Origin of the sequence: Cohnella sp. WQ 127256, from assembly GCF_024519285.1 — a bacterium.
In the GTDB taxonomy this organism is placed as follows: Bacteria; Bacillota; Bacilli; order Paenibacillales; family Paenibacillaceae; genus Cohnella.
This window is the reverse complement of the sequence record NZ_JAMZCY010000007.1, coordinates 230,686-346,028: the sequence shown is the minus strand read 5'-3', so window position 1 is coordinate 346,028 and position 115,343 is coordinate 230,686. Positions and strand designations below refer to the sequence as shown.

105 protein-coding genes and 3 pseudogenes (2 of these 108 only partly in view) are annotated in these 115,343 nt (G+C 46.0%); 15 read left to right on the top strand and 93 right to left on the bottom strand.

Annotated features, from left to right (window positions below):
* From adhE to M1K58_RS21675, 3 genes are all read right to left on the bottom strand, one after another.
* Nucleotides 1-1,633 carry the 5' portion of a bifunctional acetaldehyde-CoA/alcohol dehydrogenase gene (gene adhE, locus M1K58_RS21685; RefSeq protein WP_256760968.1) on the bottom strand. 983 nt of this gene lie to the left of the window's left edge, so the window shows 1,633 of its 2,616 coding nt (coding positions 1-1,633); it begins with the start codon at nt 1,631-1,633; its stop codon lies off the left edge, out of view.
* A gap of 322 nt (nt 1,634-1,955) precedes the next feature.
* Entirely contained in the window at nt 1,956-3,245 is a 1,290-nt protein-coding gene (locus tag M1K58_RS21680; protein ID WP_256760967.1) for a class II aldolase/adducin family protein, read from the bottom strand.
* Nucleotides 3,246-3,330: 85 nt separating this feature from the next.
* Nucleotides 3,331-4,026 (bottom strand): Crp/Fnr family transcriptional regulator, encoded by a 696-nt coding sequence (locus M1K58_RS21675; protein ID WP_256760966.1) that lies wholly within the window; start codon nt 4,024-4,026, stop codon nt 3,331-3,333.
* 230 nt (nt 4,027-4,256) lie between these two features.
* On the opposite strand from M1K58_RS21675, the gene M1K58_RS21670 reads away from it, so the two are divergent.
* Complete coding sequence (locus M1K58_RS21670; protein WP_256760965.1) at nt 4,257-4,724, top strand: hypothetical protein; 468 nt, start codon at nt 4,257-4,259, stop codon at nt 4,722-4,724.
* Nucleotides 4,725-4,823: 99 nt separating this feature from the next.
* Here M1K58_RS21670 and M1K58_RS21665 read toward each other — a convergent pair whose 3' ends face one another.
* On the bottom strand, nt 4,824-6,935 hold the full coding sequence (locus M1K58_RS21665) for a glycoside hydrolase family 52 protein (RefSeq protein WP_256760964.1): 2,112 nt from the start codon (nt 6,933-6,935) through the stop codon (nt 4,824-4,826).
* A gap of 127 nt (nt 6,936-7,062) precedes the next feature.
* Here M1K58_RS21665 and M1K58_RS21660 point away from each other — a divergent pair, with 127 nt between their 5' ends.
* Nucleotides 7,063-8,007 (top strand): AraC family transcriptional regulator, encoded by a 945-nt coding sequence (locus M1K58_RS21660; protein WP_256760963.1) that lies wholly within the window; start codon nt 7,063-7,065, stop codon nt 8,005-8,007.
* Nucleotides 8,008-8,030: 23 nt separating this feature from the next.
* Here M1K58_RS21660 and M1K58_RS21655 read toward each other — a convergent pair whose 3' ends face one another.
* The gene (locus tag M1K58_RS21655; RefSeq protein WP_256760962.1) at nt 8,031-8,444 is read right to left on the bottom strand and encodes a tellurite resistance TerB family protein; all 414 of its coding nucleotides are present in this window, start codon (nt 8,442-8,444) and stop codon (nt 8,031-8,033) included.
* A 204-nt stretch (nt 8,445-8,648) separates the two neighbouring features.
* Between M1K58_RS21655 and yyaC the strand changes: the two genes are divergently transcribed.
* Nucleotides 8,649-9,233 (top strand): spore protease YyaC, encoded by a 585-nt coding sequence (gene yyaC, locus M1K58_RS21650; RefSeq protein ID WP_256760961.1) that lies wholly within the window; start codon nt 8,649-8,651, stop codon nt 9,231-9,233.
* 47 nt (nt 9,234-9,280) lie between these two features.
* On the opposite strand, the gene M1K58_RS21645 is transcribed toward yyaC, so the two are convergent.
* The 16 genes from M1K58_RS21645 to M1K58_RS21570 all read right to left on the bottom strand — a co-directional run bounded on the left by M1K58_RS21645 (nt 9,281) and on the right by M1K58_RS21570 (nt 27,913).
* Nucleotides 9,281-10,711 (bottom strand): NAD-dependent malic enzyme, encoded by a 1,431-nt coding sequence (locus M1K58_RS21645; protein ID WP_256760960.1) that lies wholly within the window; start codon nt 10,709-10,711, stop codon nt 9,281-9,283.
* 26 nt (nt 10,712-10,737) lie between these two features.
* Complete coding sequence (locus tag M1K58_RS21640) at nt 10,738-11,244, bottom strand: DUF2179 domain-containing protein (protein ID WP_256760959.1); 507 nt, start codon at nt 11,242-11,244, stop codon at nt 10,738-10,740.
* Nucleotides 11,245-11,309: 65 nt separating this feature from the next.
* Nucleotides 11,310-12,479, bottom strand: coding sequence for an iron-containing alcohol dehydrogenase (locus M1K58_RS21635; protein ID WP_256760958.1), 1,170 nt, complete (start codon nt 12,477-12,479; stop codon nt 11,310-11,312).
* Entirely contained in the window at nt 12,476-13,600 is a 1,125-nt protein-coding gene (locus M1K58_RS21630; RefSeq protein WP_256760957.1) for a Zn-dependent alcohol dehydrogenase, read from the bottom strand. Before M1K58_RS21630 ends, M1K58_RS21635 begins: the two co-directional genes overlap by 4 nt.
* An 18-nt stretch (nt 13,601-13,618) precedes the next feature.
* Nucleotides 13,619-15,106 carry an aldehyde dehydrogenase family protein gene (locus M1K58_RS21625; protein ID WP_256760956.1) on the bottom strand — a complete coding sequence of 496 codons (1,488 nt, stop codon included), beginning with the start codon at nt 15,104-15,106 and terminating at the stop codon, nt 13,619-13,621.
* On the bottom strand, nt 15,103-16,434 hold the full coding sequence (locus M1K58_RS21620) for a lyase family protein (RefSeq protein ID WP_256760955.1): 1,332 nt from the start codon (nt 16,432-16,434) through the stop codon (nt 15,103-15,105). Before M1K58_RS21620 ends, M1K58_RS21625 begins: the two co-directional genes overlap by 4 nt.
* A gap of 12 nt (nt 16,435-16,446) precedes the next feature.
* Nucleotides 16,447-17,397 carry an ABC transporter ATP-binding protein gene (locus tag M1K58_RS21615; RefSeq protein WP_372339192.1) on the bottom strand — a complete coding sequence of 317 codons (951 nt, stop codon included), beginning with the start codon at nt 17,395-17,397 and terminating at the stop codon, nt 16,447-16,449.
* Nucleotides 17,398-17,413: 16 nt separating this feature from the next.
* Nucleotides 17,414-18,856: an NAD-dependent succinate-semialdehyde dehydrogenase gene (locus M1K58_RS21610; protein ID WP_256760954.1), complete on the bottom strand. Its 1,443-nt coding sequence runs from the start codon at nt 18,854-18,856 to the stop codon at nt 17,414-17,416.
* A 12-nt stretch (nt 18,857-18,868) separates the two neighbouring features.
* The gene (locus tag M1K58_RS21605) at nt 18,869-19,789 is read right to left on the bottom strand and encodes an ABC transporter substrate-binding protein (RefSeq protein ID WP_256760953.1); all 921 of its coding nucleotides are present in this window, start codon (nt 19,787-19,789) and stop codon (nt 18,869-18,871) included.
* A 19-nt stretch (nt 19,790-19,808) separates the two neighbouring features.
* On the bottom strand, nt 19,809-20,447 hold the full coding sequence (locus tag M1K58_RS21600) for an ABC transporter permease (protein ID WP_256760952.1): 639 nt from the start codon (nt 20,445-20,447) through the stop codon (nt 19,809-19,811).
* Between the two features lie 14 nt (nt 20,448-20,461).
* Nucleotides 20,462-21,082, bottom strand: a complete 621-nt coding sequence (locus M1K58_RS21595) for an ABC transporter permease (RefSeq protein WP_256760951.1) — start codon at nt 21,080-21,082, stop codon at nt 20,462-20,464.
* Nucleotides 21,079-22,215, bottom strand: coding sequence for a mandelate racemase/muconate lactonizing enzyme family protein (locus M1K58_RS21590; protein ID WP_256760950.1), 1,137 nt, complete (start codon nt 22,213-22,215; stop codon nt 21,079-21,081). The genes M1K58_RS21595 and M1K58_RS21590 overlap by 4 nt, the downstream gene beginning before the upstream one ends.
* A gap of 241 nt (nt 22,216-22,456) precedes the next feature.
* Nucleotides 22,457-23,269 (bottom strand): S1C family serine protease, encoded by an 813-nt coding sequence (locus tag M1K58_RS21585; protein ID WP_256760949.1) that lies wholly within the window; start codon nt 23,267-23,269, stop codon nt 22,457-22,459.
* A gap of 401 nt (nt 23,270-23,670) precedes the next feature.
* Complete coding sequence (locus M1K58_RS21580; protein WP_256760948.1) at nt 23,671-24,594, bottom strand: ABC transporter substrate-binding protein; 924 nt, start codon at nt 24,592-24,594, stop codon at nt 23,671-23,673.
* A complete protein-coding gene (locus M1K58_RS21575) occupies nt 24,591-25,865 on the bottom strand; it encodes a sigma-54-dependent transcriptional regulator (protein WP_256760947.1) in 1,275 nt (424 codons plus the stop codon). The genes M1K58_RS21580 and M1K58_RS21575 overlap by 4 nt, the downstream gene beginning before the upstream one ends.
* A complete protein-coding gene (locus tag M1K58_RS21570) occupies nt 25,862-27,913 on the bottom strand; it encodes a PAS domain-containing sensor histidine kinase (protein ID WP_256760946.1) in 2,052 nt (683 codons plus the stop codon). Before M1K58_RS21570 ends, M1K58_RS21575 begins: the two co-directional genes overlap by 4 nt.
* Nucleotides 27,914-28,216: 303 nt before the next feature.
* On the opposite strand from M1K58_RS21570, the gene M1K58_RS21565 reads away from it, so the two are divergent.
* Entirely contained in the window at nt 28,217-29,896 is a 1,680-nt protein-coding gene (locus tag M1K58_RS21565) for a methyl-accepting chemotaxis protein (RefSeq protein WP_256760945.1), read from the top strand.
* A gap of 41 nt (nt 29,897-29,937) precedes the next feature.
* Here M1K58_RS21565 and M1K58_RS21560 read toward each other — a convergent pair whose 3' ends face one another.
* The gene (locus tag M1K58_RS21560) at nt 29,938-30,879 is read right to left on the bottom strand and encodes a DMT family transporter (protein WP_256760944.1); all 942 of its coding nucleotides are present in this window, start codon (nt 30,877-30,879) and stop codon (nt 29,938-29,940) included.
* Between the two features lie 127 nt (nt 30,880-31,006).
* Here M1K58_RS21560 and M1K58_RS21555 point away from each other — a divergent pair, with 127 nt between their 5' ends.
* A complete protein-coding gene (locus M1K58_RS21555; protein ID WP_256760943.1) occupies nt 31,007-31,231 on the top strand; it encodes a hypothetical protein in 225 nt (74 codons plus the stop codon).
* A gap of 58 nt (nt 31,232-31,289) precedes the next feature.
* On the opposite strand, the gene M1K58_RS21550 is transcribed toward M1K58_RS21555, so the two are convergent.
* The 31 genes from M1K58_RS21550 to M1K58_RS21400 form a co-directional block, all read right to left on the bottom strand.
* Nucleotides 31,290-32,855 carry an amino acid permease gene (locus M1K58_RS21550; RefSeq protein ID WP_256760942.1) on the bottom strand — a complete coding sequence of 522 codons (1,566 nt, stop codon included), beginning with the start codon at nt 32,853-32,855 and terminating at the stop codon, nt 31,290-31,292.
* A 61-nt stretch (nt 32,856-32,916) separates the two neighbouring features.
* A complete protein-coding gene (locus M1K58_RS21545) occupies nt 32,917-33,045 on the bottom strand; it encodes a hypothetical protein (RefSeq protein ID WP_256760941.1) in 129 nt (42 codons plus the stop codon).
* 32 nt (nt 33,046-33,077) lie between these two features.
* On the bottom strand, nt 33,078-33,947 hold the full coding sequence (gene eutC / locus M1K58_RS21540; RefSeq protein ID WP_256760940.1) for an ethanolamine ammonia-lyase subunit EutC: 870 nt from the start codon (nt 33,945-33,947) through the stop codon (nt 33,078-33,080).
* Between the two features lie 20 nt (nt 33,948-33,967).
* A complete protein-coding gene (locus tag M1K58_RS21535; RefSeq protein ID WP_256760939.1) occupies nt 33,968-35,329 on the bottom strand; it encodes an ethanolamine ammonia-lyase subunit EutB in 1,362 nt (453 codons plus the stop codon).
* On the bottom strand, nt 35,326-36,807 hold the full coding sequence (locus M1K58_RS21530) for an ethanolamine ammonia-lyase reactivating factor EutA (protein WP_256760938.1): 1,482 nt from the start codon (nt 36,805-36,807) through the stop codon (nt 35,326-35,328). The genes M1K58_RS21535 and M1K58_RS21530 overlap by 4 nt, the downstream gene beginning before the upstream one ends.
* Before the next feature lie 7 nt (nt 36,808-36,814).
* Entirely contained in the window at nt 36,815-37,414 is a 600-nt protein-coding gene (locus M1K58_RS21525) for an ANTAR domain-containing response regulator (protein ID WP_256760937.1), read from the bottom strand.
* A 6-nt stretch (nt 37,415-37,420) separates the two neighbouring features.
* Nucleotides 37,421-38,863 carry a sensor histidine kinase gene (locus M1K58_RS21520; protein WP_256760936.1) on the bottom strand — a complete coding sequence of 481 codons (1,443 nt, stop codon included), beginning with the start codon at nt 38,861-38,863 and terminating at the stop codon, nt 37,421-37,423.
* A gap of 93 nt (nt 38,864-38,956) precedes the next feature.
* Nucleotides 38,957-39,403 carry a EutP/PduV family microcompartment system protein gene (locus M1K58_RS21515; RefSeq protein WP_256760935.1) on the bottom strand — a complete coding sequence of 149 codons (447 nt, stop codon included), beginning with the start codon at nt 39,401-39,403 and terminating at the stop codon, nt 38,957-38,959.
* A gap of 3 nt (nt 39,404-39,406) precedes the next feature.
* Entirely contained in the window at nt 39,407-39,748 is a 342-nt protein-coding gene (locus M1K58_RS21510; RefSeq protein ID WP_256760934.1) for a BMC domain-containing protein, read from the bottom strand.
* Nucleotides 39,724-40,038, bottom strand: a complete 315-nt coding sequence (locus M1K58_RS21505) for a EutN/CcmL family microcompartment protein (RefSeq protein ID WP_256760933.1) — start codon at nt 40,036-40,038, stop codon at nt 39,724-39,726. The genes M1K58_RS21510 and M1K58_RS21505 overlap by 25 nt, the downstream gene beginning before the upstream one ends.
* A 7-nt stretch (nt 40,039-40,045) precedes the next feature.
* Entirely contained in the window at nt 40,046-40,897 is an 852-nt protein-coding gene (locus tag M1K58_RS21500; protein ID WP_256761002.1) for a hypothetical protein, read from the bottom strand.
* Nucleotides 40,898-40,899: 2 nt separating this feature from the next.
* Complete coding sequence (pduL, locus tag M1K58_RS21495; RefSeq protein ID WP_256760932.1) at nt 40,900-41,700, bottom strand: phosphate propanoyltransferase; 801 nt, start codon at nt 41,698-41,700, stop codon at nt 40,900-40,902.
* A gap of 8 nt (nt 41,701-41,708) precedes the next feature.
* The gene (gene eutM, locus M1K58_RS21490; protein WP_256760931.1) at nt 41,709-41,996 is read right to left on the bottom strand and encodes an ethanolamine utilization microcompartment protein EutM; all 288 of its coding nucleotides are present in this window, start codon (nt 41,994-41,996) and stop codon (nt 41,709-41,711) included.
* A 16-nt stretch (nt 41,997-42,012) separates the two neighbouring features.
* Entirely contained in the window at nt 42,013-43,515 is a 1,503-nt protein-coding gene (locus tag M1K58_RS21485; RefSeq protein WP_256760930.1) for an acetaldehyde dehydrogenase (acetylating), read from the bottom strand.
* Complete coding sequence (locus M1K58_RS21480) at nt 43,512-44,033, bottom strand: BMC domain-containing protein (RefSeq protein WP_256760929.1); 522 nt, start codon at nt 44,031-44,033, stop codon at nt 43,512-43,514. Before M1K58_RS21480 ends, M1K58_RS21485 begins: the two co-directional genes overlap by 4 nt.
* Before the next feature lie 16 nt (nt 44,034-44,049).
* Entirely contained in the window at nt 44,050-44,700 is a 651-nt protein-coding gene (gene eutL / locus M1K58_RS21475) for an ethanolamine utilization microcompartment protein EutL (RefSeq protein WP_256760928.1), read from the bottom strand.
* Between the two features lie 461 nt (nt 44,701-45,161).
* Entirely contained in the window at nt 45,162-46,490 is a 1,329-nt protein-coding gene (locus M1K58_RS21470) for an LLM class flavin-dependent oxidoreductase (RefSeq protein WP_256760927.1), read from the bottom strand.
* A gap of 14 nt (nt 46,491-46,504) precedes the next feature.
* Nucleotides 46,505-47,038 carry a GNAT family N-acetyltransferase gene (locus M1K58_RS21465; protein WP_256760926.1) on the bottom strand — a complete coding sequence of 178 codons (534 nt, stop codon included), beginning with the start codon at nt 47,036-47,038 and terminating at the stop codon, nt 46,505-46,507.
* A 39-nt stretch (nt 47,039-47,077) separates the two neighbouring features.
* Nucleotides 47,078-47,578, bottom strand: coding sequence for a DinB family protein (locus M1K58_RS21460; RefSeq protein ID WP_256760925.1), 501 nt, complete (start codon nt 47,576-47,578; stop codon nt 47,078-47,080).
* Nucleotides 47,579-47,605: 27 nt separating this feature from the next.
* Entirely contained in the window at nt 47,606-48,757 is a 1,152-nt protein-coding gene (solA, locus tag M1K58_RS21455) for an N-methyl-L-tryptophan oxidase (protein ID WP_256760924.1), read from the bottom strand.
* An 8-nt stretch (nt 48,758-48,765) separates the two neighbouring features.
* Nucleotides 48,766-49,929, bottom strand: a complete 1,164-nt coding sequence (locus M1K58_RS21450) for an amidohydrolase (protein WP_256760923.1) — start codon at nt 49,927-49,929, stop codon at nt 48,766-48,768.
* 32 nt (nt 49,930-49,961) lie between these two features.
* Nucleotides 49,962-50,972: an LLM class flavin-dependent oxidoreductase gene (locus tag M1K58_RS21445; protein WP_256760922.1), complete on the bottom strand. Its 1,011-nt coding sequence runs from the start codon at nt 50,970-50,972 to the stop codon at nt 49,962-49,964.
* Between the two features lie 21 nt (nt 50,973-50,993).
* Entirely contained in the window at nt 50,994-51,746 is a 753-nt protein-coding gene (locus M1K58_RS21440) for an amino acid ABC transporter ATP-binding protein (RefSeq protein WP_256760921.1), read from the bottom strand.
* Nucleotides 51,743-52,453, bottom strand: coding sequence for an amino acid ABC transporter permease (locus M1K58_RS21435; RefSeq protein ID WP_256760920.1), 711 nt, complete (start codon nt 52,451-52,453; stop codon nt 51,743-51,745). The genes M1K58_RS21440 and M1K58_RS21435 overlap by 4 nt, the downstream gene beginning before the upstream one ends.
* Nucleotides 52,450-53,232, bottom strand: coding sequence for an amino acid ABC transporter permease (locus tag M1K58_RS21430; protein ID WP_256760919.1), 783 nt, complete (start codon nt 53,230-53,232; stop codon nt 52,450-52,452). The genes M1K58_RS21435 and M1K58_RS21430 overlap by 4 nt, the downstream gene beginning before the upstream one ends.
* Nucleotides 53,233-53,266: 34 nt before the next feature.
* Nucleotides 53,267-54,151, bottom strand: coding sequence for a transporter substrate-binding domain-containing protein (locus M1K58_RS21425; protein ID WP_256760918.1), 885 nt, complete (start codon nt 54,149-54,151; stop codon nt 53,267-53,269).
* A 270-nt stretch (nt 54,152-54,421) separates the two neighbouring features.
* Nucleotides 54,422-54,988 carry an NADPH-dependent FMN reductase gene (gene ssuE, locus M1K58_RS21420; protein ID WP_256760917.1) on the bottom strand — a complete coding sequence of 189 codons (567 nt, stop codon included), beginning with the start codon at nt 54,986-54,988 and terminating at the stop codon, nt 54,422-54,424.
* A 15-nt stretch (nt 54,989-55,003) separates the two neighbouring features.
* Nucleotides 55,004-55,894, bottom strand: coding sequence for a LysR family transcriptional regulator (locus tag M1K58_RS21415; RefSeq protein WP_256760916.1), 891 nt, complete (start codon nt 55,892-55,894; stop codon nt 55,004-55,006).
* 128 nt (nt 55,895-56,022) lie between these two features.
* Complete coding sequence (locus tag M1K58_RS21410) at nt 56,023-56,877, bottom strand: lipase family protein (RefSeq protein ID WP_256760915.1); 855 nt, start codon at nt 56,875-56,877, stop codon at nt 56,023-56,025.
* A gap of 159 nt (nt 56,878-57,036) precedes the next feature.
* Nucleotides 57,037-58,458, bottom strand: a complete 1,422-nt coding sequence (locus tag M1K58_RS21405) for a SulP family inorganic anion transporter (protein WP_256760914.1) — start codon at nt 58,456-58,458, stop codon at nt 57,037-57,039.
* A gap of 59 nt (nt 58,459-58,517) precedes the next feature.
* On the bottom strand, nt 58,518-59,177 hold the full coding sequence (locus M1K58_RS21400) for a hypothetical protein (RefSeq protein WP_256760913.1): 660 nt from the start codon (nt 59,175-59,177) through the stop codon (nt 58,518-58,520).
* Between the two features lie 172 nt (nt 59,178-59,349).
* On the opposite strand from M1K58_RS21400, the gene uraA reads away from it, so the two are divergent.
* Nucleotides 59,350-60,657: a uracil permease gene (gene uraA / locus M1K58_RS21395; protein WP_256760912.1), complete on the top strand. Its 1,308-nt coding sequence runs from the start codon at nt 59,350-59,352 to the stop codon at nt 60,655-60,657.
* A gap of 119 nt (nt 60,658-60,776) precedes the next feature.
* Here the strand turns inward: uraA and M1K58_RS21390 are convergent, their stop codons facing one another.
* Complete coding sequence (locus M1K58_RS21390; RefSeq protein ID WP_256760911.1) at nt 60,777-65,237, bottom strand: choice-of-anchor I family protein; 4,461 nt, start codon at nt 65,235-65,237, stop codon at nt 60,777-60,779.
* Between the two features lie 110 nt (nt 65,238-65,347).
* On the opposite strand from M1K58_RS21390, the gene M1K58_RS21385 reads away from it, so the two are divergent.
* Nucleotides 65,348-65,956 carry a 3'-5' exonuclease gene (locus tag M1K58_RS21385; RefSeq protein ID WP_256760910.1) on the top strand — a complete coding sequence of 203 codons (609 nt, stop codon included), beginning with the start codon at nt 65,348-65,350 and terminating at the stop codon, nt 65,954-65,956.
* Between the two features lie 171 nt (nt 65,957-66,127).
* Here the strand turns inward: M1K58_RS21385 and recQ are convergent, their stop codons facing one another.
* The 4 genes from recQ to M1K58_RS21365 all read right to left on the bottom strand — a co-directional run bounded on the left by recQ (nt 66,128) and on the right by M1K58_RS21365 (nt 72,397).
* Nucleotides 66,128-67,948: a DNA helicase RecQ gene (gene recQ, locus M1K58_RS21380; protein ID WP_256760909.1), complete on the bottom strand. Its 1,821-nt coding sequence runs from the start codon at nt 67,946-67,948 to the stop codon at nt 66,128-66,130.
* Nucleotides 67,945-70,302: an RNA polymerase recycling motor HelD gene (helD, locus tag M1K58_RS21375; RefSeq protein WP_256760908.1), complete on the bottom strand. Its 2,358-nt coding sequence runs from the start codon at nt 70,300-70,302 to the stop codon at nt 67,945-67,947. The genes recQ and helD overlap by 4 nt, the downstream gene beginning before the upstream one ends.
* Before the next feature lie 172 nt (nt 70,303-70,474).
* Nucleotides 70,475-70,741 carry a metal-sensitive transcriptional regulator gene (locus tag M1K58_RS21370; protein ID WP_256760907.1) on the bottom strand — a complete coding sequence of 89 codons (267 nt, stop codon included), beginning with the start codon at nt 70,739-70,741 and terminating at the stop codon, nt 70,475-70,477.
* Nucleotides 70,742-70,921: 180 nt separating this feature from the next.
* Nucleotides 70,922-72,397, bottom strand: a complete 1,476-nt coding sequence (locus M1K58_RS21365; RefSeq protein ID WP_256760906.1) for a vWA domain-containing protein — start codon at nt 72,395-72,397, stop codon at nt 70,922-70,924.
* A 221-nt stretch (nt 72,398-72,618) separates the two neighbouring features.
* Here M1K58_RS21365 and M1K58_RS21360 point away from each other — a divergent pair.
* Nucleotides 72,619-73,458: pseudogene (locus M1K58_RS21360) on the top strand (SpoVR family protein); the annotation flags it as partial.
* Between the two features lie 79 nt (nt 73,459-73,537).
* Here M1K58_RS21360 and M1K58_RS21355 read toward each other — a convergent pair.
* Nucleotides 73,538-74,101, bottom strand: a complete 564-nt coding sequence (locus tag M1K58_RS21355) for a Uma2 family endonuclease (RefSeq protein ID WP_256760905.1) — start codon at nt 74,099-74,101, stop codon at nt 73,538-73,540.
* Nucleotides 74,102-74,195: 94 nt separating this feature from the next.
* Here M1K58_RS21355 and M1K58_RS29845 point away from each other — a divergent pair.
* Nucleotides 74,196-74,478, top strand: a pseudogene (locus M1K58_RS29845) (stage V sporulation protein R); the annotation flags it as partial.
* Between the two features lie 69 nt (nt 74,479-74,547).
* On the opposite strand, the gene M1K58_RS21345 reads toward M1K58_RS29845, so the two are convergent.
* The 3 genes from M1K58_RS21345 to hsdR are packed head-to-tail and all read right to left on the bottom strand — an operon-like array spanning nt 74,548 to nt 80,719.
* Complete coding sequence (locus M1K58_RS21345) at nt 74,548-75,990, bottom strand: restriction endonuclease subunit S (protein WP_256760904.1); 1,443 nt, start codon at nt 75,988-75,990, stop codon at nt 74,548-74,550.
* Nucleotides 75,983-77,470, bottom strand: coding sequence for a class I SAM-dependent DNA methyltransferase (locus tag M1K58_RS21340; RefSeq protein WP_256760903.1), 1,488 nt, complete (start codon nt 77,468-77,470; stop codon nt 75,983-75,985). Before M1K58_RS21340 ends, M1K58_RS21345 begins: the two co-directional genes overlap by 8 nt.
* Nucleotides 77,471-80,719 carry a type I restriction-modification system endonuclease gene (hsdR, locus tag M1K58_RS21335; protein WP_256760902.1) on the bottom strand — a complete coding sequence of 1,083 codons (3,249 nt, stop codon included), beginning with the start codon at nt 80,717-80,719 and terminating at the stop codon, nt 77,471-77,473.
* A 213-nt stretch (nt 80,720-80,932) separates the two neighbouring features.
* Between hsdR and M1K58_RS21330 the strand changes: the two genes are divergently transcribed.
* Nucleotides 80,933-81,832: a hypothetical protein gene (locus M1K58_RS21330; RefSeq protein ID WP_256760901.1), complete on the top strand. Its 900-nt coding sequence runs from the start codon at nt 80,933-80,935 to the stop codon at nt 81,830-81,832.
* Between the two features lie 42 nt (nt 81,833-81,874).
* On the opposite strand, the gene M1K58_RS21325 is transcribed toward M1K58_RS21330, so the two are convergent.
* Together M1K58_RS21325 and M1K58_RS21320 are read right to left on the bottom strand one after the other, a co-directional pair.
* On the bottom strand, nt 81,875-82,045 hold the full coding sequence (locus M1K58_RS21325; RefSeq protein ID WP_256760900.1) for a hypothetical protein: 171 nt from the start codon (nt 82,043-82,045) through the stop codon (nt 81,875-81,877).
* Nucleotides 82,046-82,090: 45 nt separating this feature from the next.
* Nucleotides 82,091-83,569, bottom strand: coding sequence for a recombinase family protein (locus M1K58_RS21320; protein WP_256760899.1), 1,479 nt, complete (start codon nt 83,567-83,569; stop codon nt 82,091-82,093).
* 107 nt (nt 83,570-83,676) lie between these two features.
* Between M1K58_RS21320 and M1K58_RS21315 the strand changes: the two genes are divergently transcribed.
* On the top strand, nt 83,677-83,937 hold the full coding sequence (locus tag M1K58_RS21315) for a hypothetical protein (RefSeq protein ID WP_256760898.1): 261 nt from the start codon (nt 83,677-83,679) through the stop codon (nt 83,935-83,937).
* A gap of 101 nt (nt 83,938-84,038) precedes the next feature.
* On the opposite strand, the gene M1K58_RS21310 is transcribed toward M1K58_RS21315, so the two are convergent.
* Nucleotides 84,039-84,386, bottom strand: coding sequence for a helix-turn-helix domain-containing protein (locus M1K58_RS21310; protein WP_256760897.1), 348 nt, complete (start codon nt 84,384-84,386; stop codon nt 84,039-84,041).
* A 197-nt stretch (nt 84,387-84,583) separates the two neighbouring features.
* On the opposite strand from M1K58_RS21310, the gene M1K58_RS21305 reads away from it, so the two are divergent.
* On the top strand, nt 84,584-86,035 hold the full coding sequence (locus tag M1K58_RS21305; protein ID WP_256760896.1) for a recombinase family protein: 1,452 nt from the start codon (nt 84,584-84,586) through the stop codon (nt 86,033-86,035).
* Nucleotides 86,019-87,596 (top strand): recombinase family protein, encoded by a 1,578-nt coding sequence (locus tag M1K58_RS21300; protein WP_306220611.1) that lies wholly within the window; start codon nt 86,019-86,021, stop codon nt 87,594-87,596. The genes M1K58_RS21305 and M1K58_RS21300 overlap by 17 nt, the downstream gene beginning before the upstream one ends.
* A gap of 437 nt (nt 87,597-88,033) precedes the next feature.
* Here M1K58_RS21300 and M1K58_RS21295 read toward each other — a convergent pair whose 3' ends face one another.
* The 6 genes from M1K58_RS21295 to M1K58_RS21270 form a co-directional block, all read right to left on the bottom strand.
* Nucleotides 88,034-89,191 (bottom strand): HNH endonuclease, encoded by a 1,158-nt coding sequence (locus M1K58_RS21295; RefSeq protein WP_256760895.1) that lies wholly within the window; start codon nt 89,189-89,191, stop codon nt 88,034-88,036.
* A gap of 3 nt (nt 89,192-89,194) precedes the next feature.
* Nucleotides 89,195-89,863: a hypothetical protein gene (locus tag M1K58_RS21290; protein WP_256760894.1), complete on the bottom strand. Its 669-nt coding sequence runs from the start codon at nt 89,861-89,863 to the stop codon at nt 89,195-89,197.
* Entirely contained in the window at nt 89,860-91,107 is a 1,248-nt protein-coding gene (locus tag M1K58_RS21285; RefSeq protein WP_256760893.1) for a nucleotidyltransferase domain-containing protein, read from the bottom strand. The genes M1K58_RS21290 and M1K58_RS21285 overlap by 4 nt, the downstream gene beginning before the upstream one ends.
* Before the next feature lie 129 nt (nt 91,108-91,236).
* Entirely contained in the window at nt 91,237-92,178 is a 942-nt protein-coding gene (locus M1K58_RS21280; RefSeq protein ID WP_256760892.1) for a CBASS cGAMP-activated phospholipase, read from the bottom strand.
* Nucleotides 92,156-92,629: a type II CBASS E2 protein gene (locus tag M1K58_RS21275; protein WP_256760891.1), complete on the bottom strand. Its 474-nt coding sequence runs from the start codon at nt 92,627-92,629 to the stop codon at nt 92,156-92,158. The genes M1K58_RS21280 and M1K58_RS21275 overlap by 23 nt, the downstream gene beginning before the upstream one ends.
* Complete coding sequence (locus tag M1K58_RS21270; protein ID WP_256760890.1) at nt 92,619-93,749, bottom strand: nucleotidyltransferase domain-containing protein; 1,131 nt, start codon at nt 93,747-93,749, stop codon at nt 92,619-92,621. The genes M1K58_RS21275 and M1K58_RS21270 overlap by 11 nt, the downstream gene beginning before the upstream one ends.
* A 309-nt stretch (nt 93,750-94,058) precedes the next feature.
* Between M1K58_RS21270 and M1K58_RS21265 the strand changes: the two are divergent.
* Nucleotides 94,059-94,649 (top strand): annotated as a pseudogene (locus M1K58_RS21265) (SpoVR family protein); the annotation flags it as partial.
* Nucleotides 94,650-94,703: 54 nt separating this feature from the next.
* On the opposite strand, the gene M1K58_RS21260 reads toward M1K58_RS21265, so the two are convergent.
* Nucleotides 94,704-96,812: a methyl-accepting chemotaxis protein gene (locus tag M1K58_RS21260; RefSeq protein WP_256760889.1), complete on the bottom strand. Its 2,109-nt coding sequence runs from the start codon at nt 96,810-96,812 to the stop codon at nt 94,704-94,706.
* Between the two features lie 154 nt (nt 96,813-96,966).
* On the opposite strand from M1K58_RS21260, the gene M1K58_RS21255 reads away from it, so the two are divergent.
* Nucleotides 96,967-97,842 (top strand): SDR family oxidoreductase, encoded by an 876-nt coding sequence (locus M1K58_RS21255; protein ID WP_256760888.1) that lies wholly within the window; start codon nt 96,967-96,969, stop codon nt 97,840-97,842.
* Between the two features lie 80 nt (nt 97,843-97,922).
* Here the strand turns inward: M1K58_RS21255 and M1K58_RS21250 are convergent, their stop codons facing one another.
* The 21 genes from M1K58_RS21250 to M1K58_RS21150 all read right to left on the bottom strand — a co-directional run.
* A complete protein-coding gene (locus M1K58_RS21250; RefSeq protein WP_256760887.1) occupies nt 97,923-99,269 on the bottom strand; it encodes an MATE family efflux transporter in 1,347 nt (448 codons plus the stop codon).
* 110 nt (nt 99,270-99,379) lie between these two features.
* Nucleotides 99,380-100,159 (bottom strand): class I SAM-dependent methyltransferase, encoded by a 780-nt coding sequence (locus tag M1K58_RS21245; protein WP_256760886.1) that lies wholly within the window; start codon nt 100,157-100,159, stop codon nt 99,380-99,382.
* A 167-nt stretch (nt 100,160-100,326) separates the two neighbouring features.
* Entirely contained in the window at nt 100,327-101,217 is an 891-nt protein-coding gene (eutC, locus tag M1K58_RS21240; protein ID WP_256760885.1) for an ethanolamine ammonia-lyase subunit EutC, read from the bottom strand.
* 31 nt (nt 101,218-101,248) lie between these two features.
* Nucleotides 101,249-102,610, bottom strand: coding sequence for an ethanolamine ammonia-lyase subunit EutB (locus tag M1K58_RS21235; protein WP_256760884.1), 1,362 nt, complete (start codon nt 102,608-102,610; stop codon nt 101,249-101,251).
* A 12-nt stretch (nt 102,611-102,622) separates the two neighbouring features.
* Complete coding sequence (locus M1K58_RS21230) at nt 102,623-104,038, bottom strand: ethanolamine ammonia-lyase reactivating factor EutA (protein WP_256760883.1); 1,416 nt, start codon at nt 104,036-104,038, stop codon at nt 102,623-102,625.
* 6 nt (nt 104,039-104,044) lie between these two features.
* Nucleotides 104,045-104,497 (bottom strand): EutP/PduV family microcompartment system protein, encoded by a 453-nt coding sequence (locus tag M1K58_RS21225; RefSeq protein WP_256760882.1) that lies wholly within the window; start codon nt 104,495-104,497, stop codon nt 104,045-104,047.
* Between the two features lies 1 nt (nt 104,498).
* Complete coding sequence (gene eutS, locus M1K58_RS21220) at nt 104,499-104,834, bottom strand: ethanolamine utilization microcompartment protein EutS (RefSeq protein ID WP_256760881.1); 336 nt, start codon at nt 104,832-104,834, stop codon at nt 104,499-104,501.
* Nucleotides 104,835-104,844: 10 nt separating this feature from the next.
* Nucleotides 104,845-105,132 (bottom strand): EutN/CcmL family microcompartment protein, encoded by a 288-nt coding sequence (locus M1K58_RS21215; protein ID WP_256761000.1) that lies wholly within the window; start codon nt 105,130-105,132, stop codon nt 104,845-104,847.
* A 5-nt stretch (nt 105,133-105,137) separates the two neighbouring features.
* Complete coding sequence (locus M1K58_RS21210) at nt 105,138-105,944, bottom strand: hypothetical protein (RefSeq protein WP_256760880.1); 807 nt, start codon at nt 105,942-105,944, stop codon at nt 105,138-105,140.
* Between the two features lie 24 nt (nt 105,945-105,968).
* Entirely contained in the window at nt 105,969-106,721 is a 753-nt protein-coding gene (gene pduL / locus M1K58_RS21205) for a phosphate propanoyltransferase (RefSeq protein ID WP_256760879.1), read from the bottom strand.
* Nucleotides 106,722-106,733: 12 nt separating this feature from the next.
* Nucleotides 106,734-107,015, bottom strand: a complete 282-nt coding sequence (locus M1K58_RS21200; RefSeq protein WP_256760878.1) for a BMC domain-containing protein — start codon at nt 107,013-107,015, stop codon at nt 106,734-106,736.
* A 36-nt stretch (nt 107,016-107,051) separates the two neighbouring features.
* Nucleotides 107,052-108,527, bottom strand: coding sequence for an acetaldehyde dehydrogenase (acetylating) (locus M1K58_RS21195; RefSeq protein ID WP_256760877.1), 1,476 nt, complete (start codon nt 108,525-108,527; stop codon nt 107,052-107,054).
* Nucleotides 108,528-108,532: 5 nt separating this feature from the next.
* Nucleotides 108,533-108,994, bottom strand: a complete 462-nt coding sequence (locus M1K58_RS21190) for a BMC domain-containing protein (protein ID WP_256760876.1) — start codon at nt 108,992-108,994, stop codon at nt 108,533-108,535.
* Nucleotides 108,995-109,009: 15 nt separating this feature from the next.
* On the bottom strand, nt 109,010-109,660 hold the full coding sequence (gene eutL / locus M1K58_RS21185) for an ethanolamine utilization microcompartment protein EutL (RefSeq protein ID WP_256760999.1): 651 nt from the start codon (nt 109,658-109,660) through the stop codon (nt 109,010-109,012).
* A 35-nt stretch (nt 109,661-109,695) separates the two neighbouring features.
* Nucleotides 109,696-110,460, bottom strand: coding sequence for an MgtC/SapB family protein (locus M1K58_RS21180; RefSeq protein WP_256760875.1), 765 nt, complete (start codon nt 110,458-110,460; stop codon nt 109,696-109,698).
* Between the two features lie 8 nt (nt 110,461-110,468).
* Nucleotides 110,469-111,467 carry a histidinol-phosphatase HisJ family protein gene (locus tag M1K58_RS21175; RefSeq protein WP_256760874.1) on the bottom strand — a complete coding sequence of 333 codons (999 nt, stop codon included), beginning with the start codon at nt 111,465-111,467 and terminating at the stop codon, nt 110,469-110,471.
* A gap of 11 nt (nt 111,468-111,478) precedes the next feature.
* Nucleotides 111,479-112,249, bottom strand: a complete 771-nt coding sequence (locus M1K58_RS21170) for a DeoR/GlpR family DNA-binding transcription regulator (RefSeq protein ID WP_256760873.1) — start codon at nt 112,247-112,249, stop codon at nt 111,479-111,481.
* A 10-nt stretch (nt 112,250-112,259) separates the two neighbouring features.
* A complete protein-coding gene (locus M1K58_RS21165) occupies nt 112,260-113,291 on the bottom strand; it encodes an ABC transporter ATP-binding protein (protein WP_256760872.1) in 1,032 nt (343 codons plus the stop codon).
* Nucleotides 113,288-114,136 carry an ABC transporter permease gene (locus M1K58_RS21160; protein WP_256760871.1) on the bottom strand — a complete coding sequence of 283 codons (849 nt, stop codon included), beginning with the start codon at nt 114,134-114,136 and terminating at the stop codon, nt 113,288-113,290. Before M1K58_RS21160 ends, M1K58_RS21165 begins: the two co-directional genes overlap by 4 nt.
* On the bottom strand, nt 114,136-114,987 hold the full coding sequence (locus M1K58_RS21155; RefSeq protein WP_256760870.1) for an ABC transporter permease: 852 nt from the start codon (nt 114,985-114,987) through the stop codon (nt 114,136-114,138). The genes M1K58_RS21160 and M1K58_RS21155 overlap by 1 nt, the downstream gene beginning before the upstream one ends.
* On the bottom strand, nt 114,954-115,343 hold the 3' portion of the coding sequence (locus tag M1K58_RS21150; RefSeq protein ID WP_256760869.1) for an ABC transporter substrate-binding protein. It continues 738 nt past the right edge of the window; only the last 390 of its 1,128 coding nucleotides appear in the window; the start codon falls outside the window, past its right edge; it ends in the stop codon at nt 114,954-114,956. Before M1K58_RS21150 ends, M1K58_RS21155 begins: the two co-directional genes overlap by 34 nt.

Genomic DNA, 115,343 nt, shown 5'->3' with positions numbered 1-115,343 from the left:
GCTGGAACCCTTCCATGATCCGAGTTCCACGCTCAACCGTATCCACAGATGGATCTGGTTCAACCTCCGAGAATACCTCGATGAAAACAGGCGTTTTCCGTTTGCGAAGGTAGTATTCTACCCGATCGACATACCCTAGCTTCACCATCATCGGGTCAGTTACGATCAGTATCCGATGAATGTCAGGCATCTTCTCCAAATATTGAGTGGAGCCTTTCTCGAAATAGATTTTCGGCGGTACCTTAAACCATTGCATATTCACTGTCCGGTAAGCGACTCGCTTAATATTTAGCAAGTTTACCGCTGTTACGTTAGAAGTCGTCGAGTTATGACCGTACGATCCGCAACCAAGTGTCAACGATGGTAAGTTCGTATTGTACAGATCGCCAATCGCTCCATGAGTAGAAGGTGAATTCACAATAACCCGACCGGTTTTTAGAGTGGCAGCAAATTCTGCAATTACCGCATCATCCTTGGAATGAATAACCGAAGAGTGACCCATACCACCGAAGGCTGTAACTTCTGCAGCTCTTTGTATGCCTTGTGTCGCATTTTTCACTTTGTAGCAGGCAAGAACCGGGCTAAGCTTCTCAGCGGATAGTGGAAATTCCCTACCTACCCCAGTCAGCTCTGCGACGAGAATTTTCGTTTGAGGAGGAACGGTTAGGTTTGCCATTTGAGCGATTTGAACCGCTGACTGACCTACGATTACAGCGTTAACTGCACATCTGTCCTCATTGATAACGAGCTTAGATACTGCTGCCGTTTCTTCTTTATTCAAGAAATAGCAGCCCATTTCACTCATCAACCGCTTCGTCTCAGCGTAGATTGGCTCTTCGATAATGACAGCTTGCTCAGATGCGCAAATCATCCCATTATCGAACGTCTTGGATAAGATCAAATCTGTGACAGCTTGCTGAAGATCCGCAGATTTCTCAATGAAGCACGGTACGTTACCGGGACCTACACCAAGCGCTGGCTTCCCTGTGCTATATGCTGCCTTCACCATTGCGGATCCGCCAGTAGCAAGAACAAGTGCAATATCTGGATGATTCATGAGTAAGCCTGTTGCTTCTAGGGACGGATTCTCGACCCATTGAATGCAACCTTCGGGTGCTCCCGCTTTAACTGCAGCTTCCATTACGGTACGAGCAGCTGCTTCACTACTCTTCTGTGCAGATGGATGAAAAGCGAAAATAATCGGATTACGAGTTTTCATAGCTATGATCGATTTGAACATTGTCGTTGAAGTTGGATTCGTTACAGGTGTTACACCAGCAATGATCCCCACTGGCTCCGCCACCTTGCGGAAGTTCTCATATGGATTTTCCTCGATGACGCCAACCGTTTTATCGCCTTTTACACTATGGTAAATATACTCTGTCGCAAAAATATTTTTGGTAATTTTATCTTCATATACACCTCTGCCGGTTTCTTCCACAGCTAATTTCGCTAACACCATGTGCTGATCCAGACCTGCAAGTGCCATTTGTTGAATGACGTGATCTACCTGTTCCTGGTCCAGCTGCATGAACTGTTCTCGAGCTTTCAACGCTTTGGAAACAAGTCGGTTTACCTCCACCTGTGCATTTGGCAATACTTTCTCTTCTCCTTGCTTCTCCTTGACCGCCATACGCTCCACCTCCAGATATAATTGCTCTCTATATTTTGTGAAACAATTGTGAATTAATTCACAAGTACTAAAAGCACTCAATCTCAAGATGTTTGTCCGCACCCCTATCGAATAACTATCCTTAGGATGTGTCCTTCTTGATTGATTTAAGTATAGCTCTTCAAGTTTCCTTTTAATGTGATTAATGTCACACATCAAACTTGGTTAGGAAAATTTTACCTCAAGGACGCAATCATTTCAACTTCTTTTTATTAAAAGTGCTCTCAGGCCAGAACCGGCACTTCCGGATGTTACACCGGAAGGCCGTTCGTCTATCCCTCGATTAAGCTAAACCAAATGCTTCCTCAATATCACGAATTTTCTGCTCATCGATCGGCACAATCTCGCCGATACAACGCGAGGAAATAATTGCCTTCGCGCTATATTCCGCAACCTCAAGTCGGTCGAAAGCATTCAACAGCCCTTGTCCCGTCACGATTGCACAATTATTTTCTACTAACGCAATCGGTGTATCCGGGGTGAAAATCGCAGCTGCGCCTTCTGGGTCGGTGTAGATGGATCCAAAAGACAGCTTAGGCGTACGACGGAGTAAAATATAGCTCTCTGGAATCGTTCTGGAATCAAACATATCCTCTGTTACTGCGAAAGCCATAATGTTCGGTGGATGAGCGATAATGACGGAATCCACATGCGGATGCTGCTTATAAATTTGCTCATGCAGCTTCACAGAGCGGCTTGGACGCTTTCCTTCCTCAACCTTGCCATTATCCACGCGAACAAGGTGCTCGATTCCCATGTATTTACGATCCAAACCATTAGGAGTAATGATGAAGCTACCATCCTCAAGCCGTTGAGAGAATGTTCCTTGAGTGCTCGTAAACAAACGTTGGTCATATGAACGTTGTATGAACTTAATCATTTCACGACGGAGCTCTCTCTCCTTCGCACTGTAGCTATTCGGACGGAACGTATCCAAGTGAGGATCCTCATTTGCTTTGACTGTATCAAAGTGTTCCTCCGACAACAATACAGGCTTGCCCAATCTGTTGGCTTTAATCTCTAATCTTGCACAGAAATCAAGCGTTTCGAAGATTTGGAAGGTGTCGAACAAATTGGGACCACCGATCACGATGCCATGGTTCTCTAGCATCACAGTATCGATTCCTTCCGCAAATACAGAGGCGATCTTCTGTCCTAGCTCTTCGCTTCCAGGAAGCGCATATTCTGCCATTCCAATTTTCCCGCAAATCTTTCGTTCATTCGGTAGCATGCGCGTATCTGGGATACGACGAACAATACTGAAAGAAACGAGTGCAGGAGGGTGAGCGTGAACAACCGCCTTCAAATCCGGTCTTGTTTGATAAATCAATCTATGAAAGGGCAATTCACTAGATGGTCTGTGAATCCCCACAACTTGCCCATCCGCTTTCACGCACACAATATCATTTCGGCTCAGGGAGCCTTTGTCTATGCCAGCTGGTGTAATCCATATATCACCATTGTCGTCCAATATGGATAGATTGCCTCCCGAGGTCGTCGTCATGCCGTACCCATAAATGCGTTCCATCATTAAAGTGATCTGGTCCGCTGGATGTAGAAGTTCAAAATTCATAATCCGTCACTTCCCTTTACTGTGGTGTAGTTTTGTTAATGTTAAGATTACGGAATAAGCACTGCAAACACTGTGATAAATATCACTACAATTGCTCGCTCCAGCTTCTCAAAGAATCTACATCATGAATAACGAATCCAGTACGATGCATATCCGCAATTCCTTCATCATGAAGCTGCCCTAGAAACAATGACAAATTTTCCTTTGTACTTCCAATGGTTTGCGCAAGCTGCTCCTGAGTCATCGGAATACCGATACGTAATTCACCCTTGACTGAGTTTCCATAATGCTCGACAAGCTTTAGTAAAAACATCTTCCCCCGATGTTGAGAGCCTTGCCCGCTAAGCTTCTTCTTGCCCCGAAGTTGATATTGGTTTTCTCTCATGCTCCTCTTAATCTTCTCTGAGATTACGGGTTGAGTAAGGAGAAAGTTGTCGAACTTCTTTTTCTGAAGAACAAGCACTACTGTCTGGACAATGCACTCAGCGGTTACAGAATGATGCAATTGTTTGGAGCTTCCCGTAGGGGGGAGCATTTCACCACTCTTATAATAAGAAGCAATCCGCTCAACACCATTGGCGTCCAACCGATACGTTTTTACTAATCCTGATTTTACCACAAACAGTGCATTCGTCTCGCTACCTTCCGTGAATATTATCGTTTTCTTACGATGATTTCGTTGTATGAATAAACAACTCACTTGATGAAGCTCGTCGGGGTTTAAATATCGAAATAGATTCACCTGTTGAACAATGTGCTCTGAGGATGCTTCAGTCACCATAAAAATTCCCCTTTCTTGAAAATATCATTGCTCTTGGTTTCCAGTATAAGACGTTAAGCTTTAGATTCATGTGATTTCTTTCACAATATTTGTTACAGATGTTTGACTTCTTAATCCGACAAAAACAGTTAAAATGATACTCCACGGTATAACAAACATTTCAGTTGAATATAGGTAAGATGGAAACCGTATTAAACTATTTGGAATAGAAGGAGTTTGTTGCTTACACAATGATAAAGCACGGTATATTAGCGCAAGCACAGTTGAACGTCACTTTCACGCTTCTAGTTAAAGCCAAGAGAAGAACTCATGCCTTGGGTATGGCTGATTTCCAACTGAATAATGAAAATATCATCTTAGATCGGATCCAGTTGGTGAACGAACAAGGCTTCATACAAACACCTAAAGTAGAACGAATTGATCCCATTCAATGGATTACCGTTCATTCAACGGACTACAGTAATCTATTTAAGGTTGTAGGACAAATTCGCTTAGTACTTAGCATGGATAGGAATGTTGAGCATCATGTGGATAGCCTATGGACGAGAGCTTACAAATTCCCACGGTCTATGATCCAAGATCGAACGAACTGGGTCATTCCAACAACACATGAACCGGCATTCACACAAGTGCTAAGTCAGACCTTGGAATTTAACAGTGGGGCTAGAGATTCAAAGCTTATCACTGAAGTGGGGTGAAATCACTCCGTAACATAGGCCAAAAGCGACAAGGTGGTCGTACGGGGTTTCCCCTTGTACGACCACCTTGTCTTCTTACTCTTCTCATCCTATTAAGCATTACTCACTCAACCACAATATACTCGTAACCCCTCTAGGGTAATACTTACTTCCGGCAATTTCACCTGAGATGATTTGATCGCTCCAGCTCCATATGGATAGCTCCGGATGGGTTAGCCACTTCACGTGAGCTGCATCCGCCGCCCGTCCTTGCTCATCCCACGGTACGCCAAGAATTCGACGCGCAATGAATTGACTTAAGTAAATTTTACTTAACCAGCTATTATTGCTAGTCGACGAAATTTTCCATCCTCCGTCCTCGAACAGACAAACGCCTTCACGAAGTACCTCATGGAGATGACTCTTTAATACTTGAATATACTCTCCGAACCTACCTTCAGAATCCAACGCTTCCGGATTCCCCGTAAAGAAAGGAAACACGAGACCTTCTATCGCCGGTATAATCTTAGAGTTATTACCTTCTCCAATTACAGCTGGGATCGTACCATCATCGCCAACATGACTAACAAGAGTAGCAGCGCATTTATCCGCTTGAACGCTAGCAATTGCGGCCAGCTCGGAGCGACCTTGGCTATGAAACAGTTTCTCCATAGCCACGTAAGCTGCCCAGCATTTGCTCGCTAAATAGATATTATTCCGCGATTGTCCAAGTGAAACATCAAGGCTATCGTAGGTCGTAATTTCCGCCCCACCCATCGTCCTCGAGCTGTCCAGCCCCATAACCCCGTTACGCTTCTCCGGATCTGGATGATCGCGGTTCAACATACTTTCTAGGCAGCTCTCCATCACCGATAGATTGTGATTCAGCCAAGCTTGATCCACTGTCTGTTCCACATATACCGCCGCGCATAATACCCAGTTCACAAGCTGCTCGTGAGTCATATGAGAGAAGCAACCATCGATACCATATAGCTCGTAAGAGGAATATTCGGGACGCGAGATCACATTCGCTACACCCATATCATGTGTAAAGCTAATGCCACCTGGATATTCCGTCGAATCATTCGGAAACCGAACGGTATCGTTGTAACTAAACCTCTTCACGAACATATCTAGCTCATTTTTGACCGTCCATGGATTGAATTTCATCTCATAGAATAATTGATCAACGGTGAGATCAAACGTATTCATCATCCGATACTCGCCCTCGTTCACGACCCAGAAGGGCTTGCCTTCATGCTCGAGCAATTGGGTTGAACCATAATAACTGCGAATGGAATGTGCCATCATGAACTTCTGGTCATCCGACAAGTTATCGCGATCAAGAATATCGTTAGCGAGTTCAGCTTCCTTACGCAGCACATCAAATCTGCCCAACGCGTATTGTGCCACGGATTCAATGTTCGGAAACAGTCGTGCATAGTAATAGGACGCATCCATCCCTGCTGTTACGTAACCAGCACGATGGAAACAAATCGCGAATCGGTATACTCCCCGCTGACCGGGCTCCGTATCCGCGATCAATGCTCCAAGCGTACCTAGTCCGAATGTCCAATTTTCCGTTAGTGAAGCTCCCAATATATCCTCCATGCTGAAATGGAGAGCAGAACGCACCGCCGGATCAGCCGATACGATCGCAGTGGATCGTCCTTGTCCAATACCCACTAGTCCTGGACAGGTATCGTCCATCCTGCGCATGGCACTGTACGGATCTGTTCCTTGGTAACCAAAGAAAGCCCTCCGCTTGCGTGTCGACCTCGTATTGTCAACGATTAGCTCAGCAAGAACAGCAGGTACTAACACGTCCTTCATTTCTTCATCCGATGCTGACTCAGGATCAGGTATAGTACGAACCTGTGAATAAATTCGGAACGATAAGTCTCCAGATGTCCAGGTGTCCGTAGTTAGGCGAAAATCCCGGACAATTTGGTCCTTCGAAAAAGGGTGCAATAGTCGAGGCTTATTGGGATTCGGATCTGGATTCTCAATATCATAACGCTTACTTTCATCCGCTTCCTCTGAAGCATGAAAGGGGAAAGTGTCATATCCGCTTCCATCTTCCTTTTCTAAGCCGATAAATACGTTTTGCTTCGGGGAACGTCCTAATTCCAGATCAAGACCTCCGCCTGCACCTAGGAATCCTAATGTAAAACTAGCAAAAGCACCTATCGGTGAATGGTGTGCATTAAAGAAGTCATTTCTAGCTACCATGATGTGAAGCTCCCTTCTTCAATTGGGTTTTCACTTATCATAGTGGAAATGAGTACTGCTTCCCATGTTCAAAACACGCTTCTATTTGGGCAAAAAAATCCTGAGAAAGGAGGACGTATGCTATAATTTGAGCATCATACGAATGTGGGGAATCCGATCGATGAAACGAATCATTCCAACCGGCATGGAGAATAGTCTGGAGTGGAAAGCCGCGCCTGATGTTCAAGCGGTCATCCATGTGTTTGCGGCGCATTGGCGCAAGGTTAATTCCGCTTGGACCTATCCCGAGCATACGCATCCCTTGTTCGAATTTAACGTCGCTTGGAAAGGCAAGCAGCGAATGAATGTGAATGGGCGCCCCCTTGTTCAAGAAGAAGGGGACATATTATTTATCCAACCGGAAGTCGTTCACCGCAGTGACGGATTCGTCGATGGCGGGGAAATGGCGTATTTCAGCCTGCATTTTGGAATTGATGACCCTTCCTTGCGTCGGAGCCTATTATCTATTAAAGAGAGCGTAATTCCTGCGAATTCAGCCATAGCCACCAATTTGTATGAGATATTCAGTCACTATATGAAACTCTCTGATCCACAAGTAAATAACGGTCAAGGAAGCATGGTCTTACAAGAAAGTCTTCTTTCCCTGCAAGCTTCATTCCGCTTATTCGCCACATTATGTGAGTGGGTGTTAAGTCAAGAACCCGCATTAAGGAATGACCACACCGAACCGACTATTTCGATTGCTCGAGCGATAGAACGGGCGCTTAATCATTCCCTTAACGAAAATCGCGGAGTCTCAGAGGAACGAACCAGCATTGAGCAAATTGCTGCCTCGCTCGGCTATTCCCCAGCTTACTGCAACAAAGTTTTCAAGCTCGTATACGGGATTTCCCCAAGACAATATTTATCTGACTTAACAATTCGCGAAGCCAAGCTACTGCTAATGGACCAAACGCTTACGATAGAAGATATTGCTTACCGCATTGGTTACCGAGAAGTTTCCTATTTCAGCAAACAATTTAAGCGTTGGACAGGCATCTCTCCATTAGGCTATAGAAGGCTATCTCATTAATCCAACAGCATCAACGGGATTGTTTACGCAGTTGGATTCAGGATGAGCTTGAGCCCCTCAACCTTAAGCTGTTCAACACGGATAACCCATTTTTTATACGAATCATACGTTTCATCAGAAATTCCGAATATTCGTTTCATCTCCAGCACGATCTGTTGTTCATCCTCGCTATAATCTCCATCTGAGAATACAAGGAGGAGAATCTCGACCATAAAGATGTTCTTCACCTGTTCATCCTTGATGCTCTCAATAATGTCCGAGAGATTCCTCTCCGATGCAGACTGCTTCATATCGACTTCCATATTCATTTCATTTCTAAAGGATTGTAAATATCGCTCTTCATTACCGCTTATATAGCCATCAGCTTTCGCAACAAGTTGTGCCAAATCCATGAACGCTTCTTTATGTTCTTTGGATTGTATAAAATGTAAAAACAATGCCGACAACTCCTCTGTGTGTGTGGATGAAAGTATACCCGTATAAGGCTTCGACGTATTAGGGTACTATTCCTTGTTCACACATTATGTCGAAAAAAAATTCTCTCAGAGGATTAGCATGTGCTAAATAACGACAGCCCTCTCAAGATACATAATGTATCATTAAGCAAATGACAACATTACGGTCTTGAAAGGTGAACCATTATGCCGACTATTCATAACCCTTCTTTTTATATCGCTCATACGGACTCCGCTGCTTCAATGCGATTAACCAATCAATTGAAACACTATTTCAATGCGCTACAGCCTAGCAGGCGGATCATTATTGTCTGTGTGGGAACTGATCGATGCACGGGAGATTCACTTGGTCCTCTATCTGGAACACTTCTCAGCAAGTACCGTTCCAACTCATTTGATCTATATGGCACGCTGGAAAATCCTATTCATGCGATGAATCTAGACGAGACGATTGAACGGATATACACAACAAATATCGATCCATTCGTCATCGCTATTGACGCCTGTCTTGGAAGAGCCGCTAGTATCGGAACGATCCATATTATCGATGGACCATTACGACCAGGTGCTGGAGTGAATAAGCAGTTAACACCTGTCGGGGATATCCATATTTCCGGTATCGTAAATGTAGGGGGTCTATTAGGCTATCAGGTCCTTCAAAACACTAGACTCCACCTTATCATGAGCATGGCCAACATGATCTCTCGAAGCTTGTTCGTTGCCATATCCATTTCTGGTAAAGAAGATCATGAACAGTTGGGGGCTAAATAATCTAGCCCCCCTCGCGATAGTCGGTATCGAGCTAACCGTTCAGACTCCTACCGATACTCCTTAGGAATTCTCCTTGCTACACCGCTATTAATCGCGGCGCGGATGACTTTGTCCCGTATTCGCTCAACGACCGACTGATCGAATACGCTAGGCACGATGTAATATTTGCTAAGCTTATCATCGGATATAACCGATGCGATTGCTGCTGATGCGGCTAGCTTCATCTCCTCGTTAATAGACGATGCCCTGCAATCTAGCGCTGCTCGGAATATCCCAGGGAAGCAGAGAACGTTATTGATCTGATTAGGATAATCCGATCGACCAGTGGCCGCAACTGCAACGATATCGTCGATATCTCCCGGAATAATTTCTGGATGTGGGTTGGCCATCGCAAACACGATCGGATTCGGAGCCATCTCCAAAACGTCCTCCCGCGTCAGCATCCCTCCTGCCGATACACCAATGAACACATCTGCTCCTCTAACAGCATCTCTGAGAGAACCCGTCTTGCGATGCGGATTCGTATACTCGGCATAGCTTGTCTTAATCGGATTCGAATAATCTCCTCCTTGCACGAGAATACCTTCCTTGTCGACCCCAATCAACTCCTTGACTCCAGCCGACAGCAATATCTTGCTGATCGCGACTCCCGCTGCACCAATTCCGCAGACGACCACCGTAGCCTCGGTGAGTGATTTGCCGGCAATCTTCAGCGCATTAATCAGACCCGCATAAGTGACCACAGCAGTCCCGTGTTGATCATCATGAAAGACTGGAATATCTAGCTCTTCGCGGAGCCGCTCCTCGATCTCGAAGCAACGCGGTGAGGCGATATCCTCCAGATTAATTCCGCCGAAAGCTGGAGAGATCGCTTTAATCGTGCGGATAATCTCCTCCGTATCGACCGTATCCAGACAAATCGGGAAGGCGTCTACACCAGCGAATTGCTTGAAAAGCATCGCCTTTCCTTCCATAACCGGCATCGCTGCCCTGGAGCCAATATTTCCGAGCCCGAGCACAGCAGTTCCGTCTGAAATAACTGCAACCGTATTTCGCTTAATCGTCAAAGAATAGGCCTTGTTCGGATCCTCATAAATAGCGGTGCAAACCCGGGCGACATCTGGCGTGTACACACGTGACAGATCATCGCGGTTTTGTATCGTTACCTTGGGTGTGACCTCGATTTTGCCTCCCAAATGGAGTAGGAAGGTGCGATCCGACGTATTCACAACACGAATGCCTGGAATCTTCTCGATGGCATTTGTAATTAGAGCTATTCCTGACGCGTCAGCGACGTTAACCGTCATATCCCTAATGCTGCTTTCGTGTCCGATGTGGATCGTATCGATCGCGATAATATCCCCGCCTAAGCTGGATACGATATTCGCGACAAGTCCGAAATTCATCCGTTCCCCATGGATCTCGAGACGGATTATGACACTATTGCCACCCATCTCCTTATGCTGTTTTTGCTCCATATGAATTCCCCCTCATCCTGTATTTGCTACATTCGTCTTGCCAGGAAGCCTCCATGAAATGCCTTGGGCTCGTAACTAACGATAAAGCAGTTCGGATCTTCCGCGAGCACATCACGGTACAACTGTTGCTGGAGTTTACGTGGAAGAACGATGTTAAGCACCCAGCGCTTGCCTTCTCTTCCGTCCCCAGCCCAACGAGTCACCCCGTAGCCTTTGCCTCTTAGCAATGCTGCGAGCTCTTCAAACTCAGTCTTCGTGATGATTTGTACCGTAATATACCCGATAGCTAAACGCTCCTCGATTTTGACGCCAAGAAGCACCCCTACCCCATAACTTAAACAATAGATAAGCAAATTCAGAGGATTATCCAGATTGTCCAACACAAGCTTGAACCCAACCACATATATACCGATTTCGATCGCACTCATGAGAGCCGCGATGTAACGAATTCCTTTAACCATAAGAATGAAGCGGATAGATAACATGCTTACATAAGTAATTTGCAACGCCATAATCGTGAATAAGACGCCCATTGTGCACCACCTGTCATGATGGCGAAAGGCGTTGATGAAAGTCATCAACGCCCCTTCGCATTCAATTACTGTAAGATAAGCTTCGCCAAACGATTCAAATCCTCATCCGCTGCGTAGCGACAGTTGTTATTACGCATTGGAGCATTTTCCGTAGATGCCGCAGTTTCCGCCAAACGATCCACATTGGACAAGGTTAATCCATCCGCTGCAAGGGAAAGTAGCATTCCCGAATCTTCCACAAGCTTGCGATAGAATTGTGCACCAGCATGTGCTTGATCTTCTACACTAGTAGATGTCGTATGCACAGCGCCCATTGCTCTAGCGATTTCCGCATGAATAGCTTCATTGCCTTCAATATTCCATTCATAAGCATGGTAGAGTGATATGGCTACCGCGCGACCATGATGGATACGAGCTAATGTGCCGAGCGCGTGACCCATGCAGTGTGCAATTCCGGTACCCCCTTGTTCGATTGCCATTCCACCGAACATCGAGCCAATACTCAATTGCCCTCTTGCCTCCAGGTTTTGTGGATTCTCGATCACCTGCATTAAGCTACCTGAAATCATCCGAATCGCCTGTAGCCCTACCGCTTGAATAATTGCATTTCCCCGTTTGCCCGCAACAGCTTCTAGTGCATGAATGAGTGCATCCAAACCCGTTGCAGCAGTGAGATGGGGAGGCAATGCGACTGTTAATGTCGGATCAAGCAAAGCAAGATCAGGAGCCAAATCGTAATCCCACCCCCATACTTTGCGCTTCTCCCGATTAGAGAAAACAACGGTGCTAGTTACTTCCGCACCTGTACCCGAGGTTGTAGGGATCATAATCGTCTTAATTTGCTTCGGCTCGAATGGGTTCGCCATTAGCGCGTAATGCTCAGTCGGATGATTCGCCCCAGCGACTAATGCCGCGAGTTTGGCAACATCCATCGCAGAACCTCCGCCCAGTCCGATCACACAACGGGTATTCGATTCGCGAATGACGCTCGCCGCTTCGTCGATCGAGACACTAGATGGATCGCTTTGCACATCGGAGAAAATCGTCACCTCGACGCCTTGGCCTCGCAGAGCAGAAGCAATTTCATCCGCTACCCCAACCTTGACGAGACCCGGATCGGTAACGAGCACCGCATGGGTTCCTCCGCTCAAAGCTTTAACATCTTCCCCAATCTGCTTCGATCGTCCAATCCCATATGCAACTCTTGTTTTCGTTTGAAAATCGAATTCGCTCAAAGGGGGTCACCTCCGAATTCAACAACCGTACGTCCAACATTTACGCAACAAGGGTCATGAAAAGCATCGATGGCTTGATTAATATTCGGTAGGGATATGCGATCAAGAATCAATTCATCCAATTGGAATTTCCCATCCAAATATAGCTGCGCGATAATCGGAAAATCACGGAATGGATGGACATCTCCATAGAAGCTCCCCTTGAGCACTTTACCCACTCGATGAAAGCCTCCGGCCGGAAGTGCAAGCTCCTTTTTCGGGTTAAAGGCACCGACGACAACTGTCGTGCCACCTTTGCGCGTCCCTTTCCATGCCGACTGAGCAGCCATCGTATTGCCTGAGCAATCGATCGCGTAGTGAACGCCAAAGCCGCCAGTCAGTTCCATAAGTGCTTCTGCAGCGTCTACTTCTCCGACATTCACCACGTCAGTAGCTCCGAATTTTTTAGCAATTTCGAGATTTTGCGCTTTCAAATCACAAGCGATAATACGGCTAGCGCCAGCAATTCGTGCACCCTGTATTGCATTTACGCCAACACCGCCGATGCCGAACACGGCGACCGTAGACCCTGGCTTCACTTGAGCTGCCCGAACAGCCGCGCCATATCCCGTCGCAACACCGCAGCCAATAAGAGATGCTTGTGCCATCGGCATATGATCCGGCATTTTGATACAGCTCATTTCTGGAACGACTGTGTATTCTGCGAAAGTGCTTAGCAAGGAGTTATGATATAACCGTTGACCACTCTGGCTCAGCCGAGAAGTTCCATCCAGTAGCGTACCTGCGAACATCGGTCCAAAGGCGGATTCGCACAGATTCACTTGACCTGTCTGACAGAACTCGCAAGTTCCACAGAACGGCACCCAACTGAGCGCAACGACATCTCCAACCTTTACAGTTCGAACATTAGCCCCGACCTCCATGACGATTCCAGCCCCTTCATGACCGAGAATCGTTGGCACCGGAGTCGTCTCATCCTCCATAGCGTTCAAGTCACTGTGGCATACGCCTGTCGCCATGATTTTAACAAGCACCTCTGTGGCTTTTGGTTCAGCAAGCTGAACCTTTTCTATCGAAAGCGGTTGCTGCGTTCCTTTCATGATCGCCGCTAACATATCCATCTGTCGTTTCCTCCTGCCTCAATGGGCAATCCAAATCGCTTTCATTTTCGTAAAAGAATCCAAGCTATGGATGGCATATTCTTTACCCCATCCGGATTGCTTGAACCCACCAAACGGACTGGCGAAATCATAACAGCCATAACGATTAACGAATACTTGCCCTGCCTCTAGCTGCTTTGCAACACGATGAGCTCGCGCCACATCGTTCGTCCACAAGCCTGCTGCCAAACCGTATATCGTATCGTTGGCACCGCGTACGGCTTCTTCTTCCGTATCGAAAGGAAGGATACAAAGCACGGGTCCGAATATCTCTTCCTGCGCAATCGTCATATCGTTCGTTACATCCGCGAAAATGGTAGGACGAACATAGAAGCCTTCCGCGTTTGCACCCTCAATGTCCCGATGACCACCAACGACTAGACGCGCTCCCTGCTCCTTACCGATCGCGATATAGCGGAGGATACTGTCCATATGTGCATGAGACACTTGGGGGCCTTGATCGCTCGACGGATCGAACGGATCTCCGCATTTGTAAGCTTCTGCGTACTTGGAGATGCCTGCGACGACTTGCTCATATACAGGCCGTTGCACGAAAAGACGAGTCGGAGCACTGCATTTCTCTGCCTTATGAGTGAATAGGGCATAGAAGGATCGTTCAATCGCGCCGTCTAAATTCGGAGCATCCGCAAAAATAATATTCGGAGATTTGCCCCCGAGCTCTAACGTTACCGGCTTTAGATTGGAATCCGCTGAATCATGAACGAGCTGCTTACCAACCTGCGTACTCCCTGTAAAGGAAACTTTATCAACATCCATATGTGTCGTGATATGAGAGCCAATGCGCCCTTCACCTAGAATCAGATTGATGACTCCTGGAGGCAGGATGCCAGCATCATGGATGATTTCAAATAGTCTGATTACGGATAATGACGTGACGCTAGATGGCTTGAGAACAACGGTATTACCCATTGCGAGAGCAGGAGCGAGCTTTAACACCGCCATCTGGATGGGGAAATTCCAGGGTACGATTTGACCACACACCCCAACAGGGTCACGTGTCGTCCAACTCGTGAAATTGCCCTCTACCGGATTCATTTCCCCATAATACTTGTCTGTCCAGCCTGCGTAATATTCGAAAAGATCAGCACATTCCTCAACGTCATCTTTGTAGGCTTCTTTGTAAAGCTTGCCGTTATCAAGGGATTCCAAAGTCGCTAACTGATCTTGATATTCGCGAATAATTGCAGAAATCTGGCGCAATCTTCTGCCACGTTCCTTGCGGGTCATGCCTTTCCATTCCCCTGATTCGAAGGCGGATCTGGCCGACTGTACTGCTAAATCAACATCCTCTTTGGATGCCCCGGTAAAGGTGCCAAGTACTTTGCCATTCGATGGATTAATCGTTTCCATGGCTTTTCCCGAACCTGGTAACCAGGCTCCGTTTATATATAGAGGCTTTTTTTCTTTAAGCCATTCTGCCGCCCATTGCAGTTGAGGTGCTTTCATTTCTCGTTAACCTCGCTTTCGTATCTCCTGCGTATTTCCTCTATGGATTCCTCTTTCAACCATTGACTCACTTGTAAGTAACCGTATCTTTCCTTCAAAGCAACAACGATAGGAATAAAGCTATTGGACATCGCCCTGCATTTGTCCCCATCGGCTTCGATCCCCACCACGCATTTATCCGTAAAGAGGGTGACTGCGCGGTGCAGCATGCTCATCGCATCCATAACGTTAAAGCCCGCTAGTCCTTCCCAAACATTCAAATTGAGTTCCCCGTGCTCAAGAGAAGCTTGAACGGAACGATCCAACCCGATTACCTGGAAGCAGCATTGTATTAGCGTCTCTGGGATAACGGGATTGATCTTGCCAGGGAAAAACGATGAACCTGCCTGAACAGCCGGGAGCCTTAGTTCTCCGAATCCAGCCTCTGGACCAGAGGATAATAGTCTGAAGTCCTTGGCGATCTTGATCAACATACTGCTCAGTAGTTGCAATTCTGATGAGACTGCAGCCAGATCATCCATGTTCTGAGCCGCATCGTACAAATCATCTCGGTGTCGGAGCGATAAACCTGTTACTTCGTTTAAGGCATCTAATACATGTACTCGATAGCCTTTGGAAGCCCCCACACCAGAGCCAATGACCGTACCTCCTAAGTTGATCGCACGGAGCGCCTTCACTGAAAGATCCAGTTGTCCTACTCTACGTCGCAGCCCCTGTGCGAACCCGGCGAACATCGTTCCTAGTGAATCCTGCATTCCGTCTTGCAAGCATGTTCGTGTAATTGTTCGAACCTCAAGAAGCTCGATCCCTTTGCGTTCAATTTCATCAATTAGTCGCCATAACACTTCACTCAACCGCGTCGCAATTCTAATCACTGCGATTCTAAGTGCGGTATGACAAGCGTCGGAAGTTGATTGCGATGCATTAACATGATCCGCCGGGTGCACTGGACGATAGCCACCCCATGCGCCGCCTAGTATTTCATTTGCTAGGTTCGCAACAACTTCATTCATGTTCATGTTGCTACCAATGCTCCCGCCTCCATGATAGGGATCAACAATAAATTGCTCATCATGGCAGCCCGTCTTTAATTCCTCGCAAGCCTCTTCAATCGCTTGGAAGAGCGAACGGGGTAGCGTTCCTGCCCGTTCATTAGCCCTTGCCGCAGCCTGCTTCACTTCAGAGAGCGCGATAATATAATCCGGATAATCTCTCAATGATCGGCCGGAGAAAGATAGGTTTTCCACGCTTCGATGCGTTTGGATCCCATACAAAGCATCCTCTGGCAGTTCAACTTTACCGAAGGCATCCTCTTCGAACCGTGTCACGCCAATCTCTCCCTAATCCCCTAATTTGGTCAGAATGCGATCCATTGTCACAGTACCTAGCTGACGATTATTCGCGTCTACGACTGGATATTCACGGACCTGAGCGTCCACCATCCGGTTGAATACCTGCTTCAGATCATCCTCTAATGAAACCCCTTCGACAGTTGCCGCTACCGCATACTCAGCAGAGACGTAAACATCCTCAACTCTCATAAAGCCCATTTTGCGAAAAACATCCTTCTCGCCAATCAACTGTCTAATAAAGTCGTTTGCTGGGTTCGTCACAATTTCATGAGGCGTGGCGAATTGCACGACTTTACCCGCTTGCATAATAATGATTCGATCCGCCAAACGAAGCGCCTCGTTGACATCGTGTGTGACGAACAAAATTGTTTTTTTCAAGAGGCGCTGTATCCGATGGAGCTCATCTTGCAGACTCGTTCGAGTAATCGCATCAATGGCACCAAATGGCTCATCCATAAGGAGAATTTTGGGTCCAGCCGCCATTGCTCGTGCGATACCGACGCGCTGTTGTTGACCACCGGATAGCTGGCTTGGACGGCGCTTACGATATACTTTCGGATCAAGATGCACCATCTCAAGCAGCTCATCAATCCGCTTATCAATCTTCTCTTCCTGCCATTTCAATAGTCGCGGAACGACAGCAATATTGGATTCGATCGTCATATGCGGGAACAAACCGTTTTGTTGGATGACGTAACCAATCCCTCGGCGGAGCTGCTCCGTCTGAACTTTATTAATATCGACGCCATCGATTTCAATCGTGCCGGACGTCGTGTCATAAAGTCGGTTTACCATCTTGAGCAACGTTGTCTTTCCACAGCCTGATGGACCGAGGAAGACAATGAATTCACCCTCTTGAATGTCCAAAGAGATGTTGTCCACCGCTGGGGAGGCGGTGTTCGGATACTGCTTCACCACATTTTTGAAAACAATGCCCACGCCCGATTCCCCCTTATCAGAAATTAATATTCAAATACTTATATTCAAGAAAATCATCTACACCATGTTGTCCGCCTTCACGGCCAGTTCCACTTTGCTTGACCCCACCAAATGGAGCCTGCACGTAACCAAGTGCGGATTCGTTAATCCCGATCATTCCGTACTCCAGCTTATCCGCTACCCTCATCGTAGTTGCTAAGTCACGGGTATAGAAATAAGAAGCAAGCCCGTAAGGCGTGTCGTTAGCCATTCGAATTACTTCCTCTTCATTACTAAATGTAATAAAAGGAGCAACAGGACCGAATGTTTCCTCTTGGAAAATATGCATATCTCGAGTTACGCCTGTCAGAACGGTTGGAGCATAGTAACAGCCTGTCGCATACTCACCTTCCGTCAACCTTACGCCACCAGAGATCAACTTCGCCCCTTTGTCTAGCGCATCCTGAACCTGATCCTCTACCTTTGCCAATGCACGTTCATGGATTAACGGGCCTACATTAACATCCCGCATACCGTTACCAATCGTGATATCTTTGAGCTTAGCTATGAACTTATCCATGAACTCAGCTTGAATGGATTCATGAACGAAAATCCGATTCGCACAAATGCATGTCTGTCCGTTATTTTGAAATTTGTTATAAATAAGCCCTTCAGCAGCCGCATCCAAGTCAGCATCTGCGAAGACGATGAATGGGGCGTGACCGCCAAGCTCTAGCGATACCTTCTTCACTTGCTTTGCCGATTGCTCCAGTAAGTATTTACCGACTGCCGTCGAGCCAGTAAAGCTAATTTTACGTACCTTTTCGTTGTCCAGAAATTCTTGTCCGATTTCTTGCGCGTTCCCAATGACTAGGTTAGCAACTCCCTGAGGCAAGCCCGCTTGTGCAAAGATATCGAACAAGGCAATCGCAGATAGCGGTGTTTCTGGCGCTGGCTTAACAACAACGGTGCAGCCTGCAGCAAGTGCAGGAGCCAGCTTACGAGTGATCATAGAAGACGGAAAGTTCCAAGGCGTAATTGCCGCAACAACACCAATCGGATAGCGTTGAACTAGAATCCGCTGGGTCGTACGGGAAGACGGAATAATCTCTCCGTTAATCCGCTTCGCTTCCTCCGAATACCAGAGGAAAAAGTCCGCGCCCCAGAGCACCTCACCTTTCGCTTCCTTCACCGGTTTTCCTTGCTCGAGTGTCATGATTTCCGCTAAGTGATCGGCATTGGCTACGATCAAGTCATAGATGCGGCGCAAATAAACGGAACGTTCCTCCGCCGCAGTTTGTGACCAGGCTGGGAAAGCGTCATATGCGGCTTCAATCGCCGATTGTGCATCCTCGCGCCCACCCATCGGAACCGTTGTAATCTGCTCACCGGTCGCTGGATTGAAAAGAGCAGACCGAAGGCTCGATTGAGCCTCGGTCCAAGTGCCGTTAATAAATAGTTGGTTTCTAATGTCTGTCATAGATGCCTCCGGTTACTTTGAAATGAGTTTATTGTCGATTAGGAATTGTTTAGCAACGTCTTCGATTTCCGCTTTATCTGGACCGTCGACCTTCCAGTTCATCGTTTGAACTGCTGCATCAGTCAGAAGAGGTGCAAGCGCATTTAACTTCTCTTTGATTTTAGGCTCTGCATCTAGCTTAGCTTTGCGAATCAACGGAGCTACGTTGTATACCGGGAAGAACCCGATATCGTCTTGCAGCAATTGAAGCCCCATACCGGCGATTTGACCGTCAGTTCCTACCGATACCGTAACATCGGACTCGTTGTTTTCTAGTGGCTTGTAACGAAGGCTATAATCGATTTGGAATTGTTTCTTGAATACGAACCCGCCTTGGTCAGCGTAAATTTTTTGCAAGCCCGGAATGCCATCTTCACGGACATCGAATTCCTGTGGATAGGATAGAACAAGTTCTTTACTGTGCTTCGCAAGATCCGTATACGTTTTGATGCCATATTTCTCTGCCGTTTCTTTCTTCATGGCAAACCCGTAAGTCGCGTTCTCAGATGCCGGATCCAGCCACTCCATATCCCATTTCTTAAAGCCTTCGCGAACTTTCTCTAAAGCCTTAGCCGAATCTTTCTCTGGCTCTTTCTGCTCCATCATGACACCAAGACCTGTACCCGTGTATTCTGGATAAATATCAAGATCGCCCTTCTTGAGTGCTTCGAACGTTGGAGCCGTGCCTCCAAGACTTAGCTGACGCTTCACCTTAATGCCCATATCTTCGAAAATTAGTGCGTACATTTCACCAATGAGATGATTTTCCGTATTATCCTTCGAGCCAACTGTTATAGATAAATCTGACTTTCCACCTTTATCGCTGCCGCAAGCTGTCAGTGTTACTGCAAGACCCATAGTGACAAGTAAGTTAATCCAAGAACGTTTTTTCATTGATGACCTCTCCCTTTTCCTAGTGCGAATAGTTGGTTTTGCGTTGTAAAAAGCTGAAAATAACTTCACTTAGGATCGCAAGCAATGCAACGGGTACAGCTCCAATTAATAAATAGCTTTTGGACATCATGCTAACTCCGTTGATGATGTAACTGCCTAGCCCCCCGCCACCAATAAGTACGGCTAAGGTAGCGCTTGCAATAATTTCAACTGAAGCCGTTCGGATGCCCGCCAGCATGACGGGAAGTGCCAAGGGCAGCTCAATTTTCCAGATCGTCTGCAATGGTGTCATACCCATGCCATAAGCGGCTTCCTTAACGGCGGGATTAATTTCCCGAAAGGCCACGTACGTGTTGATGAGAATAGGTGGACCTGCCAGAATCGTTAATGCTAACGCTGCGGGGGTGAACCCGACTCCTAGCAGAGGCATCGCTAACGCCATAATCGCCAAGCTGGGAATGACTCGGAAAATATTAATCGCATTGATAATGTAGTTCGCGACCTTGAGCTTTCTCGAAATCCATATCCCTAAAGGAATACAGATCAGCATTGCTGCAATCATGGAGAAGGAGCTTAGCCAAATGTGTGTCTTCATATTCGCGATGAAGACAGGCGTGTTCCCATCGAAATATTCACGGATTTGATCAATGACTTTCACAGTTCACACCTCCGTTAGTTCGTTCTCGGACTGAGGAATTTTTCAATCACACGGAATAACAAATCGGCCCCTATCGCTAAGATCGCTATGGTGACCGTTCCGGCAATGATTTTCCCGGTGTGATCATGATTCAAGCCTTGAAAAATCAATCGCCCTAGTCCACCGGCTCCAATCCAAGCCGCTACCGTTGCAATCGAGATGATGGATACCGTGGCAACCCGGATCCCGGCGATGATCACGGGTATGGCCAATGGAACCTCAATTTTGAAAATAATTTGCCATTTGCTCATCCCCATACCTTTAGCCGCTTCTATCATCATTGGATCAATCCCTTTGATAGAGGCAACCACGTTCCGCACCAGAATCATCTGGGCGTATGCTACGAGGCCTATCGTCGCCGTCGTTACACCTAGTCCTGTGTAGGGAATAAGAGCAGCGTACAATGCCATGCTCGGTATCGTGTAGATGATACCAAGCACGCTTGTCACCGGTGTTTGCAACTTCTTATACTTGGCGATTAGGAAGCCAAGTGGCAAAGCAATACAAAGTGCGATGAGCAAGGAAGTAAAGGTGAGGGACAGATGCTCCCAGAAGAACGGCATTACCCTATCTGGATTGTTGAATAGGTAACTCATGTGGACTCACCTACATAAAACTTGTTATAGGCGTATCGCTCGACAGCCTCCAAATCCAATTCCACTCCTAGCCCTGGTGTTTGAGGCAGATGGAGATAGCCCTCGGAATCGATGATTAACTTGTCTTGCTGGATGAAGTCACGACGTTCCGGAGTCCAAGAAGGCGGATCGTACGGGAGTTCGAGATACGGGCAATGGCTGATTGCCGCAGCCAGATGTAAGTTCGCCATAACGCCGATACCATTCGTCCACGTATGAGGACTGAACCAAGCACCGCTTGCCTGCACCATATCAGCGATTTTCCTTACTTGCGTAATTCCACCTGTGAGAGCGACATCGGGCTGGTAAACGTCGAGTGAGCCAAGAAAATTCATCTCCCGGAAATCGTGCATCCGACGATTCATCTCTCCTCCGGCTATTCGGATTCCCCCGACCATTTCCCTTAGCTTAGCTAGTCCGCGGAAATCGTGGCTTTGCAATGGTTCTTCTAGCCAGAATACTCCTAGCTGTTCCAGCTCCTTCGCGACTTGATACGCTTTTTTCAGATCCCAAGTTGGTTCTGTGTCCCAAGGCATCTTCCAGCCTTGATTAGCGTCGACCATAATTTCGAGCTGATTGCCAACTGCTTTGCGTACCGCCTCGACCACCTTAATGTCATCACGCACATCCTTGTGGTGAAAACGAATCTTCATGGCCTTGTATCCTTCGGCTAGCAACCGCTCTGCACGGTCCGCACGTACTTCCGGAGTGACCATCTCGCCAGTGGAAGCGTATGCAAGAATCTTATCGTTGCGTCCTCCAAGCAGCTTATACACCGGCTGCCCCGTTGCTTTCCCCATGAGATCCCACAAAGCCAAATCAAGCGGCCAACAACGTCCGTAATGAAAATCAATGTTGTCGATGATCTGTGAATGGCGTTCGATGGCAAATGGATCTTGACCAATAAACAAATGCTCGTGCCCTTCGAAGCCTGTCATAAGATCCCCAGAGCCAATACCCGTAATTCCTTCGTCGGTGTGAACGAGTACGACGGTGGAAGCAAACTTTTTTCGAGGATTGGGGTCCCATGCTGCTTTGAAGGGGGGGTCCAATGGTAGTAAATAATGCTTAATTTCGATTGCTGTGATTTTCATGTTTTCACCTCGCTGTGTGCTTTACGATTCTCATTATGGCTATTTTGTGACAGCCTGCACAGACGGTCAGCTGCGCAAAGATTAGGCAAAAAGGTGTAAAAAAAATGTGCAATTTCATTGGTTTACGTAAGCGCATACCTATGCTCTTAGACGCTAAAATCGAAGTAAGCTATCTCTAAGGTCGGATTAGACCTTAGAGATAGCTTACTTCGATTTTACAATTATTCTTTTGAGGCTAAGCTTACAGTGAATTTGTTGTCATCAGGTCATCCAGCACATTCATGATTGTCGTTGTCGGAATTGCGAAGCCGATGCCTTGTGCCTCGGAATTAACAGCTGTGTTAATCCCTATCACTTCTCCCTTCTCATTAAGAAGAGGGCCACCTGAGTTGCCAGGGTTAATCGATGCATCTGTTTGCAAGAGATGTTCAAAGTTATGCTCTCCCTCCTCATCTGTAATCGTTATAGGACGTTCCTTCGCGCTAAGTACACCCATCGTTAGCGTGTGATCGAGTCCATAGGGATTACCAATTGCTACAACCCAATCTCCGATACTCGTATCATCTGAATGGCCGAGTGTGAGTGCAGGGAAGTCACTCCCATCTGGACTTTCCACCTTCAGTACGGCTAAATCCTGCTCGGGGCTTGTGCCAACGACTTTCGCAATAAGAGGCTCATCATAGCCTTGCACGGTAACCTTAACCTGTTGGGCATCCGCAATGACATGTTCATTGGTCAGAATATATCCATCCTTCTTGAATAAAAAACCGGATCCCGTGCCTGCTAGCGCTAGCTCACTACTTTGCTGCTGTTGCTGACGCCCCATTTGACCAGCTCGCAAGCCATTTCGTGAACTTGTAGGTACTACCGACGTATAGTTTTCGATTTTTACAACAGCTGGACTAGCTGCCTCATACACGGTTGCCATACTTTCGTTAGTATTAAGTGCGGCCGTCGTCACTCCTGGATCCTGGAACGATGAACCACTAACGTTGCTAACTACACCGTTTGTTGCCATTTGGCTACCGCTAAACAAATTTTCTTTGTCCGCCATATAGGATAAGCCTCCAATTACGACAGCACCAGCTAAAAATGCCGCAAGCAGAGTTCTCGCTGATCTCCCATTTTTACGTCTCGGGTTTGCCACCGCTTATGAAATGTTGCGTCACATCCTTCTGCATGCTTAGCTCCTTTTCATATGACGACTGTAGATCCGATGTACTCCTCTGAGAAGAATCAATTATATAAGTGACCGGTGTGTGTGGCTCAACTATTTCGTGAGTGTGCTGTTCGTTCATATTTATTATTCCTCCTTAAGCTTTCTATGAATCTATCATGCAGGCTGTACCTTAAGCTAAACTTAATTAAATCTAAAAATGGCGTGAGTAAAAAAAATAGGCTAGAGCTCCTTCAGCGATGAACTGATGGATCTCCAGCCTTAATGTTGACGTTACCCTATGGTTCCAGCAGCTTGTGCTTAACAAGAAAATCGCGAGATGTTTTCGTAATATCCTTCTGCAAAATATCAACCTGATACATGAGATCAAGCATGTTCTCGTTTGTTATAAACATTGTAAGGCTTTCCATCGTTTCGCGGACATCCGGGTAGCGTTCTAGCGTTTTTTCCAGAATAACTGGCGCTGCGTCGTAAGGCGGAAATACTTTGCGGTCGTCCTCGAGGATGACCAGATCATTTTTCTTAATTCGCGGGTCCGATGCCATGCCAACCGCGACGTCTACCCGGCCATCCTTGACCGTCTGGGATAGCAGATCAGAATCGATCGCAACGACCTGATCGTCCGGCAACGAGAAATCATAGATTGTTTTTAGTCGCTCAAGCCCGTCTTCCCGCTGCAAATATTCGGCGTTCGTGGCGAACTTCATTTTCGTATTACGGGCACGAGTATACTCAGCAAGATCACTAATCCGAAAAATTTCGAGCTGCTCGGAAATGTCTTTGCGCATGAGAAGAGCCCAACTGCTGTTAAATGTACTCTTAGACAACCACACGATGCCCTTAGTTGCATCCGTCCTAGAAACCTCGCGATAAGCGTCATCGGGCTCGTACAGGGGCGTCTCTTTATGATAAAAGATTCTAGCGGTCGTTGTGTACTCCCAGTAGAGATCGGCTACGCCCGCTTCCATGGCGGATCGGATCGCGGGACTGTCCAAGAACACCATCTCGTTCACCTTATAGCCTTTGTCCTTGAGCAGGAGCGAACTCATTTTCATTAGCAAATACTGCTCAGTCAACGATTTCGAGCCTATCGTGATGTCTCCTTTCGGGGCAAACATGTCCGGTTGGAGTGTGTTTTCCTTCCCCCCTTGGCACGCTGTAAGAAGCACAAGCAGCGCAAGCGCCGAAATCAACCGCTTCATCGCTCAATCCTCTTCATTTTATAAATAAGTGCATTTCGAGAGATACCCAGCAGCTCTGCAGCTTTGCTCTGGTTGCCGCCTGTCTTATCCAGCGCATCTGTAATCATGCGTCCCTCAACTTCTTCCAGCACGTCATACAGCTTCCCTTGAAGCTGCAAATCCTCGATCGATTTCGAATATTGTCCGACCAGTGATGAAGGTAAATCCTCGACGACAAGTGCCCCATTCACCTTGAGAAGGTGCATCCGTTCGATCAAGTTCATCAGTTCACTGATGTTACCATGCCAAGGTAAATCGACCATCAATTCCATAAGCTCTTCGGAAACCGTAAGCGGCTTACCGTATTTAATATTCAAATGAGCTAACTTCTGGCCGACTAGTAACGGAATATCCTCTCTTCTTTCTCTTAGTGGAGGAAGCTCCATTTCCACCAAATTAAGCAGGTAATAGAGATCATCACGGAAACGGCCTTCCTTCACGAGCAGCTTCAACGGCTGTCCAGATGAGGTGACAAGCCTTACGTTCACCGTTTTTCGTTCTTGAGTATCCGGAGAGATAATGCTTTTCTCTTCAATTAGACGATAAAGATGGGCTTGGTTCAGTGGTGTCAGGCTTCCGATCTCGTCGAGAAACAAGGTTCCTCCATCCGCTGCGATTGCTTTGCCCGAAGCCCCGAACAATTCTCGTTCCAGCATCGCTTCCGGCATTGAGCTGCAATTGACGTAAAGAAACTGCTGATCCTTCCTTCGGCTATTGATGTGAATCCATTTGGCCAACGTCGTCTTACCTACACCGCTCTCGCCGAATAGAAGTACCGGAGCGTCCGTCATCGTGATCCGGTCCAGAATCCCCCTTACCGCCTGCATCTTAGGACTCTTGAATACAACTTCCCCTGAGAGCTCATCCAGCGACTCGTAGCAATCCCTCACGATCTCTGCTAGTTGCTTCAGGTCGAACGGCTTATTCAAATAATCACAAGCCCCCCATTTTATCGCCAATACGGCATTCTCTACATTACCGTATGCAGTTAGCATGAATACCCTCGTTTCGGGAGAAAGCTCCTTGATTTTCTTCAGTACTTCCAGCCCTGTCATATCCGTAAGCATAAAATCGAGGATCACGACACGAATCGGCTGCTGCTGAATTTTCCGAATTGCGGATTTACCGTCATAAGCTTCGTAAGTAACATAGCCTTCGCGTTTCAGCTTCAGGGCAATATTTCGGCACAACTTGATTTCATCGTCAACGATTAATACGCCGGGCTTCGTCATCTGATTACCTCCTTCATACCAAGGGGAAATCGGCATTTGACCGCCGTCCCTCTATTACTAACGCTATTCATTTCCAAGCTGCCGCCATGCTCCTTCATGATATCCTGGGCGATGGACAAGCCAAGTCCATTGCCTGTTTCTTTAGTCGAAAAGAATGGATTGAACAGCCATTGCAAATGCTCCTCCGAGATACCTTCGCCCTCGTCCGCGATCTCGACCCATACTTCAGAGGAAAGAACGCCTATTCGAATATCAATCGTTCCTCCGCGCGGCATTGCTTCCATGCTGTTAACCAGCAAATTCAGAAACACTTGAATGAGCTTGTTTGTCTTCCCGTTAATCGTCGGGACCGTCACGGCAAAATTCCGTTCCACCGTAATACCCAGTTCATTAAATTTAATCCTGAGCAAGTGGAGGACACGATTGAGCAATTGATCCAAATGAACGGGAACCGTTGCTTCCTTCTTCGTCTTTGCTAAGGTCAGAAACTCGTTGACGATCAAGGTCATTCGAGAAATTTCGCTATCGATGTCATGGACGAGCGTAGGCACCCACTCGGAATCTGGATTGAGTTCGATCTCTTCTCTCAATAGCTCGGACGAACTGGATAGAACAGCAAGTGGATTTTTGAGTTCATGAGCGATACCCGTTGTGATTTGTCCGATTAACGCGAGCTGCTCGCTTTGCTTGAAATGCGATTCCAGCATCCGAATTTGCGAAATATCTTGAACAACCGCAAGGACGCCGTCTGAGAAAGCTGCAGTGACGATTTTAAGAATACGTGTAACTCCTTCTCCGTCCGTCCATGCGACCTCTTTATCCCCAGAATTCGCATCCATCGTCAGGAATCCATACTCTGACAGCTCCTCCAACCTCTTCCCTTCCCACTTTTCCTCTGTTAATCCGAACAAATCGATCCATTTCCTATTCACTCGGGTAACTTCTCCAGCTTCGTTCAAAGTAATAAGCGAATAAGGAATGCCCTCGACGATATCGTGGAGAAATCGATGAGTTCGGGCAACGCGGTCATTCATGTCCTGAAGCGAGCGAATAAGCTCCCCGATCTCATCTTTACGCTTCATCATTGGCTCGGGAAGCGGAGATGGCGCTTTCTGACTTTGAATACGTTGCGCGAACTTGGTCAGCTTCAAGATTGGAACAAGGATTTGCCGGCCTCCAACAAGAATGAGACACATAATAAGAGTGAAGATCCCCAAAAAACTATAAGTAAGCGCCTTCGAAAGCGTTTTCACTGACGTGAATGCAAATTTCTCCGGAACCCCGAGCGCTAGCCCCCAATTTTCCCTCATGGTCTGGTAAGTCATAACACTTGGCGTGCCGCGATAGCCTTCCTGCACGGAGCCGGAGTCTCCTTTCATTAGCAGTCGGACGATCGGCTCTTCGGAGAAGTCCAAGTTCCAATCCTGATCGCGCGTGGAGGCGATGACTCTGCCTTCGCTATCGGTTATGAAGCTGAAACCTTCCCGTGTTTCACTCGTGCTTCTTAAGATATTGGATAAAAAGTTACGGCTTAATTCTGCAACCAGCACCCCAAGAAATTGACGATCGTCGTAGAACACCGGTATGGCGACCGTGGCCGTTTTCTCAGTTCGCACATTACTGACAAGACCTGATACGACATACGTATAGCTCCATTTGACATGATCGAACTTGGGATAATCGTAGGTTGTATTTTGTAATTGTGGGCGAAAAGGAGCTTCGAACTTCATATTACGTTTCGTATCCACGAAGTAAATGGATTGGATAATCGTGCTTTTGGAAATCGCTTGTTTGGCTCTCGCATACATAGCCGGGAGATTCAGCTCATGTTGATCCGATAATCCGGCGACTAGCTGCAGTTGGGAAACGACGTCATTCATCTCACTGTTCATTCGATTCACAATCAACTCAGCCATAATTTCGTTGTTCTCAATAATGTTTAGCTGCATAACCCGTTCAGAATAACGGACAATGGCTTGATGAATAGCAACGGTAGGCAGAATTAAGATTAACACGAATACTAATAGGAACTTGCGTGTCATTTTCATATGAGCATTGTACACCGCCCACGGGATAACCTACAATGGCAACTTTGATATTCCAATCTACTGTTTCACTCCTAAAACACGTTAAATCTTATTCATAAGTCACGACTTTCGAAGAATAGTCGACTTAGAGTCCATAAACTCGTTCACCACGATGATCGCCTCTCTAAACTGTACTATTTTCCAACACTTTTGTTGAATTATTGTACATAGGCATTACTATGCAAACGCTTTACTATTAAATAATATGGGGTGAGACCGCGACCAAAGAAATCTATCCTACGGTCGATAAGGAGGCCTCACTTGATGAAAAGCTTAAAGTACAAAATACTGCTGGGATTTACGACTATCCTCATTCTTCTTGTCATCGCGGGAGCCTCCGCTTCCATAAGCATGAGAGTAGGCCAACAGCAGGTTCATAAAATGGTCTCAAATGATATGGAATTGGTGACCGTCAGTGAACAATTATCTAAAAACGTTTCTCAAAGAATAGCGATCGTCCGTGGATATGTTCTGTTTGGCGATAACTCGTTCATGGCTGATTTCAGGAGATATACAGAAACAAGCAAAACGCTTCAAAAAAAGCTGATCGAGCTTAATCCCTCGGAAGAAAATAAGAAGCTAATTGAATTAAATGATAAATGGAGAACGATGGTCGAGGATGAAATATTCCCTTCCTATGCATCGGGAAATCTCGATAAAGCCTTAAATAGCATGACCACCTCTACGGAGCCCGTCGCACGCGACCTCATGGAAGGCTTCGAGCAGGTTGCAGCATCCTCACTAGCTCATATTAACACGGACAAAGAAGCGCTTATCCACACTCTCTCTCGTAATACGAATATCATTATCGTCTTGACGATAATTAGCATTATGCTAGGGATTAGTATTGCCTTCTATTTATCCAGTACGATTATTAAACCGCTTGTACAGATCATATTCAGAATTCAGACCATCGCCACAGGGGATTTGCGCGGAGGACAAATGGAATCCAAAACAAAGGATGAAATTGCCCAGCTTGCTAAAGCCATGAATCAGATGGTTGGGAATTTACGCTTAGTCGTTACTAAAGTACATGAGAATGCAGAACGAATTACATTATCCTCAGAACAGTTATCTGGTAGTGCCGAGCAAATGACGATGGCAACAAAGAAAATTACAAATGCTGTTCAGTCCGTGGCCACAGGATCCATGAGACAAACGGAAAGCATGAACGATAATTCCCTATCTATGTCTGAAATGAGCATCGTAATCCAGCGAATAGCCGAAGCGACTTACAATGCGACACAGGTTTCGCTTGAGGCAACCCAGGAAGCTACGCAAGGAAATGAAGCCATTCGCACCGCTGTTGGGCAAATGGGATCTATTCAGCTTACTATAGGTAAAGCATCCATAGCGATGAAACAATTAGGTGAACATATCGAGGAGATTCATTCTATTTTAGAGGTTATAGAGGATATATCCGGTCAAACGAATCTACTAGCTCTAAACGCCTCAATTGAAGCTGCAAGAGCAGGTGAATCCGGTCGTGGATTTGCAGTCGTTGCTAATGAAATTAAGAAATTGTCCGTTCAATCGGCAAGCTCCGCACATTCCATATCCGACTTAGTACACATCATTCAAGCTGAAACGCACAATGTCCTTAATGAAATACAAGACGGAGTCAAGGCGATCAAACTAGGCATGGAGCTGGTAGATGTTGCAGGTCAAACCTTTGAACGGATTGTCCAGTCCAATGTCAACGTCTCATCTGAGGTTCAGGAAATTGCCTCTTCAGCGGAGCAAATGTCTGCAAGCTCAGAGCAATTGGCCGCCTCTCTAACCGAGTTAGCTAGCATTGCCGAACAATCGCTTCATAAATCCCAGACTGTTGCTGCGACGACTGAAGATCAACTCGGATCGATGATTAATATTTCAGAATCCGCAGATTCATTGAACAGCATGTCCCATGAGTTAAAAGCCGCGTTGATCGCATTCAAGATTTGATAAACGCGGCTACATCTATTGAATCTTTGTTATTCAGTTTTCTACTTTGTACTCTCGGTCTGTGGCACCTTCGCCCGGTTCACGATCACAATGCCGCTAACGACTAACGCGAGCGCTGCCCACACGAATGCATGGAGCTCTTCGTTCAGCAGGATTGCCGATAGGAAAACACCGAACACTGGAATTAAGAAAAGATACATCGAGATGCTTCCAACCTTGTTATATTTCATGACTGTATTCCACAGTACGAATCCAAGAGCGGATAATATAGCAAGGTAGAGTAGCATCCATGACGCTTTCCACGTAAACTCGAACGGTAAAACCCCCGCTCCTACTGCTCCGATTAAGAAGAGCGCTAATCCTCCTAACAGCATTTGATAAGCGGTCATGTACAAAATTTCAAGACGTCCGGATTCTTTCTTCGATAGCACATTACCAAGGGCTCCGAAGAACATCGCTAACAGTAAGCATATTTCTGCCACACCGAATTGAATCGATAACGAACCCTTGGACATGCCCACGATCACAACCCCAGCGAATCCAACCATAAGTCCAACCAGCTTACGAAGCGTTATTTTATCACTCGCATACATATAATGGGCTAATAGAATTTGAAAAAATGACGTCGTCCCCGCGATTATCGAGCCTTGAACCCCCGTTGAGCTGCTTATTCCATAATAGAAGAAGACATATTGCAGTAGCGTCTGGAACATGCCGATTCGGCCTACCCCGAGCAAAGTTCCTCGTTGAAAGGCGATACTCTTACCTATTAACTTCATGAACAATAAAATCAAGATAGACGCTAACGTAAAGCGATATCCCGCAAATAGGATCTGTTCGTAAACATCATTTTTTCCAATGCCTAATTCGTCGTAGCTAAGCTTAATAACTGGAAAAGCACTCCCCCATAGGAAAGTCGCTCCTGATGCCGCCGCCATAATGCCTAGCGGGTGTGTAAATATTTTCTCCGACGTGGTTTGCATTTGTTAGTCTCCCTATGATGTCAAGCTCTTATGTTTATTCTTGGTTAATTTAACTTAAAAAGTTTATGGGAAAATCGGGAAATCCTCTATGATACTATGAGAATCGATTGATTATGGAGGTATCGTCGTGTCAGCTTATACTTCATTAAAGAAATTTACATCCCTGTTCATTACTCTCTTCTTATTATCCCAGTCTTTGCTCTTCGGTACAACGGCTGCTGAGGAACCAGCTTCTGCCACGACAAACTGGAATAAAGTCTGGGAGATAGATTTGGAGAAGGCGATAGGCTTGCAGAAATTTCCTGTGGATCTGAACAATTTCCAAATCGCCTTCTATACTCGCTCTCTATAAAGATATAATAACCCCCGCCGATCTCGCTCTCTCGGCGGGGGTTGCTTTAGCAATCTATTTAACCTTTATGCGAGATGCCGGAGCCCCCGCCTGACGAGTTACTCTCCAATTCTTTTTCCCGACGGAGAATCTCAGTCATGGAAGTATTCAGGGCCGCTTGCGGACCAGGGAAGTGCTTCCTGTAATAGGCAAAATCCATAATGATGAGCACAATAACCATACCACCAAGCGCATAGCCAGCCATCTCATTCGGCGGAATAACCATAATGACCGAAATGAAGACAATCCACAGTATCGCAAGAATACCAATAAAGTTACTATATTTCCCTAGATGCCATGGACCCAAATGCTTCGCTTGGAATTTTCCATTTGCCTTCGCCATCATTTTCAGCACAATCGGAATTCCATAAGCGACATATAAGCCGACAACGCTTACTGCAGTTAAGAAAGCAATTGTCGTATAGGCTGTATCCGGATTCGATTGCTTAATAATGTAGTCGATAAGGGCAAGCAAGAACGAAAGCACAACAGCAAGCCAGATTGCTTTCGCTGGTGTACGGAACTTCTTAGAAATTTGTGCCCAATGCCTACTACCCGGCATCCCCTTATCGCGGGAGAAGGCATACATCATCCTGGAGAAAGAGGTGATCGAGGACAGCCCGCAGAACCACATTGCGGCCACGACGAGCCATAGCACGACTTTACCGAAGGTTCCTCCGAGAGCTTGGCTGATGACATAAATAAAGGCATTGTCTGCGCCAGCTGCCGCGCCGGCATCTTTAATAGACAGCGTAACGAAAGCAAGCATGATGAACCCGAAGAAAAACGAGTAAGCCACTGACGTGAAAATTCCCCAAGGAGCGCGTACGCGAGGATTTACCGTTTCTTCTATCGTATGTGCAGAAGCGTCAAAGCCCGTAAACGTCCACTGTGCTTGCAGGAGACCAATGAGGAATGCAAACATATATGGCTTATCGGAGAATGTCTCTCCAACCTTGAACAAATAGTCGAAGCTGTTCAAGCTACCTTTGGAGAAAAAGGCGAGCGACACGACGAGTACGAGCACAACACCAATATGGTACCATGCAGAGAAATCATTCAATCTGGAAACACTACGAATCCCGATATGGTTAAGTACGCCGTGGCTTAGCAGGATTACTGCGAAGCAGATCAATATCGTCGTTAGAGTGGATTCGTAGCCGAACACATCAGATAGAAGTGGATCGGCAAACAAAGCGACGGAATAATCGATCCCAGCTACGATTCCGATCTGCCCGATGAGGTTAATCCAAGCTGTATACCAACCCCAACGTTTATTCTTAAGTATGGATGCCCAATGATACAATGCACCCGCCGTCGGAATCGCCGATGCTAGCTCGGCCATAGCCGCCGCAACAATCATAACGAATAACGCAACGAGAGGCCAACCGAAGCCCATCATGCCCGGACCACCGTAGCTTAGTCCATGACCATATAAGGAAACTGCACCGGTAAGGATAGAAATGATTGAGAATGAAATCGCAAAGTTAGAAAAACCGCCCATGCTGCGTAGTAGCTCCTGCGCGTAACCGAACTTATTCAAGTCCTGTTTGTCTTTTTCATGGTGATGGGTTTGAGTACTCATACTGTTACCCTCCTCGGCATTTTCTAAAGCTAATCCACACGTGTGGCAATCCCCATCGAGCTTATTTCCCGATAAAGCTTTCATGCTTGCTCTCGTCGAAATTGCGTACGTTTTTCCCCGCAAGACGAACGATCCATAGCGCAAACAAACACGTAACTGCAATCAGCGCGATTCCGATCCCCATTGCCATCCTCCCCACCTCCTCCACCTAAGTCCATGACTTTACAAATCAAGATGAATTCCGCTCGTTTTCTGTTCTAGCATTTTATGTACAAGAGTACCGATATAGGCGCCCGCTTCCACCGGAGGAGTTCCCCCTGGATGGATGTTGGAAATGACTGTGCGATCGCTTTCCACCGTTCCTTTGCGCGGCTGATAACATAGGTAGGCGCTCATCGATTTAGAGGAAACAAGGCCTGGGCGTTCACCGATCAACAGTACGAACACATCTGGCTGTAGCAGCTCCCCGATGTGATCCATCACCGCAACCCTTCCCCCTTTTACGAAAAAAGGTGTACCCACCTTGAGCCCATAAGCAGTGAGCGAATCGAGCAACGAAGGATAAACATCCGGCAAGTTCGCATCAATCGCGTTGGCACTTAGGCCATCCGAAACGACGATTTGAACCTGTGGCTTAGCCTTGCAGCTTTCGCGAATCAAATCCATTCCGCGTTCGGTAATGATCCGCCCCATGTCTGGACGTCTCAAGTAATTCTCTGTGTTCTCGTAGCACGTATCCACAGTAAACAACCCGAATTGTTCCAGCAGCTTCTCATTAACTTCCCCATAGATGGAGTCGATTGCAGCCGCGTGATCGCAACGAAATTTCAGCATCTCCTTCGTTAGCGGTCTCGTTCCTGTTCTCCATACTCCGATTCGCGCAGGAGTGCTCTCGATCAATTCCGCTAACCCTTCTTCCCATCGGGGCTGAGGAACTTTGATCGTCACGACACCAGAATCGGTTGCAGAATGAGTTACTGCATTGGAGTTTGCCGATTCCGTCGTTACCGAAACGTCTGGTGAGCCAAGCTTCTTCTCAAGCTCAGCCATCACCCGATCGACGAATTGATCTAATTCGATGGATGGAATCATGATGTTTCCTCCCTTCGCGTTCACATAAATACCGTCGGATCTCCTGCGAGTGGCGTTAATCGACCGTTCTCCATAATGCCCATCCGGTTCAGCCAGCCCTCGAACTCGGGCGCAGGTCTAAGTCGCATCGTCTCTCGGAGTGTCGCAATATCGTGATAGCTTGTGGACTGATAATTCAGCATACAATCATCTGCCATCGGGGCTCCTATAATATAGTTGACCCCGGCAGCTGCGAGCAGCACGGCTAGATTATCCATATCGTTCTGATCCGCCTTCATGTGGTTCGTATAGCAGACATCCACACCCATCGGAATTTGCTGGATTTTCCCCATAAAGTGATCCTCAAGACCTGCCCGAATGACCTGCTTGCTGTCATACAAATACTCTGGCCCAATGAAACCAACGACCGTATTGACGATAAAAGGCTTATACTTCCGAGCCAATCCATAGCAGCGCGCTTCAAGCGTCACTTGATCGATGCCATGATGTGCCTCTGCCGACAATTCTGAGCCCTGTCCGGTTTCGAAATACCACAAGTTAGGTCCGGTTCCTGTACCTTCCCGCCGAATTAATTCATCTGCCTCATCGAGGAGTGCCACATCAATTCCGAACGCTTTGTTGCCATCCTCCGTCCCAGCCAGGCTTTGAAACACCATATCCGCCGGAGCCCCTTGGCGAATCGCCTTCATCTGGGTTTTAATATGTGCCAGCACGCAGTTCTGCGTCGGAATGCTCCACTTCTCCATCACTTCCTTGGTCGCAAGCAGAATATTCTTGACGCTATCCGCTGAATCGATGACTGGGTTAATTCCGATAACCGCATCACCAATCCCGTAGCTTAAAGCCTCGAATAACGAAGCTTTCATCCCTTGGATATTATCCGTAGGATGATTGGGTTGGGCACGCCCGGAAAGTACCCCCCTCTGTCCGATCGTAATGTTGCAATGTGATTGGACCTCGATCTTCGCTGCCGCTTGCACCAGATCAAGATTGCTCATGAGCTTCGTAACCGCCGCTACCATCTCGCTCGTCAATCCTCTGGATATCCGGCGAATCTCATTGTTCCCCGTCTCCTGACGAAGCAAATATTCTCGCAGCTCCGCGACGGACCAGCCCCTGATTTCGTTATAGATCTTATCATTCACCGCATCCTCAATAACCCTGGAAACCTCATCTATGTCCGGAGGGAGTAGGGGATGGTTACGAATGTCGCCCAGGGTCAGATCGGACAAAATCAACTTAGCCGCCATTCTTTCCTTGGCATCCTCGGCCGTAATCCCTGCGAGTTGATCCCCAGACTTCTCCTCATTCGCTTTAGCAAGTACTTCCTTTAAGCTTTTCAACTGATAGGTTTTGCCGAGTACAGTCGTCGTCAAGTTCAACTGTCCATCCCCCCATCCCTTTGTGAGAAAGCGAGTGTCTTCACTACAACCGGAATCATCATCCCCGAGATGGGCTCTCCCAGATCAATGTAATCCCCATGTTCAACTCGAATCTGATCGATACATATCACTTGCAAACCTGATCCAGCGCGTCTTTGCAAAGCTTGCCCTAGCGCCTGTGCGATATCTCTTTCGCAGATGACGACCATAACCTCACTATTTGGAAAATAACGAATAAATCGTATATGTAATTGTTCGGCAAGCTGTTGAAGATTAACATAGTTCAGAGCAAATGTACCCGTAACCGAAAGTGCGAATGGAGGTGATGCTTCCGAATCAAACAAGGAAGTACTCCCGCGAAGCGTCTCTTCCACAGCATGCCCAAGCTCTATCGGAGGATGGAACATCGCTTCGTTAATATCCAGCTTTAATACAGGCAGGTTGCGTATGGGCAATAGCTTGGCATTTAAATGAACGGTTGCTCCGCTTATTTCCGTGCTCTGCATACCCGCTCCAATAACGGTTGCCCGGACCGTCTCCTCTGCTTCTATCCATCGTAAAGAATATTCATTCATGCATTCCTTCAACGTATGTGCGAGTAGTGGTCCAATGTCTTGAAAAATCGCTGTCTCAGCCAGCGTGACGGGTGCCTGATCTTGCATGAGCTTACCGATCCCACCCGATACCATCCACTCTTCCATATCTGGTAATGGGTTGAGCGGTTTGCCGAGCAGCAATGTGTGAGCTTCATAGGTCTGCTCAGACGAAGCATTGCCGGACAAATATCGAAGCAGACTTCGGCAAAGCTGCTGGCAGAGCTCCTTAAGATCAATAAAGGTGATGGAGCTGCCCCTCTCAAGCTTATACCCGCGATAGTTAAGCCATGGACGGATAGAAGGAGAAATGTAAAGTAGATTTCCCCTTTCACCCAGTTGGATCAGCCTACCCCCAATATGGAACGTCACCGTTCCTATCGCTTTACCACGCCGGAATATCGCCACATTCGCCGTACCGCCACCGACATCGATATTCGCAACTGCACCCCTGATTTGATTAGAGCGCCGATCGGCTCCGGCTCCTTTACCGGCTAAGTAGCCCTCCAAATCCGCACCCGCCGTGGCCACGACGAAATCTCCGGATCGCTCAGAAAGCAAGTGGACGATCGAACTTGCATTTGCTTTCGTTGCCGTTTCCCCTGTAATGATAACCGCGCCTGATTTAAGGTCCGCCTTAGTTATTCCAGCCTTAGCAAGTTCCCCCGATACAATTGACCACACACGGTCAGCATCAATTTCATCCCAGCTCTTAAGTGGGGTTTGATAAATCGGACTTGCATAGAGAAGCTGGCGTTCTGCGATCTCATAACGAGGTAGGCTCAGCGCGCTTGATGCTCGAACGAGCTTTAGTCGGCTAATAATGATTTTCGTCGTACTCGTGCCAATATCGATTCCCGCACTCGTGATCCACGAACCGTCCATTCACACATCACCCGTTCCCAGTCATTCCGGACAGTTGCTCTGTGCGACCTTCCAATATGTACTCTGCAAGCTTGTTCAGGGAAATACGGCTCTCCATACTAGCGCCCCGCATTTTCCGATAAGCGTCTTCCTCGTTTAAGGCATAAGCTTGCATGACGATGCCCTTCGCCTTCTCGACCGCTTTACGATCTTCAACCGATTGCTTCAACTGCATAAGTGTTTCTTTTAACGTATCCATTTGCTCCTTCTGACTAAGCGCAATCTCAACCGCTGGGATCAAATTCTCCTCCGATACTGGTTTAACCAAATAGGCGGTCACACCAGCCATGCGGGCATCTTGGACTGTTTCATGTTGGCTGTAGGCCGTCAGCATGAGCACCGCACAGTCCACAACCTTACGAATGATCCGCGTAGCTTTGATCCCATTCATGATTGGCATCTTCATATCCATGATGACCAAATCCGGCTTCCATCTGACCGCAAGTTCGATTGCTTCCTCGCCGTTCTTAGCCTCAGCGACGACTAAATAACCACGTTCCTCCAACATCTCACGGATATCCATTCGAATGATCGGATCGTCATCTACTAGCACAATGGAAGGCCTCAAGAACACTCATCCTCCTTCAGTCGGGATGTATGCAGCCGGGAATGCAATACGGACATTCGTTCCTCGCCCATCGGATATAACGCTAATATTTCCCCCTAAATTTTCCTCTACCAACGTCTCGACGATTTTCAGCCCGAGATGGGTTCTTTCCTCCCCGTTACCGTGAGCTATAATCCCCGATCCATTATCCATAACTTGTATTTCCATAATTAAATCACGGTTATTAAACATCAATTGGATATCACCGGTTGAACGTTCCCTAAACGCATGTAGTACGCAGTTCTGAATCAATTCATTGACGACAAGCGCCAACGTTGTCGCCATATCGGACGGCAGCATGAGCTCGTCACCCGCTAACTTAACGCGTATTGCCTGATCGGGCTTAACCGACGATGATAAAATATTTTTCGAAATGCGATCGACAACATCGTTGAAGTGAATCGTATCCATGCCCTCGTAGGCTAGCATTTCGTGAATAACGGCAATGCTGTTAATTCGGTTAATGCTATCGCGATATACCCGCTCGACTTCCTCATGCTTCGTTCTGCGCATCTGAAGACGGAGGAGGCTGGATACTGTTTGTAAATTATTTTTGACCCGATGATGGATTTCCTTAATAACCGCGGACTTAAGCATCAGCTGCTTATCCTTCTCCCTCAGGTCGGAAATATCGCGAATGAGCATCAGCCCCCCTACTGTCTGATTGCCACGATAGATCGATACCGCCTTAAGCTCAAATACTATTTTTCCAATTTGTAGCTCCTGACACATCATTCCTGTAGGCCCAAATACATTTCGCCATTGGATCCGATTAAAAAATAACTGCGTGATTTCATCACCTTCTGCAATAGCTACGTGACCGATTTCGCGTAATAAAGCTCTAGCCCGGGGATTCATATAGGTCATCCGTTCCTGTTCGTCGAACAAGATGATCCCCTCGTGCATAAGAGACTGCACTCTTCCTTCAGACATCGCTACCGTGAGCAATGTCTCACTTAGCTGTTCTGTTGTTTCTAGCAGTCGTTCCACATTACGTTCTTGCTCTACTTTCTCGGAAATATCCTGCTCCATGATCAACACACCGATGACATTGCCATTACGGCCAACGATGGGAGAAACATTCTGTTGCATAGCGATCTGTTCCTGAGAGATTCCTCGGGAGCCAATAACGGATTGTCCTGACAGTAAGCTAAACATGACCGCGGGTTCATTGTGTGCATATGCATACTGGCCGATAACTGATGTTCGATAAAGAGAAGATGCGGTAGTGGGTTGAGCTTGAGCGACTACAAGTGCCGATCCTTTGTCTAGCATAGGACAATCAATAAATACATCCGCTTGCGATACGTCCGCGATTAATTGCAAATGTATAGCCAAATCTTCTATCAATTCGGCATCTTGCGAGTTTAGTACGGTATGCTCCAGGCAGAGCTCCCTAATCGATATCATAGAAAATCCCTCTTAGTCTTGGATTTGCCCGATCGATTCTATTCTGACATAAGAAATGCTTGTTCGTTGTCGAAACAAACTGTCGTATTTTTACTACTTTTGTTTATCCATGAATTGTGCTAAATGTGCCTGTAGCTCTTTGATTCCACGATTGGAATGTGCTGAAGTTGGGAATATTGCACCTTCTGTTAAGGCTTGCCTAAGTAGGGTAATCGCTTGATCGGAATTCGCATCCAGGTGATCGATTTTCGTAATCGCACCAAACGTAGGAACAGGAAAGCCTCCAGCGAAGCCCGGTGGAAAAGCATTTCTATCCTTTGTCGCATCCTGCACGAGCAATACGGCCGCTGCCTGGTGGGAGGTTGCCATAAGGGAGCGATAGAAAAGTGGATTCTCGGTATATTCTCCAGGTGTATCAATTAAGTTGTCATGATAAACTAAGCTTTGCGTCTTAACAACTTGGTGCTCGTGCTCCAGCAACGCTCTAATTAATGATGACTTCCCTGAACCCACCGCCCCAATTAGCATGATCCTTCTCATGAGCTATGACCTCGTAATAGAAGCGATTGAGAATTGGAGCTTTTCTTGTAGGAACACGTTCACCGCACGCAATGCCATCTCCACTGCCGATACTTCTCCAGTAATCACAAGTGAACCCGTAAAGCGATCCAAGTAACCAATTCCCACACTTGCGGCTTTCGTTGCTACATCTGCCGCAATAATGGCCGTCTCTGTTGGTGTTAAAGTGAGAATTCCAATGGCAGTTCCGCCTTCAAGACCTAGCTTCGAATACAAGATTGGATCGGGATTTGCAATGACATGACACAATGTTAGTTGCTTACCGGGGACATATTCCTGGATTACCCGCTGTTTCGGTTGTTCCATGCCTCTTCCTCCCTCTCAATCCCGTCTGTCACCTCAAAGCTATCTACAATACCAACAATCATAGCGTCTATCGGCACCATCTTATGGTTGAAAAGCACTCTTGCTGGGCTTCCCCTCGACACGATGACTTTCTCGCCAATTCCAGCTCCGATTCGATCCGCGGCAATGATATGATGTCCGGCGTTGCAATGATGGAAATCAATGGGCTGTATGACCATCAGCTTCAGATTATCCATCCCTTCTTCCTTCTGCGTCGCCCACACGCTACCGATGACTCTTCCTAGAAACATCCGAATCTCACCCTTCGTCAGCGTACTGGACAGCAATACCGTTGGCCTTCAGCAGATCCTTCGCAAGCGCAGTGATAAGAGTCCGACGACGAATGATCAAGGTACGAAACCGATGATTCTTTAGCTCTGTAGCTACCCAGTCTGCACTTACTAGCTTGCCTTCGAAAGGGAGTTGATTCTTGTTGTTGTTGTCCTCGCCTCTGTCGATCATGACGGCCTCTGTTACTGCTGCTCCTGACTGTTCTACATGTTCTGCCTGCTCCAAGCGGAATTTGCGAACAACGAGCTCAGCCAATCGCTTTTGTTCGCCAAACTCCACACCATACATCCCAAGCTCCTGCTTATAATAGGAAAACAAGTTGATGAAAGGTTGCGGCAGCACGATTGTCTTCATCGTTCGTCGATCCGACCGCTTTAACCCTGAGCTATCCTCACCAACGAGTACAAATTTCCCTTGGACCAGTGCGGAAAAGGCAATTTCTGATTTTATCGTGCCTTTCATCCCTAGAGCGATTCGCGCCGCGTTGTCCAGATCAAGCTCGGGGATCACGATACCCTCATAATCTCGTGGAACTTCTAATGGTGCGGGAGCAAACTCATCCGCCATAAGGATCTGACCTACACCACCGCATTCAAGCTTATGCATGCCGAGCCAGGCTGAGGTTTCACCGTCCAGGAACAATATGTCGTAACACACACCGTTATTGCTCAAATAGATAAAATGATCCGTGTATGCCTCATGAGCTGTACTGTCGCAGAAGATGTAGAGCACCTTAGGCTTGGGGGGTTGAACGGCATCCCGTTGCCAAGTGTAGAACAGCTCGCGAACGATAGATTCAATCATTGGCTTCATTTCCATGCTCACGATAGCTCCCCCTCGACGGAATCCTTCATTTTACCGTTAATCCCTATCAGTCTTACTGTATGACCCGTATCCAAATGAGCGGCATTAGCCTCATCTGTATCGATATGAAATTCAAGTGAATAATGAGAGCTAATTCTAGCAATCACATCTGCGAAAATAAGCGGTCGTTCACTTTGCGTCTGCAATTTGAGCCGATCGCCTTGAGCAACATGGAGTAGCTTCGCATCTTCGGGAGAGAAATGAACATGATTACGCGCTACGATCAAGCCTTCCTTGATCTCGATTATGCTACCCGTATGGCTCACCAGAGTAATTCCGTGCGTACCTTGGATATCCCCGGACAGTCTGACCAATGGGTTCACCCCTATTCGATACCCATCCGTTCGCGAAATCTCCACCTGCGTCGTCCCACGAGAAGGACCGAGAATTCGCACGTCTGGGATCTTCCCCTTTGGTCCGACAATCGTAACGGTTTCCTGCGTAGCATATTGCCCTTTCTGGGATAGCTCGCGAAGCGGTCTTAGCTTGTGTCCAGCACCGAACAAAGCAGTAATATGCTCTGCTGACAGATGAACGTGTCGTCCAGATACACCTACAGGAATAAGTGGGTGGATGGTTAAGTCGCGGACTCGGTCTCGGTCATCTTGCCTTGGCCGCACTAAGCCAATATTTCGTTGCTTCAGAAAATCGGCAGCTGCAGGAGTAAGCTTGTCACCCACGCTTAGTGGAAAAGGATTGGGGAGCCCTTTGCCCCGCCCCAGCATGGCGCGCAAGCTCAATTCCGTAATGTGCGCCATCGCTCGGTTTAGCCTTCAAGCTTCGGAAGAATGAATTCGATGTCGGAATGCGGGCGAGGAATGACGTGCACCGATACAAGCTCCCCAATTTTCTCCGCTGCGGCAGCTCCTGCATCGGTTGCAGCCTTCACGGCACCCACGTCTCCACGCACCATAACTGTAACGAGCCCCCCACCAACATGGACCTTGCCAATCAGCTTCACATTAGCCGCTTTCACCATCGCATCTGCAGCCTCAATCGAGCTCACTAACCCTTTTGTTTCGATCATTCCTAATGCTGTCAATTCTCCTGCCATTTATAATTCCTCCTCTTTATTTTTGCATTTCTGCAAATACTCTCTGAACAATCCGCGTAACTTCTTCGCGGGTAATTCCCAGCTTATCGAAATTCCCACTTGAGCTAATCGTCTCGGCGACTCGTTGTTCGGCTTGCTGCTGAACTGGAAGGGGTATCGTGGATTGGGGCATCTCACGAATGCCAAAGGCAACGCGCTTCGTATTAAGCAAATGCTGCGGGCCGATATTGTCAGAGGTGATGTTCCCTCCGAATGATCCGCAGCCAAGTGTCATGGAAGGCATAATCGCTGTCGTTGCTCCAATCCCACCGAAAGTCGTACCGGTATTCACAACAATTCGAGAAGCTGGCTTCTCCAATCCGAACGCTTCGATAATAGGTAAATCCTCGCAATGTATACCCAGTGTATGACCTAGCCCGCCTTGCTCTAACAGCTCTATACATCGCTTACAGCCTTCCTGCCAATCCGTCACGGTGTAGAGTGCAAGCACGGGGCACAGCTTCTCAACGGAAAAGGGGTGCGCAAGACCAACTGATATTTCTTCGGCAATGATCACGCGTATATTCTCGGGGATGCTTATCCCTGCCAGCGCGGCAATAACCTGCGGGGATTTCCCTACAACCTTAGGATTCATCCCTTTACCTACCGTCAAGATTGAGGCTATCTTCTGCTTCTCCTGCTCGTTAAGGAAATAAGCACCTTGTCGCTTAAGCTCCTCAACGAGTTGAGACTTAATCGCGTCATCCACAACTAAAGCTTGCTCAGAGGCGCAAATCGTCCCATAATCAAACGTTTTACTCTGAATGATCCGGGAAACGGCTTGTCGGACGTTCGCACTTTGATGAATGTACACCGGAACGTTGCCGGGGCCGACACCGTATGCTGGTTTTCCCGAGCTGTACGCCGCCTTGACCATCGCTGTCCCACCTGTTGCGAGAATGATATCCGTCAGCTTGTGCTTCATGAGCTCGTTACTCGTTTCGATCGACGGATGAGTTAGACATTGAATTAAACCGGGAGGTGCTCCTGCCTTAACTGCTGCATCATGCATTAGGTTCGCCGATTCCACAGAACAGCGAAGGGCAGAAGGATGCGGACTTATCACAATGGCATTCCGCGCTTTCAATGCGATCATACATTTGAATAGCACCGTCGAAGTCGGATTCGTCGAGGGGATAATCGCTGCTACCACACCCATCGGTTGGGCGATTTCCCACACCTGCTTGTGCTCGTCCTTGTGGATGATGCCTACGGTTTTCATATCTTTGATCGCGTCGTAAACATCCTTTGCTACGAATAGGTTTTTAGCTTTTTTGTCCGCTGTTAATCCGAAGCCTGTCTCGTCCACCGCGAGAGCCGCTAGTCTCTCCGCTTCCGCTTCTGCAGATCGCGCCATTTGCGTCACAATCTCATCTACCTCAGATTGGGTCATCTGCTCCAGGAGCTTCTGCGCTTGTTTTGCCTCATGTAACATGTTCCTTACTTCCTGAATGCCTAGTAAATCACCATCTAGCTTCATGGCGATTCACCGCCATGTTCATCCCTGCTATCCCGTTCGCTCAGAAGCTTCGCCAGATAAGCTTTATTCGCTTTCTTGATTTCTTTCTCCGAGAGGGGAAAATCAGGTGCTGCAAAAGCCAGATTGCGGAGTTCCTTCACTTTCATTTTAATGTGATCAGAATCAATACTGTCCGTTGTGTCGCTCTCAATTGGAATGACTTCCTTCGTTACTTGTTGAATGCCACGTTGCGGCTGTTGCATCGCTTTAACCATCTCATATACCGATGCATCTGGGCGCGGAATGACATGTGTGCCAAGAAGCTTACCTATCCGCTTTGCTGCTTCGCCCCCCGCTTCAACAGCGGTCTTTACTGCTGCAACATCACCTAGCAAATAAATGGTCACGATGCCTGCATCCACTTTCTCGTAAGTCGTTACCTGTACATCGGCTGTTTTGGCCGCTGCGTCAGCTGCTGCAATGAGTGCTGGAACGCCCCAGGTTTCGATGATTCCAAGCGCTAACGTTCTCGTTATCAACCTTAATCACCCCACCTTATTTCCTCGGTTCACGTGCCACTTCATATACCGCATTCGCAAAAGCTTCAGCTGCAGCTGTGCAAGCCGATTGACTTCCGGTTAGCAGCCCTCCTGCAAAGTTCGTCTCTGTTGGCGGGCCATATAGCTGACAAAGCTTAACGTCCGCTGCCTTCAACGCAGCATCCAATCCAAACATCGCTTCCAGAGGAGGAGCAATCAAATATGCTAAAGGTTCTCCTTCGGGGATCCCCGCTACCTTGGATAAATACGAACCAGTCCGGGAGATGACATGAGCGTAATATGCATGCGTCCCTTCCTCATTCAAGGAATAGAAGCACGCTCCGCTTTCCATAAGCGTAAGTGCAGCATCTAATCCGCTTTGTACTTCAGAAGGATTCTCTCCACCGATTATCCCGATGAATTCCCCTGATAGAGGACCCGAAGCATTGCCTGAGCCCGCGTAAAAAGAGCGGGCATACACGACTTCAACAGCAGCTTTCTTAGTCGCTTCATCTAACGCGGTATATCCAACATCGTCAACAGTTGAAGTGAACATCCCAAGGCTGCGAATGCCCTCCCTTAGCTTCAATTGCTTCGCTAGGCTTGCATCTACATTTGGAATGACTCTTATTGCAAGCGGAACTCCTCGTATCGGCTGACGGTTCACTCCCTTCACCTCACCTCACGAATTTAAAAAAATAGTTGGTTTAGGACTGTGTAGCGGATTTGCGGGTGCTGGTTGGTGCTATTGGTGTGGTTACACGGAACTACAGCGCGGATTTGCACCAATTGGCGCTCTGCAGTTCGGTTTCATCGAACTACAGCGATGATATGCCCCAATTGGTGCGCTACAGTTCGGTTTCACCGAACTACTGCGACGATTCCCTCAAATTGGCGCGCTGCAATCTAAGCCACCCTGCAGTTGCAAGAATACTCGCGACAAACAAAAAGGTGCCCAGGGTCTAAGAACGAATATCGCTCTTAGACCCTAAGGCACCATTGCCTGAATCTATTTTTTTAGGCTATTGCTTCCTTTATTTTAAAGCAAGCTAGCCTCTTATTCAAGAAAATTCATTCCCCAGGAAATGATAATAACCGAGGATTTCTGCAGCTTCTCAAGCGCCTTCCTCAGTTACTTACATGAGCAACAGTGTGCCGATTAACCGGAATCTGCAACCCCAGATTACCGCGCAGGGTATCGGACTCATACTCTGTGCGATAGATGCCCCGTTCCTGCAAGATCGGAATGACCAATTCCACGAAATCACGTAGTCCACTTGGCAATGCAGAGTAAATGATAAAGCCATCCCCTGCTTCTTCCTCGTACCACTTCTGAATCAAGTCCGCTACATGCTCTGCTGTTCCAATGAATGGCCCGCGAGGAGTTGCTGATTGCAAAGCAACCTGTCGTAAGGTTAGCCCCTTCTCCTTCGCAGTCTTTTTGATTTTATCTGTACCACTTCGGAAGCTATTACTTCCTAAGTCCCCGATATCCGGAAACGGTTCGTCCAATGGATATTGGGAGAAGTCGTGATGCTCGAAGAAGCGACCTAAAAAGTCAAGCGCGTTCTGGATGCTAACCAAGCTTGCGATTTCCTCATATTTGCGCTCAGCTTCCTCTTGCGTTCTACCTATAATAGGCGCAATGCCTGGTAAAATAACAATGTCATCAACCGACCGACCATTAGCTACTGTGCGACTTTTGACATCCTTATAAAATGCCTTCGCCTCTTCCAGAGTTTCATGACCCGTGAAGACGGCATCCGCACCTTTACCTGCAAGATTCTTCCCACTTTCGGAAGAACCCGCTTGGAATACGACCGGCTGTCCCTGCTTCGATCTCGCGATATTAAGTGGACCTTGAACATTAAAATATTTACCCTTGTGACCGAGCTGGTGTAGCTTGGAGGGATCGAAGAATACTCCCGATTCCTTATTGCGAACGAAAGCGTCGTCCTCCCATGAATCCCACAAGCCGCGGGTTACCTCAAGGTGCTCCTCCGCGATTTTGTAACGTTCATCATGCGATGGATGCTCTGGCTTGCCAAAGTTTTTCGCGGACCCCTCAAGCGGAGAAGTGACCAGATTCCACCCCGCACGCCCACCACTTAAATGATCAAGAGAGCTGAACTGCCTAGCAACGGTGAAAGGATCGCTATAGGAGGTGGATAAGGTGCCGACAAGGCCAATCTTACTCGTCACCGAAGCTAAGGCGGACAGAAGCGTTAGAGGTTCAAAGCGGTTCAGGAAATGAGGAATGGATTTCTCGTTAATATACAGTCCATCCGCGATAAAAACGAGATCGATTTTACCGGATTCAGCGATTTGAACCTGCTCTTTATAGTAAGGGAAATTGACACTTGCGTCCGGTAATACTTCCGGATGCCTCCAGCCAGATATATTACCGCCTACTCCGTGAACAAGTGCACCGAATTTGATCTTTTTACGCTTTGTCATTGTTAAAGCCTCCCTTAAACGTGTAATAGCGTGGTTTTCTTTAGCTCCAAACGATAGCTCTTCACAAGCAAATCACCATTCCAGTACTCCTGATCAAAGGCCCTCTCGAAGCCTAGTCGCTCATAAAGTCTCACAGCCGAATCCATCATATCGGAGGTGTGCAGATGGAGAGTGTCGGCCCCCCATTCAAGCGATAGCTTCGCGCTTGACCGAATCAATTCCGTCGCTACCCCGAACCCGCGGGCTCTCTGAGATACGCCGAGCAAGCGAATGATAGGATTACGAATATCCAATTCCGATGATCCATACGCTGCCTCTGCAGAATCATAGATAAACACACTTCCAACCACTTCTGAGTCCACTTCTGCAACAAGCCTCGATTTCGTTGTAGACGAGTCAATCGTTAATAAAATGTTCTCCTTATACTGATTCCACCGTTCTTCCGATAGCTTCTTCTCATATTGCTGATAGGCGTCTACGAGAACTTTAATAACCGCCTCCCGATCGGAATCCCGTGCTTCACGGACGATGACTTTATGATCCAACATTTCCTCCACCTGCTCTCCATAAGAAAAGATTTTAAACCTCTATATCGTACAACTAGAATTTTGTGAGCTAACTTCTCCTTGCTTGATTCTATCGATTTGCTTGAGATGGACATGAACATGAGCGATGAAGGCTAGAACGATGGCAGATAGCGTCACCGTTTCTCCCTTAAAATTCACTCCAGTTTTACTCCATTCCTCAGCGGTCAATCGCTGAAATAACAAGCTATTATACTGCAATAGATTTCTGAAAATATCTAGTGCATCTGAAGCTTTGCCTTCATTAGCTTTTTGCCCTGCAACCCATGGATCTTGGTTAAATGCGGGCAAGCGTGCTTCTGATCCGGACAATATTTCACGAATGCGGAACGAGACGATGAGATTATGATCAGCCAGATGGGTCAACACCTCAGTAACACTCCAATGCTTGTCGCCAGCTTTCCATTTCAATTGATCATCGGTCAGGCCTTCTATGGCTTGCTGAAGCTGTTCATAAGTATGTGCGTAAGTATCGATATCTACGGGGATAAGCGGTTGACTCATAGATGATTCCTCCTATAATAACGTAATCTAGCTATTATGAATGTTTGACGAGAATCTGGATGCGGAGAACAATTGAACATCCTGCCCCCATCTCCCTAGTTCAATTTGATCCGCCAACATTTCTCCTACCACACTAGCAAACTTAAAACCATGTCCGGAGAATCCTCCAGCCAGTAAGATATTCGGATGCTCAGGATGTGTATCGATGATAAAATGCTCATCCGGTGTCATCTCGTATTTGCAAGCCGCACCTTGTAGAAGCTTCCCAGCAGCGCCAGGCAGGAACGATTCCAAGGTGCTTCGCAAATCATCCTCGTCCTCTGGGTATGCCCCGAATGGAGCAAGCACTTCGCCCTCCTGCCAATCGACTCCCGTATCATGGCGACCAATTTTCACACCTGCGCCCCCAATGCTCGGAAATCCATAATATCCACCGCTACTGTCCCCTACCGTAAATCCAGGGAAAACACCCGCATCAAAGGAGCTGTCGCTCGGTTCAAACCAGCCAACTACTTTGCGAACTGCCTTAATCGGCAAATCTATGAGGGACGCAAAGGAACGAAACCAAGCACCCGCGCTAACTATAACTTTATGCGCAATAAACTCATCCTCTTTCGTCGAGACAGAGACGAATGACTTCTCCGCTATTATCTTGGTCACGACTGTATGGGTGAGCAAGGTTACGCCCGATTGAAGAGCTAGCTTCTTGTAGGCAGCAATGCACCGTTCACTAAATAGGTAGCCTGCATTCGTCTCATACATCGCACGATAACTCTCCGGTACTTGAACGCCTGACCAGCGTTCGCGGATTTGAGACGCGTTTAACGATTCTGTAATGACTCCATGATCTATCGTATCTTGGATTCGATCATCGTAAGAGTATTGTGCTGGGTCATATAAATTCAGCACGCCCGAACGTTCAAGCAGCTTCTCACCAGTCAGCTTTTCCAGCTCCAACCAACGCTCATCTGCTCTAAGCGCCATTTTCACATAAGCTGGCCCCCCACTATAAGCATGCCTAATCAAGCGTGACTCGCCATGATGGCTGCCCATCTGATGAGGCGGATCGAATGCGTCAATCAGTAACGTCCTTAGTCCTCTTCGTGCTAACTCATAGCCTGCACTTATTCCCATCGAACCAGCGCCAACGACGATAACATCGTATATGTGTCGAGTCATGCTTCCTCCTACTTGAGAGAAGACCCTGTTAATTGAGCTAATGCATCAACCGCTAATGCAGCGAAGAAGGAGGCTCCAATCGGCAGTGCTCTCTCGTCGATATCGAATGCGGGATGATGCCATTCCTGCGGTCCAGATGTGCCTAAGAAGAAAAAGATACCTGGTGTCTCTTGCAGGTAAAAGGAGAAATCCTCTCCTGCCGGAGAAGGTATCGGTTCTACGACCGACAAGCCGAGAGATTCGGAAGTTCGAGCAGCTAATTGTGCCCACTTCGGATCATTCACAACAGCCGGTGGACCTTCGAGCCATTGGACCTTTGCACTTGCTCCGAATGCTGTGGCGACGCCAGTAACAACTTGCTCCATACGCTCTCGCACCGATACGCGCACACGCTCATCGAATGTCCGAAGAGTACCATCGAATATCGCTTTTTCCGCTATGACATTCCATGCCGTCCCACTATTTAACCGCGTAACACTTATAACGGCACTATCCAAGGCACTTACGTTACGACTGACGATCGATTGAAGTGCGGTAATGATATGAGCCGAAGTGACAATAGGGTCTATCCCCGCCTCCGGTACAGCTGCATGAGTGCCACGCCCTTCTACTTCAACGATAAAGCCATCCGCCGCCGCCATAATTGGGCCCGCTTTAATGCCAATTGTACCTACAGGAAGATTCGGCTTGTTATGCAAACCGAAGACTGCTGATACTCCTTTCAGTGCACCACTAGCAATGACTTGCGAAGCCCCTTTGGCCTTCTCCTCTGCCGGCTGGAATAACAACCTTACTGTCCCGACAAGCTCCTGCTCTCTCTTTTTGAGCTGCAGCGCAGCACCTAACAATACAGCTGTATGAAAGTCATGCCCGCAGGCATGCATCTTACCAGGAACGCGCGAAGCGAATGGCAAGCCTGTTTCCTCCTGAATCGGAAGAGCATCGATATCTGCACGGATAGCGATGGTTGGCCCTCCACGCAAGCCCCCAATTTCTGCGATAATGCCAGTCTTAAGTGAAAAATCCGCGATACGGATGCCTGCTTCTTGAAGCCATGTTCTAATCGCTGCTGTCGTCTCAAACTCTTCATGTGACAACTCAGGATTGGCATGGAGATGACGTCTATAAGCTACCAATTGCTCCACGAATGGATCCGTTTTTAATGTCCCCATTTTTACCACTCCTCTCTTACCCTATTGTCCCATTATACCGTTTGCTCCTCAAATGCTTCTTTAATTAATTGAAAGGATCGCACTCTTTTCTCAAAATCAGGGATGATCGTCGTAAACAGGAGCTCATCTACATCGTATAATTCGACTAGACTTAATAGTCGCTTTCGTACAACTTCTTTCGTCCCTCTCGTAATATCTGCATCGCGGACTTCGGTCGTGTAGGTCTCTCCCGCTTGCTTCGCGAATTCCTCCGCTTGTTCTAGTGACCCGACATTCACAGTCTTCCCGCTCGCAAGGGTTACTCGAACACTCTTGAAATGAGCGGCTAATTCATTAGCTTCCTCTTCCGTATCCGAAGTAATAACCGAAAGTGCCAATATCGCCTTAGGAACAGCTCCCTTCTCCCGATTAAACTCCTTCCTGTACGTATCGAAAGCCGTTTTAGCAACCTCTGGATCGTTATTGATGAACAGAGCGAACGCATAGGGATACCCTCTCTCTGCTGCAAGCCTAGCACTTGAAACACTTGTTCCTAGCATGTAAATGTCAGCGGGTTGAACCGGTAACGGATTCGCTTGCAACCCTGCAAGCGGCTGACCATCACCGAGCGGACCATGAAGGAACTGCTCAAGCTCAGCTAGCTTATTTTCCAAGGATTCAGGCTCAGATTGCCCTTTCTGCAAAGCCTTAGTCGAACGAGGCAACCCCCCCGGAGCCCGACCAATGCCAAGCTCTACTCGCCCTGGAGCCAAGGACGCAAGCACATTGAAATTCTCAGCAACTTTATATGGACTATAGTGCTGGAGCATGACACCACCTGAGCCGATGCGGATTGTCTCCGTCCGAGCTAGAAGGTGGGAGATGAGCACTTCCGGAGAGGCACCCGCCATCTGTGGAGAATCGTGATGCTCGGATACCCAAAACCGTTCGAAGCCTAGTCCTTCTGCTAGCTGAGCTAGCTTAATTGTGTTTCTGAGCGCTTCCGCAGGTGTTTGACCAGGGAATACAATGCTTTGATCCAAAATACCAAATTTAAGTGTCATCGGTAATCCACCTCCTATCCATCAAATGACATACGTACTTTCTGGAGTAATTCTCGCTAAGAATTGCCTTGTTCTCTCTTCCTTAGGCGATTGAAATATTTCTCTCGGATTGCCCTCTTCGACGATAACTCCCTCGTCCATGAACACGACATGGTTCGCCACATCCTGCGCAAAGCTCATTTCGTGGGTCACGATAATCATCGTGATCCCTTCTTTAGCAATTTTGCGAATAACTGCAAGAACTTCCCCTACCAGCTCAGGATCAAGTGCAGAGGTTGGCTCATCGAAGAGGATCACCTCGGGATTAAGCGCAAGTGCTCGAGCAATGCCAACACGCTGCTGCTGTCCACCTGATAGCTGGCTTGGATAGGAATCAAGCTTATTGCCTAAGCCTACCTTCTCCAATAGCTCAATACTTTTCTTCCGAGCTTCATCCTTCGGCAGTTTCTTCACGATTACAAGCCCCTCCATCACGTTCTCAAGAGCGGTCTTATGTCGGAATAGATTATATTGCTGAAATACCATCGCGGTTTTCTGTCTCAAAATGTGAATATCCTTCTTAACCGGCTTCCGGCAATGAACGGTAAAGTCGTCTATCGAAATTTCTCCGTCATTTGGCTTTTCCAAATAATTAATGCATCTCAGAAGCGTAGTTTTGCCCGAACCACTTGGTCCGAGGATTGCGACAACCTCGCCCTTCTCGACGGTAAGGTCGATCCCTTTTAGCACCTCGTTACGACCGAATGATTTGGAAATCTGCCTTAGCTTAATCATGCTACACCCCCACGATTGTAGAGGTTAACCCGCTTCTCTAATAGCGCTGTTAATCTCTCGATTAGTATCGTCAGTCCCCAGAACACGAGCGCAGCTGCAAGATACGCCTCAAAAAACTTCCAATTCGTCGAAGCTACGATCTGAGCTTGTGCGTTAATGTCGACAACAGATACCGTGAATGCGAGCGTTGAACCGTGTAGCATCCCAATGACGCTATTGGATAAGTTCGGAAGCGCAGCTGCGAAAGCTTGCGGAAACACGATTCGGCGCAAGGCTTGTGGAGTGGTCATCCCGATGGCATGAGCTGCCTCCAATTGCCCTTTATTTACAGCTTGCATACCCGAACGAATAACCTCGGAGAAATAAGCGCCTGCTGTAATGGAAAACGAAATATAGGCGAACCCAATCATCGGAATCGACACTGAGCGAAACGACCAGCCAAACTCTTTACCCAGCCCATCGATAAGAAGTGGCAATCCCACGTAAAGGATCATCAGATGGGTCAGCATCGGCGTCCCGCGAATGATCGTGACGTAAACCGTGGAAATTTGGTTAAGCACAGGAACTTTGTAGATGCGTGAGAGTGCGACGAACGTTCCGATAATGAATCCGCACAAGACGGACACAACCGTAATATTAATTGTCGTAGGCACTGCTGGCAGTAGCTTGATAAAGGCAGTCCATAGGAATGAAAAATCCAGCTTCATATCCCTGAGCCTCCTTTGTTCAATGCGATTTCTGCGGGTAACTCTCGGTTAAGCCATTTGCGAACGAGCGATATTCTTGATGCTTTCACTACTCCTGTCTCGTGCCTAAGAAGTCGAAGTTCAGCAAGATGGAATAGCTTCTCCAAGATGAAGCTGATCATAAAGTAGACCGCAGCGAGAGCGATATACGTCTCGATAAAATGTCTGGACATCGTAGGGAGAGTCTGCGACTTTCCCGTTAATTCCATTACTCCTAGCGTGAAAGCTAGAGAAGTATCCTTTAATGTGGCAATGACCAGATTTGCTAGAATAGGAATCGAAATCGCCAATGCCTGTGGGAATACGATTCTGGAAAAGGCCTGAAATCCAGTCATCCCAATGGCATACGCTGCCTCCACTTGCCCTCGATCAACGGCCGACACAGCCGCCCGAATTCCTTCGGATACATAAGCGCCACTGTGCAAGCCATAAGCGATGATCACGAATAGAAGCACCGGAAGCTTTGATATATCGATAGATACCAACTTTAAGATTTCGGGAAGCCCGTAGTACAGCAAGAAGAGCTGGATTAGAATCGGTGTTCCCCGGAAAAAGGAGGCGTAAATCTGTGACAGCTGCTTAAGCACCGGAATTTTGTATAAACGAGGAAGAGCAGCGAGAAATCCGAAGCCCAGCCCCAGCAAAATTGAACCTGCAACGATGAGAAGCGAGATCTTAATGAACGGCAGCAGCTTAATGAAATATTCGAATACATAGGTGATATCGAATTGTGCGCCCATGATGTGATCTCAACTCCTGCCATGAATTTGATTTCTATTCTTCAGCGGTAAAGTCTCCGCCAAGCCATTCTGAGCTAAGCTTCCCTAACGTTCCGTCTGCTTTAAGCTCTTTGATCGCACCGTCGATCGCATCTGATAGCTTCTGTCCTTCTGCATCATCCTTGCGGAACATGAATAGAATATCCGCTTCGGATAACGAATTACCCGTCGTCTTCAGCTTGCCATCGGGGTCAATGAGCGATAGAGCGAAGTCTGCCGCTAGTGTAGCATCTACCCTTCCGGATACGATCTGCTGAACCGTATCGTTAGTAGCTCCGCTTGAGTATACAATCTTGATCGCGTCGTTGTTTTCTTTGTTATAATTCAATAGGATTTGAGCTTGCGCACTCGTTGCGCCAACAAGTACCTTCTTCCCCTTCAGATCATCAAGAGATTGAACCGTGTTGTTATCCTTAGCGACTACGATTTTGTTTCTCCAGTGTGCATAGGGTTCATTGTTGAACAAGTATTTTTCCGTGCGCTCCGGATTTTTCTCCATCTCGTGGGCAACGAAGTCGATCTTCTTTGTTTCAAGGCTTAACAGTAAGCTTTGAAACTCTTGCGTTTGAATATCAAATTCGTATTGAGGAAGACGCTTATCGATTTCTCTAACGAGCTCAACGTCAAACCCGGTTAACTTGCCATTCTCATCGATGAAGCATACTTTCGGAAACTGTGTTCCTGTCCCTACGACGATTTTCGTAACCGTTACGGGCGCTTCCGTGCTTGCAGACGCTGACTCACTACCGGAAGCTGAACCAGAGCTTGCTTTAGGAGCTTCTGGTGAAGGTGAATTGCTTGCATTATTGTTCTTGTTTCCGCACGCGGCTAGGGTTAAGACTAAGATTAGGGCAACTGCCAATAAGGTCGTTTTTTTCATTTGATTCATCCCTCCACTTTTCTTTTTTATTAAACCGATAATTCCTAGTTGTTAACTAAGAATTAATGTTGTGACTAACAATAACACCGGCGATTCGGACCGTCAATGCATTTGGTAATAGATATGTTCTATAGGTCAATCAATAATAACTATAATAGACATAGGTTTACTGTGAAATCAGATTTTGCTGCGGAAAATAAAAAAAGATCGATCCAGTCTAAAGACTGTAGATCGACCTTTACTTCCTATTTTATAACCTGTAAACAGAATTTAAGAAACGACGATTTTCTCTTTCGCGCGAATGCCAATCCACGTAATTTCCTCATTCAGTTCTTCTGCGGCCCGATCCAGACGCTCCTGTAATTCCTCAGACAGCTCAAACACGCCATTATCCAGTCTCTGAACCCACTGATCGATTGCATATACCCCACCAAGAATGTTCCGGCTACCCAGAACGGAGAGGACTGGCTTCAAAGCATAATCTAAGCTTAATAAATGTGCGATCGTTCCTCCGATAAACAACGGAAGAGTGGCCTTACCTTTGAGTCCTGTTTGTGGAAGCAGATCGAGGAATGCTTTCAAAATGCCTGTAAAGGACGCTTTATAGACGGGGCTAGCAATAACGACACCGGTTGCGGATTCTACCAGTGCAAGTGCAGCTAGTATTTTCTCATCTTTGAAGTTTGCATGAAGCAACGCTTCAGCTGGCAGCTCTGCAACTCGAATATGACTGACTTTAACTCCATTCTCAATCCACTTACTTTCTACCCGATCAATAAGTCCATTCAACCGGGACCCTGGAGTTGGACTACCTGAAATAATAACAATATGACTCATCTGAAGTTCCTCCTGCTATTTGTAGTTTAATTGTTTACCGATTTCAATGATTTCCTTCAAGAATTGAAGATGCTCTCCATGATTCGATATGACATTCGTCTGCAAGGAAATACCAACCGTTTCGGGAACATAGAGAGGTACTAGCTTCCCATCTGCGATCTCTTGCTGCACACATAAGCCAGGAAGAAATGAAATGCCCGCTTGGCGTAGGACCAGCTTCTTGGCCATTTCCGAATTATCCGTTTGGATCTGAATGTTAGGCGGTTGAGCAAGATTCTCGAACACCCTGTGAATTCGTAGCCAATCCAATGCACCGCATTCGAAGAACACGAGTGGCTGCTCTGCTATCTCCTCAACCGTTAAGCTGTCCATTCCGACAAACGGATGATTCTCATAGGCATACAAGGAGATCGGATCCTCGTAAAATTTAATGGATTGAAGATGTGGATGATTCACATTACGCACGAAGCCGATATCAACTTCCTTATTTAACACCTTATTAACGATATCGTCGGTTGTGCCAGTCGATATCCGGTATTGGGTATTCGGGAACATATGCTTCAGACGAGGAAGCAATTCCGGAATAATGTAGTTGGACACAGAGACGGTACAACCAATCCTGAATTCTTCAGGCTGCGACCTCTTCTGGTTTACATACAGCTTTCCCTTCTGATACGTTAACAGAATTTGCTGTGCATAGGGCAAAAATCGTTTGCCCTCTTCAGTAATCTGGACTTGCTTGCCTTGTCGGTCAAACAGCTTGCAATCTAGCTCGCGTTCAAGAGATTGAATTCGAGCTGTAACCGATGGTTGTGATAAGTATAACGCTTCTGCGGCTTTATTAAAACTTCCACAATGGATCACATATACGAACGCTTCGATGTTTTCTATGTTAACAAGAAACACCTCCTCGTTCAAAACCAAATTAACATTATTTATCCAATAGGATAACTCGGAATAGTGAAGAAGTAAAGAGATTTATTTATGAAAACAGGGTCGACCCCTGTCAAATCGTACGAGGGGTCTGTCTCAGATTATCTGACTAGATTGGCTGAGACTGACCCCTCGTTAAACGATGTGGCACTTGAACTAACCGTAACTAATTCATGATGAGGGCAGAAACCTGGATTGTAAGCTTGAAGCAGCTCAGTAAATAGAGGATCTCTTTTGGCTAGTTCCGAGAAATAACCACTAATAATATGATTAGCTGACACAGAGCTGTTATGGAAGGGGAGAGGAATATTCTCACGGACATGCATATAGTAAAATGTTTTGTCTCTCTTCGGCAAAGTGAAGGTCTGTGGTGGTAAATGTGTCACAGCATCTAATGGATTCTGAACACGAAAGCTGCGACATACCTGGCTATCATAAGCTTTGGCGAATGTGGGATCACCCACTCGCGGCGAGCCGAAGGTATAAGCAATCGGGTAAGAGAAAGAAGAATTAACGGCTACATCTAGTCCGCACAAACTTGTCAAGGCACCGCCAAGACTATGCCCCGTAATATATAAGTCTTTGTTCGGATCTAGTCCATCTAGTGCCTCCAATATCGGCTCCCTCGCAGATTCGTAAATGTTCGAAAATCCACGATGAGTCATTCCAGCATTTCTCGCAAACTTAAATTTGATCTGGCTTGCCATTGCATCCGAAATCCAATCCGATGTCGTGCTAGTCCCTCGAAAGGCTATGATGATATGATCGTCCGATTGCAGAATAAAGCCGAACTTCTCTGATCTTCCGGTCAACGACCTTGCATGGAAATCCGTAACATATTCAAAAGGAATAGGGACAACGAATTGTCCATCAGGATCGTTGAAATGTGTATAGGCTTGACTGCATACGGACGCCAAGAAGATGGCTGTCCGGTTATTGAATTGGTGAAGTGGCATACGCTTAGCCTCCGTTTGTTTCTTACCCATACTTTATTAACAAATGGGCTAAGAGGTGCCTATACGGGATCAATGTGGTTATAACGTAAACAAAGGCAGCCTCCCCTATCATCCGGGAAGACTGCCTTTGTCGTTTAAAGCTTATTTTTTCAATAAGTCTTATGCCGTTTTTGATTGCGACTCTACAGCTTGCCGTAACACACGGACATTCTTTCCTTTGTTCTGAAGTCTGTCGACAATTTTGTCCAGTGTTTTCACAGCGGAATGATCCCACACGTGGGTCGCTGTTAGATCGAGACATATATTACTCGTGTCATCATTAAAGTCGATACGATCAAGCAAGGTATCACTGGAGACAAAGAACAATTGCCCGCGCACGCGATAGACTTTCTCGTCGCCGTTCTGCTCTTCCTGAATTTGAAGCTGGGTAGCCGATCGATAGGCATACACAAGTACGCTTAGAAGCACACCCACGATAACTCCTATAGCCAAATCATGCGTTACAATGACAATGGCTACCGTAGTCAACATAATCACGGTGTGAGCTAGCGGCTTTGTGCGAATGTTACGGAAATACTTCCAGTCGAACACCTCGATGCAAACCATCATCATAACCCCTACCAGCGCCGCGATTGGAATGCTGTTCAGCACATCATCAAGCACGAAAACGAGAATAAACAACGCTACTCCCGCGACAAGCGTAGAAAGCCTGCCCCGTCCGCCGACCTTAACATTAATTGCAGATTCCGCAATTAATGCACAGCCTGCCATCCCACCGAAGAAGCCCGTAACCGTGTTGGCGATTCCTTGGCCTTTCATTTCCTTGTCCTTGCTTGTTTTCTCCTCCGTCATCTCATCAATGATCGTCTGGGTCAGAAGCGTCTCCGAATAGCCAACCACCGCTAACGAGAAAGCTGTAGGTAATAATATCCAAAGAGTTTCAAAGGTAAATGGAATGCTTGGGATGTGTAGAAAGGGAATCATGGGCTCGATCGTCGCCAAATCGCCCACCGTATTCAGGTTCATATTTATAAACACGACGATAACCGTCATAAAACCAACTGCGACAAGTGGGGACGGCACCAACTTCGTAAATTTGGGCAAAATATAGATGATTGCCAGTGTAGCGATAACCATCGCATACATAAGCCACGACTGACCTTTGAAATATCGCAGCTGTGAAATAAACAGAAGAATGGCTAGGGAATTAATAAACCCGGTAATGACTGAATGCGGCACGAAGCTCATCCATCTTCCAAGCTTAAATAGTCCCATCGCCAGTTGGATAATTCCTGTAAGAATGGTCGCCGCGAATAAATACTCGACGCCATGCTGGGCCACGAGTGCGGTCATTAGGACAGCCATAGAACCGGCAGTGGATGATACCATTGCCGGTCTTCCGCCAAATATCGAAATTAATACTAGAATACATATCGTCGAGTAAATGCTAATCATCGGATTAACGCCCGCAATGAAAGCGAAGGCAAGCGAGTCTGGAATTAATGCTAGAACGGTCGTTATTCCAGCCAACACATCTGCACGTATGTTAGAAAACCATGTTATTTTTAATTGCTGCAGCATTTCCGTGCTCCTTATCTCGCTGCTCTAATGCACCTGGAAGGAGACCTTAGATCGTTTGCCTAGGATTTGGGTTCCGTGCTTTTCGAAGGTTTGGCTCTCCGCTTTAGATGGTTCTGGTGAGAGGCCTCAAGCAGACGGTTCATTCCCTCTGCGAATTGTTCGTCGGATTCAGACTTGTCTATTTTAGAATCGGGAAACCGGATATCCTTGATCTCCCAATTGTTCGTAACTAGATTATGCTTGAAGCCTGTGGACAATAAGAACTTCCTTCTGTTGTCCTTATATTCAGGAGCTTTCAGCTCCACTGGCTGAGACTGCACGGTTTCCAGATCTTCCTCTGGCTCAACAACTGGAGCAGGCTTAATCCCGCGAGCTTCGTCAGCTTTCATCTTCTCATGCTCAGCTAGTGATATCGGTTTTGCGGGTTTGTTCCCTTTAAGCCAATCAAGATCATGACGCATTCTCGTATTGATTACATAGTACGATTTGCCACGAATATTCTCTTTAGGAATTTCGTCATACAGCTCTTTACGTTTCTTGAAGCCATCGATAACACGCTTGATCTGTTCTTTCTCGATATCGATTGGAACAACCTCGTTCCCTGGCATATACACATCACACATCACTTGTTTAAACAAAAATTCCCCCAACTCGGAATCAAAATAGTTGGAGAAGGTTACAGCAATTTCTTTCTTATTAATCGTAATCGTTTGGTTCAAAGTAAATCCTCCTCGAGACTGAAACGCATTAAATCTTATTATATCCCAAAATGAACGAAAGAGCAGTAGCTAAGTCTATTAAAGATAACACTTGCCAAAAGAACGAGGGACTATGTAGAATCAACAAAGATAATGTCATCTGAAGACGAATATTAATATGGAGGAACTATTAATGAGAAGAGAAATTGGAGTACACGAAAGACCCCCGCTTGGTCAAAGCATTACCCTGAGTTTACAGCATCTCTTCGCCATGTTCGGATCAACAGTGCTCGTTCCGAATTTGCTTGGTGTAGACCCAGCTGTTTGCTTGCTAATGAACGGAATCGGGACATTACTGTATTTATGGATTTGTAAAGGAAAAATTCCAGCATATCTGGGCTCAAGCTTCGCCTTTATCGCACCTGTAGGCGCTATCATCGGTAGCCACACTGTACCGGGAGATGGTTATGCGGCTGCGCTTGGTGGTTTCATTGTCGCTGGTCTGGTTTTCACTCTCCTCGCACTAGTCATCCAATTGGCTGGAACAGGTTGGATTAACGCCGTATTCCCGCCCGCTGCAATGGGAGCTATCGTTGCTGTTATTGGATTAGAGCTTGTTCCTACCGCTGCATGGATGGCTGGTTGGATTGCACCTCCTGGTGCTGAAAACTGGACTCCAGATTCTGATGTGATTATTCTCTCGGTCGTTACACTGCTCGTAACAATCCTCGGATCCGTCTTATTCCGCGGCTTTATGCGGATCATTCCTATTTTGTTCGGAATTATTACGGGATATGTGGTCGCCTACGCGATGGGACTTGTTAAATTCGATTCTGTATCCGTATCCAAATGGATTGACGCTCCAACCTTCACAACGCCGGTTTTTGATTGGTCCGCTATTCTGATTATCCTTCCAGCATCGCTTGTCGTTATTGCTGAACATATTAGCCATCTTGTCGTCACCGGGAATATAGTTAACAAAGATTTGTCCAAAGATCCAGGACTTCACCGCTCAATGCTAGGAAACGGAATTTCAACGATGCTGTCTGGCTTCGTAGGCTCTACGCCTAATACGACATACGGTGAAAATATTGGTGTATTGGCGATTACTCGCGTCTATTCCACATTCGTCATCGGAGGCGCTGCGGTATTTGCTATCGCGTTATCGTTCCTTGGCAAATTCTCGGCACTGATTTCCAATATTCCGGTTCCGGTTATGGGCGGTGTATCCCTACTGTTGTTCGGAGTTATCGCTGCATCCGGCTTTAGAATGCTCGTAGAATCTAAAGTGGATTACAGTAAACCAACCAACCTATTCCTAACGACAATCGTCCTCGTAACAGGCCTCAGTGGTGCAAAGATTACATCCGGAGACTTCACTCTTTCGGGTATGGGCCTTGCCACAGTTGTTGCTATCGTCTTCAGTCTGCTGTTCAAGCTTTTCGAGATTACAAAGTTGGCTAACGATCACGATGAAGAGGCTTCTGAGCCTAAGAAATAATTAAGGTTATTCAACTTACTATACGTCCATCAACAATAAAACCCGTTCCTTCCCTGTTAGTTGTAATAGGGAGGAACGGGTTTTTGTTGATAGCTGTTCGTGTTATAAGAATAGGATATCTACTTCGTCATCATTTGCATTAAGATGGCTAGTATTTTCGCTGTTTCAGCGCGCGTTGCTGTATCCTTTGGTGCGAACAGAGTTTGTCCAGCAGATGTTTTACCACTTATCATTCCTGCTTGCTGCACTACCCTCAGCGCATTGGTCGCATAGGCTGGTACTTTTCCTTGATCCACGAAAGTTATAGCATCCACATTGCGAGGTAGCGTAAAGTTCATAAAGGCTACATAACGTGCTATTAAGGTTACAAGCTGCTCCCTTGTGACGAATGCTAGCGGATCGAACAAATCTTGACCAGTTCCACCGGCAATTCCATTATCGACTGCCCATTGGATTGATTTCGAATAATAACGATCAGAGTCTACATCTGTAAAACTAGAAGCTGAATTTATACTGAGATCTGCATTCGCCAATCTCGCCAGAATGACTATAAGATCCGCGCGCGTAATCTTGTTCGCAGGAGCAAACTTGTTATTTCCAATGCCTCCAATGACACCTCTAGCTGCTAGATAAGTAATATAATCTTCGGCAAAGCTAGAGGTAGTATCTGTGAACTGTTGCTTATTGTAGCCAATGACGTACTTGGATGAGCCGTTACCGCTAAAGCTCACTGTTCCCGTTGCTGGATCATAGTGACTATAAGGCAGTAAGACTAACTTACCCGTATCGGAGAGTGAATAGACTACAATGGCGTTACTATCCTCGTTCGCAGCAGGCTTATACGGTAAGCTCAATCCTACGGCTCCACCACCGTAACTCATAACCGTCTTGCTACCTGCTGATACGATGATCTCAAATACAGGTCTGCCGCTCACTATCGCATTAGAGCCCGTAGCTCCGGTAGTTTTCTTAATGGTTATAGACACTTCACCGCTAGGTGCACCAGCTAAGATTGCATTCAAAGCCTTTTTGTCAAAGGTAACGGCTCCAATACTTCCGTTAATCGTAATAGATGAGACGCTACTGCCTGCAATCAATGTCAACGAGTCTGCAGGAATATTGAGGATGGCTTCTCTTGCATCTCCTGTAACCACGGCTTTGAATTCCAATGCTGCCGCTACCCCGTTGACTGCTGCTTTGTTCGATGCTGCAAGAGCTTCGGCTACTTGAGTTGCCGTGAATGTCGCTTCAGCTGTTCCGGTATTATTAGTCGTAGCTTTAACCTCTGTAGTCACTTTCGAACCGTCATTAACCGGAGGTTTAGGTGTTTCAGGGCTTGTACTTCCCGTTCCCGTTCCTGTTCCTCCACCTGTGCCCGGATTGCTCGTTCCAGGATTCGTACTCTTCGCTGTTACGGTAAAGGTAACCTGCGCTTCACCATAACCGTCAGCGCTAAGTGCAGTAATCGTTGCGGTTCCCACGGAAACTGGAGTTACATTCCCTTGAGCGTCCACACTAGCCACCGCAGAATTTGAGGATGACCACGTTACCGTAGCCGCACTTCCCCCCATAGGTGTAACGGTTGGCGTAAGCTTGGTTGCCGTATCTCCCACCTTAGCAGAGATCGTCTTCTTATCGATCTCAACCTTAGTCACATTCAACTGTAGCACCGCTACCGTACCCCCGACTTCGTAAGCGACTAGTAAGAGTGGCAATCCTGTTGGGCTATCCGCAGCCGGGATAAATTCAATTCCTTCAGGTCCTGTGTCTGTACCTAGAACGTTAGTGCTATCGAACACACGCGTGTTAATATAATTCGCAAAAGTCGCGTTGGCGGGATCCGTGACATCGTAGGTCATAATCCCACCGATACGTTCCAAGCCAACGAAGGCGAATACTTTATTACCGACTTTGCCGGTTTTGATATCCTCTGGCTCCGGTCCTTTTTTCGCGCTGCGGCTATCGAGATCTAAATTATTGTGCCCTGCATTAAAATATTGGGCATGTCGGCTTGCCGTAATTCTCTCAAAATCGCTACCGCTATCATACACTTGGTTTAAGGAATCTGCTTCCCATATCGAGAACGACCGTCCGCCATACATATAGATGCTGTCCGTCCCCATATCGCTAAGCACTTCGACTTTATCGAACATCTTGCCTTTGTCCTTCAAGAATAGAGCTGCTTCCGAATTCGGATCTAGCTTACCCTTAAGCTTCTCAACCTTACTTGAGCTCACTCTTGTAAAGGGCTCTGTTACAGGCCACTCTGTTGCATCGCCCTCATTAGCCGTAAACAAGTAGGTTTTGCCGCCAATGCTGTGCGTTGCAATCCCATCTGGCATATATAAGCCTTTGAATGGAACGTTCTCTAGCTTGATTGCGCCATCCTTTACGAGATCAAGGACGTTCCTAGCATCGTTGAAGTCCTTAAAGCCTAGGGATTTGACGGAGATAACACTCTTGTTCGCAATATCTATCGTTGCAATCGCATTGTTCTCCTGCAAGGAGACATAGGCCTTCTTATAATCTGCGGATAACGCGATATATTCGGGTTCAAAATCTCGCACTGCATCCGCCTTTGTACCCTTTGTTGTGATTTGTCCATCGAGTCCAGCAGGTCCGCGCACATGTACATCATCAGCAATGACATCTGGCTGATCAAACTTCACATGGGTAATGGAACCTTCCGTCGTGTCCACAATCGTAATTGAGCCCTCTGGATCGACTAAGCCTGGACCTGAGCCCATCCGCGGCTCTCCCTCATCAGCGGTTAAAATATAACGGCCATCAGGAGTAGATTTGATCATATCTGGCTGCACGCCAGCGGGGTAGGTTTTGAGTAGATTCCCCTCGTAATCCAAGATGAGAATCTTGCCGGCCTTAGAGTAATCGGCTTCTTGCACCGACACGGCAATCTTCTTCGTCGTTGTATTAATATCAACACTAGTCAGGTCCCCATAAGCAAAGTCGCCGCCCCTCTCGGACAATTCCTTTACGTTTAGACTTGTATCCTTGGTCAACGTTGAGCTCTGAGTCAAGCTCACGATATCCAGTGTCGGCGGATTGGTAGAGCCGTTAACCAGATAGAACTTACCGTTGTCCTTGTTATATTTCACAATCTCCGCTACTCCGCCATCCGCATTCGTTGAACCTACCGAATAGGAGCCGATTTTGGTGACATTAAGAATATCCGTGTAATGAATATCCTCTGGCATTATCGTAAGCGGCAGCTTCACGTTCCTAACAAACGCGGAGCCATCTGTAACGATTACATTTACCTGAATTGTCGCTGCCCTGCCTGGGCTTGGAGTGCCCGATATTTCACCTGTCGACTCGTTCATTACTAGTCCGGAAGGCAATCCGGTTGCCGAATAAGTTAACGGTGCTGTTCCACCCGTAGTGAGGATGCTGGCGGAGTAAATTTGACCGATCGTCGCATTCGGTAAAGTCGTTGTCGTTATGGCTAGATTATCATTCGCTTGTCCTACATTTAAAGTGAAGAGCTGACTTGCAACCTTAGAAGAGCTGTCGGTTACCTGAACCCCAACTGTTGCTATACCCGCGCTACCTGCCGCGGGTGTACCTTCGATTTTTCCATCGTTATAATTCAACCCTACTGGTAAACCCGTCACGTTAATTGCATAAGGGGAATGTCCTCCGTATACAGCATCGGATATCGAGTGAGAGTAGGGAGTGCCAATTGTAGCTCCAGGCAACGTCGTATTCGCGATACCCAATGGGGCGTACCATGCTCCCTCTATTCCGCTGTGAGGTTTAATCTCAGCTAGTCCAGCCAATTTTGCCGCTATTACCTCGGGTGTATCCGTGATTTTAATGATCAGATTATCGTAATTGGTTTGCTTAAAATCAGCCTTATTGACATCCGAATCTTTGAAATTTACACGACGAAGCGCATTTTTCTTGGACGTCCCCCCCGTGTCGCCTGTAGGGTAATCTGTTTCAAACTCGTCGATCGTGCTGCCTGGATCATTACTGCCTGTTCCCAGCATATCTACAAAGCCATCGGGCTTCGTGAGGAATGGATTGTCTGCGATCGGTGTTGGAAGCAGGTTTTGATTGCTCATGAGGGCAACCTTCATTCCTTTATTGTTGATCCAACGATCCCAAGTCAAATCCGGTGATGTCATATTAAGAGCAGGACTATTTGCTTTCGTTTCCTTAGCCGTTATGAGAAAAGAGGAATGAGCACGTATGACGTACTGACTTCCGATAATATCAAGCTTCTCCCAAGCTTTCGTCGGACCAGTTATTGAATTATCGCCCCTATCGGCATATTGAATCGACCACCCGTCTAGGCTGACATCACTATCCGTTGGGTTATACAATTCTATGAATCCGTGGGAAACTCCGACAGCATTATCGGTTTTTAATCCCGCTCCGTACACCTGATTAATAACAACGTGAGGAACTGACTTATCATAAATCCCGTTAGAATCGTAAGGTGTACCCGGTTGTACTAACGATGGAGCCGCCAAGACTGAGCTACCATTGTACAAAGTACCCATTGCAATTGTGGCGGATAGTAGAATAGATAACCCTTTTCTGCTATAATTTTTCAAGCTTTACACTCCTCATTGTGATCGTTTTTAATCATTGTATAGGACCTGTGTTTTCACAATTAACAGCTTTATGTAATCGGAATGTAAAAATAATAGAGGGGGCCTAGTTAATGAAACTAGATAACATAACGGTACTAGACTTCGAGACTAGCGGCTTGGATCCAGCGCGTGATCGCGTCATTGAGATGGCGGCCATTCGTTGCTTCGGAGGCGAAATCGTCAGTCAATTCAATACCTTAATCCGTTTTGATGGAGTTCTCCCTCCTAAAATTACGGAAATCACCGGAATCACCTCTACGGACTTGGTAAATGGGATGGATGAAGAAACAGCTTTCCGCATCCTCAACCGACTGATTGGAGATAGCGTCATCGTCGCTCATAACGCCATGTTTGACTTGAGCTTCCTACATCATACTTTGCTGCGGTTGGCTAACCGTTCTTTTAATAATTCGTTCCTCGATACGTTAACGATTTCGCGTGCCCGTCATACATATCCGCATAACCTGAAAGAAATGTGCGACCGTTACGGCATCGTTCTGGACGGAGCGCATCGTGCACTGAACGATGTATATGGCTGCTGGAAGCTGCTTGAGAAGATGAACGAGGAACAAAGCATGGAACCTGACTTGAACGTGCTTGGTTACATGAAAAAATTCGGAATACCTAAGTGGTATCCTCAGCATGCGAGTATTGTACCTATTGAGATTAAATATGCTTAAGAGATAGATAGAGCACATTGAAGTGACCCATTTTGCAATGAGTGCGCCAGTCCAACCCCCAATCACAGTCGGTTTTTTCGGCTTAGAGTGGGGGCGGATTGGTCTGTGACAAAGTTAAAGGGGCTGCTCGGACGCCATAGCTATGGCATCGGAGCAGCCCCCAACCTCTTGTTATCTATATTGTTGGATAAGTTCCAAGAAAGCTTGTCCATACTTCTCGTATTTCGCGTCTCCGATCCCTTTGACCGAGCGCATCGCTCTCTCTGTCGTTGGCATCGCTTGGCACATTTCCCGAAGTGTCGAGTCGTGGAAAATTACAAAAGGCGGCAGGTTAGCAGCATCTGCAATCTGCTTACGTAACTGACGTAAAGCGTTGAACAGCTCAACATTAGTAATAGTACCTGTCGACGAAGAACCACCGGAACGCGAGGAGGATGATTTACTGCTTCGAGTTACTGGTGGAGCCTCTGGTTCTACCCTGCGGAAGACGCGTGATGCACCCTTCATCACATCGAGAACCTGCTCAGTCAGTTGGATGGTCGGATAAGCCGAATCTGACATTTGTAAATATCCGTCCGCAACGAGTGCATGAATCAGCTGTGTGAGCTGCTTCTCCGGCATTTGCTTCAACAGACCATAAGTTCTTAGTCGATCAAAGTTAAATTGCCGCACCTTCGCATCATTTGCACCTCTAAGCACCTTCGCTGTCATCGTTACGCCAAACCGTTGTCGCATCTCGGACACGCAGGCAAAGATCAACCTCGCTTCTTCGGTCACGTCCTGCTGCTCCCGAGAATCCGTACAGTTCGCACAAGTCCCGCAAGCTTTACTGTTCTCTTCTCCGAAATAACGAACGATGGTCTGCTGAAGACAATCTCCGGTATGCGAATACTGAACCATCTCATTAAGTAGTCGGTAATCGTTTTTCTTCCGCTCATCGCCAGCCTCACTTTGATCGATGAAAAACTTTTGCGTTACCACGTCCTGAGGTGAGAATAGTAGCACGCACTCTCCCGGATCACCATCCCGTCCAGCACGACCTGCTTCCTGATAATAAGCTTCCAAATTTTTAGGCATATTGTTGTGAATGACATAACGAACGTTGGATTTATCGATCCCCATGCCGAAAGCGTTCGTTGCCACAATAATTTGCACATCATCCTTCTGAAAAGCATCCTGAGTGTGCGCTCGCTCCTCTTCACTCAGACCCGCATGATACTTTCCAACTGGAATACCCATCCCATGTACGAATGAAAATACACTCTCCACCTCGCGACGGGTTGAAGCATAAATGATACCTGCCTGATCGCGATGCTCCTTAACGAATCTTGCGACATAATCACGTTTGTCCGCGTTACGAACGACTGTTAATGCAAGATTGTCGCGCGCATAGCCCGTTGTAACCCGTACAGGCTCCCGTAGCTTAAGCCGATCCACGATATCGTCCTTGACGACATCCGTAGCCGTTGCCGTGAATGCTGCCATCACCGGTCGAGTATCAATATCTCGAAGCAGCCGAGTAATGGTCATATAACTCGGACGGAAATCATGGCCCCATTGTGATACACAGTGAGCTTCATCTACCGCAATGAGCGGTACTTCAAGCTGACGTACGAGTTCACGGAAATACTCGGATTCTAGTCGCTCTGGCGCAATATATAATAGCTTGTAGTGTCCGGCCGCCACATCTCTCATGCGTTCATTCGTCTCTTTCACAGATAACGAGCTATTGATGAAAGTCGCCTCGATACCCGCAGCATTTAGCGAATCCACCTGATCCTTCATTAAGGAGATAAGCGGTGAAATAACCAAAGTAACCCCAGGGAGCAGGATCGCTGGGATTTGATAACAAATCGATTTCCCAGCCCCAGTCGGCATAATTCCTAACACATCTTTACCTGCGAGAATCGCTTCGATCAACTTACTTTGTCCCGAACGAAACTCATCATAACCATAATAGGTCTTTAAAGCCTCAATCGCCGCAGCATTCATGATTTCAACTCTCCTTGATCAGGAAGCCAAGGAGAAGCTTGACCTGTATGATAAATGTGTAAAATATGCAGCGCGCGCGTACAAACTGTATACAATAGCTTTCGATCCTTTTCCTTGCCATAACGCGCGCTAGAAGCGTCCCATACGAGAACAGCATCGAACTCGATCCCTTTGGCCAAGTAGGAAGGTAGCACCGAAACCCCTTTCGGTAGCTCTGCAGAGCCTCCCGTCACAAGCGTAACTGGCACTTCATCGGGTAGCTGTTCCTTGAGCAGTGCTGATGCATTCCCTGTCTCATGCGCTGTCTTCGTAATTACACCTATCGTACCGTAGCCCTGAGCTAGCAATGAATTAATATCTGCTGCAAGCAAGTCGCTTAGTTGTCCGCCATCCTTACAAGCGATGACCTTCGGCACCTCACCTTTACGCTGAAAAGGAATAATATCTACGGCATCTTCCGCTGCCAGTATGCCTTTCGTATATTCCACGATCTGCTCCGTCGAGCGATAACTTGTTGTCAGCCTTAGAACAGATGTTACCTCCGGTGCCATGAGCCGAGTCCAACCGCCGAAACCACCACTCTCCTGCGATTGCAGGTAGATCGCTTGGTTGAAATCTCCGAGAACGGTCATCCGTGCTCTTGGATAACGCCGACGCAAATAGGCCGCTTGGAACGGGGAATAATCCTGCGCTTCGTCCACGAACACATGAAGAATATCGCCTTCCACCCTGCGGAATCCTTCCAAAGCTTCCGAGAGATACATGAGTGGAGTCGCATCCTCATGATCGATTAATTTACGCCCAATCGTATCTTCTACGCGCTGAAGCATCCACTCGCAGCCTTGGGGTAGCTTGCTGTCTGGAGAACATAAGGTGAACAACGATCTACTTTCGAACAATTGACGGTAAGTCGCAACTTCATCCAGAAAGCGATAGCTCCGTATCGCCTTTACAAGGGGATCTATCGCAGCTTCTGCCACTCTACGTCGCAATCTCGCACTCATCTGATCTTCATCATCGAAAGCTTCATCATGGAAACCGCCGCGCCGCCTTACATCTACGTAAGCACGCTGGATTTCTTCGCTATCTACAAGCTCTGCCGCTTCTTCCAGCCAAGCTTCATCCATCTGAGAGTCTACCCACAATTTTACCCGTTCAAGTAACCAACGACGAACTCCTGCAGCCCGAATACCAAAGCCTTCCGACGCCCGGATGCCGTAAAATTGCTTCGACATTTCCTCCTCAGATACGATGGTCATATTGCGGAACCGCAATGGACGAAAGCGGATCCCCTCTTTCTCTAGCCGTTTCAAGTAGTTCTCTACTGTAATGAAGAAATGCTCCGAGCCTTTATACCGGATTGCTTGCTCTCTCGCTTCTCCTTCGGTCGATCCATCCTCAGCCGCTAATGCTTCTGTCTGCGAGAATAAATCCTCCACCTCGAATCTGCGACCCAATCGAGCCTCGATCAGTTCTCTGAACGTCATCTGCCGCATATTCGCCTCACCTAAGTCCGGCAAAACGCGCGAAATATATCCTTTAAACACTGGATTCGGAGAAAACAGAATAATCTGATCCGGACTAAGCGTCTCCCTAAATCGGTAGAGCAAATAAGCGATTCGCTGCAATGCAGCTGACGTTTTCCCGCTTCCCGCTGCACCCTGAACGACGAGCAGCTTATGCTTTTCATCCCGGATAATCCAGTTTTGTTCCTTCTGAATCGTCGCCACAATGCTCTTCATCGAAGTGTCTGAGCCTTCAGACAACACGGCTTGCAGAATCTCATCACCAACCGTCTCAGACGTATCGAACAAATGCTTCATTTGTCCTCCACGAATGACGAATTGGCGCTTGAGCATGAGTTCTCCTTCCATCTCCCCATCCGGGATACGATAGGATGCAGGACCTGGCTCATGATCATAGAACAGACTCGACACTGGTGCACGCCAATCGTATACGAAGAACGTGTCTCCATCTTCACCGACAAGTGAGGCACGGCCGATATAGATTACTTCTGTTTCGCAGCCTTTTTCCGCAAAATCAATCCTAGCAAAATAAGGCGAATCGAACTGTTTCGTAAGCCGCTCTACTGCTTCTGACGCAACCCTATGGCTACGTTCCCGCTCCGCGAGCAATTCAGCCTGCTGCACGATACTGCTCCATGTCTCACCGACCTCCGTCGAATCGGAGAAGTTCATCCTCACATCGTCCCAGAATTCCTGACGGATTCCGACGACGTCATCTCGGCGATCTCCGAGCAGCGACAGCTCCTTGCGCATCCGTCTGCTTACTTGCTCAAGCACGACGAGCAACCGCTTCTCTTCCTCATCGCGAGGTAAATTTGGTTCGTTCATCCTACTTCTCCACTCCCCATACAAATCCTTCGTATTCTATGTTGTATCATGCACATCCGACGAGTGCAACCTTTCACTTATAAATTATGGATATGAAGTGTGATGAAAGACCTCGCACATTGTCCAGTGTGCGAGGTCTTGATCTTTGCCTATTTGCTTTTATCCAATTTGTTTAGCGACTTTTCACCAACAGCTCCATCGCTTCCTTCACCAATCTCTTCGTATCTCCGCCAGCAGCCTGCTCTTCTAGAATGCACTGCTCTAAATTTTCGGCCACGATTGTAGCGATTGCCTTATCAGCCGCACTGCGTACAGCAGACAATTGAGTAATGACATCCTTACAATTTTTTCTTTCCTCCATTAATCGAAGAACACCACGTACTTGTCCCTCTAACCGTCTCAGTCTTTTCTTGACTTCATCGTTGTATTCGTATGCCATCTCAGCAACGCCTCCTCGATCAATTATTCATACCTATATGGGTATATTATAGATCAAAAAATAAAACCGATCCATTCTCTTATTCAATCAAGCGCCGAATCCGATCAAAAAACCCTCCAACAGCCGAACATTCGGATGCTGGAGAGTTCGAGACAAGATCAGGATTTCATCCTTATTGTCCTAGTTGCTCAGTTCGATCGCTCGTTCCACTAAATCTATGAACGCCTTCTGCTCCTTGGTCTGAGCGTTTTGTTTTGCCAATTGACGTACTTTCTTCAGATCGGCTACACTCACTCCTTCTTCGTCACGTAAAGCCTCAGCAAACTTAGCTACTGCAAAGAGAAACTTTGTATTCTTCGATAACTCATCCGTGAGGTGAATCTCTTGTGTTAATTCACGAATTTCCGCAGTGTCGTCATTCTTATAACGGATCGTGATTTCCCCGAAATCGCCCGCAGCTTTATTCGTCAATCGTACTTGGTAGAGCGCCGTGACAGAATGTCCGGCCCCGACTTCCCCTCCGTCAACCCGATTGTTACGGAAATCCTGATCAGAAATCGCACGATTTTCATAACCAATTAAACGATAACTATCAACTTTCTCGGGGTCAAATTCCACCTGGATTTTGGCATCTTTCGCAATGGTCAGCAATGTTCCTGTTAATTTTTCTTGAAATACCCTTTTAGCTTCTTTCCTATCCTCAATATAAGCGTATGCTCCATTCCCTTTGTCAGCCAATTGTTCCATGAGAACGTCATTATAATTGCCCATTCCATAACCGAATGTACTTAGATAAATATTCTGCTCGGAATATCGCTCAATTTGTGCCAAGATGCCTTCAACACCAGTTTCACCAACATTAGCAACACCATCTGAGCATAAAATGACCCGATTTATTTTGTTCTCTTCAAACGTTTCATTTGCCATTTGATAGCCTAGTAGCAAGCCTTCTTCTACATTCGTGGCATTCTCGATTTTGATTTCTTTGATCGCATCTAGAATAACTCCCCGTTTGTTGACCAATGTAGGATCCAAAACTTTATGTGCGGTGGAACCATATACCACGATGCCAATTTTATCATCCTCTTTTAACTGTTCGACGAGTAGCTCTAAGCTTTCCTTAACCAGATCAATTCGGTTATCCCGATCCATCGATCCGGATACATCGATAACAAACGTTAAATTTGCCGGTTTACGTTCCTCCGAGTCTATTTCTTTTCCTTTAATCCCAATTCGGACGAGTTGATGGTTGTCTTTAGCGAAAGGGGAAGGACCAGCGTCTACTTGAATGGAGAATGTATCATCCGTTGGCGGTTCATAATCAAGGTCGAAATAATTAATGAATTCCTCTGTGCGTACCGCTTCGTGAGGAGGAAGAGCTCCGTCTTCAATATAGGCTCTTGCAATCGTGTAAGCTCCTGTATCCACATCAACAGCAAAGGTTGATACTCGATCATCCTCGGTATTCACGAAGGAATTCTTTCCATAATCCTGGAAGAACATATCATCATCCATGGCTTTAATCGGAGCATCTTGCGCTTCACTCATCGCTGATAAAGGTGCAGAGTCATTGTTTCTATCATTGCTAGAAGAACTACACCCGGAAACAATCATTCCGCTTACGATGATCAATATCCAACTCAGCTTCCTTTTCATTTGAATTCCCCCTTTAGGCCCCTCTATCGGGCGCCTTTAACCCATCATAAGAGGAATATCCATTTTTAGGCAGTACCAAGTTTTAATGGTACCTTGAATCCAAGAGTCATAATCGAAGACTGGGCTTCACCAATTTAATCATTATTGTACACACATCCGGCAGTTCCCACATATACATAATGTGGTGAAATCTTTGTTTAAGTCAGGGGGCTAGGCTTAACATGAATGACGAGATGCAACAAGAGCTTGAAAACTCCATAGAGGAGATAACTGCGATTGCCGAAGGGTTCGAGCTGGACTTCTATCCTATGCGCTATGAGATCTGTCCAGCGGATATCATCTATACGTTCGGTGCTTATGGAATGCCTACCCGCTTCAGCCATTGGAGCTTCGGAAAAACCTTCAATAAAATGAAGATGCAATACGATCTAGGCCTGAGTAAAATTTACGAGCTCGTCATCAACTCTAACCCTTGCTATGCCTTCCTTCTCGATGGCAACTCCTTGGTTCAGAATAAGCTAATCGTCGCTCACGTTCTCGCCCACTGTGACTTCTTCAAGAACAACGCTCGCTTCTCCATCTCTAATCGCAATATGGTCGAAAGTATGTCTGCTGCTGCCGATCGGATAAGTCAATATGAGCTGGAGTATGGAACTGCACAAGTCGAACGTTTCCTTGATGCAGTCATGGCTATTCAGGAGCATATTGATCCCTCTCTGCACAAGCCATACGGTCTGGACAAAAAGCATTATATGGAGCTGCGGCAACGCAATGATAAATCCAAAGACCGCAACGCTAATCCCTATGCCTCCCCTTATGAAGATCTGTGGGGACTCGAAAGCTTTGAGAATGCAAGTGGCAGCACAAACAAACAAGACGAAGAATCCGTCGAAGCACCTAAATTTCCGATCAATCCAGAAAAGGACGTCGTCTGGTTTATCCAAGAGTTCTCCTCCTCATTAGAGGATTGGCAACGAGATATCATGAGCATTCTACGCGAGGAAATGCTCTACTTCTGGCCTCAGATTGAGACGAAGATCATGAACGAAGGCTGGGCTTCGGTCAGCTAAGGTGCTTAGATTTCTGGGGACAAAAAATAACCGGTCGAGAGTATATCTCGCCGGCGAATTGTATTTGTTATTATAGACTGAACAGTCTGTTCATAGGCACTTGTAAATCTTTAAAGACAATGGATCGGATTGTTTCCTGCTCCGTATATAAATGACGCACCTGGTAGCTTCCGTCCTGTATCGCATATACATGAACCGTTCGATTCCCAGGATCGACAATCCAATATTCTTGCACCCCATGCTTTTGATATAAGTTGAACTTTTCATTAAAGTCCTTCAATGCAGTGGAAGGTGACAGAACTTCAATGATTATAGTCGGCGCACCGTGACAACCGTTCTTGGATATTTGGTCCTTAGAGCAAACAACCGAAATATCCGGTTGCGTGACTTGATCAGGTGACTGATAATCTTCACTCTCGCTGAAGAACACATCAAATGGAGCAACGAACACATAGCAACTCCGATTCTGAAAGAATGTCCTTAGAGCGAAATGAAGCTCACCAACAATAAACTGATGCAATGAGGTTGGAGCCGGCGACATATTATAGGCTTTGCCGTTTATTAACTCCCACGTTCCGTCCCAGGTCAGCCAATCTTGATAGGTATGGATTTTCTTCTCATCTGGATTTGACACAATGTTCGACCTCCTTTCTGATCTTGCGTTTGAACTTTTACTAATTGTACCATGATCAAACGGATCGTTGCTAATTTTTACTCGTTCATTATCAACGGATAAATCATGGGAGAACATACGTGATCAGCTCGCTTATTCGCGAGTGAATGGCAGCGTCCCTTTTCTAATTGTAAAAGATGGGGATATGGGGATTAATTGCGCAATGGAGAGCTTTACTTGCTGCACCAGTTCGAATCCGCTGAACTTGATTTGAAGTATGTGAGCGTACGCTCCCTTATATTTATTAGTTGAGAGGGAAATCTGTTTATCTCGAGACAATTGTGGAGTGTAAAAGTTTGCTTATTGCGTATGATGGGAAGAAAGTGAGCCGTAAATAAATTTAAGATCGAAAAACCCTACGCTTCGCGCGGGCTTTTTCGATCTTAAATTTATACTCTATTGAGCACTTATTGTCTGACAATTTGTTCAAGCAAATCCATTGCATTTTCTTCTGTTAAATAGTTTGTATCTAGATCTCCTCTAAAAGCTTTTGTCATAATTGATTGCGGCAAAAATTCAATTATGTCATTAATTTTATCTCTATTTGCATCTACATAGTCAATCGTGGTAAAAAGAGAATTTATCTTATTAACTATTTCTTTTTGTTCAGCAAACGATGGTAAGGGAACCCATATCGAGCGAATATCTTCTAGTCCTAAACCAGCTTTAGTTGCTCCTCTTTGCCTCTTAAGAAATTGTTTATAGCCACCTTCTCTGGAAGCAAAGAAGCAAGCAACGTATTCAGGACAAATACCTTGCAATGGTCTTGCGAGAGCAACATGTTGATTAATATAAGCATCAGGAAACTCATCGGGGACCAATCCGATCATTCCCACATCTCCAGTAATAGATACTAAGATATCGTTCCGTTGAACTTTGGTTCTGGTTCCCTCCGCACCATCTGGAGGTGATACATGCTGTTCTGACGTTAAATCAATTTCAATGCTATTTCTATTTAGGTTTCCTATTCTGATAAATAAAGGTCCCGTTTCAGAATAATATTGAGCCCAGCCTCTTGAACCACTTGTAACAAATGAAAATAAATCTTTTGATAGAGCCCAGTTCCATTCATTTGGAATCGAATAGATAGGTATCGATTGACTAAGAGCTGTTTCAGTTCTATCTTTTGTCCAATTAGTTAATCTTGAAACGTTATTGTCTTTTCTCCACTGCCTAGTCAACTCTCCTTGAAAAGCTTTCTTCAATATTGCCTGGCGTATCTCCAACGTATTTGAAGGAATACTCTCAATTAATTGTTTGGCTTGATTGATTTTGTCCAGCAGTCTTTTGACTTTGTCGGCAATTCGTTTTTGTTCGTTTAAAGAAGGGAGTGGCACTGCAAGTCCACCTAATATTTGAGCGTTAGCACCTGGTTGAGCGCTACCTTTTTTTACTACTGTTATTTGATTCCAATACATTGGACTCTTCATGTAACTCCATAAAAATTCAGGAGTAATTACGGAGCTTGTTCTAAGCCTAATTAAGTATGAAGCAAACACAGAATGTGGTGGCTCCTTGATTAAATAACTCTTTCCTGTAGTTGCCCCAGTTCTGGCTACAACAATATCATTTGATGAAAGCAGATACTTCTCAGTATCTCTCTCTGAAATTTCACAAAAAGGAACACTACCCCAATTAACAGAGTTATCTTGAATATCTGTAATTCTTAGATAATGGGGACCTACTTGATCAGATGTTGATGATGCAGTATAACCATACTCCACTTTTTCTAAGCAAGAAGAAAGCTTAATCCAAACCCAATTCTCAGGCACTTTATAAGGCTGTTCCTCTTCCGGAACCAGAGCATCTTTCAGCAACTCTTCAACCGACTTCGCGCTTTTCTTACTCATTGTTGTATACCCCGGTTGTTTCCGCGACTTTTAACAATTCCTGTTTGCTTTCTTCGTAAGCATTCTGTTTTGTCTCAACAGCCCTCAATTCTGCTACGACTTCTCCGAGTAACGCTAACGCTTCTTCTAGCTTAGCCATCGCTTCTTCTGCCGAATCGATTGGGTCAGGGAGATTGTCATAAGCAGACAGCGATTCATCTGCAATCAAGCCAATATCCAGGCTGTCATCCTTCTTGCAGATCTCCGCACGTGTAAATACGTTAAACCGTTCATCCTCTACTTTCGTACGATTCTCAGCAGTATACGCCGTCACGAATGCGTCAAAGTGAGCCTTTGTCAGCGGTGTACGCTTGCCGAAGCTTGGCATATTCGTGCGCAGATCATAGACCCATACATCCTTCGTGCTATCCTTATCCGTCTTCTCACGCGTAAAGAATAATACGTTCGTTTTCACACCTTGCGCGTAGAAAATCCCTGTCGGTAAACGCAAAATCGTATGCAGGTTGCATTTGTCCATCAAGTCAGCACGAATCTTAGCACCCACTCCGCTTTCAAACAACACATTGTCCGGAAGGACAACCGCCGAGCGCGCTGTACCATTCGCTCGCAAGGCACGGTAAATATGCTGAAGGAAATTCAGCTGTTTGTTCGTTGTCGTGAATGTTAAGTCGTCACGAGTCGGACGTTCTCCGCCTTGCTTCGTACCGAACGGTGGATTCGTCATGATAACGTCGAAGTTTTTCAGGCTTTCTCCATCGTTAGAGAGTGTATCACCCAACATGATCTCACCATGAATATCGTGCAGCATCGCGTTCATCATCGCCAAACGGTGCGTATCCTTGACTAATTCGACTCCGGTGAACGCTTTATTTTTCTGGAACTCAGCATCCTTTTCACCAAGATCGAAATAATCATCTGTTTTGCTACGTACATGCCGATCCGCTGCGATCATGAAACCGAACGTCCCTGCGGCAGGGTCGTTACAACGCTCGCCTGGCTGCGGGTCTACCAGCTTTACAATGACATCAATCAACGGACGAGGCGTAAAATATTGCCCCGCTCCTGATTTCGTCTCACTAGCATTCTTCTCCAATAGTCCCTCGTACAGATCACCGAGTCCTTCTTCCTTCGCGCTGTACCAATCAAGCTGATCAATAGACGTAATGATTTTCTCTAAGTTTTTCGGTTCGTTAATGTTCGAAGATGCATTCAAGTAAATCTGCTTAATAATCTCGTTACCTTGTATGCCGAGATCAAGGAGCAACTTGCGGTAATGTTGCTGCAATACTGTTCCGTGCCGAGTGGTCAAGGAATCCCAACGATACTCCTCGGGCAGAATGGTTTCGTTGTCGGTTTCCTTCATCATTTTCAAAAATAGCAAGTACGTCAGTTCAGTCACATATTGATGATACGTGATGCCATCATCACGCAGTACGTTACACAAGTTCCAAAGCTTCTGTACAATATCCTGATTACCCATTTATGCAAGATCCCTCTTTCGTGGTGTGTATAGCGCTGTATTGATTGTCGTTACAATTGTCTCCATCTCGCCGTCGAAAATCTTATTCAGCTGCTTGTAGCCGCCCTTGCTCTTAAACGGCTCAACTTCGAATGCCTTCTCCGGGTTTGGGTCCAGCACCGATTCCTGTAGCAGTTGCTTCTCAATACGCTTCAACCAGTCCTTCTGGACCTTCGACCAGACTTTCATATCATATATCTTTTTCATCGCACCCTCAATGCGCTCTTCATGGCTAATTAATGGGTCGCCCAACGCTTGCTGACGGATAAAGCTGATAATGTCCGCCGCGATATCTTCATTCTTCGCGTCCCGCCATGCCGCCTGTAGCGTTTTCTCTGAGTAGCCTTGCTGATCTAGCGCTACACGAAGCTTCCGCAGCTCATCGCGTGTCAGATCATTCGGACGCGTACAAATAATCGTGAGGGCTGGAATAAGGTTTAAATTCTCTTTTATGAAGGAATGGAACCCTTCTAAATAATCCTCCGGTTTCTGGGCATTGCCATAACCTCGCGTGGTCGAGATCAGCTTATCCTCATGTTCAGAAATATAAATTCGATGGGACCTACCGCGATTCTCATCGATAAATCCGACGAGCGTTTTCTTTCCCTGTAAGTCAGCACCTGCCTGAAGTGGACTCATGTTCTTCAGATCAGCGATAAATTGTTCGATACTCATTCCGCCGGACAGCGCCTTAAAGTCCTCTTGATCCTTAGCCGTCCAGGTACGCTTCTTGCGTTGTATCTTGGCAATGATCTCGTCCTTGTGCTGCTTTCCCTGTTCTTCACTCTCGAGTTGAGCAAGCTCTTCTGCGAGTACATCCAGTGTTACAGTCGGTTTGGTCACGACTGGCTTCATATCCGTGTACGGCTTCAAGCTCTCGTAAATCCCAACAGCGTCATAGATCATAAAATGGTCTTTCTCAATCTCATCACAACGTCTAGTTGCTCTTCCAAGCATCTGCTCGTACAAAATCCTTGAACGAACACGGCGAAGAAACACAAGATTCGTAATGCTCGGAATATCAATACCTGTCGTCAACAGATCGACTGTAACAACAATACTAGGCATTCGCTCATTTTTAAACAACTTGATCGCATGAAGCGGATCTTTGATCGAACCCGTGATTTTCAGAACCGCATTGTCGTCTACCGCGCCGTAGACCTTCTCAAGCTCCTCTTTAAATATCCGAACAACCATATCCGCATGATCATCCGTTGCCGCGAAGATGAGTGTCTTCCCTTCCGATTCAGGATCGATATACTTTGTGAGTTCTTCCAGTATGACACGGTTAAAATTCTCCGTAATAACGGTTTTGTTGAATTGAGTGACTTCAAGGTTAATCTCGTCCTGTAGCATTTCCTTATCGATATTACCGGAAGAGATATCATACACCGCAACCTCTTCTCCTACCTGCCACTTAATCCCGTGTTTCTTCAGCTGAGTTTCGAATTGCATTGGCGGTTCATGATCAATCAAATAACCGTCGATGACAGCTTCTCGGTACGAGTAGTTGTATACCGGGCGCCCGAATATTTCAACCGTATGTAGAGCTGGCGTAGCCGTCAACCCAATTCGTACCGCGTCGAAATAGTCCAGTACCTTGCGATACTTGCTTACATAATCCTCATGGTCTCGAAACTCTAGTTCAAGCTCGGACATTTCTTTATCAAGCGTATAGCCACGATGGGCTTCATCAACGATTATGCAGTCATATTGATCAACCGAAGGGATATCCGTATCATCTGATTCACTGTAAAATAACCGTTTGACCATTCCCTGTACGGTAGCAATCTGGACTTTGGTCTCTTGATTGGGCTTCTTATCATCCAATGTGTGAAGCTCAAAAATCTCAGTAAATGAATGATAGCTCTCCAGCTTGGAATCCTTGAAAGCCGCCTCAGCTTGACGACCAAGCGCTGAACGATCGACGAGGAAGAGAATACGCTTGAAGCGATTATGTTTAATAAGACGGTATATAAGACCGATCGCCATTCTCGTTTTCCCTGTACCTGTCGCCATCGCGAGCAGCATATTACGTTCTCCTGTTTCAATCGCATGTTCAACGGACAAGATGGCATCCTCTTGATACGGACGCAGCTTGAGATAATCCAATGTCTCATCCTTCAGGGCTTTGCCTGCTTCCTCCATATTCTGCTGCAACAAACTCTTCAGCCCGTGCGGCGAATACCAAGCTTGCAATGGACGTGGATGATTCGTAGACTTACGTGCGTCAAGGAACCATATACCTGACATATGCTTGAGCTGTTCCAGGTACGGACGCCCATTCGTGGAAAACAAGAATGGAACCTGATAGTTTCCCCATGGTCCATGAATGATCTCGTCGCCGTGGCGAACTACCTGCATGGCATATTTTTTCGCTTGCGCGATATCTGCCTCTACGTTTCGACTGATCCGTTTGGCTTCAACAATTCCGACTAGCTCTAAGCCGCAAAATAGCGCATAGTCCGCAAATCCGGTCTTGAGCGCCCATTCTGCAATCGCGAGATTACGTCCCTTTTCCGGACGAACACCAAGACCAAAGCGAAGCTTCTGTGAATCGACTTCCCAACCAGCTTGACGTAGCTTCTCATCGACAATAAGCCTGGTCTCGGCTTCAGTTAACGTAAATGCGCTTCCTATCTGCTTGGATTTAGTGTGACGTTTCTTCTTATCCTCATTGGTGACGGTTGTCTGCTGCTGACGTAGAGTGTCCAACTCCTGTTGAATTTGCTCCATCTTGGATTCATAGGAATGAGCTAGCTGAATCAGTTGCTCTTGATTGCTTGAGTTATCCTCTTGAACAGGCTCTTCGTAGTCGATCGGTGTAAAATCCCAGTCACCGTATACTTGCATAAACCACACGCTAAGACGGAACCCAAGCTGAGTCAGCGCCTGAGCTTCACGGGTCGAGCCGTAGCCAGCTTCGTGTGCGGCTTTATTTCCTATTTTGCGTAGCGTATGGAGCATATCCACGACCTCATCGGTCAACAGATCGTCCCGCTGCAATTGGGACAATCGATCAACTTGTGTTAGCCCTCTAGTCTCGTCCATCTCTTCCAATGCGTATATGTATTTGGTTAACGTTTCACCGAACATACGGAGCTTAATTAATGATGTATTCGGATCAATAAAGAGATTCCGTTCTGCCATCTCTCCTAGGTCGGACAATATGTTCCAGCGACTCTCAAGAAATCCAAAGTTTCCGCCCATCTATTGCTGTACCTCCTGTAACGAACAGTTAGTTCAATAGTAATAGTTTAATAGGCTTAATTCGACACCTCGTCCTAAAAAACCTTCATAATTGGAAATTCCAAGCGTATACATAAAACGAGGACCTCATTCAAGTTAACTTCCACAACCGGTTAACCTCAAGCCAGTCAAGGGGTATTGCGTTAACCTTATCGAAGGAGAAGTGTGGAAGCTATGGTAGATGTAACATTCGGGGTAAAGGTCGCACCAGAAATTAAAGAAAAGATCAACCAGTTCTTCAAAGACTCGGACTTTGATACGCAGAAGGAATGGTTTGAGCATCTGCTCTCTATCTATGATTTACACCAGTTGAAGAATCAGGACGGTACGAAGCGATATGCCAGCGATTTGGAATATATCGAGCAGAACCTTACACGCATTCAAGAAACCATCGTGCAGATGATGAAGAAAACAGCCGATGAGGTGGCACATAAAGAAGCAGAGTGGATAACAGCATCGGACGAGCTACAGCAGCAACTACAGCAAAACGAGCAATTGCGTAAAAATTTAGAATCCCAATTAACTGAAACAGAAGGGCAGGCAAATCAGCACAAGAAAAATCTAACCGAGCTTCAGAAGCAAAGTAGCGTTCTCGATGAGCTCTGCACAACATTAAAAAAATCCTTGCTTGATAGAGAGGTAGAAATCGAAGCTATAAAACGCGAACGCATTCATTGGTTATCCTTGGACTATCCAGCTACAATAAATCACATAACGGAAGATAATCACTCCCTCAAACAACAATGCCAGATGCAACAGCATCAGATCGATCTTCTGCGTATGGAATATGAGAAGAAATTGGAAGTTGAACAATTAAGAACGGAGTTTGCCAGGAAGGAAGTCGAGTTGCTCCACCTGTCCCTGCGCAAATCGCTCAAAGAAGTTACGGATGCACCAGTTCGTAAAAGAGGACGTCCGAAAAAAGACGAGTCTATACTCTCTGACAGCGGGCAGCAACAACTACCTACTGATGGTGGTGATGAAGCAGACATAGATCAAGATCAGGAATACGATCTACCATATGATGCCGAGGATTTACAAGAAATGCTCGGCGATGAGCCTCCACAACCGTAAAAGGAATAAACGTAACCCCCGTCCGAATCCGGCGGGGGCATCTTAATGATATTCAATTAATTGTGGTAGATAAGGCGGCTCCTTCGATCGACAATTAATTAGCCCTACACCCACATTGGGATCACTAATGCTGAATATTGCATATTCAGAGTCAACCACATATTGCTCCGCTAGTTCTTCCACCTCATCCTCTGTTGAATAAACGATCAACATCTCTTCCAAATCACCACAAACGAGATACCAATGCTTGTCCATCGTCTATAATGGTTGCAAACGAATTTCAATATCTTCATCGCCATGGATAATTACATTTTGAATCAGTGTTTGAATTATTCCTTTTGCTTGTTCGACCGGCAACAAATCCATAGCGGTAATGATATTGTTTACTTTATTGTTTAATTCCTTTTGAACCTGTCCTATATCCACCGCTTCGACTTCTCCCTGAACCACTTTCTCCAACCCGGTTAAAATCTGGTCCAATCTTGCCTTCTCCTCATTCAAATCATCCAGCTCAATTAAGCCCGAGGTATAGGCTTCTATTTTCCTCTTATAGCGCACCTTCGCAGTGTTTGCCTTTTGCTCTAGCTGCTCCCACTCCGATTTAACGACCGCTTCCTTAGCCATGATTGTCAAGACGCCTGTAGTATCTTCAACGAGTTGAAGCAATCCTTCCTTAAACCATTCCTCGACCCTATCGGCACGGTACTGCTTACTTGTACAAGTCCCTTTATTCTTATTTGCCGAGCAGCGATAGACACGATATCGTTTGTTAAGCGATCCGGAAAAACCGATACTCATACCAGAACCGCAGTTTCCGCATTTCAGCATACCTCCCATTAGATGTGGGCTTGTCTGGGCTCTTGGTGCCAAGGAAGGCTGTTCCATACGCTTATTTACACGTTCCCATATTGGCTTCTTAATTATAACTGGAATACAGTCTTCCACATTCACCCACTCCGTTTCATCCTTGTCTTTGCGCTGTGCTTTGCTCGAATCTTTCCGATTCCAGACCAATGTACCTTTGTAAGCGGGGTTCGTTAACATCAGCTTAACCGCCCGAATGGACCACTCTTTCCGCTGCCTGGACGGAATGCCTTCCTCGTTTAATCTTCTGGCAATGGAATAAAAGCCGAGACCTTCATTCAAATACAAATCGTACACCCTCCTCACAATTTCCGATTCCTTGTCATTTATAACCAAGGACTTGTCCACCAGGTCATACCCATATGGACTTTGCGTTAACCATTTTCCGGTACTGGCGGCATGAAACATATTCTCAAATACACGCTCGCGAATACGCTCCCGCTCAAATTCTGCCACTGCCCCTAGAACCTGCAACGTCAATCTACCGGATGGTGTATTCGTGTCGAAGGACTCGCTTATCGATACAAATGAAACTTCATAATCCTGTAATAAATCAATCAGATTGAGCAAATCCAGCAATCTTCTGCTCATCCGATCTAGTTTGGTGACCATGATTCTAGAGACGCTACCGTTCTTAACTGCATGAAGCAGTCGCTTAAGTTCCGGACGTTCCATGTTCTTGGCTGAATATCCGTCTTCTACAAAGATCTGTACTTGATCCAACCAACCCATAGCTCGGCAATAGGCTTTCAGGCGTTCCTGCTGTTCATCGAGCGAGACGCCCTCTCTAGCTTGCTCATCGGTCGAAACTCGGCAGTACAAAGCCACGGAACGGAGGTTAAAGGATTGATCTTTATGCTGTTTTCCGCTCATGACTCCCCCTCCCCTTGTCCATACCTATGCCTGTCCTCTTGTAGTTATGTTAAATCAAAGGGGTTGTCCATTCGACCTTGCCGCATAGAATAGTTCGAGGTGATGTTATGGGACAACTCAAAGTCCGATTTACAATCGAACACCGTGACGAACAGAATAGTTTCTCATCATTGTCCGACCTGAAACAGCACTCATTCTCTGAGCTTGTATTGAGTCGCCTCAACGATTTTGAAATCCGTCTAAAAAGTGCAGCGGCAGATATTTGGTTGCAGCAGAAGCTCGGCAGAGATAACCATTCAGGTTTCCAAATAACGATGGCTCAAGATGATACCTTCTCAGAACTTACAGACTGCACGTCAAAAGCCTAACTCCTTGTACAGGTGTTAGGCTTTCCACATCGTCGTCTGCTTATTCAGGATAATAAACGGTCATTTATTAACATGAATACATTTCCACTATTTAGGAAACCTTAATGAATGTCTGATGATGCGACTGCGAATAGCTCTACACCTTGCTCTACCATCGTCATCAAGTAATCCGCCGCAGACGGATTACAACGGTGCAAGTCTAACAGCAATTCGCTTACTCGCTCTGTACGCCACACAACATGATCATTTTCAGGAACATTTTCGTCTATGTTCATATGTAATTGCTGCTGCAGCTTGCTCAATACTCCTAACTGAATAGTCTGTGTTTTCCCCGTTTCTAGATTGCTTAAGTACGCGGGTGACACTCCAAGCTCTTTAGCGAATTCATTCAGCCCAAACCTTTTTTGCTGTCGGATCTGCCGCAGCTGTTGACCGAAATTGCTCATCATCTTCATCACCACCTTAGGAGGAATAACACCATTAACCGTAAAAAGACACGTACCACCGAACTGCAAGTATCGTCCATTAGCCAAATACACGATCCACTTGCCGCACGCAAATGGATGGAGCTTTACGTCAAACTACTGAAGAAACAGCTTATTGCCGATCATGCAGACAATAGCCATAGAGAGGAGTGAGTAGCCCCATGAAGACTGTATTGTATGCTCGATCATCCATTAAGTCGCAAGAGCATTCTATTGATATGCAAAAGGCTCTTGCTCTGGAGAAAGTCAAAGCAAAAGGGATCTTATTCGACGACTTGTATATGGATGAAGCTGTATCAGCAAGAAAAACAGAAATTCACGAACGTCCGGGGCTAATTCGTCTTGTTCAAGACATCGAAAACGATCTAGTCTCAACGATATATGTGTATAAGCGAGATAGATTTGCCAGAAATGTTGTGCAATCTATGGAGATATTCGAGTTGCTTCGTTCCAAGAAAATCACGGTAGTATTCACCGCCGATAATGAAATCCCTATCCAATACTCGCCAGCCGGAGAATTCTTCGAGCTGATCATAGCAGGTTTCAATCAGCGTGAAGCCAACCAAATCGTCCAACGCATCAAAGAAACGAAATATACGATGACAAAACAAGGAAAGCATGCACAAGGTCGGGTTGCCTTTGGCTATGTAGTCAACAAGGACAAGAGATATCAGGTGGATCCTCCTCAGGCGGAGATCATCAGAAAGCTCTTTGATGCGATGATAGAGACCAAATGCGAAACATTCTCGATTTTTATTCGAGATATCCAACAGCATACTTGGTTTCCTGCCAAATGGGACTATAACCGAATCCAAAGCTTGATTGGAAACACCATCTATAAGGGAATTCGAAAAATTGAGGAGTTTGGTGAGTATGTAGAGATTGAAAATGAAAACCTTGTAATCATTGATGAGATTACCTGGAACAAGGCACAAGAACGTATGCACAGTCTTAAGCAATCCCGCTTACGAAACACCAATCGAGCACCTATGATGCTTGACGGTCTGATATTTTGCAAGAAATGCGGCAATGCCATGTTTGGCAAAGAAAAAACGGATTTATACACAAGGAGATACTACACCTGTAAAAAGCATAATTATATCTGCCTTGCTCCTGATCTGCTGGAAGAAATTATTTTGGAGGAGTGTGCACAATTTCTTACTGAGCAGTTTCAGACATACTTCCCTATTGTGTACCAGTTAACCCACGGAAACATGATTCAGTTCTACCAAAACTCCATTGCGGAGAGCCAAGAGGCAATTAAGTTATACAAACAGAAACTCTATGAAGATACCGCAATATGGCTGCAGTCCCCCTCATCAAATTTACAGGATGAGCTATTCTACTTGCTCAATTGCATTCATCGGGAAGAACTATTGCAGAAGCATTATCCGGTGGAGCTCGGAAAATTGCAGGAACAATTCCATCTAATGAAGCGGCTTCAACAATCGGTTGATCTGATAACCGAAGTTCTCTCTTACAATAACAGAGAGCGAGAACTGTTCATTCGAGACATCGTGCATCGTATCGAACTTGATACCCCCTCAATTTGTATTCAATTTCGGGATCCATTTAAAGGAAAGTCGGTGATCAGGCATGTTGCCGTTAGCTAATCTCATACGGTCTGGAATGAGAGGAGCTTTCTATGGGCGCCATTCTACGGATAAGCAAACAATGGATACACAGCGGTCTATGGCGTATGAATTTGCCAAGAAATATGAATGCACGATTACTTGTGAATACGTAGATGCTGGAGTATCCGCAAGAAAAAAGCATTTAGAAGACCGAAAAGGGATTTCGCTTCTTCTGAAGGATGCTATTGATGGCAAGTTTGATTTCGTATTGATTAATCACCATGACCGACTCGCTCGAAGTCCTGTGGAGCATCAGAAGATTAGAATGACCTTAACCGGATGCAACGTCCCCGTTGTGATCAGTAGCTCAGAGAGCTTATATGACTCTGGAGATTTTATTGTTGATCTAATTAAAGATGGAACCTCCAAATTTGAAGTCGATAACACCCGAACTCGTACCCGTGACACCGCCAGAAGTATTGCAAAACAAGGTAAATGGACAGGCGGAAAAGCTCCATTTGGTTATCGTTACGATAAAGAAACCAAGACCTTCTCTCAATGTGAAGAAGAATTATCGATTGTACAACGTGTGTACGAGTTGTATCGCAACCGAGAAGGCTTTCAATCCATTGCACATTTGATAAGCAATGAAACTGGCAAGCCAACGAATAAAACAGCTGTGCGGTGGATCATTACGAACCCATTTTACGCTGGCTACATTGCTCATCATCGCAAGCCCGCAGGCTCTAGAAACTCAATAACTCCAATCGATAACTGGATGATGGTAAAAAGTGATTTAATAGATCCCATCATGAGCTTAGATGAATGGAAAGAAACCTGGGTGATCTATGAGAAGAGAAAGACTGGCGAATTAAATCCAAAAATGTACAAAACAAGCTTCTTTCTAAGCAATCTACTTTTTTGCTCAGTTTGTAAAGGTATATTGATTTGTAAGGACCAAAGCACATTTGATAAGAAACGAAGCCGATTTTACGGGAAGAAATGGTACTGCTGCTCTGTTTGCAATTATAAAATCGAGTCAGATCGGGTGCATGTCATCATTGATGCCGTATTGAATGACTTAAAATCGCAAAACCTGGATACAGTTAGCTTGCTTGTTTATGAAGAGCTATTGAAAGAGCGTCAACTCGTTGCTGAACGGTTGAATAAGACCAAAGCCGAGTTAGATGGAGCAGAACATCAACTACAAGTAGCAGAAGAGCAATCCAAACGCCTCGCATCTTTAGTGAAAGATCTTGAAACCATCGACGATAACACCAAAATGGTTGAGATCCTTACGCTACAGAAGCAACACCTGTCCAGCCGGATCAAAAAATTCAAAACCGAACTTAATAGGTTAGACAAGAGCGCTCAGTATCTCGAACTGATTGAGGGAAATGAGACAGAAATCAATCGTAATATCAAATCTATGAGCATCATCAATAGTAACGACAATGACCACGACATTCGTAAGATGATCACTTATCTGGTTCAGCAAGCTGAAATCACTCCAACGACCATTGATAGTAAAAAAGTAGTGACTTCTGGAAATATCGCCATCAAAACCAGAAGCAGCTTAGTCAGAACGACTATCTGTTAACCGACCGTCCTAACTGAGACGGACGGTTTTTTAGTTATCTTGGTTTTATCGACTGAAATCGGACAAGATCTCGGTTATTGGGTTAGCTTTTCGTCCGCGGGTGCCAAAATCTCGGTAACGAGATAGGCACCCGATCGGCAGCCTACCCGGCTGCCGAGACAAAGCGCCCAGAAAGTGCTTGTCCACTGGGGTTTGTCCAGTTTCCATATTTACCAGTATGGACAGGATTTTAGGATGGTAAACGTTTCTCGGTTATTGGGGTGGTTTTAACAATTAACGAATTGAATCTCGGTATTTAGGAGTTAGACAAGGGTACTCTGAAGAAATAATGGGAACGAACAGGTTCCCACAGGGGATATTCGAAAAAACAATCAAGAACCGCCATAGGCGGTTCTCTGAGTCCTCATCCATTAGTTGCAAACATAAATCAATAATAGCTATAACGGAGACAAAGTCTGATTCATTCCATTATTAATCTCCAAAGCACGAATAAAACCACCAAGAGATCGGTTCTCATCATATATATACATTGGTAGATCAGCTTTTGGCATCCATACTCTACCTAGCTCAATTGCCGTCGATACAGGCATAGCAGGAAACACATGTATTGAAGTATCATCTCCATGTTGATGTTTTATTTTATTCAATAACTTACGCATAAACATCCTGAACATCATAAGCTGCTCTTTGCTTTTCATAAAGTCATTGTGCGGCTCAGGAATGGTTACGGTCCAAATTGATGTTTGGTCCCCTAAAACCCGTGTTATGCGATCTGGAGCAATGGTGGCGCTAAGTGAAAAATTAAGTGCAACAGTCTGGTGTTTCTCAATTGGTTCCATTACGATAAGCTCGAAATTATCCTGATATTGATCCCATTTCCAATCCTGAACCGGTTCTCGTTGAAGTTGAAAAACATCAGCTGGACACAGGTCCGTAAGCATCGTCCCTAAAGCAATCAGTAAAGGTTGAGGTGCAATAGCAAACACTGATAGATGACGAAGTTCTCCAGTCATGAAGAGGGGCTTAATTTTAATATCAATTTGCCGTCTTAAATTTGTTAACTCCATTCTCCAAAAAATCTCCTCATTATCGTAGAACGTGCTGTTCTTCCAACTTAGTTCAATGGCTGAATGAGTAACAGGATAACGGAATGGTAGAAGCGCTGGTACTGTTAGTTCCCAACGTACGGGATATTGTCGGTCACCAATATTCGAGCCGTAATGTAATACATGGCTATTCATGTTATCTATTATGCCCGTCACCATTTCGATTCGCTCTTCATGCTGACTCTTCATTTCCTGTAGTAGCTCAGCAGGATGTCCCTCGACATCAGCTCTATCGATTAACCGATGATGTGAGTCACATAAAAGCATGAGATTGCTAATATCAGTTCCGAGCAATGGAGAAAGCGTTTCATCCCCTCTTGGTCCATTGGGACGATCTGCAATAATATGGGCTATATAAGCTTGATTGAACTCGGCTTGTGTATGTACATCCAAAAAGAGTGGTCTGTTGCATCCTCTATACTGGCATCTACCTGCCGCTTTCCCCCATAACATGTATCTGATAGGCTGTGGAACATCAGATTCAGACATATTTCATCTCCCACCTTGTCGTGATTTTAGCACCTGAATACAACTCTCTAGCTCCGCTCTAAACTGGTTTACTGTCTGAACAGATTGTAATCGAATAAGTTGGTCTCCGTGACAATTGCGAGTTCGCTTTCCACTTCCACATGGACAAGTTACATGCCCACGGAAGCTACCTTTGGCTAATATAAGGAGAAACTTAAGAGTAGCCATATCCGATTCAACATGTAACAATTCCTTATAGTATGTTAAAAGCCCAGCGCCTCCGTGTTCTAGTTCCCCGAAAGGTAATGTTCCAAATTTCTCTTGGTAAGAGTATGAATATAAGAAAGGTATCACGAGATGATTTATATACCCTAGAAGTGTGGGATTTTCCAAGAAGGTCATTTTCATTGCCAAAGGAGCCGCTAAGCAAAGTGAACCATCAGAATTTGTATGAAATGAGTTCTGTATTCGCCCACCTACCTCCTTGGCTACTGGAAGAGAATTAGGGTAATCATTGAGGACAAATACTTCAATAAGAAACTTATCCGTTATTTGCTCATGACCTGAAGAGACTGCCTCAAAATGAAGACATCCTTTTATACAGATACCCTCATGCCCAGAATAAAGTTTTAATTCTTGGTGAACGCGGCTTAGTTCCTTATACTCATTTACAATTGCTTCATTTGTAATCATTCAAATCCCCACGGTTTATTAGGATTTGAAATTTCTATGCGTGGCGGCACTGATGCAACTACAGTTGATAAAGAAGCCGCTCTGAGTTGCAGAGATTTCAAAGCCTTATTTACCATTTGCTCCCCAAGTGAAGTTTTAAGGGACTTACTTAGTTCGTTAATGTCATTACTATTTAAGATCTGGATTAGATCTTCCTTGACCCATTTAACCCATTGAAAAAATGCTCTCGCCTTGCTACTTTTATTTTCATGCCAACGATCAGCGAAATTTTCATTCGGATTAACTGGGTTCGAGATTATCCAAGTACCGTCTGAATTTCGCTTAATAAGTTCTAAATCTTGAAGGCTTTTGGACAACACGAATTCTGGATTAAGAAGTAAAGCAAGGTTATCAAGCTGATCAACGATATTGTTCAAAGCGACAAAAACATCCGCTTCATTCTGATAAAGTCGCGCTGCCAACGTTGTGATTATCATCGAGATGGGCTTATCGTCTTCAAATTCTTGATTCATAAAGCGAAGATCACGGTGGCGCTTTAGAATTTGAATTACTTTTTGAAGAGGTGTTTTAATTAACACTTCTGGAACATCGTCAATCCGAGCGAATAAACCTTTGTTGTTTTCAAAAATACGCTTTTGATGAAGTGCTTTAATAAGATCCAATGTTGGCTTATTTATGGCTTCAAACCAATCCGCATAACCGCTCGGATTACTTTGAGACCATTCATAACTTTCATCTTTATTCTTATGAGTAATTTTAATTGCTTTTTGGGTAAACCCCACTTCTACACTAACGTAATCAGGGTCCCCAGGAATTGCAGGAAGAATATCTAAGTGAAAGCCAATTCCGTCTTGCTCTGAGTACAAAAGTGTCCAACAGCGTCTACCTTCTTCATCGAGCATTTCTTGATACTCTTTATTTTCAGCGAGTCTGTTGCCAATTAAAATTTTAAGTGCTTCGGGTGTGATCCCATCCTCTATTATGGGAAATTCACACACAAGATCTATGTCATATCCGGATTCTTCGCCCCCACGAATTGGACGAACAACGGTTCCGAGACGAAAAGAACCTTGTGCATAGCAATGAATCTCACCTCCTAAGCCTTCATATTCTCCTGCTGATATCCACATGCTTACTTTTTTATAACGATCAACAGCTTGTTTGTATTTGCTAGGTGATATATCTAATCCGGATGCCACCTCTTCTAGAAGTGAATTATACTTAAATTGAAGTTCTTGAGTCATTGACATATTCCTCTCTTTTACGAATGTATGATCCCACTCGATAATTGGTTAAAACATTGAATTTTCGTATAACAGTAGATGAAATAATAGAGAGGGGCTCCAAGATCACCCCTCCTCAGATGTCTTTGTCTAATATAGTTTATAAAATGGTTCAAAGGGTGCAGCTATACTTTTAAAGAAAATTGATTCGATAACAGGTAACGCCTTCCTAGCCTCCGATATCCCAAGTCCTCTTAATGATTGAATTTCATTTATCCCATCTAAACTAAATCTCTTCGCTTCTACAGAAGGATCAAATCTATAGATGTGTGAATGCCCCGCAAGAAGTTTAGCTGTTCCTAAAGATTGCGAGGATTGAGCTTTCATAAAAGCTTCAACTGATTTTTTAGCCCAATAACCCATGCCTAATGGGAATTTACGCCCCCACTTGATCGACATTGGCTCGGCTGTACAACCAATACTCAAAACATCAAACTCACCTGGATTCCAATTAAGAATACCAAGTGCTTCAACAACTGCTGTTCCAACTGGGTTATTAGCCCAAAGACCTCCGTCAACTAAAGGAGTGCCTACTGAAGAGCGTTGTGTTGGGAAGAATGTTGGAGCAGCTGAAGTGGATAGTGCAACATCCACAACTTTTTCTTTATAATCCCTTTTAAACCTCTCGTGATGCGCCGTCTTGAACACATGTACTTCTCCAGTCTCCAGATTTAGCGAAGGAACAACAACACGAGTTTGGCAATCTCCTAACTGCTTGTCTTTAAAGTACAAACAAAGAGCTTCCCGAAGAGGTTTCTGACTGTACTTGGAAAAACCAATTTGTCTCAGTACACGAAAAAAACGATTTCCTTTAAAAATCTTTGGACCTGATTGCTCGTAGAAACTAAGGATCTCCTTAGAGGACATACCCAACCCAAGTGCTAATGCAATAATTCCACCAGTAGATGTCCCCACTATCAAATCAAAGTAATTACTTACCTTGTCTCCTATATCTTCTTCAATCGAAGCTAAAAAAGCAGCGGGGAAAACTCCCTTTATTCCTCCACCATCAATAGCTAATATCTTGTACACCCACTCTGCCCCCTTTATTATTCTTGCCTGGGTGTTCGCCTCCGCCCCGCCATTCACCAGTCGCGAGCCAGTATTCATAATGGAGTAGCCAAAGTGATATCCAAGGAACAATAGTCACGGCAATGAACATGTATTTCGTCCATTCTCTTTTGCGTGGGCGGAACAGGCATAGCCTGTCCCTTGCATAGGTATGAGGAATACTTTCAGCACCATTTCTTTTGACAAGCTTTGGTGAATCAACCCATACTTCTGGTTGCCGGATCATCAAAGAATATCGAATATTTACGACGTAACTATCTGATAGCTCACTAGGTTGCAGAACACCTGTCCAAACCACTACTCCTTTACTCCACTGCACATCAAAAAGCGGGAAATGTCGTTTCATAGTTTGGATTTGCTGTGAAATCGGTATTGGTTTTCTTTTCGCCCAAATACCTCTGTTAGTCCCCATAAAAGGTGTTTTCCCTTAGTGGGATTGATTTCGAAGTAGCCGCAACCGTCAATAGCCCTGTACTTCCTACCACTGATAAACGCTTTTGGTTTCGAAGTTGCTCATAAAAATCGGTTTGCTCCTTGAGCGATTCTGTAATGATGTTCTCGCCAAACATCTTTTTAAGTTCCTCTGATATCTTATGGATTCCATGAAGGTTCAAGAGATGAGACCAATGTGCATTAAAATCTTTAATAAATGTAACAAATGATTGGTATAGCTTTTTATTCTCGATCCAACGCTCACTTAGATCTTCATGGAGATTAGATGGGTTTAAAACAACAAGTCGACTCCCATCTTGTGGTATTAGTTCGATAATATCTTGAAGTATAGATGATAATGCTTCAGCTACAGAAGCCTGTCCTCTGTAGCACTGTCCTGCCAATGTTGTAAGCACAATACTAATTGGTGCTTCCTCAGAATTCTGCTCAAAATAAACGTCTCGAAAGCGTTTCATAAGCTGTACTGCCCTCTTCAATGGGGGCTTTCGTTCGATTGACTCATCTTCAGGTAAAGGATCAATGTTTGCACTCTTTTCGAGAAGGGTATAATACTGATGCGAACGTGCATCAAACCAATTGGCATACCCCTTTGGATTACTGTCCTTCCAATCCTCCACTTTACGATCAGGCACCTTAATACAAGTGCTGTTGCTAGAATCAGTAGGATGTGCGGGAAGAATATCCATATGAAATTCATTTGCGTAATTCAAACGGATGCAACGGTTTTTCCGTTCAACCATCGACTTGTAGACATCGTTATCACGCAATCTATCTTCAATGGAATCAAGTAAATCTAATGGATTTTTCTCATGCCACCGATCATTAATTTCAAAAACAATATCTAGATCGTACTCTTGTTGTTTTAGCGGTTTTACAGTTGTACCAATTCGTAATGATCCTTGCGAGTAAACGTCTATGTCATTCTCTTGGAACAATGCATCATCTTTCGTCAACCATTTTGCAACAGCGTTATATCGTCCCTCAGCAAGCTCTCTCTGGGTTTTGCTGATTTGCAATTTATAGCCTATTCGTTGCAATAAATCGTCTAACTGTGAATTATTCTTTTCTATTAGCAGCATGGTACCCCCTCTTGTGAACCTCTGTTCACAAATCGTTCAAAAATTTTTTTGAATGGCTTGCAGGAATATCATACTAATGACCGAATATGTATAAGTGTCAAAGTCATACAAAAGCAATTCAGTATTAGTAACGCAGTTAATTTTCCTGTTTAAGAGGATTCTCCTTTCTACTGCATATCAAGACACAGTTCTATCCTTCTTCAGAAGGAAAGGTCTGGGTCTATTTCCTCATTTATCATTCTACTATCTCGCAAATGGCAAAGTCAATGATTTCCACCTTAACCATTCACAAAATAAAAAGCACCTTAGCTCAACGAAGGCTGGGCTTCGTATTGGCATCAGAGGATCATGCGCGAGTTGCCGCTTACGAGTGAAGAAACAATCGAATATGCGAAGCTCAATTCCTCTGTCGTTCAGCCCTCACGTCATTCCCTCAATCCTTACTATCTTGGACTCAAGATTTTCGAGGACATTGAGAAGAGATTCGGGAGAGAGAAGATTTTTGAGGTACGGGAGCTCGAATCTGATCCTTCATTTCTACGTAATTACTTAACTAAAGAGCTAACGGATGAGCTGGATCTTTATATTTTTGAGAAGAAGGGTCAGGAGTGGAAAATAACCGATAAAGGTTGGGAGCACATCCGGGATCAGCTTGTGTATTCTCGAGTCAACGGTGGATTCCCTTATTTAGAAGTAACGGACGGAGACTATCAACGTAACGGAGAGCTGTATATTACGCATCAGTACGAGGGAACTGAGCTTGATACGAAGTATGTCGAGCGCACGCTCCCTTACTTGGTTCAATTGTGGGGAAAACAGGTACATCTCGAGACCTTCTCCGATGACAAAAAGATACTGTTCACCTGCGATGGTAAAAAAACGACTCGCAAAAACGTGTGAGGATGTAGACAAAAAAGAAGGCAGCCCGAAATGTTCGCGGGCTGCCCTTTCCAATTAGATTTTGAAGCGAGATAGCTTCTCCAACAGCTCTTGCACCATGTTACTAAGCGCAATGGAGGATGACGCCACTTCCTCCATTGAGGCTAGCTGTTCTTGGGATGCTGATGCAACGTTTTGCGAACTGTCTGAAGCTTCTCCAGCAAGGCGGGATAGTTCCACTACCGAAGCATTCACTTGCTCTGAGCTGGCGTTCATTTGCTCCGAAGTCGCAGACACCTCTTGAATCTGATCGCTAACTCGTAGCATTTCATTCGCCACAGCTTGGAACAAAGTCGAGCATTCGATAACGTGCTGCTCACCCTCTCTTACCTCTAATGTTCCTAACTTCATCATTTTTGTAGCGTTAGCCGTTTCATCCTGAACCGTCTGGATTAATCCACTGATCTGTTCCGTAGCCTTAAAGGTCTGATCCGCGAGCTTACGTACTTCGGCCGCGACAATGACGAAGCCACGACCGTGCTCCCCTGCCCTTGCAGCCTCAATCGCTGCGTTCAAAGCCAACAGGTTGGTTTGGTAGCTAATTTGAGAAATCAAACTTACAATGCCACCGATTTCTTTAGAGCGCTCGCCTAATCGCTCCATGACCTGTTCAGCTTCAGTGACCGTATTCCTGACCCGTGCCATTTGCTCCCCTGCCTCGCGTAACCGCGAATTACCAAGCTCAGTTTGCGATTGTACCTCCTGCGTGGATGCGGATACCGCAGAAGACGAATCCGCAATTCTCTGTATACCAGCGGACATTTCAGTCATTGCTGTCGCTGTTTCTCTCGCATAACGGTTTTGTGTTTCTGAGCCTGCTGCCACCTGCTCAATTGAACGAGCAATCGTCTCGGATGCTAGGCTGGTTTGTTCGGCGCTAGCCGTCAGTTGCTCTGAGGTCGCCCCTACCGACATGGAGAGATCTTGAACGAGATGGAACATGCCCCGCAGTTCACCCGTCATATGATTAAAATCTCCCGCAAGCTGCCCGAATTCATCCCTACTACGGATCTCAACTTTTTGAGTCAAATCTCCTTCTGCCATGACTTTTACTGTTCTAACGAACGTGTGTAAATGTCGAATGATTAATCGCCGTATCGATATCGCAAGCACTAGACTGAGCACGATCAACGAAATAATACTAATCAGTTGAGTTGTTGTTCTATTCTTATAATAAGATTCTAGAATTTTATTCTCAGAAATAACTGTTTCAGCATAGATGACGTCGTCACTGCCATCCAGATGAATAGGTAAGAACATACTCAGCGCAGTTTCTCCCGATAGATCTTTCGTATAGCCTTGTGTCGTTTCTCCAGCAACCACTTTCGTGAATAGTTCCTTTTTATCCTCTTGGTCTCCATATGGCTTTGAGATTAGGTTTGGATGAACAGGATTCGCTACATAATTGCCTTGACCCGAAATGATAGTGACATACCCACCAAGCGGCTTATACTCCTTCGCTGATTCCTGCAAGGAGTCCAACGTAAAGTCTACCCCCACCATACCAAGAAAACGATCCTCCTTATCAAGAATAGGGACAATTAGAGAAGTCATTTGAACGGATTTCCCATCGATATCATAGGAATAAGGCTCCATTAACGTAACTTTCTTATTTTTCTTAGGTAGTAGGTAAAAGTCTCCGTCCCCCGGGGTTTCATAGTTCTTGATCGACTCCACAACAATTTGATCTCCATTTCGAACCACATAAGGAATTAACCGACCCGTTTCATCATTGTAAGGCGTTTTGTTTACATAATCCGCATCTTTACCATCGAATGCATTCGGCTCCCATATCGTATATGTTCCCAGCAATTCTGGATGAACCTCCAACATTTTTTTCAGCAGAAGAACAACCTCCTCTCGAGATGAAGAAGATGTCTCTCGGGTATTATTCATGACAAGGGAAAGCATTTGGAGCTCATGTTGAAGTCCGACCAGAGTTTTTCTGAATGACAAGCCATATTCTTGCCCAGCGTTCTTTGCCTCAAATTCCCCTTTACTAACACTAACCTTTTTGAGGTTATTGAGATTCAATTGCACCATTATCGCGAATACAACGATAAGAAATACAACAACCATTGTTATAAATTTGATTGAAAGAGACCATTTCATTCTTTTTCTCACCCAAGCCACTCTCCACATTTATATTTATGACATATATCGTCAAGAACCGAGTTTTTATGAATAATGCTTTTATTAAGTTATGGGCAAAAAATAGGATCACGTATCAACATCACTTCCATGCGTAAAGCAAGGGAGTTTGGTTAAACCTACAAGCATGACAAATTCACAAACACCACAAAGGCCTACTTCCTTTCCGCCGCAGCACCAGAATCAGCAGCCGGGCATTGAGCAGAACATGAATCCCCTCCCGGAGTCCGAATCTCCCTTATATCGTCCAGCCGGGAAGTTAATGGGCAAGGTCGCTATCGTAAGCGGAGGCGATAGTGGTATCGGACGATCGGTATCGATCATCTATGCCAAGGAAGGCGCAGACGTTGCTGTCATTTACTTGAACGAGGATGTCGATGCGGAAGAAACGAAAAAGCAAATTGAAGCAGAAGGTCGTCGTTGCTTATTAATTAGAGGTGATATCGGTAATCACGCATTCTGTATGCAAGCCGTCAATCAAACGATTAGCGATTTAGGAAGACTCGATATTGTTGTCAATAACGCCGCTGAACAGCACCCTCAGGATAAGTTGGAACAAATTACACCTGAACAGCTAGAAAGAACATTCCGTACGAATGTATTTGGTATGTTCTATCTCACCCAGGCTGCCATGCCTCAACTAAAACCCGGTGCAACCATTATTAATACCGCATCCATTACCGCTTACCGTGGAAGCCCAACCTTACTTGATTACTCTTCTACCAAAGGAGCAATCGTATCGTTCACCCGCTCTTTGGCGATGAATGTCATCGGTCAAGGCATTCGCGTAAATGCCGTGGCTCCCGGTCCAATCTGGACCCCCCTAATCCCGTCAACCTTCGACGCACAGCAGGTCGCCAAATTCGGGGCAGATACTCCTATGAAACGAGCAGGTCAACCCGATGAGCTCGCTCCTGCATATGTGTACTTAGCTAGCGAGGACTCCTCCTATATGGCCGGACAAGTTCTACATGTGAATGGTGGAGAAATCGTAAACGGATAACTATTGATTGGTACGACAGCTATTAAATAAAGGTCGTTCTCCACGTGGAGAACGACCTTTATTATTACTCGTGAAACACCTTAACCATGAGCTACCTTCAACCGGACAGAATTGAAGTCTGTTCGATAATAACGAATCATGACGGCCAAGCCAAGGGCAACAAGGAACGAATATAACGCAAGCCACGCACCCATGCTACCCCATTCAAACACCATGACGAATAGGTAAGTGAGCGGAACAAACATGAAGAGACTAAGCACAAACGAGGCTCGCATTAGGAATGTCGTATCCCCAATTCCTCTTAAACCACCCGCATAGAAATTATAGAACCCATCAAAAATTTGTAAATAGGCCGACACGGTAATCAAATGAGCTGCTAGCTCATAGACCCCTGGATCATCACTATACAATCGAGCGATGGGCACTGCCCAGATCAATTCAGCAGTTCCAAGAAGGAGCAAGAATATTGTTCCCAGTATAGCTGTGTTCGTCCCTGCTGATTTGGCCAGCTTCGGTCGTCCCTGACCAATTTCCTGACCTACTAAGATCGTAGCCGTCGAGCCGAATGCAAATGCAGGCATAAATCCGAACGACATAACGCTTAGTGCCACTTCATTAGCGGCTGCAGCCATATCTCCTAGCTTCAAGACGAATATCGTAAAGATGTACATCGAAATGCTCATCGAAAATTCCTGCATTCCGAGTTTTCCGCTCTCTTGAGAGATAAGCTTAAGCTCGCTCCATTCTGGCTTTGGTATGCTTCTCGTCTGGTAGCGCTTATGCATCGGACCCCAGAATACGAATAGACAGAGTAACAGTTGTATCGCTTCTCCAATTAATATGGCGTATCCAGCGCCGACAAGCCCCATATCCGGCAAGCCCCAATGACCATAGGTCATTCCATAGGTCAGTCCGACGATAAGAACATTCCCTATTATTGACACGACCATCGACGTTCGAGTATCCCCCACACCACGGAAGAAACCATGAAATACAAAGCTGATAATCCCGAAGGACATGGCATAGAACCGCAGCTCCAAGTACTCTCCGCCGGTCGTAACGAGTTCAGTTGAACCGCCCGTCAGCTTCAATACAGCTCCACTTGCTAGCCATCCAGCCAAAGCGATTATGAGAGCGACTCCTAAACTTACGATAAGCGCCAGATAAGTTCTCTGCATCCCTTTGCGCATTTCTTTGGCGCCGAAATTTTGTGCGACAAGGTAATTGACCGTATGGCCTATCCCTGAAAAGATAGCAAATACGTTGTACATAATAATGTTGGAAACTCCAACAACAGCAATAACTAAAAATCCAAGATCCCCTACTAGAATTAAGTTAATCGTACCGGTAAGAGTTTGTGTTGCAAATGCAAATAAGGATGGGAGTGCTAGGAATAGGATCCCATACCAGCTTTTAAGAAGTTTCATGATGTAATATACCGTCCCCACTAACCAAGATTCCCCTATTTTGCCTGAGATCTATCATTTAGTCAATGAACGAAACGGTGTTATTTTTATCGGATTGTGCTATTTTTCTATCAGCGCTTAACTGCAAGCACCCTTAACCGTCGATAATCTGCCGTCCAGACTCCTTGATCATACAGTTTGTCTTTCAATCTACGAGTCGACTCTTCTATCCATAGCCCCATCTCGTATTGTTCGGTCTTTGGGAACATTGCCGTACCAAACATCTCTAGCCAATCCTTCATCCCATTTTCACCATTGTTCAGAACGGTCGGTCGATCAAAGAGCTGCGCAAACCGCACCTCCATTCCATATTTCTCTAGCAATGACGCATACTCTCCTACCTGCGGAAAATACCACGGCATAACGAATGCATCCTCACGACCGTTCGCTTGTAATGTCTCCCTCACTGCTTCAATAATGGTCGCCACATTGCCATACCCACCGAACTCCACGACCAATCTCCCACCGTTTCGGAGCCCCGCTGTCATGCTATCAACCGCAGCATCCGCATCCTTCATCCAATGAAGCGCGGCATTACTAAATACTGCATCATAGGCACGATCAGCCTTCCAGCCCATTCCGTCTGCACGATGAAAAGTCAGATGAGGGTATTTAAGACGTGCTCTTTCGACCATTTCCGGGGAAATATCCACCCCAATTACCTCTGACCCCTGAGATGAAATAGCGGAGGCTAGGTCTCCTGTCCCACAACCAAAATCAACAATAATTTCCCCTGCCTGTGGATTTAGCCAAGACAAAACATCCTCTCCAAAGCTTGAAACAAAACTCATTGACTCATCGTAGGTGTTGGCCGCCCAATGAACCTTCTGATCCTGCTTCGCATCGTTCATTATCGATCATCTCCTCTATATCGTTTTCGATACATAAGTTATATCATCCCGTTTACTTATAAGTAAAATACATAAATACTATTTATATGATAGTTTTTAACTATAACAAAAGACCCACCCCAAAGCGCCATAAAGGCATCTTCAGAATGGGTTTCGTTTTATTCCTATTAAATGACCAGCTTAACTCCGCTTGTTTTTTGCTCTAGCATCTTTTGGACAATTGTGCCGATATGCGCACCTGCTTCAACAGGTGGGGTCCCGCCATGATGAATGTTTGAGAGTACCGTTCGATTCGACTCCAGCATCCCTTTCCTCGGTCGATAACACATATATGCACTCATAGAGGAGGAGGAGACGAGTCCAGGACGCTCTCCGATCAGCATGACTAATACATCCGGCTGTAGAACTTCTCCAATATGATCCATTGAAGCTACACGTCCGCCTTTAACAAATATGGGTGTCCCCGCTTTCAGCCCAAGCGCCTGCAAAGAATCCAGCAATGCCGGATAGACATCCGCCAAATTATGTTCCACTGCATTAGCGCTTAGCCCATCCGAGACAACAATCTGCACCTGTGCACCTTTCTTGCAATGCTTAAGTATGCGTTTCGCACTTTCATCGGTTAGGAGCCTACCCATATCCGGTCGCTTTAAGTAGTTTTCCGTATTCTCATATTGCGTTTCGATCTGGAACAATTCATATTTCTCTAGCAATTCGCTCCGAACCTCTCCATATACGGTATCCACCGCGCTGGCATGGTCGCAGCGGAATCGGAGCATCTCTTTCGTGAGTGGCCTTGTCCCAGTTCTCCATACTCCGATTCGTGCAGGAGTCGCATCCCGGAGCTCTTGTAGCATTTCCGTAGAACGTGGAGTAGGAACATTTAGCTCACTCCGTTCCGACAAGGAAGACACCAACCGATTCGTTGGATTGAAGGCTTCGTCGGATATGCGAGCTTCATCAATTGTAGGCTTGGCCTTCTCAGGTATTCCTTTCAATCGCAGCTCCAATTGTTTTATGATCATATCGGTCATTTCCTGTATATCATAAGACTTCATGATATCCGCTCCCTTCGAGGACTCTGTCACGCTACTGAAACAAGGTCGGGTCTCCAGCATCCCCAGTCAGCTTTCCATTCGCCATGATCCCCATTTTTTCCAACCAACCTTCAAATGCCGGTGCGGGCCTACGTCCAAGCGTTTCTCTCAAAGTGGCGATATCGTGGAAGCTGGTCGATTGATAATTCAACATGCAATCATCCGCCATTGGAACCCCTATAATGAAGTTCACACCCGCTGATGTAAGTAATACCGACAGGTTGTCCATATCATTCTGGTCGACCTTCATATGATTCGTATAGCATACATCCACGCCCATCGGGAGCTGGTGAAGCTTCCCCATAAAGTGATCTTCCAAGCCAGCGCGAGTAACCTGTCTGCTATCGTACAAATACTCCGGGCCGATAAAGCCCACAACCGTATTGACGATAAAAGGACGAAACCTTCTCGCTAGACCGTAGCAGCGTGCTTCTAGTGTCACTTGATCAATATCATAATGGGCTCCGCCTGACAATTCCGAGCCTTGACCGGTTTCGAAGTACCAGAGGTTCGGACCTGCGGACATCCCTTCGCTACGGATTAACGCATCCGCTTCGTTTAATAAAGCAAGATCGATGCCGAAGGAATGATTACCCGCTTGTGTTCCCGCAAGGCTCTGGAATACCATATCCGCTTGTCCACCTTGCCTGATCGCACGCATCTGGGTCGAGATATGCGCCAAGACACAATTTTGCGTTGGAATGCTCCACTTGTTCATGACTTCCTTGGTCATATTCATGATCGCTTTAACACTGTCCGTCGTATCAATAACCGGGTTAATGCCAATAACTGCATCACCTATGCCATAACTGAGCGCTTCATACAAGGAGGCTTGAATGCCGGTTACGTCATCCGCCGGATGATTAGGCTGGGCTCTTCCCGCCAGTACGCCTCTTTGTCCAATGGAAATATTGCAGTGTGTAATGACTTCTATTTTCGATGCGGCTTGAATGAGATCAAGATTGCTCATCACCTTGGAGACAGCCGCGATCATTTCACTAGTTAAACCCCTTGAGAGCCATTTTATCTGGTCAGCCCCAGTCGTAGAAGTTAGGAGATATTCCCGCAGCTCTGCAATTGACCAGTTTCGGATTTGCGTATATATTTTTTCATTTATATCTTCTTCAATAACCCGGGATACTTCATCCATCTCGGGTGGGAGAAGGGGATTTTCGCGAATATCGGATAGCTTAGTTTCAGCCAACACCCACTTAGCTGCCATACGTTCTTTGGCATTTTCAGCGGCTATACCTGCCAGTTGATCTCCTGATTTCTCTTCATTGGCTTTAGCCAATACTTCCTTCAAGCTACGAAATTGATAGGTTTTTCCTAATACGGTCGTCGTAAGATTCACACTTCACCTCTCCTAACCGCTTTGAAAAGCTAGCGTCTTAACTACAACCGGAATCATTGTATCCCGGATCGGCTCACCTAAATCCAAATAATCGCCGAAATCCACTTTAAGCTGATCAATACACAATATCGTCATCTCACCAGATGATCGAAGCTGCAACGCCTGTCCAAGCGCTTTGCCCATGTCGTTCTCACACACTACGACTAAAGTGCGACATTGCGGAACAAGCTGACGATAATTCGTCATGATAGACTCTGAGAGTCGACGTATGTTCTCGTAGGTAACGACTTTCATCAAAGGAATAAATAACGCAAAAGGTGGACAAGCATCTAGATCATATACTTGCAGGCCAAACTCTATCGTTTTCTTGATGTCATCGTCTTCTAACCTAATGACAGGTATATTTTTCATCGGAAGTACTCCCGAAGCCAGGTGGATTGTTGCTCCACTAATTTCCGTACTTTGCATCCCCGCTCCGATAACGGTTGCCCTGGCGGTGTGTTCCGGTCTTACAAGACGAAAGGTAAATGGGTGGGCTTCCTCCCGCAAGGTACCAGCGAGAATAGGGCCGATATCGTCATATACGACCATTTCCGCTAAGCTTTTAGGCTGAACGACATCGATCATGCTTCCAACTCCACCAGAAATCATCATCTCATCGATGTGCGGCATTTCGGGAAGAGCCTCATTCACGATTAATAGTCGGCCACTTGATTGTTGATCTCCACTGAGCACCTCTAACATGCTCCGATTTAATTGCTTGGCAATTTCTCGAGTATATTCAAAGGAAAGCATTTGACCGATCTCCAACAGATAACCGTTAGCTAGAAGCCAAGGTCGGATGGCAGCGGAAATGTAAACCACTTCCCCACTAGGTCGCAGCCGAATGAGCTTACCTCCAACGTGAAAGGTTACCGTCGCAATCATGCGGCCCCGTTGAAAGAAGGAGGCATTAGCGGTTCCTCCACCGATATCCACATTGCAGACGACGCCACGACTTTGCAAGGATCGCTGTGACGCACCTGAGCCTTTCCCTGACAGCAGCGACTCTAAATCTGCACCCGCGGTAGCGACGACAAAATCTCCTGCCTTATCGGCTAGCGAGTGTAACACTTGTCTCGCATTTTGCTTCGTTGCCGTTTCACCCGTAATGATGACCGCACCGCTCTTAATATCGGATAGAGTAACCTCTGCCTTCCGATACTCCTCTTGCAGCCAACGGGAGACGTGAACGACATCGATTTCTTGCTCGCTAAGCAAGGGTGTGGAGCATACTTCGCTTACGTAATGGAGCAGGCGTTCGACGATTTCATATCTTGGCAAGCCTAATGAGCTAGATTTGCGGGCAAGCCGAAGGCGACTGACGATCAATTTCATCGTGCTCGTCCCTAAGTCTATGCCAACGCTCGTAATCCATTGTTCATCCATCGGTAATCACCTATTTGTTTTTGGCTGAAGCAAGCCTCCGATTAGCTCCCGAAGCTCGTCTATTCCTGACATCGTCATTGATGACACTTCATAACAATCGCCCTTCGGCATCGCTTGTCGTAAAAATCGCCGTGCCTTGTCCATATCTGCGTCGGGATGGTCGATCTTCGTGATGATTCCCAACGAGGGGACAGGAAACCCTCCAGAGAATCCAGGTGGGAAATAATTACGTTTCCGGGTCGCATCCTGCACGAGCAGCAGCAGCTTCGTGTCGAATGAAGTTGCGATCAAAAACCGGTATTGCAGAGGATTCTCACAATATTCACCCGGCGTATCGATTAGCCAATTCCGAAATACGAGACTTTGAGTTTTGACAGCAGGCTTGTCTTCTTGAAGCAGCGCTTGAATCAAAGAGGATTTACCCGCTCCAACCGGACCGATGACCATTGCGCGTTTCATGTTAGGACCTCGTAATGGACGAAGGGGTGAAGTCCAATTTTTCACTTAGAAAAGTATTCACAGCTCTAACAGCCATCTCAACGGCTGAAACTTCACCGCTAATGACAAGAGAGCCGGTAAAGCGATCCAAATATCCGATCCCTACAACAGCTGCTTTCGTTGCGATATCTGCTGCAATAATCGCCGTTTCCGTAGGTGTAAGCGTCATAATGCCAATGGCCCCAACTTCCTCGATGCCAAGCTTCTCATACAGAATGGGATCTGGATTGGCAATAACGTGAGACAAGGTGACTTGTTTACCTGGTACGTATTCCTGTATTACCCTTTGCTTCTCCATATTTGCCCCCTTAATGCTCTCCAACTTCTAACGAGCTGGCTTCTAGCGAATCGACAATTCCGACGATAATCGCATCGATCGGCACAACCTTTTGTGGGAATAGCATGCGAGCAGGATTACCTCTAGACACGATTACCTTTTCCCCCACTCCAGCTCCGATTCGGTCGACGGCAACAACAGGTATTCCTACCCCATTGTCATCGCAGTCGATGGGCTGAACGATCATCAGCTTCAAATTTTCCATCCCGACTTCCTTCTGTGTCGCCCAAACACTGCCGATCACTTTACCCAGAAGCATATCCATCACCCTTTATCCGAGTATTGAAGGACAATTCCTCTGTCCCGTAATAAGTCCTTGGCCAAAGGGGAAATGATTGTGTTGCGGCCGACTTCAAGAGAGCCGCCAAGCTTAGCTTCGTGAGCAGACACCCAGTCCGCCGTAATTAAAGCCACATCGGGTTTAGGTAACTGTTGCGACTCAACATCCTGGTTAGGCTGGAACGATGCTGCTGTACTCTTCTGCTGGAAATAATGAATAGGCTCTTGTGTTAACTCAAGATCAGATACCAAAGTGATTCCTAGCTCCTGTAGTTCAGCCATGTATTTAAGGAACAGCTTCGTGTACCCTTTCGTTAAATTCAGTACTTTAAGCGTTTGACGATCCGCTCGCTTAACTCCCGGACTAGCTTGGCCAATCCACACCGGCTTGTTCAGCAATAAAGCCGCGAACACGATCTCCGATTTAACCGTCCCTTTCAAACCGGAAGCAATTCTGGAGGCATTGTCCAGATCAATTTCCGGAATGACCACGCCATCATAATCCTTGGGAAGCTCAAGTGGTGCAGGTGCGTACTCATCGACTGCGATCGTCTTTCCAGCACCCGAAGCGGTAGATTCCAATTTATGCATCCCTATCCAAGCCGACGTTATTCCATCCAGGAAGACAAGATCATAATCAATCCCATGATTATCTAACCTAATGAAATGGTCGGAGTACGCCTCATGCGCACGGCTATCACAGAAGATGAACAATAGCTTTGGCGGTTTGGGCTTTGCGGACAAGCTCAGCATTTCCCTGGCAATATCTTGGACAAGCTGTCGAACATCCACGTTATCCCCTCTTTTCCAATTCCTTTATGAAGATTTTCCTACGATAACCGCTTTGTCACCTTGACGAATGAAACCGGCGTTGGCTTCATCCGTGTCAATATGAAAATCAAGCGAATATTGGGGATGAACTCGAATGATGACATCTTTAAAAAGAAGGGGGCGTTGCCCCATCGATTGGACAAGCACCCGATCGCCGTTCGCTACTCGAAAGGCAACAGCATCCTCCTGCGACATATGAATATGAGCCTTAGCCACAATGACTCCTTGCTCGATAACTACGATGCCGTTTGGTCCATACAAAGCAATCCCAGGTGTGTCCGCAATATCACCTGACAGCCGCAATGGAGGATGGATTCCAATTTGAAATCCATCCGTACGGCTGATTTCCACTTGCGTTGCCCCTCTTGCAGGACCGAGTATTCTAACATCCTTGAGCATCCCTTTAGGGCCAACCAGTGATACCGTTTCCTTCGCGGCGAATTGACCCTTCTGCGATAGTTCCTTTAAGGGATTTAACTCGTATCCTGAGCCAAATAACAATTCCACATGCTCAGCGGACAAATGAATGTGACGATTCGACACACCCACAGGAATATCCGCGCTGCTGGAGGATTCAGATGCAATGGCTGACGTTTTCGGGTTCTCGATTCTAATTCCCCGGCTGTGCAGAAAATCCCTAGCCGCTGGCGTTAGCTTATGACTGTTTGTTAGCGGATAGGGATTCGGTATTCCTTTATGAAGTGAAGCTCGCAATTGCGCTTCCGTAATGAAGGCCATCCCAGATTACCCCTAAACTTGCGGCAAAATGCCTTCAATATCAGAATGCGGTCTTGGAATGACGTGAACGGATAACAGCTCGCCCACTTTCTCTGCCGCTGCTGCTCCTGCATCCGTAGCTGCTTTAACAGCGCCAACATCTCCGCGTACCATTACCGTGACGATACCTCCACCTACATGCTCCTTACCAATCAGCTTAACATTTGCTGCTTTAACCATTGCGTCTGCCGCCTCAATTGCTCCTACTAAACCTTTTGTTTCGATCATGCCCAATGCTGTGTGTTCTCCTGCCATTTGAAATTCCTCCTATGGATTAAGTTATGAATTGCTCTACGAAACTTGCATTTCTTCTATGATTTTGCGAACAATCTGCATAACCTCATCACGGCTAATGTCTGAATGGATTTTACTCTCCACCTGCCGGGCGACTTCCTGCTCCTTATCCTCCAATACCATCTCACGGAGACCGAAGGCAACTCTCTTAATATTAATCAGATTCATAGGACCAACATTATCTGAAGTAATGTTATGGCCATACGATCCGCAGCCTAGAGTTAGCGAAGGAAAAATCCCCGACACAGCCCCGATTGCCCCAAAGGTCGTACCTGCATTCACGATAATTCTTGAGGCGGGTTTCTCCAAGCCGAACGCTTCGATCACCTCTAGCTCTTCGCTGTGAATCCCAATGGAATGGCCTAAGCCTCCATTCTCCAACAGCTTCGTGCATATTTGGCAGCCTTCTCGCCAATTGTCGCAAGTGTACAAGGCAAGAATAGGGCAAAGCTTCTCGACAGAAAAAGGAGCCGTCTTCCCAATCTCCGTTTCTTCGGCGATCAATACTTGAGTATCAGAAGGAACGGTGATGCCTGCCATCTCTGAGATAATTTTTGCAGACCTGCCTACGATGTTCGGATTTAATCTTCCGTTCACCATAATGACAGCAGCCACCTTGGCTTTTTCCTCCGGGTTAAGAAAATATCCGCCATTGACGCGAATCTGCTCCATAACCTGAGGCTTGATAGACAAGTCCGTTACTATAGCTTGCTCCGATGCGCAAATGGTACCGTTATCGAATGTCTTGCTTTGAATAATACGACGGACAGCCGCTTTAACATCAGCGCTTTTGTGGATGTACACAGGAACATTTCCAGGTCCAACACCATAGGCGGGCTTGCCAGAGCTATAGGCTGATCTAACCATCGGGGTACCCCCGGTTGCTAGAATCAAATCCGAGAGCTTCGATTTCATCAGCTCTTGGGTCGCTTCCATCGTCGGCTCCGTCATGCAAGCAACGGCATCCTTTGGTCCGCCTGCCCTTTCGATCGCATCCCGCATAATTCGCGCAGTCTCCAGTGTGCAGCCTAACGCGGAAGGATGTGGACTGAATACGATCGCATTCCTTGTCTTCATAGAGATCAGAGATTTGTAAAGTGTCGTTGACGTAGGATTCGTTGAAGGAATGATTCCACAAATGACTCCGAATGGTTGAGCAATTTCCCAAACCTTGTTTACCTCATCTTTGCGAATAATCCCAACGGTCTTCATGTCCTTGATCGCTGTATAGATTTGACGTGCCGCAAATAAATTTTTCGTTTTTTTGTCTTCCGGCTTCCCGAAGCCAGTTTCCTCAACCGCCATGCGGCCAAGTCGTTCTGCTTCACGTTCACCAGCTTCTGCCATCGCTTTGACGATTTCATCAATGCGACTTTGCGATAACGTTTCGAGTACTTTTTGCGCCGCCTTTGCCTTCCGAAGCCATTCTCTAGCTTCTTGAATAGATCTCAGATCCTTATCCTCGATAGACAACCTCTTCACTCCTCCTGTATCGAAGTTCCGATAAGCCAAGCCACTAGCGTACCTTTATCGGCTTTGCTAATTTTGGTGCTCGAGTAACGTGGATTCTGCAGGCTTCGAACTCGCTTCCGCAATTCCGTTACACTAAGCTGGAGTAGGCTAATCTCGTCCCTATCTTCCTCTTTGCTTACGGGTAACCCCTTCTTCCGTCGAATCCATTGTGAGAAATCGAAGCCAGGACTAGGAATAACACTGTAATGTAGCAGCTTGCCCATCGATTTTGCGGTTTCCTTGCCGACACGAACAGCTTCTTGCACGGAGGAAATATCACCGTAAATATACACGGTCATAATTCCTGCATCAGCTTTTTCATAGGAATAGATCCGCACATCTGCTGTCTTAGCTGCCGCATCTGCAGCAGCGATCAATGCCGTGAGGCCTAACGTTTCGATCATTCCAAGTGCTTGACCATTCACCATGTATGTATCCTCCCGTTAGAAATCAACCGGTTTAAGCGCCACACTTTTCACGCCCTGTGCGAACGCCTCTGCTGCAGCTGTGCAATCCGATTGGCTACCTGTCAATAGTGCACCTGCGAAGTTTGTCTCAGATGGAGGCCCAAAAAAACGACAAAGGGTTACATTGGCCGCCTTCAGTGCCTGATCTAAACCAACAATGGCCTCTGCTGGTGGTGCGATTAAATAAGCCAAGGGCTCTCCCGCGGGAATACCCGCTAATTCCGACAGATAAGTTCCGGTTCTCGATATCACATGAGCGTAATAGACGTGGCTGTTGTCAGCATTTAAGGAATAAAAGCAAGCTGAATGCTTCATGACATCTACTGCCGCATCCAGCCCGCTCTTGACCTCCTCCGGATTCTGTCCGCCTAAGATTCCGATAAACTCTCCTGAAAGCGGTCCGGAAGCATGCGCTGAGCCTGCATAAAATGACTTAGCGTAGACAACCTCCACATCCGCCCTCTTCGTTGCCTCGTCCAGAGCGGTATACCCAACATCATCGATCGTGGAGGTTAGAATGCCTAAGCTACGAATATGCGGCTTAACCTGCAATTGGGCTGCCATTAGAGCATCAACATTAGGAATAATGCGAACAGCGAGCGGGGTAGCCCGTACTTCCCGATCCATCATGACATCCACCTGACCCTATATATCTTCGCATCTTACTGAGCGTTTGCTTCCGAAGTGTTCTCTTTATCTTTTCTTTGAGCTTTACCGTCCGAAATCTGATAGATAACTTGGGATACCCCAACGATGACTCTAAGATCATCCAGTAAGTGAGGGATTTTTTTGAATTTTTCAACTTTTATTTTCAATTTGAGATGGAGCAAGGATTCCTCCTCGTCCTTCTGATTGGAATCTGCCGTAATATTAAGGATTGAAGCACCATAATGCTCGATTTTCCCCATAACCGTCTGTAATTGACCTGATGCTTCCTTCATCGTAAGACTGATTTCTATAAGCTTACGCTTACGCGTAAATCGCTTCTCTAGCTTATTCAGTAGAAACAAACTAATAAGAACAAGAAAGGCTGTCAGTAAAGCCCCATAGTAGAATCCAGCACCTATCGCTAATCCAAGTGCGGCAACTACCCATAATGAAGCCGCGGTCGTCAATCCTGAGATTGACATTCCTGTACGAAGAATCGTCCCTGCGCCTAGAAAACCGATACCGCTTATGACTTGTGCAGCTAGCCTTGCTGGATCCATACGTACATTAGCTTCATAAGCAAATTCGCTAAATCCGTAGATGGATAGCAGCATAATTAGAGCAGAACCGAGACAGACGAGAATGTGGGTACGGAATCCCGCCGCATGATCTCCCCACTCTCTCTCAAGACCAATCAAGCCACCAACGATAAGCGCAAAAACAATGCGAAGGGATAATTCTAAATGGCTAATCTCCCATATGCCAGGGGTTATCGTCATAATCCGCCTCAGTCTTCCAATGGAATGCTTATTCGTTTCCCTTTTTCAAAATAAACAATTTCCTTGTAGCCTGTTTGTTTCGCTAGCTCCATTGCCTCATCTAGCAAAGTACCTATATCATCCGGAAAATGAGAATCTGAGCTAAGCGTAATTGGAACACCATGCTCGTAAAGCTTGCTTAGGAAGGTTGGACTTGGACACATTTCCTTGACCGGATAGCGATAAGCGAGACCCGTGTTAATTTCGGAAGCCACATTTGCTTTTTTGAGAGTTGCAGCTACATCGTCATACATCTCGATCAAATCTTGCTCGTCAGGTCGATAGTTGAACACCTTTAAGTTGTCGAGATGAGCAATCATATCGAATAACCCAGAGTTAGCCGCATCTTTCACATGCTCGAAATGGTATTTATACAGATTGACAAGATCCTTACTTTCGTAAATGTCTTTCACTTCCGGATTGTCGAAGCCCCAGCCGTCTAAGAAATGAACACTTCCGATGACGTAATCTAGCTCATATTTGTCCAACAAGGACTTCAGTTCAGCTTCCCCGCCTGGGAAATAATCGGCTTCAACGCCAACAGAAAGGGGAAACCCTTTAGCTTGCATATTACGGGCGGCTTTCAGGAAATCATCAATGGAGCCAATGCGAACTCGATCATACCAGTATCTTTGAAGCTTACCGAGCTTGCTATCATCCATTAATATATACTTCTCATAATAATCACGGAATTCATCAAATCGGTATAAATGATCTACCATACCGAACCGTTTAATGCCTTTTTTCTGTCCCTCTATGAAGTAAGCTTCAAGCCATCTCTCAGAAGAATAGCCTTCTTCCATTCTTACTTTTAATCGATCCAACGTATGTTCCATCCATTGCAGGGTATTCCGTTCACCGCTTGGTTTGGGTTCGCCAGGTACGACTTCTAATGCTCGCGCCGTTCTCTGCAACCAATTGAAGGAGTAAGGCCCTTCCTCCAAGTGAAAATGAAAATCGACTTTCACAACTAATCCTCCTATTCTGCGATGAGTATTGAGATATCGTGATCCTTCATATATTGTTTCCACTCATCGGTACATTGACGATCCGTAATAATCGTGTAAACGTCATCCAACGAGCAAATATTTGCGAATGTAGCTTTGCCGAATTTCGATGAATCGGCTAAGAAAATCGTTTCATCCGCGCGATCCATCATTTTTCGTGAGATCGTCGCTTCAGAAAGCTCGTAATCCGTAATTCCATCCATGAGAGAGACTCCGCCAGCCGATATAAATGCTTTATTTACACGCAGCTGATTGAGCATCAATTCAGATAGTGGACCGGATGTCGTTTGTTGATGCTTATTCACTTCTCCACCAAGGAATATAATTCTTCCGGGAAAAACATCCATAGCCAGAAGCATCGCTGGAGCAGAGTGTGTAACAATTGTGACGTCAGCGTGGTTCGTTAAGTTTCTGATAATAGCCATCGTTGTCGTTCCGTTGCCAAGCATGACAGTATCCCCATTATTGATGAGGGAAGCCGCATATTTACCGATATCCGCTTTCTCAGCCGCATAGAGCAGCGTTTTCTGCTCGAATGGAAGTTCAAGGGAATCGGCTCTAACCTTGACCGCTCCCCCATAAACCTTCTTCAGCTTTCCTTCGCTGTCTAGACGTTCAAGATCGCGGCGAATCGTCTCAGTCGATACATTAAACTCATCAGCAAGGATTAGAACCTCAACCTTGCCCTCTTTGCTCAAGTATTCCAAAATCTTTTTCTTTCTCTTCTCAAACGATAACGACATAGTTTTCACCCTAATCGGATTTTTGAATGTTCTTCCATTCAATTGAAGGAATCACTAATTTAACGCGAGAGCCCGTATTTAAGCGACCGATTCCATGCTCATTCAGCATGTCGACCCTAATATTCAAACCGGCGACATCCACATCAAAGCGCATTACATTTCCTAAGATCGTTGCCATTGTTATCGTTCCATCTGCGGTATATTCACCAATATGTCCTGCTTGCTCAGTAGATACTAACTGAATCGCTTCCGGACGAACGGCAAACATCTCACCTTGACTCGGTACCCCGTTCATCGGGATTCCTTTGAGCTGATCGCGGCTCCATACATTGTAATTACCAATAAACTTAGCCACATACTCCGTTTTAGGCGAAGTATAGATTTCAAGAGGCGTACCTACTTGTTCCACAGTTCCATGGTTCATGACGAATATCCGATCGGATATCGTCAATGCTTCTTCTTGATCATGGGTCACGAAAATCGTCGTCATATTCAGCCTTTTTTGAATGAGCCTAATCTGTGTTCTGAGCGAGCGGCGGATTTTCGCATCTAAGGCACTAAGGGGCTCATCAAGAAGAAGTACTGTAGGCTTCTTGACCAACGCTCTTGCTAGAGCAACCCTTTGCTGCTGTCCTCCAGAAAGTTGGCTCGGATAGCGATTCTCTTTGCCCTTCAAGTCTATGATGTCCAGCATTTCATTGACCATCGGCTCAATCTCTTTCTTACTTAAACCATCCATCTTCAAGCCGAATGCAATGTTATCGAACGCCGTCATATTAGGGAATAGCGCATAAGATTGAAAGACCATCCCTACATTTCTTTTCTTCGGTGGCAAGTTCGTAATATCTTTGCCCCCAACCGTAATGGAGCCTTCCGTAATATCATTGAGTCCAGAAATGGCTCTAAGCAATGTGCTTTTCCCACATCCACTGGGTCCTAACAAGGTAATAAATTCCCCTTCTGATATGGACAGAGACACCTGATCCAGTACTTTGTTTTTATTGTACACTTTCGTAACGTTCTGAATATGGACGAAGCTCATGCCGTTTCCTCCTCCTCGGCGTCAGGCAGCGGTTTAACCTTCGGCTTCCAATTGCCGATTTTTAGCACCAAGGCATATAGTATGAAAATAATGATGAAAAACGTGATAATTGTTCCACTTGCTGCACGACCATCTTGAGCGAGGATACGGAATAGGTAGACTTGAACGACTTCGTAGCTACCGCCAACGAGCATATTCGCAAGTACAAATTCACCAAAAATGATAGAAAAGGACAACAGGCTAGCGACGATTAAACCTGGCATAATGTTTGGTAATATCACCCGAACGAAAGCCTTGAGTTTAGCCGCGCCCAACACCTCAGCCGCCTCCATCAATTCCACTGCATTTATCGCCCGCAATGAATTTCGTGTGCTCTGATAAACAAACGGCATTAAGACGATAAAGTAAACACCCAGCAAAATCCAAATTGTACCCGATATAGCTACAGGTGGAGCGGAATAGAGCTTAATCAGACCAACTGCCGCTACGACACCAGGCAATGCGAAGGGTAATAGAACGATTGTCTGTAACCACTTTTCCAGCTTCGGAAAGTATAATGAAATAATAAATATAGTAGGTACCATAATGACCAAAGAAACAATTACCGTTAAAATCGCGATTAAGAAGGATCTACCAATCGCATACAAGAATCTCGTATCTGAGAACAGAGCCTCATACCATTTGAACGTTAACCCTTGAGGAAGAATCGTATTCTCCCAATTCGTACTCACCGAGAATAGTGCCGTTACTAGCAAAGGAATGAGTAGAAAGGCAAACAGTAGGATAACCACGATATTGTGCCACAATCGACCGCCTGAAATTCTGTTACGCTCTTGTGTTTGCATTAGTACCCCTTCCTTGCTAGCTTCAGCATTTTCTCATTGATTAACATTGCAATCATTAAGATAACGAAGAGAATGATTGCCATCGCACTACCTAGCTCTATTCTAGGGAATACATCACCACTGACTAGACCACCAATCTGGATCGGAAGCAAATTGAAATTCCGGAGCACAAGGGCATAAGCGGTCGCGTATGCGCCCATCGCATTCGCGAATAGTACGCTGAACGTTCCGACAATACCCGGAAGGATGACGGGAACCCCTATGCGAAACCAGAACTGAAAGCTGTTCGCTCCCAGAAGGGAAGAAGCTTCCTTCCATTCCGTCTTGATTGCATACATAGCTGGATAGATAAGCAGAATGGCAAGTGGAATTTGAAAGTAAATGTAAACCATGCCTAATCCCGTCCAAGAATACAAGTCAAAGGTCAGGAATGATAAACCGAGCTTCTTAAAGAGAAGTGTAAACATACCATTTGTCCCATAGAGCACCATAAAAGCAAAAGCCAATGGAATACCTGCAAAATTGGTCATTACATTCGAGATATTCAGCATGCGATCGCGCACCTTGGATGAGAACGTGGTGAAGGAGTATGCTCCAATCACCGCTATCACTATCGCGATAACACTGGATACTAACGATAGCATTACGCTGTTGAGAATAGCTGTCTTGTACAACGGATGCGTTAATGCTTTAGAATACTGGCCAAGGGTAAACCCTTGGCCTCCTTCGTTTTGAAAACTCGATATAAGCATGCCTACAGCGGGTAAGATGAGGAATGCAATAACCCAAACACAGAACGGGACAAGCAGCAGCAGCATTATTTTATGTGAACTTGAACCTCTTCCTGCCATAATGCGCTAATCCCCTTTACTGTATTCTCCCAAACGCTGTAATCGTTAACTGGTTTTACATTCTTGTATTGATCAAGCGGAACGAGCTTCGCTTCAACTTCAGCAGGTAATACTACGCTTGAACGGATAGGACGAGCAAAACCTTTAGCCAGATTGATCTGACCTTCATCGCTAAGAATATAAGTTCTGGCAAGCTTCGCAGCATTCGGATGCGGTGCGTATTTGTTAATAATTGTAGCGTATCCACTAATTACGCTTCCTTCTGCAGGGATGGCTACTTCATACTTGTCAACACCGAGCTCTTGACGGTATCCAAGAGAGTTAAAGTCCCACAATACGGCTACAGCAACTTCACC

Excerpts from the sequence above, each read along its gene's own strand:
- M1K58_RS21680 (WP_256760967.1), bottom strand. The coding sequence starts at position 3,245 with ATGAATTTTGAACTTCTACATCCAGCGGACCAGATCACTTTAATGATG.
- M1K58_RS21675 (WP_256760966.1), bottom strand. The coding sequence starts at position 4,026 with ATGGTGACTGAAGCATCCTCAGAGCACATTGTTCAACAGGTGAATCTA.
- M1K58_RS21670 (WP_256760965.1), top strand. The coding sequence starts at position 4,257 with ATGATAAAGCACGGTATATTAGCGCAAGCACAGTTGAACGTCACTTTC.
- M1K58_RS21665 (WP_256760964.1), bottom strand. The coding sequence starts at position 6,935 with ATGGTAGCTAGAAATGACTTCTTTAATGCACACCATTCACCGATAGGT.
- yyaC (WP_256760961.1), top strand. The coding sequence starts at position 8,649 with ATGCCGACTATTCATAACCCTTCTTTTTATATCGCTCATACGGACTCC.
- M1K58_RS21645 (WP_256760960.1), bottom strand. The coding sequence starts at position 10,711 with ATGGAGCAAAAACAGCATAAGGAGATGGGTGGCAATAGTGTCATAATC.
- M1K58_RS21640 (WP_256760959.1), bottom strand. The coding sequence starts at position 11,244 with ATGGGCGTCTTATTCACGATTATGGCGTTGCAAATTACTTATGTAAGC.
- M1K58_RS21630 (WP_256760957.1), bottom strand. The coding sequence starts at position 13,600 with ATGGATATGTTAGCGGCGATCATGAAAGGAACGCAGCAACCGCTTTCG.
- M1K58_RS21625 (WP_256760956.1), bottom strand. The coding sequence starts at position 15,106 with ATGAAAGCACCTCAACTGCAATGGGCGGCAGAATGGCTTAAAGAAAAA.
- M1K58_RS21610 (WP_256760954.1), bottom strand. The coding sequence starts at position 18,856 with ATGACAGACATTAGAAACCAACTATTTATTAACGGCACTTGGACCGAG.
- M1K58_RS21605 (WP_256760953.1), bottom strand. The coding sequence starts at position 19,789 with ATGAAAAAACGTTCTTGGATTAACTTACTTGTCACTATGGGTCTTGCA.
- M1K58_RS21595 (WP_256760951.1), bottom strand. The coding sequence starts at position 21,082 with ATGAGTTACCTATTCAACAATCCAGATAGGGTAATGCCGTTCTTCTGG.
- M1K58_RS21590 (WP_256760950.1), bottom strand. The coding sequence starts at position 22,215 with ATGAAAATCACAGCAATCGAAATTAAGCATTATTTACTACCATTGGAC.
- M1K58_RS21585 (WP_256760949.1), bottom strand. The coding sequence starts at position 23,269 with ATGGCGGACAAAGAAAATTTGTTTAGCGGTAGCCAAATGGCAACAAAC.
- M1K58_RS21580 (WP_256760948.1), bottom strand. The coding sequence starts at position 24,594 with ATGAAGCGGTTGATTTCGGCGCTTGCGCTGCTTGTGCTTCTTACAGCG.
- M1K58_RS21575 (WP_256760947.1), bottom strand. The coding sequence starts at position 25,865 with ATGACGAAGCCCGGCGTATTAATCGTTGACGATGAAATCAAGTTGTGC.
- M1K58_RS21570 (WP_256760946.1), bottom strand. The coding sequence starts at position 27,913 with ATGAAAATGACACGCAAGTTCCTATTAGTATTCGTGTTAATCTTAATT.
- M1K58_RS21565 (WP_256760945.1), top strand. The coding sequence starts at position 28,217 with ATGAAAAGCTTAAAGTACAAAATACTGCTGGGATTTACGACTATCCTC.
- M1K58_RS21560 (WP_256760944.1), bottom strand. The coding sequence starts at position 30,879 with ATGCAAACCACGTCGGAGAAAATATTTACACACCCGCTAGGCATTATG.
- M1K58_RS21550 (WP_256760942.1), bottom strand. The coding sequence starts at position 32,855 with ATGAGTACTCAAACCCATCACCATGAAAAAGACAAACAGGACTTGAAT.
- M1K58_RS21545 (WP_256760941.1), bottom strand. The coding sequence starts at position 33,045 with ATGGCAATGGGGATCGGAATCGCGCTGATTGCAGTTACGTGTTTGTTT.
- eutC (WP_256760940.1), bottom strand. The coding sequence starts at position 33,947 with ATGATTCCATCCATCGAATTAGATCAATTCGTCGATCGGGTGATGGCT.
- M1K58_RS21530 (WP_256760938.1), bottom strand. The coding sequence starts at position 36,807 with ATGGACGGTTCGTGGATCACGAGTGCGGGAATCGATATTGGCACGAGT.
- M1K58_RS21520 (WP_256760936.1), bottom strand. The coding sequence starts at position 38,863 with ATGATATCGATTAGGGAGCTCTGCCTGGAGCATACCGTACTAAACTCG.
- M1K58_RS21515 (WP_256760935.1), bottom strand. The coding sequence starts at position 39,403 with ATGAGAAGGATCATGCTAATTGGGGCGGTGGGTTCAGGGAAGTCATCA.
- M1K58_RS21510 (WP_256760934.1), bottom strand. The coding sequence starts at position 39,748 with ATGGAACAACCGAAACAGCGGGTAATCCAGGAATATGTCCCCGGTAAG.
- M1K58_RS21505 (WP_256760933.1), bottom strand. The coding sequence starts at position 40,038 with ATGTTTCTAGGAAGAGTCATCGGTAGCGTGTGGGCGACGCAGAAGGAA.
- M1K58_RS21500 (WP_256761002.1), bottom strand. The coding sequence starts at position 40,897 with ATGGAAATGAAGCCAATGATTGAATCTATCGTTCGCGAGCTGTTCTAC.
- pduL (WP_256760932.1), bottom strand. The coding sequence starts at position 41,700 with ATGGCGCACATTACGGAATTGAGCTTGCGCGCCATGCTGGGGCGGGGC.
- eutM (WP_256760931.1), bottom strand. The coding sequence starts at position 41,996 with ATGGCAGGAGAATTGACAGCATTAGGAATGATCGAAACAAAAGGGTTA.
- M1K58_RS21485 (WP_256760930.1), bottom strand. The coding sequence starts at position 43,515 with ATGAAGCTAGATGGTGATTTACTAGGCATTCAGGAAGTAAGGAACATG.
- M1K58_RS21470 (WP_256760927.1), bottom strand. The coding sequence starts at position 46,490 with ATGACAAAGCGTAAAAAGATCAAATTCGGTGCACTTGTTCACGGAGTA.
- M1K58_RS21465 (WP_256760926.1), bottom strand. The coding sequence starts at position 47,038 with ATGTTGGATCATAAAGTCATCGTCCGTGAAGCACGGGATTCCGATCGG.
- M1K58_RS21460 (WP_256760925.1), bottom strand. The coding sequence starts at position 47,578 with ATGAGTCAACCGCTTATCCCCGTAGATATCGATACTTACGCACATACT.
- solA (WP_256760924.1), bottom strand. The coding sequence starts at position 48,757 with ATGACTCGACACATATACGATGTTATCGTCGTTGGCGCTGGTTCGATG.
- M1K58_RS21450 (WP_256760923.1), bottom strand. The coding sequence starts at position 49,929 with ATGGGGACATTAAAAACGGATCCATTCGTGGAGCAATTGGTAGCTTAT.
- M1K58_RS21445 (WP_256760922.1), bottom strand. The coding sequence starts at position 50,972 with ATGACACTTAAATTTGGTATTTTGGATCAAAGCATTGTATTCCCTGGT.
- M1K58_RS21440 (WP_256760921.1), bottom strand. The coding sequence starts at position 51,746 with ATGATTAAGCTAAGGCAGATTTCCAAATCATTCGGTCGTAACGAGGTG.
- M1K58_RS21435 (WP_256760920.1), bottom strand. The coding sequence starts at position 52,453 with ATGAAGCTGGATTTTTCATTCCTATGGACTGCCTTTATCAAGCTACTG.
- M1K58_RS21430 (WP_256760919.1), bottom strand. The coding sequence starts at position 53,232 with ATGGGCGCACAATTCGATATCACCTATGTATTCGAATATTTCATTAAG.
- M1K58_RS21425 (WP_256760918.1), bottom strand. The coding sequence starts at position 54,151 with ATGAAAAAAACGACCTTATTGGCAGTTGCCCTAATCTTAGTCTTAACC.
- ssuE (WP_256760917.1), bottom strand. The coding sequence starts at position 54,988 with ATGAGTCATATTGTTATTATTTCAGGTAGTCCAACTCCAGGGTCCCGG.
- M1K58_RS21410 (WP_256760915.1), bottom strand. The coding sequence starts at position 56,877 with ATGCCACTTCACCAATTCAATAACCGGACAGCCATCTTCTTGGCGTCC.
- M1K58_RS21405 (WP_256760914.1), bottom strand. The coding sequence starts at position 58,458 with ATGCTGCAGCAATTAAAAATAACATGGTTTTCTAACATACGTGCAGAT.
- uraA (WP_256760912.1), top strand. The coding sequence starts at position 59,350 with ATGAGAAGAGAAATTGGAGTACACGAAAGACCCCCGCTTGGTCAAAGC.
- M1K58_RS21385 (WP_256760910.1), top strand. The coding sequence starts at position 65,348 with ATGAAACTAGATAACATAACGGTACTAGACTTCGAGACTAGCGGCTTG.
- recQ (WP_256760909.1), bottom strand. The coding sequence starts at position 67,948 with ATGAATGCTGCGGCGATTGAGGCTTTAAAGACCTATTATGGTTATGAT.
- helD (WP_256760908.1), bottom strand. The coding sequence starts at position 70,302 with ATGAACGAACCAAATTTACCTCGCGATGAGGAAGAGAAGCGGTTGCTC.
- M1K58_RS21370 (WP_256760907.1), bottom strand. The coding sequence starts at position 70,741 with ATGGCATACGAATACAACGATGAAGTCAAGAAAAGACTGAGACGGTTA.
- M1K58_RS21365 (WP_256760906.1), bottom strand. The coding sequence starts at position 72,397 with ATGAAAAGGAAGCTGAGTTGGATATTGATCATCGTAAGCGGAATGATT.
- M1K58_RS21345 (WP_256760904.1), bottom strand. The coding sequence starts at position 75,990 with ATGAGTAAGAAAAGCGCGAAGTCGGTTGAAGAGTTGCTGAAAGATGCT.
- M1K58_RS21340 (WP_256760903.1), bottom strand. The coding sequence starts at position 77,470 with ATGGGTAATCAGGATATTGTACAGAAGCTTTGGAACTTGTGTAACGTA.
- hsdR (WP_256760902.1), bottom strand. The coding sequence starts at position 80,719 with ATGGGCGGAAACTTTGGATTTCTTGAGAGTCGCTGGAACATATTGTCC.
- M1K58_RS21330 (WP_256760901.1), top strand. The coding sequence starts at position 80,933 with ATGGTAGATGTAACATTCGGGGTAAAGGTCGCACCAGAAATTAAAGAA.
- M1K58_RS21325 (WP_256760900.1), bottom strand. The coding sequence starts at position 82,045 with ATGTTGATCGTTTATTCAACAGAGGATGAGGTGGAAGAACTAGCGGAG.
- M1K58_RS21320 (WP_256760899.1), bottom strand. The coding sequence starts at position 83,569 with ATGAGCGGAAAACAGCATAAAGATCAATCCTTTAACCTCCGTTCCGTG.
- M1K58_RS21315 (WP_256760898.1), top strand. The coding sequence starts at position 83,677 with ATGGGACAACTCAAAGTCCGATTTACAATCGAACACCGTGACGAACAG.
- M1K58_RS21310 (WP_256760897.1), bottom strand. The coding sequence starts at position 84,386 with ATGATGAGCAATTTCGGTCAACAGCTGCGGCAGATCCGACAGCAAAAA.
- M1K58_RS21305 (WP_256760896.1), top strand. The coding sequence starts at position 84,584 with ATGAAGACTGTATTGTATGCTCGATCATCCATTAAGTCGCAAGAGCAT.
- M1K58_RS21300 (WP_306220611.1), top strand. The coding sequence starts at position 86,019 with ATGTTGCCGTTAGCTAATCTCATACGGTCTGGAATGAGAGGAGCTTTC.
- M1K58_RS21295 (WP_256760895.1), bottom strand. The coding sequence starts at position 89,191 with ATGTCTGAATCTGATGTTCCACAGCCTATCAGATACATGTTATGGGGG.
- M1K58_RS21290 (WP_256760894.1), bottom strand. The coding sequence starts at position 89,863 with ATGATTACAAATGAAGCAATTGTAAATGAGTATAAGGAACTAAGCCGC.
- M1K58_RS21285 (WP_256760893.1), bottom strand. The coding sequence starts at position 91,107 with ATGACTCAAGAACTTCAATTTAAGTATAATTCACTTCTAGAAGAGGTG.
- M1K58_RS21275 (WP_256760891.1), bottom strand. The coding sequence starts at position 92,629 with ATGGGGACTAACAGAGGTATTTGGGCGAAAAGAAAACCAATACCGATT.
- M1K58_RS21270 (WP_256760890.1), bottom strand. The coding sequence starts at position 93,749 with ATGCTGCTAATAGAAAAGAATAATTCACAGTTAGACGATTTATTGCAA.
- M1K58_RS21255 (WP_256760888.1), top strand. The coding sequence starts at position 96,967 with ATGACAAATTCACAAACACCACAAAGGCCTACTTCCTTTCCGCCGCAG.
- M1K58_RS21250 (WP_256760887.1), bottom strand. The coding sequence starts at position 99,269 with ATGAAACTTCTTAAAAGCTGGTATGGGATCCTATTCCTAGCACTCCCA.
- M1K58_RS21245 (WP_256760886.1), bottom strand. The coding sequence starts at position 100,159 with ATGAACGATGCGAAGCAGGATCAGAAGGTTCATTGGGCGGCCAACACC.
- eutC (WP_256760885.1), bottom strand. The coding sequence starts at position 101,217 with ATGAAGTCTTATGATATACAGGAAATGACCGATATGATCATAAAACAA.
- M1K58_RS21230 (WP_256760883.1), bottom strand. The coding sequence starts at position 104,038 with ATGGATGAACAATGGATTACGAGCGTTGGCATAGACTTAGGGACGAGC.
- M1K58_RS21225 (WP_256760882.1), bottom strand. The coding sequence starts at position 104,497 with ATGAAACGCGCAATGGTCATCGGTCCGGTTGGAGCGGGTAAATCCTCT.
- eutS (WP_256760881.1), bottom strand. The coding sequence starts at position 104,834 with ATGGAGAAGCAAAGGGTAATACAGGAATACGTACCAGGTAAACAAGTC.
- M1K58_RS21215 (WP_256761000.1), bottom strand. The coding sequence starts at position 105,132 with ATGCTTCTGGGTAAAGTGATCGGCAGTGTTTGGGCGACACAGAAGGAA.
- pduL (WP_256760879.1), bottom strand. The coding sequence starts at position 106,721 with ATGGCCTTCATTACGGAAGCGCAATTGCGAGCTTCACTTCATAAAGGA.
- M1K58_RS21200 (WP_256760878.1), bottom strand. The coding sequence starts at position 107,015 with ATGGCAGGAGAACACACAGCATTGGGCATGATCGAAACAAAAGGTTTA.
- M1K58_RS21190 (WP_256760876.1), bottom strand. The coding sequence starts at position 108,994 with ATGGTGAATGGTCAAGCACTTGGAATGATCGAAACGTTAGGCCTCACG.
- eutL (WP_256760999.1), bottom strand. The coding sequence starts at position 109,660 with ATGGATCGGGAAGTACGGGCTACCCCGCTCGCTGTTCGCATTATTCCT.
- M1K58_RS21180 (WP_256760875.1), bottom strand. The coding sequence starts at position 110,460 with ATGACGATAACCCCTGGCATATGGGAGATTAGCCATTTAGAATTATCC.
- M1K58_RS21170 (WP_256760873.1), bottom strand. The coding sequence starts at position 112,249 with ATGTCGTTATCGTTTGAGAAGAGAAAGAAAAAGATTTTGGAATACTTG.
- M1K58_RS21165 (WP_256760872.1), bottom strand. The coding sequence starts at position 113,291 with ATGAGCTTCGTCCATATTCAGAACGTTACGAAAGTGTACAATAAAAAC.
- M1K58_RS21160 (WP_256760871.1), bottom strand. The coding sequence starts at position 114,136 with ATGCAAACACAAGAGCGTAACAGAATTTCAGGCGGTCGATTGTGGCAC.
- M1K58_RS21155 (WP_256760870.1), bottom strand. The coding sequence starts at position 114,987 with ATGGCAGGAAGAGGTTCAAGTTCACATAAAATAATGCTGCTGCTGCTT.